Source organism: Mesorhizobium sp. WSM3873 (assembly GCF_001672445.1).
GTDB lineage: Bacteria > Pseudomonadota > Alphaproteobacteria > Rhizobiales > Rhizobiaceae > Mesorhizobium.
In genome coordinates, this window is record NZ_LYTM01000012.1 from 113,593 (window position 1) to 222,976 (window position 109,384).

119 protein-coding genes (1 of these 119 cut by a window edge) are annotated in these 109,384 nt (G+C 63.7%); 56 read left to right on the forward strand and 63 right to left on the reverse strand.

From position 1 onward, the window contains the following. Positions 1-125: 125 nt before the first annotated feature. Together A9K71_RS10375 and A9K71_RS10380 are read right to left on the reverse strand one after the other, a co-directional pair. On the reverse strand, positions 126-1,535 hold the full coding sequence (locus A9K71_RS10375; RefSeq protein WP_066994278.1) for an ATP-binding protein: 1,410 nt from the start codon (positions 1,533-1,535) through the stop codon (positions 126-128). Next, positions 1,532-2,248 (reverse strand): response regulator transcription factor, encoded by a 717-nt coding sequence (locus A9K71_RS10380; protein WP_066994281.1) that lies wholly within the window; start codon positions 2,246-2,248, stop codon positions 1,532-1,534. The genes A9K71_RS10375 and A9K71_RS10380 overlap by 4 nt, the downstream gene beginning before the upstream one ends. A gap of 238 nt (positions 2,249-2,486) precedes the next feature. Between A9K71_RS10380 and A9K71_RS10385 the strand changes: the two genes are divergently transcribed. From A9K71_RS10385 to clpS, 4 genes are all read left to right on the forward strand, one after another. Then, positions 2,487-2,789 carry a hypothetical protein gene (locus A9K71_RS10385; RefSeq protein WP_066994286.1) on the forward strand — a complete coding sequence of 101 codons (303 nt, stop codon included), beginning with the start codon at positions 2,487-2,489 and terminating at the stop codon, positions 2,787-2,789. A 40-nt stretch (positions 2,790-2,829) separates the two neighbouring features. After that, complete coding sequence (locus A9K71_RS10390; RefSeq protein WP_066994288.1) at positions 2,830-3,078, forward strand: hypothetical protein; 249 nt, start codon at positions 2,830-2,832, stop codon at positions 3,076-3,078. 144 nt (positions 3,079-3,222) lie between these two features. Further along, the gene (locus A9K71_RS10395; RefSeq protein ID WP_245299579.1) at positions 3,223-3,564 is read left to right on the forward strand and encodes a hypothetical protein; all 342 of its coding nucleotides are present in this window, start codon (positions 3,223-3,225) and stop codon (positions 3,562-3,564) included. Positions 3,565-3,669: 105 nt separating this feature from the next. Next, on the forward strand, positions 3,670-3,975 hold the full coding sequence (gene clpS, locus A9K71_RS10400; protein WP_040989718.1) for an ATP-dependent Clp protease adapter ClpS: 306 nt from the start codon (positions 3,670-3,672) through the stop codon (positions 3,973-3,975). 155 nt (positions 3,976-4,130) lie between these two features. On the opposite strand, the gene A9K71_RS10405 is transcribed toward clpS, so the two are convergent. Genes A9K71_RS10405 through A9K71_RS10420 form a run of 4 tightly spaced genes read right to left on the reverse strand, consistent with a single transcriptional unit; the run spans position 4,131 to position 10,998 of the window. Beyond that, positions 4,131-6,218, reverse strand: a complete 2,088-nt coding sequence (locus A9K71_RS10405) for a hypothetical protein (RefSeq protein ID WP_066994292.1) — start codon at positions 6,216-6,218, stop codon at positions 4,131-4,133. Between the two features lie 3 nt (positions 6,219-6,221). Next, complete coding sequence (locus tag A9K71_RS10410; RefSeq protein ID WP_066994294.1) at positions 6,222-9,038, reverse strand: DUF4159 domain-containing protein; 2,817 nt, start codon at positions 9,036-9,038, stop codon at positions 6,222-6,224. Further along, on the reverse strand, positions 9,035-9,994 hold the full coding sequence (locus A9K71_RS10415; protein WP_066994297.1) for a DUF58 domain-containing protein: 960 nt from the start codon (positions 9,992-9,994) through the stop codon (positions 9,035-9,037). Before A9K71_RS10415 ends, A9K71_RS10410 begins: the two co-directional genes overlap by 4 nt. Next, positions 9,994-10,998, reverse strand: coding sequence for a MoxR family ATPase (locus A9K71_RS10420; protein ID WP_066994299.1), 1,005 nt, complete (start codon positions 10,996-10,998; stop codon positions 9,994-9,996). The genes A9K71_RS10415 and A9K71_RS10420 overlap by 1 nt, the downstream gene beginning before the upstream one ends. A gap of 153 nt (positions 10,999-11,151) precedes the next feature. On the opposite strand from A9K71_RS10420, the gene A9K71_RS10425 reads away from it, so the two are divergent. The 3 genes from A9K71_RS10425 to A9K71_RS10435 are packed head-to-tail and all read left to right on the forward strand — an operon-like array spanning position 11,152 to position 13,678. Then, complete coding sequence (locus A9K71_RS10425; protein WP_066994892.1) at positions 11,152-11,781, forward strand: DUF1285 domain-containing protein; 630 nt, start codon at positions 11,152-11,154, stop codon at positions 11,779-11,781. Beyond that, complete coding sequence (locus A9K71_RS10430) at positions 11,781-12,413, forward strand: CoA pyrophosphatase (RefSeq protein ID WP_066994302.1); 633 nt, start codon at positions 11,781-11,783, stop codon at positions 12,411-12,413. The genes A9K71_RS10425 and A9K71_RS10430 overlap by 1 nt, the downstream gene beginning before the upstream one ends. Beyond that, positions 12,410-13,678 carry a CCA tRNA nucleotidyltransferase gene (locus A9K71_RS10435; RefSeq protein ID WP_066994305.1) on the forward strand — a complete coding sequence of 423 codons (1,269 nt, stop codon included), beginning with the start codon at positions 12,410-12,412 and terminating at the stop codon, positions 13,676-13,678. The genes A9K71_RS10430 and A9K71_RS10435 overlap by 4 nt, the downstream gene beginning before the upstream one ends. A gap of 24 nt (positions 13,679-13,702) precedes the next feature. On the opposite strand, the gene A9K71_RS32470 is transcribed toward A9K71_RS10435, so the two are convergent. The 5 genes from A9K71_RS32470 to hemF form a co-directional block, all read right to left on the reverse strand. Then, entirely contained in the window at positions 13,703-14,683 is a 981-nt protein-coding gene (locus A9K71_RS32470; RefSeq protein WP_082980442.1) for a S8/S53 family peptidase, read from the reverse strand. 88 nt (positions 14,684-14,771) lie between these two features. Further along, entirely contained in the window at positions 14,772-15,350 is a 579-nt protein-coding gene (locus tag A9K71_RS10445; protein ID WP_066994307.1) for a hypothetical protein, read from the reverse strand. A 267-nt stretch (positions 15,351-15,617) separates the two neighbouring features. Further along, entirely contained in the window at positions 15,618-15,803 is a 186-nt protein-coding gene (locus tag A9K71_RS10450) for a DUF1059 domain-containing protein (protein ID WP_066994310.1), read from the reverse strand. A gap of 315 nt (positions 15,804-16,118) precedes the next feature. Further along, the gene (locus tag A9K71_RS10455) at positions 16,119-16,379 is read right to left on the reverse strand and encodes a DUF1344 domain-containing protein (RefSeq protein ID WP_066994313.1); all 261 of its coding nucleotides are present in this window, start codon (positions 16,377-16,379) and stop codon (positions 16,119-16,121) included. Positions 16,380-16,621: 242 nt separating this feature from the next. Beyond that, complete coding sequence (hemF, locus tag A9K71_RS10460) at positions 16,622-17,536, reverse strand: oxygen-dependent coproporphyrinogen oxidase (protein ID WP_066994898.1); 915 nt, start codon at positions 17,534-17,536, stop codon at positions 16,622-16,624. Between the two features lie 118 nt (positions 17,537-17,654). Between hemF and A9K71_RS10465 the strand changes: the two genes are divergently transcribed. Continuing rightward, positions 17,655-17,912, forward strand: coding sequence for a hypothetical protein (locus tag A9K71_RS10465; protein WP_066994316.1), 258 nt, complete (start codon positions 17,655-17,657; stop codon positions 17,910-17,912). Between the two features lie 7 nt (positions 17,913-17,919). Here the strand turns inward: A9K71_RS10465 and soxR are convergent, their stop codons facing one another. Continuing rightward, the gene (soxR, locus tag A9K71_RS10470; protein ID WP_066994319.1) at positions 17,920-18,363 is read right to left on the reverse strand and encodes a redox-sensitive transcriptional activator SoxR; all 444 of its coding nucleotides are present in this window, start codon (positions 18,361-18,363) and stop codon (positions 17,920-17,922) included. Positions 18,364-18,511: 148 nt separating this feature from the next. After that, positions 18,512-18,970 (reverse strand): tRNA (cytidine(34)-2'-O)-methyltransferase, encoded by a 459-nt coding sequence (locus A9K71_RS10475; protein WP_066994322.1) that lies wholly within the window; start codon positions 18,968-18,970, stop codon positions 18,512-18,514. A 506-nt stretch (positions 18,971-19,476) separates the two neighbouring features. Between A9K71_RS10475 and A9K71_RS10480 the strand changes: the two genes are divergently transcribed. The 5 genes from A9K71_RS10480 (at position 19,477) to A9K71_RS10500 (ending at position 26,002) form a co-directional block, all read left to right on the forward strand. Beyond that, positions 19,477-19,872: a hypothetical protein gene (locus A9K71_RS10480; RefSeq protein WP_082980461.1), complete on the forward strand. Its 396-nt coding sequence runs from the start codon at positions 19,477-19,479 to the stop codon at positions 19,870-19,872. 25 nt (positions 19,873-19,897) lie between these two features. Continuing rightward, a complete protein-coding gene (locus A9K71_RS10485; RefSeq protein ID WP_066994328.1) occupies positions 19,898-21,778 on the forward strand; it encodes an ABC transporter ATP-binding protein in 1,881 nt (626 codons plus the stop codon). Positions 21,779-21,907: 129 nt separating this feature from the next. Next, positions 21,908-23,800, forward strand: coding sequence for an ABC transporter ATP-binding protein (locus A9K71_RS10490; RefSeq protein WP_082980443.1), 1,893 nt, complete (start codon positions 21,908-21,910; stop codon positions 23,798-23,800). After that, positions 23,797-25,680, forward strand: coding sequence for an ABC transporter ATP-binding protein (locus A9K71_RS10495; protein ID WP_066994331.1), 1,884 nt, complete (start codon positions 23,797-23,799; stop codon positions 25,678-25,680). Before A9K71_RS10490 ends, A9K71_RS10495 begins: the two co-directional genes overlap by 4 nt. Positions 25,681-25,690: 10 nt before the next feature. Beyond that, positions 25,691-26,002 carry a DUF6665 family protein gene (locus A9K71_RS10500; RefSeq protein ID WP_066994334.1) on the forward strand — a complete coding sequence of 104 codons (312 nt, stop codon included), beginning with the start codon at positions 25,691-25,693 and terminating at the stop codon, positions 26,000-26,002. Here the strand turns inward: A9K71_RS10500 and A9K71_RS10505 are convergent. Beyond that, positions 25,999-26,853, reverse strand: coding sequence for an alpha/beta hydrolase (locus A9K71_RS10505; RefSeq protein ID WP_066994337.1), 855 nt, complete (start codon positions 26,851-26,853; stop codon positions 25,999-26,001). The genes A9K71_RS10500 and A9K71_RS10505 overlap by 4 nt on opposite strands. Before the next feature lie 91 nt (positions 26,854-26,944). Continuing rightward, a complete protein-coding gene (locus A9K71_RS10510) occupies positions 26,945-27,289 on the reverse strand; it encodes a cupin domain-containing protein (protein WP_066994340.1) in 345 nt (114 codons plus the stop codon). Positions 27,290-27,602: 313 nt separating this feature from the next. Between A9K71_RS10510 and petA the strand changes: the two genes are divergently transcribed. The 5 genes from petA (at position 27,603) to A9K71_RS10535 (ending at position 31,949) form a co-directional block, all read left to right on the forward strand. Continuing rightward, positions 27,603-28,163, forward strand: coding sequence for a ubiquinol-cytochrome c reductase iron-sulfur subunit (gene petA, locus A9K71_RS10515; protein WP_066994342.1), 561 nt, complete (start codon positions 27,603-27,605; stop codon positions 28,161-28,163). Positions 28,164-28,180: 17 nt separating this feature from the next. Beyond that, the gene (locus A9K71_RS10520; protein WP_066994345.1) at positions 28,181-29,485 is read left to right on the forward strand and encodes a cytochrome b N-terminal domain-containing protein; all 1,305 of its coding nucleotides are present in this window, start codon (positions 28,181-28,183) and stop codon (positions 29,483-29,485) included. Between the two features lie 19 nt (positions 29,486-29,504). Next, positions 29,505-30,362, forward strand: a complete 858-nt coding sequence (locus A9K71_RS10525) for a cytochrome c1 (RefSeq protein WP_066994348.1) — start codon at positions 29,505-29,507, stop codon at positions 30,360-30,362. Positions 30,363-30,502: 140 nt separating this feature from the next. Continuing rightward, on the forward strand, positions 30,503-31,198 hold the full coding sequence (locus A9K71_RS10530) for a phosphatase PAP2 family protein (RefSeq protein WP_066994351.1): 696 nt from the start codon (positions 30,503-30,505) through the stop codon (positions 31,196-31,198). A 205-nt stretch (positions 31,199-31,403) separates the two neighbouring features. After that, a complete protein-coding gene (locus A9K71_RS10535; protein WP_066994354.1) occupies positions 31,404-31,949 on the forward strand; it encodes an adenine phosphoribosyltransferase in 546 nt (181 codons plus the stop codon). Between the two features lie 74 nt (positions 31,950-32,023). Here A9K71_RS10535 and A9K71_RS10540 read toward each other — a convergent pair whose 3' ends face one another. From A9K71_RS10540 to A9K71_RS10560, 5 genes are all read right to left on the reverse strand, one after another. Beyond that, on the reverse strand, positions 32,024-32,494 hold the full coding sequence (locus A9K71_RS10540) for a MaoC family dehydratase (RefSeq protein WP_066994357.1): 471 nt from the start codon (positions 32,492-32,494) through the stop codon (positions 32,024-32,026). Then, positions 32,491-32,952, reverse strand: coding sequence for a MaoC family dehydratase (locus A9K71_RS10545; RefSeq protein WP_066994904.1), 462 nt, complete (start codon positions 32,950-32,952; stop codon positions 32,491-32,493). Before A9K71_RS10545 ends, A9K71_RS10540 begins: the two co-directional genes overlap by 4 nt. Positions 32,953-33,055: 103 nt before the next feature. Then, a complete protein-coding gene (ychF, locus tag A9K71_RS10550) occupies positions 33,056-34,159 on the reverse strand; it encodes a redox-regulated ATPase YchF (RefSeq protein WP_066994360.1) in 1,104 nt (367 codons plus the stop codon). A gap of 94 nt (positions 34,160-34,253) precedes the next feature. Then, the gene (gene pth, locus A9K71_RS10555; protein WP_066994363.1) at positions 34,254-34,976 is read right to left on the reverse strand and encodes an aminoacyl-tRNA hydrolase; all 723 of its coding nucleotides are present in this window, start codon (positions 34,974-34,976) and stop codon (positions 34,254-34,256) included. Positions 34,977-35,000: 24 nt separating this feature from the next. Next, the gene (locus tag A9K71_RS10560) at positions 35,001-35,645 is read right to left on the reverse strand and encodes a 50S ribosomal protein L25/general stress protein Ctc (protein WP_066994365.1); all 645 of its coding nucleotides are present in this window, start codon (positions 35,643-35,645) and stop codon (positions 35,001-35,003) included. A gap of 388 nt (positions 35,646-36,033) precedes the next feature. Between A9K71_RS10560 and A9K71_RS10565 the strand changes: the two genes are divergently transcribed. Then, positions 36,034-36,687: a glutathione S-transferase family protein gene (locus tag A9K71_RS10565; protein ID WP_066994368.1), complete on the forward strand. Its 654-nt coding sequence runs from the start codon at positions 36,034-36,036 to the stop codon at positions 36,685-36,687. Positions 36,688-36,828: 141 nt separating this feature from the next. Here A9K71_RS10565 and A9K71_RS10570 read toward each other — a convergent pair whose 3' ends face one another. Then, positions 36,829-37,272, reverse strand: coding sequence for a MarR family transcriptional regulator (locus A9K71_RS10570; RefSeq protein ID WP_066994371.1), 444 nt, complete (start codon positions 37,270-37,272; stop codon positions 36,829-36,831). A 150-nt stretch (positions 37,273-37,422) separates the two neighbouring features. Between A9K71_RS10570 and A9K71_RS10575 the strand changes: the two genes are divergently transcribed. After that, positions 37,423-38,286 (forward strand): alpha/beta hydrolase, encoded by an 864-nt coding sequence (locus A9K71_RS10575; protein ID WP_066994374.1) that lies wholly within the window; start codon positions 37,423-37,425, stop codon positions 38,284-38,286. Positions 38,287-38,358: 72 nt separating this feature from the next. On the opposite strand, the gene A9K71_RS10580 is transcribed toward A9K71_RS10575, so the two are convergent. Beyond that, on the reverse strand, positions 38,359-39,588 hold the full coding sequence (locus tag A9K71_RS10580) for an MFS transporter (protein WP_066994376.1): 1,230 nt from the start codon (positions 39,586-39,588) through the stop codon (positions 38,359-38,361). A 131-nt stretch (positions 39,589-39,719) separates the two neighbouring features. Here A9K71_RS10580 and A9K71_RS10585 point away from each other — a divergent pair, with 131 nt between their 5' ends. Continuing rightward, positions 39,720-40,604, forward strand: a complete 885-nt coding sequence (locus tag A9K71_RS10585) for a helix-turn-helix transcriptional regulator (protein WP_066994379.1) — start codon at positions 39,720-39,722, stop codon at positions 40,602-40,604. On the opposite strand, the gene A9K71_RS10590 is transcribed toward A9K71_RS10585, so the two are convergent. The 6 genes from A9K71_RS10590 to lgt form a co-directional block, all read right to left on the reverse strand. Beyond that, positions 40,601-41,536, reverse strand: coding sequence for a ribose-phosphate pyrophosphokinase (locus A9K71_RS10590; RefSeq protein WP_066994382.1), 936 nt, complete (start codon positions 41,534-41,536; stop codon positions 40,601-40,603). The two genes, A9K71_RS10585 and A9K71_RS10590, sit on opposite strands and share 4 nt — an antisense overlap. Before the next feature lie 163 nt (positions 41,537-41,699). Further along, on the reverse strand, positions 41,700-42,314 hold the full coding sequence (locus A9K71_RS10595; protein ID WP_066994385.1) for a hypothetical protein: 615 nt from the start codon (positions 42,312-42,314) through the stop codon (positions 41,700-41,702). Positions 42,315-42,369: 55 nt separating this feature from the next. Beyond that, positions 42,370-43,521, reverse strand: a complete 1,152-nt coding sequence (locus A9K71_RS10600) for a Xaa-Pro peptidase family protein (protein WP_066994388.1) — start codon at positions 43,519-43,521, stop codon at positions 42,370-42,372. Continuing rightward, positions 43,522-44,310, reverse strand: a complete 789-nt coding sequence (gene pgeF / locus A9K71_RS10605; protein WP_066994390.1) for a peptidoglycan editing factor PgeF — start codon at positions 44,308-44,310, stop codon at positions 43,522-43,524. Positions 44,311-44,416: 106 nt separating this feature from the next. Next, positions 44,417-45,484 (reverse strand): class I SAM-dependent methyltransferase, encoded by a 1,068-nt coding sequence (locus A9K71_RS10610; RefSeq protein ID WP_066994393.1) that lies wholly within the window; start codon positions 45,482-45,484, stop codon positions 44,417-44,419. Continuing rightward, complete coding sequence (gene lgt / locus A9K71_RS10615; protein ID WP_082980444.1) at positions 45,481-46,335, reverse strand: prolipoprotein diacylglyceryl transferase; 855 nt, start codon at positions 46,333-46,335, stop codon at positions 45,481-45,483. Before lgt ends, A9K71_RS10610 begins: the two co-directional genes overlap by 4 nt. A gap of 130 nt (positions 46,336-46,465) precedes the next feature. Between lgt and A9K71_RS10620 the strand changes: the two genes are divergently transcribed. The 3 genes from A9K71_RS10620 (at position 46,466) to A9K71_RS10630 (ending at position 47,968) form a co-directional block, all read left to right on the forward strand. After that, positions 46,466-46,768 (forward strand): accessory factor UbiK family protein, encoded by a 303-nt coding sequence (locus A9K71_RS10620; protein ID WP_066994397.1) that lies wholly within the window; start codon positions 46,466-46,468, stop codon positions 46,766-46,768. Positions 46,769-47,089: 321 nt separating this feature from the next. Beyond that, a complete protein-coding gene (locus tag A9K71_RS10625; protein WP_066994911.1) occupies positions 47,090-47,590 on the forward strand; it encodes a YbjN domain-containing protein in 501 nt (166 codons plus the stop codon). An 18-nt stretch (positions 47,591-47,608) separates the two neighbouring features. After that, a complete protein-coding gene (locus tag A9K71_RS10630; RefSeq protein ID WP_066994400.1) occupies positions 47,609-47,968 on the forward strand; it encodes a tRNA-binding protein in 360 nt (119 codons plus the stop codon). Here the strand turns inward: A9K71_RS10630 and A9K71_RS10635 are convergent. The 4 genes from A9K71_RS10635 to A9K71_RS10650 all read right to left on the reverse strand — a co-directional run bounded on the left by A9K71_RS10635 (position 47,960) and on the right by A9K71_RS10650 (position 51,934). Next, a complete protein-coding gene (locus A9K71_RS10635; RefSeq protein ID WP_066994403.1) occupies positions 47,960-49,024 on the reverse strand; it encodes a glycosyltransferase family 1 protein in 1,065 nt (354 codons plus the stop codon). The genes A9K71_RS10630 and A9K71_RS10635 overlap by 9 nt on opposite strands. Before the next feature lie 203 nt (positions 49,025-49,227). Next, positions 49,228-50,643, reverse strand: a complete 1,416-nt coding sequence (locus tag A9K71_RS10640) for an ATP-binding protein (RefSeq protein WP_082980445.1) — start codon at positions 50,641-50,643, stop codon at positions 49,228-49,230. A gap of 51 nt (positions 50,644-50,694) precedes the next feature. Further along, entirely contained in the window at positions 50,695-51,414 is a 720-nt protein-coding gene (locus A9K71_RS10645) for a response regulator transcription factor (RefSeq protein WP_059188911.1), read from the reverse strand. Further along, positions 51,401-51,934 carry a MarR family transcriptional regulator gene (locus A9K71_RS10650; protein WP_066994917.1) on the reverse strand — a complete coding sequence of 178 codons (534 nt, stop codon included), beginning with the start codon at positions 51,932-51,934 and terminating at the stop codon, positions 51,401-51,403. Before A9K71_RS10650 ends, A9K71_RS10645 begins: the two co-directional genes overlap by 14 nt. Before the next feature lie 262 nt (positions 51,935-52,196). Here A9K71_RS10650 and A9K71_RS10655 point away from each other — a divergent pair, with 262 nt between their 5' ends. Continuing rightward, positions 52,197-53,090 carry a branched-chain amino acid aminotransferase gene (locus A9K71_RS10655; protein ID WP_066994408.1) on the forward strand — a complete coding sequence of 298 codons (894 nt, stop codon included), beginning with the start codon at positions 52,197-52,199 and terminating at the stop codon, positions 53,088-53,090. Between the two features lie 338 nt (positions 53,091-53,428). Continuing rightward, on the forward strand, positions 53,429-54,070 hold the full coding sequence (locus A9K71_RS10660) for an MBL fold metallo-hydrolase (protein ID WP_066994919.1): 642 nt from the start codon (positions 53,429-53,431) through the stop codon (positions 54,068-54,070). Positions 54,071-54,136: 66 nt separating this feature from the next. Here the strand turns inward: A9K71_RS10660 and A9K71_RS10665 are convergent, their stop codons facing one another. From A9K71_RS10665 to A9K71_RS10675, 3 genes are all read right to left on the reverse strand, one after another. Beyond that, the gene (locus A9K71_RS10665) at positions 54,137-54,547 is read right to left on the reverse strand and encodes a BA14K family protein (protein WP_066994411.1); all 411 of its coding nucleotides are present in this window, start codon (positions 54,545-54,547) and stop codon (positions 54,137-54,139) included. A gap of 190 nt (positions 54,548-54,737) precedes the next feature. Next, positions 54,738-54,950: a cold-shock protein gene (locus A9K71_RS10670; protein ID WP_006202521.1), complete on the reverse strand. Its 213-nt coding sequence runs from the start codon at positions 54,948-54,950 to the stop codon at positions 54,738-54,740. A gap of 238 nt (positions 54,951-55,188) precedes the next feature. Further along, a complete protein-coding gene (locus tag A9K71_RS10675) occupies positions 55,189-55,401 on the reverse strand; it encodes a cold-shock protein (protein ID WP_006202520.1) in 213 nt (70 codons plus the stop codon). Positions 55,402-55,858: 457 nt separating this feature from the next. On the opposite strand from A9K71_RS10675, the gene A9K71_RS10680 reads away from it, so the two are divergent. Continuing rightward, positions 55,859-56,254 (forward strand): Kazal-type serine protease inhibitor domain-containing protein, encoded by a 396-nt coding sequence (locus tag A9K71_RS10680; protein ID WP_066994414.1) that lies wholly within the window; start codon positions 55,859-55,861, stop codon positions 56,252-56,254. Between the two features lie 170 nt (positions 56,255-56,424). Next, on the forward strand, positions 56,425-58,065 hold the full coding sequence (locus A9K71_RS10685; RefSeq protein ID WP_066994417.1) for a tetratricopeptide repeat-containing sulfotransferase family protein: 1,641 nt from the start codon (positions 56,425-56,427) through the stop codon (positions 58,063-58,065). A gap of 141 nt (positions 58,066-58,206) precedes the next feature. On the opposite strand, the gene A9K71_RS10690 is transcribed toward A9K71_RS10685, so the two are convergent. The 6 genes from A9K71_RS10690 to A9K71_RS10720 all read right to left on the reverse strand — a co-directional run bounded on the left by A9K71_RS10690 (position 58,207) and on the right by A9K71_RS10720 (position 65,958). Then, entirely contained in the window at positions 58,207-58,560 is a 354-nt protein-coding gene (locus A9K71_RS10690) for a DUF1428 family protein (protein ID WP_066994420.1), read from the reverse strand. Between the two features lie 109 nt (positions 58,561-58,669). Beyond that, on the reverse strand, positions 58,670-59,086 hold the full coding sequence (locus tag A9K71_RS10695) for a glyoxalase/bleomycin resistance/extradiol dioxygenase family protein (protein WP_066994423.1): 417 nt from the start codon (positions 59,084-59,086) through the stop codon (positions 58,670-58,672). A gap of 163 nt (positions 59,087-59,249) precedes the next feature. Further along, positions 59,250-59,432 (reverse strand): hypothetical protein, encoded by a 183-nt coding sequence (locus tag A9K71_RS10700; protein ID WP_066994426.1) that lies wholly within the window; start codon positions 59,430-59,432, stop codon positions 59,250-59,252. A gap of 158 nt (positions 59,433-59,590) precedes the next feature. Further along, positions 59,591-61,117: an ABC-F family ATP-binding cassette domain-containing protein gene (locus A9K71_RS10705; protein WP_066994428.1), complete on the reverse strand. Its 1,527-nt coding sequence runs from the start codon at positions 61,115-61,117 to the stop codon at positions 59,591-59,593. A 391-nt stretch (positions 61,118-61,508) separates the two neighbouring features. Further along, positions 61,509-64,586 (reverse strand): excinuclease ABC subunit UvrB, encoded by a 3,078-nt coding sequence (gene uvrB / locus A9K71_RS10715; protein WP_066994434.1) that lies wholly within the window; start codon positions 64,584-64,586, stop codon positions 61,509-61,511. A gap of 118 nt (positions 64,587-64,704) precedes the next feature. Then, complete coding sequence (locus A9K71_RS10720) at positions 64,705-65,958, reverse strand: hypothetical protein (RefSeq protein ID WP_066994437.1); 1,254 nt, start codon at positions 65,956-65,958, stop codon at positions 64,705-64,707. A 118-nt stretch (positions 65,959-66,076) separates the two neighbouring features. Here A9K71_RS10720 and A9K71_RS10725 point away from each other — a divergent pair, with 118 nt between their 5' ends. Further along, positions 66,077-67,120 carry a CapA family protein gene (locus A9K71_RS10725; protein ID WP_066994440.1) on the forward strand — a complete coding sequence of 348 codons (1,044 nt, stop codon included), beginning with the start codon at positions 66,077-66,079 and terminating at the stop codon, positions 67,118-67,120. Between the two features lie 74 nt (positions 67,121-67,194). Here the strand turns inward: A9K71_RS10725 and A9K71_RS30195 are convergent, their stop codons facing one another. Then, a complete protein-coding gene (locus A9K71_RS30195; RefSeq protein WP_348626987.1) occupies positions 67,195-67,341 on the reverse strand; it encodes a DUF2314 domain-containing protein in 147 nt (48 codons plus the stop codon). A 101-nt stretch (positions 67,342-67,442) separates the two neighbouring features. Here A9K71_RS30195 and A9K71_RS32475 point away from each other — a divergent pair, with 101 nt between their 5' ends. Both A9K71_RS32475 and A9K71_RS32480 read left to right on the forward strand, forming a co-directional pair. Next, a complete protein-coding gene (locus tag A9K71_RS32475) occupies positions 67,443-67,829 on the forward strand; it encodes a cupredoxin domain-containing protein (protein WP_245299580.1) in 387 nt (128 codons plus the stop codon). Next, positions 67,780-68,064, forward strand: coding sequence for a hypothetical protein (locus A9K71_RS32480; protein WP_245299581.1), 285 nt, complete (start codon positions 67,780-67,782; stop codon positions 68,062-68,064). Before A9K71_RS32475 ends, A9K71_RS32480 begins: the two co-directional genes overlap by 50 nt. A gap of 65 nt (positions 68,065-68,129) precedes the next feature. Here A9K71_RS32480 and A9K71_RS10735 read toward each other — a convergent pair whose 3' ends face one another. Then, positions 68,130-68,651, reverse strand: a complete 522-nt coding sequence (locus tag A9K71_RS10735) for a hypothetical protein (protein WP_066994444.1) — start codon at positions 68,649-68,651, stop codon at positions 68,130-68,132. An 828-nt stretch (positions 68,652-69,479) separates the two neighbouring features. Between A9K71_RS10735 and A9K71_RS10740 the strand changes: the two genes are divergently transcribed. After that, positions 69,480-70,418, forward strand: coding sequence for a diacylglycerol kinase family protein (locus A9K71_RS10740; protein ID WP_066994447.1), 939 nt, complete (start codon positions 69,480-69,482; stop codon positions 70,416-70,418). A 72-nt stretch (positions 70,419-70,490) separates the two neighbouring features. Here the strand turns inward: A9K71_RS10740 and A9K71_RS10745 are convergent, their stop codons facing one another. The 3 genes from A9K71_RS10745 to A9K71_RS10755 are packed head-to-tail and all read right to left on the reverse strand — an operon-like array spanning position 70,491 to position 74,235. Continuing rightward, on the reverse strand, positions 70,491-71,414 hold the full coding sequence (locus A9K71_RS10745; RefSeq protein ID WP_066994450.1) for an NAD(P)-dependent oxidoreductase: 924 nt from the start codon (positions 71,412-71,414) through the stop codon (positions 70,491-70,493). After that, positions 71,411-72,622, reverse strand: a complete 1,212-nt coding sequence (locus tag A9K71_RS10750; protein WP_066994453.1) for a mandelate racemase/muconate lactonizing enzyme family protein — start codon at positions 72,620-72,622, stop codon at positions 71,411-71,413. The genes A9K71_RS10745 and A9K71_RS10750 overlap by 4 nt, the downstream gene beginning before the upstream one ends. Beyond that, a complete protein-coding gene (locus A9K71_RS10755) occupies positions 72,619-74,235 on the reverse strand; it encodes a GMC family oxidoreductase N-terminal domain-containing protein (RefSeq protein WP_066994456.1) in 1,617 nt (538 codons plus the stop codon). The genes A9K71_RS10750 and A9K71_RS10755 overlap by 4 nt, the downstream gene beginning before the upstream one ends. Before the next feature lie 188 nt (positions 74,236-74,423). On the opposite strand from A9K71_RS10755, the gene A9K71_RS10760 reads away from it, so the two are divergent. Next, the gene (locus A9K71_RS10760; protein ID WP_066994459.1) at positions 74,424-74,819 is read left to right on the forward strand and encodes an acyl-CoA thioesterase; all 396 of its coding nucleotides are present in this window, start codon (positions 74,424-74,426) and stop codon (positions 74,817-74,819) included. A 481-nt stretch (positions 74,820-75,300) separates the two neighbouring features. On the opposite strand, the gene A9K71_RS10765 is transcribed toward A9K71_RS10760, so the two are convergent. Then, positions 75,301-75,669: a helix-turn-helix domain-containing protein gene (locus tag A9K71_RS10765; protein ID WP_066994462.1), complete on the reverse strand. Its 369-nt coding sequence runs from the start codon at positions 75,667-75,669 to the stop codon at positions 75,301-75,303. A 92-nt stretch (positions 75,670-75,761) separates the two neighbouring features. On the opposite strand from A9K71_RS10765, the gene A9K71_RS10770 reads away from it, so the two are divergent. Next, the gene (locus A9K71_RS10770; protein ID WP_066994465.1) at positions 75,762-76,367 is read left to right on the forward strand and encodes an NADPH-dependent FMN reductase; all 606 of its coding nucleotides are present in this window, start codon (positions 75,762-75,764) and stop codon (positions 76,365-76,367) included. Between the two features lie 175 nt (positions 76,368-76,542). Here the strand turns inward: A9K71_RS10770 and A9K71_RS10775 are convergent, their stop codons facing one another. Then, a complete protein-coding gene (locus A9K71_RS10775; RefSeq protein ID WP_095801644.1) occupies positions 76,543-76,986 on the reverse strand; it encodes a gamma-glutamylcyclotransferase family protein in 444 nt (147 codons plus the stop codon). Positions 76,987-77,022: 36 nt separating this feature from the next. Between A9K71_RS10775 and A9K71_RS10780 the strand changes: the two genes are divergently transcribed. After that, positions 77,023-77,445: a GNAT family N-acetyltransferase gene (locus A9K71_RS10780; protein WP_066994467.1), complete on the forward strand. Its 423-nt coding sequence runs from the start codon at positions 77,023-77,025 to the stop codon at positions 77,443-77,445. 35 nt (positions 77,446-77,480) lie between these two features. On the opposite strand, the gene A9K71_RS10785 is transcribed toward A9K71_RS10780, so the two are convergent. From A9K71_RS10785 to A9K71_RS10805, 5 genes are all read right to left on the reverse strand, one after another. Next, a complete protein-coding gene (locus tag A9K71_RS10785; protein ID WP_066994470.1) occupies positions 77,481-78,794 on the reverse strand; it encodes a hemolysin family protein in 1,314 nt (437 codons plus the stop codon). 94 nt (positions 78,795-78,888) lie between these two features. Beyond that, the gene (locus A9K71_RS10790; RefSeq protein WP_066994473.1) at positions 78,889-79,596 is read right to left on the reverse strand and encodes an LssY C-terminal domain-containing protein; all 708 of its coding nucleotides are present in this window, start codon (positions 79,594-79,596) and stop codon (positions 78,889-78,891) included. 72 nt (positions 79,597-79,668) lie between these two features. Continuing rightward, the gene (locus tag A9K71_RS10795) at positions 79,669-80,421 is read right to left on the reverse strand and encodes an extensin family protein (protein ID WP_245299594.1); all 753 of its coding nucleotides are present in this window, start codon (positions 80,419-80,421) and stop codon (positions 79,669-79,671) included. A 185-nt stretch (positions 80,422-80,606) separates the two neighbouring features. After that, on the reverse strand, positions 80,607-81,641 hold the full coding sequence (locus tag A9K71_RS10800) for an extensin family protein (RefSeq protein WP_066994925.1): 1,035 nt from the start codon (positions 81,639-81,641) through the stop codon (positions 80,607-80,609). A gap of 193 nt (positions 81,642-81,834) precedes the next feature. Beyond that, positions 81,835-82,260 (reverse strand): DUF3775 domain-containing protein, encoded by a 426-nt coding sequence (locus tag A9K71_RS10805; RefSeq protein WP_066994478.1) that lies wholly within the window; start codon positions 82,258-82,260, stop codon positions 81,835-81,837. Positions 82,261-82,438: 178 nt separating this feature from the next. On the opposite strand from A9K71_RS10805, the gene A9K71_RS10810 reads away from it, so the two are divergent. From A9K71_RS10810 to greA, 3 genes are all read left to right on the forward strand, one after another. Continuing rightward, positions 82,439-82,978, forward strand: coding sequence for a tetratricopeptide repeat protein (locus tag A9K71_RS10810; protein WP_066994481.1), 540 nt, complete (start codon positions 82,439-82,441; stop codon positions 82,976-82,978). Between the two features lie 10 nt (positions 82,979-82,988). Then, positions 82,989-83,165 carry a hypothetical protein gene (locus A9K71_RS31350; protein WP_156752633.1) on the forward strand — a complete coding sequence of 59 codons (177 nt, stop codon included), beginning with the start codon at positions 82,989-82,991 and terminating at the stop codon, positions 83,163-83,165. Between the two features lie 88 nt (positions 83,166-83,253). Beyond that, on the forward strand, positions 83,254-83,727 hold the full coding sequence (gene greA / locus A9K71_RS10815) for a transcription elongation factor GreA (protein ID WP_027168132.1): 474 nt from the start codon (positions 83,254-83,256) through the stop codon (positions 83,725-83,727). A gap of 3 nt (positions 83,728-83,730) precedes the next feature. On the opposite strand, the gene waaC is transcribed toward greA, so the two are convergent. From waaC to rfaD, 3 genes are read right to left on the reverse strand one after another with little or no spacing between them, the layout of a single operon-like run. Then, positions 83,731-84,705 (reverse strand): lipopolysaccharide heptosyltransferase I, encoded by a 975-nt coding sequence (gene waaC, locus A9K71_RS10820; RefSeq protein WP_066994483.1) that lies wholly within the window; start codon positions 84,703-84,705, stop codon positions 83,731-83,733. Beyond that, complete coding sequence (waaF, locus tag A9K71_RS10825) at positions 84,702-85,709, reverse strand: lipopolysaccharide heptosyltransferase II (protein ID WP_066994485.1); 1,008 nt, start codon at positions 85,707-85,709, stop codon at positions 84,702-84,704. The genes waaC and waaF overlap by 4 nt, the downstream gene beginning before the upstream one ends. Further along, on the reverse strand, positions 85,682-86,632 hold the full coding sequence (gene rfaD / locus A9K71_RS10830) for an ADP-glyceromanno-heptose 6-epimerase (RefSeq protein WP_066994488.1): 951 nt from the start codon (positions 86,630-86,632) through the stop codon (positions 85,682-85,684). Before rfaD ends, waaF begins: the two co-directional genes overlap by 28 nt. 315 nt (positions 86,633-86,947) lie before the next feature. Between rfaD and A9K71_RS10835 the strand changes: the two genes are divergently transcribed. From A9K71_RS10835 to A9K71_RS10855, 5 genes are all read left to right on the forward strand, one after another. Then, on the forward strand, positions 86,948-87,307 hold the full coding sequence (locus tag A9K71_RS10835) for a thioesterase family protein (protein ID WP_197504216.1): 360 nt from the start codon (positions 86,948-86,950) through the stop codon (positions 87,305-87,307). Between the two features lie 47 nt (positions 87,308-87,354). After that, positions 87,355-87,987 carry a LysE family translocator gene (locus A9K71_RS10840; protein WP_066994493.1) on the forward strand — a complete coding sequence of 211 codons (633 nt, stop codon included), beginning with the start codon at positions 87,355-87,357 and terminating at the stop codon, positions 87,985-87,987. A gap of 149 nt (positions 87,988-88,136) precedes the next feature. Next, on the forward strand, positions 88,137-89,627 hold the full coding sequence (rfaE1, locus tag A9K71_RS10845; protein WP_082980447.1) for a D-glycero-beta-D-manno-heptose-7-phosphate kinase: 1,491 nt from the start codon (positions 88,137-88,139) through the stop codon (positions 89,625-89,627). A gap of 7 nt (positions 89,628-89,634) precedes the next feature. Further along, positions 89,635-90,207 carry an SIS domain-containing protein gene (locus A9K71_RS10850; RefSeq protein ID WP_066994501.1) on the forward strand — a complete coding sequence of 191 codons (573 nt, stop codon included), beginning with the start codon at positions 89,635-89,637 and terminating at the stop codon, positions 90,205-90,207. Beyond that, a complete protein-coding gene (locus A9K71_RS10855; protein ID WP_066994503.1) occupies positions 90,200-90,832 on the forward strand; it encodes an HAD family hydrolase in 633 nt (210 codons plus the stop codon). Before A9K71_RS10850 ends, A9K71_RS10855 begins: the two co-directional genes overlap by 8 nt. A gap of 68 nt (positions 90,833-90,900) precedes the next feature. Here the strand turns inward: A9K71_RS10855 and A9K71_RS10860 are convergent, their stop codons facing one another. Then, positions 90,901-91,377, reverse strand: coding sequence for an Lrp/AsnC family transcriptional regulator (locus A9K71_RS10860; RefSeq protein ID WP_066994506.1), 477 nt, complete (start codon positions 91,375-91,377; stop codon positions 90,901-90,903). A gap of 220 nt (positions 91,378-91,597) precedes the next feature. On the opposite strand from A9K71_RS10860, the gene trxB reads away from it, so the two are divergent. Together trxB and A9K71_RS10870 are read left to right on the forward strand one after the other, a co-directional pair. Further along, positions 91,598-92,572: a thioredoxin-disulfide reductase gene (trxB, locus tag A9K71_RS10865; protein ID WP_066994509.1), complete on the forward strand. Its 975-nt coding sequence runs from the start codon at positions 91,598-91,600 to the stop codon at positions 92,570-92,572. Between the two features lie 72 nt (positions 92,573-92,644). Further along, the gene (locus tag A9K71_RS10870; protein WP_066994511.1) at positions 92,645-93,541 is read left to right on the forward strand and encodes a LysR family transcriptional regulator; all 897 of its coding nucleotides are present in this window, start codon (positions 92,645-92,647) and stop codon (positions 93,539-93,541) included. Between the two features lie 768 nt (positions 93,542-94,309). Here the strand turns inward: A9K71_RS10870 and A9K71_RS10875 are convergent. Continuing rightward, positions 94,310-96,361 carry an elongation factor G gene (locus A9K71_RS10875; protein WP_066994514.1) on the reverse strand — a complete coding sequence of 684 codons (2,052 nt, stop codon included), beginning with the start codon at positions 96,359-96,361 and terminating at the stop codon, positions 94,310-94,312. A 273-nt stretch (positions 96,362-96,634) separates the two neighbouring features. Here A9K71_RS10875 and A9K71_RS10880 point away from each other — a divergent pair, with 273 nt between their 5' ends. Beyond that, complete coding sequence (locus A9K71_RS10880; protein ID WP_066994518.1) at positions 96,635-97,030, forward strand: cupin domain-containing protein; 396 nt, start codon at positions 96,635-96,637, stop codon at positions 97,028-97,030. A gap of 59 nt (positions 97,031-97,089) precedes the next feature. Here the strand turns inward: A9K71_RS10880 and A9K71_RS10885 are convergent, their stop codons facing one another. Next, a complete protein-coding gene (locus tag A9K71_RS10885) occupies positions 97,090-98,292 on the reverse strand; it encodes a pyridoxal phosphate-dependent aminotransferase (protein ID WP_066994522.1) in 1,203 nt (400 codons plus the stop codon). 205 nt (positions 98,293-98,497) lie between these two features. Between A9K71_RS10885 and A9K71_RS10890 the strand changes: the two genes are divergently transcribed. From A9K71_RS10890 to A9K71_RS10900, 3 genes are all read left to right on the forward strand, one after another. Beyond that, complete coding sequence (locus A9K71_RS10890; protein ID WP_066994525.1) at positions 98,498-99,397, forward strand: EAL domain-containing protein; 900 nt, start codon at positions 98,498-98,500, stop codon at positions 99,395-99,397. Next, the gene (locus tag A9K71_RS10895; RefSeq protein WP_066994528.1) at positions 99,394-100,269 is read left to right on the forward strand and encodes an EAL domain-containing protein; all 876 of its coding nucleotides are present in this window, start codon (positions 99,394-99,396) and stop codon (positions 100,267-100,269) included. The genes A9K71_RS10890 and A9K71_RS10895 overlap by 4 nt, the downstream gene beginning before the upstream one ends. A gap of 86 nt (positions 100,270-100,355) precedes the next feature. Next, entirely contained in the window at positions 100,356-100,964 is a 609-nt protein-coding gene (locus tag A9K71_RS10900; protein WP_066994931.1) for a glutathione S-transferase family protein, read from the forward strand. 291 nt (positions 100,965-101,255) lie between these two features. On the opposite strand, the gene A9K71_RS10905 is transcribed toward A9K71_RS10900, so the two are convergent. Together A9K71_RS10905 and A9K71_RS10910 are read right to left on the reverse strand one after the other, a co-directional pair. Next, positions 101,256-101,456: a hypothetical protein gene (locus A9K71_RS10905; protein ID WP_066994531.1), complete on the reverse strand. Its 201-nt coding sequence runs from the start codon at positions 101,454-101,456 to the stop codon at positions 101,256-101,258. Between the two features lie 322 nt (positions 101,457-101,778). Further along, the gene (locus tag A9K71_RS10910) at positions 101,779-101,991 is read right to left on the reverse strand and encodes a cold-shock protein (RefSeq protein WP_066994534.1); all 213 of its coding nucleotides are present in this window, start codon (positions 101,989-101,991) and stop codon (positions 101,779-101,781) included. Between the two features lie 273 nt (positions 101,992-102,264). Between A9K71_RS10910 and A9K71_RS10915 the strand changes: the two genes are divergently transcribed. Further along, the gene (locus A9K71_RS10915; RefSeq protein ID WP_066994933.1) at positions 102,265-102,594 is read left to right on the forward strand and encodes a hypothetical protein; all 330 of its coding nucleotides are present in this window, start codon (positions 102,265-102,267) and stop codon (positions 102,592-102,594) included. Positions 102,595-102,617: 23 nt separating this feature from the next. Here A9K71_RS10915 and A9K71_RS10920 read toward each other — a convergent pair whose 3' ends face one another. Then, on the reverse strand, positions 102,618-103,187 hold the full coding sequence (locus A9K71_RS10920; RefSeq protein WP_066994936.1) for a methylated-DNA--[protein]-cysteine S-methyltransferase: 570 nt from the start codon (positions 103,185-103,187) through the stop codon (positions 102,618-102,620). 175 nt (positions 103,188-103,362) lie between these two features. Between A9K71_RS10920 and A9K71_RS10925 the strand changes: the two genes are divergently transcribed. From A9K71_RS10925 to A9K71_RS10950, 6 genes are all read left to right on the forward strand, one after another. Then, positions 103,363-104,337: a lytic transglycosylase domain-containing protein gene (locus tag A9K71_RS10925; RefSeq protein ID WP_066994537.1), complete on the forward strand. Its 975-nt coding sequence runs from the start codon at positions 103,363-103,365 to the stop codon at positions 104,335-104,337. Between the two features lie 45 nt (positions 104,338-104,382). Then, positions 104,383-104,877 (forward strand): GNAT family N-acetyltransferase, encoded by a 495-nt coding sequence (locus A9K71_RS10930; protein WP_066994539.1) that lies wholly within the window; start codon positions 104,383-104,385, stop codon positions 104,875-104,877. 399 nt (positions 104,878-105,276) lie between these two features. Further along, complete coding sequence (locus A9K71_RS10935; protein WP_066994541.1) at positions 105,277-106,545, forward strand: ABC transporter substrate-binding protein; 1,269 nt, start codon at positions 105,277-105,279, stop codon at positions 106,543-106,545. A 5-nt stretch (positions 106,546-106,550) separates the two neighbouring features. Further along, the gene (locus tag A9K71_RS10940) at positions 106,551-107,489 is read left to right on the forward strand and encodes a sugar ABC transporter permease (RefSeq protein ID WP_066994939.1); all 939 of its coding nucleotides are present in this window, start codon (positions 106,551-106,553) and stop codon (positions 107,487-107,489) included. Position 107,490: 1 nt separating this feature from the next. After that, positions 107,491-108,315 carry a carbohydrate ABC transporter permease gene (locus A9K71_RS10945; protein ID WP_066994544.1) on the forward strand — a complete coding sequence of 275 codons (825 nt, stop codon included), beginning with the start codon at positions 107,491-107,493 and terminating at the stop codon, positions 108,313-108,315. A 214-nt stretch (positions 108,316-108,529) separates the two neighbouring features. After that, positions 108,530-109,087, forward strand: coding sequence for a DUF4142 domain-containing protein (locus A9K71_RS10950; protein WP_066994547.1), 558 nt, complete (start codon positions 108,530-108,532; stop codon positions 109,085-109,087). A gap of 28 nt (positions 109,088-109,115) precedes the next feature. Here A9K71_RS10950 and A9K71_RS10955 read toward each other — a convergent pair whose 3' ends face one another. Further along, positions 109,116-109,384: the 3' portion of a DUF1476 domain-containing protein gene (locus A9K71_RS10955; RefSeq protein WP_066994550.1), read on the reverse strand. It continues 52 nt past the right edge of the window; only the last 269 of its 321 coding nucleotides appear in the window; the start codon falls outside the window, past its right edge; the stop codon is at positions 109,116-109,118.

The window sequence follows — 109,384 nt, forward strand, 5'->3', positions numbered from 1 at the left end:
CAAATTGAAGTGCTACAGCATCCCGCGTCCTGGAGGACGCACGGCGCTTTAGGGCGGGCTGCACTATCACAAGGATGGCGCGGCTGATCCAGTCCTCTGGAGCAGCCGGGAAAGCGCTTGCTGACTCAAACTGCCAGCGGCAGGCGCAGCTCCGTCAGCAGGCCGCCGCCGGGATGGTTGGAAAGGCTGATCTCGCCGCCGGCGCCGCGGGCGATGTTGCGGGCGATGGTCAGGCCGAGGCCGAGCCCGCCGGTCTCGCGGTTGCGCGACTGTTCGAGGCGCACGAAGGAACCGAACACCTGATCCAGCTTTGCCTGCGGAATGCCCGGCCCTTCATCGCGGATGCTGAGCGTGATTGTGTCGCCAGAGCGCTGCACGCCGATATGCGCCTTCTTGCCATAGGTGACGGCGTTCTGGACTAGATTGGTGATGCAGCGGCGCAGCGCCACCGGCCGCGCGATGCAGACCAGGCCGCGCGAAGGCGTGGCGTCCTCGTCGAACGAAGCGTCCTCGAACATGTCGGCGACCGCCTCCACCAGCGACCAGAAGTCGATCCGCTCGGCCTTTTCCTCGGTGACCTCGAATTTGGCGAAGTCGATCACCGAGCTTGCGATGCTCTCGATGTCGGCAAGGTCATGCGCCAGCGCTTCACGGGCCGGCGATTTGCGCAGCAGCTCGAGACGCAATCGCATCCTGGTCAGCGGCGTGCGCAGATCATGCGCCAGTGCCGCCGCCAGGTGCTCGCGGTCCTCGACATAGTCGCGCAGGCGCATCTGCATGGCGTTGACCGCCTTTGCCGCGGCGCGGATCTCGCGGCTGCCGGTCTCGGCGATGGGCGGGCTTTTGAGGTCCTTGCCGATGCGGTTCACCGCGGTCTCCATCATGCGATAGGGTGCGGTCAGCCGGCGCAGCGACCAGATCGACATCACGATGATCAGTCCCGCTATCAGCGAATAGAGCGGCAGGCTGTCCCAACTCAGGATCGGCCCAGCCGGCGTGATCGGCTCGGTGAAGTTCAGCCACTGGCCGTCGGAAAAGCGCAGCGATGCCGTCAGCTTGTCGCTCTGGGCGAAATCCGCGGCCAGCACCAGCAGATCGCGCTCGACCTGGCCGACATCCTTGTTCATCACCTGACCGTCCGGGACATCGGCTTCCTGCGTTGCCGGATCGCGCCGCACACGCGCGTCGGTGATGCCGAACTTGGACAGGCGGCCGACCAGGATGTCCTCCAGCTCGGCTAGCTGGTCATCGCCGGCGATCGAGGAAGTGACGGCGGGGGTATCCGAAACGGTCAATGCGTAGGTGGCATTGAACAGGCCGGACGCGGTCGTCTTGCGTTCTTCAGGCGTGGCGTCATGCATCAGCTGCACCAGCGAATAGGCGCGGTCGTTCAGCCGGTAGAGATCAACCACATCGTTGGCAGCGGCGCGGTCGCGCGCCACGATATAAAGCGTCGCGATCTGGCTGATCATCAGGCCGGCAATGACGATGAGCAGAACCCAGACAGGCAGGGTTTGCGGCAGCAAGCGTCTCATTCGGAGGTCGTTTCGGGCAGAAACTGATAGCCACCGCTGCGAACAGTCAAGATCAGTTTCGGCGTCTTGGGATCGTCCTCCATCTTGCGGCGCAGGCGGCTGACCAGGATGTCGACGCTGCGATCGAAGCTGTAACCGGTGTCGCCGCCGGACAACTCGATGAGCTGCTCGCGGGTGAGAACGCGTTGCGCGCTCTTGACGAAGGTCTGCAGCAGGTTGAACTCCGCCATCGTCAGTTCCACCCGCACGTCGTCGGGCGCCGTCAGCCGGCGGCGCGAGCAATCCATGGTCCAGCCGGCAAAGCGGTAGATCTGCTTGGCTGTGGGCCGGCGCGGCTCGGCCGTGCCGTTGCGCCTCAGCACCGCTCGGATGCGGGCGAGCAATTCGCGCGGATCGAAGGGTTTCGGCACATAGTCATCAGCCCCCATCTCGAGCCCGACGACGCGATCCGTCGTCTCGGTCACCGCGGTCAGCATGATGATCGGTGTCGTGTGATTGGCGCGGATCTCGCGGCACAGTTCCAGCCCGCTTTTACCGGGAAGCATCACATCGAGCACGATCAGGTCGACCTGCGCCCGGCGCAGGATCGACTCCATCTCGGTGCCGTCGGCGGCCACTGTCGTGCGCAGCCCCCGCTTCTGGAAAAACTCCTGAAGCAGGTCGCGTATGCCCTTGTCGTCATCGACGATCAATATGTGCGAGTCGGATTTCACGAGAACCCCGCGATTTGCTGTAGCCAAGCCGCCCTTCGGTGAGCACCAACACGATAGAATTCGGGCCATATCTTGGCCAGTGGCGGCGACGTGGGACGGAATGGCTTCCCCAGAAACAATTCAGAAACAAAATTCTACAGTCGGGAAAAACTCGTGAAAAATTTCAAGGGCATAACTGCTGCCGTGGCGGTCAGGTCATCGGCTGCGACGCAAGTTTCCGGAGTAACGGGCAAGACCGATGCAGAGGTTCTGGATCAGCGTGATGGGTGCTTTGCTCAGCATGTCCCTCATCACAGCCGCAGTCGGGGCCTCCAACGCAAAGGTAACGCCGCTGACCCGGACCGAGCGCTGCACCAATCTCAACCGTCAAGTTGACGAAGCCCTCGAAACCCATGCCGCGGCAACGCAGGTCACCGCGGCGAAGGCGCTTCAAAGAAAGGGAAACCGGTTCTGCGCTGCCAAGAAACAGGCGCAGGGCATCCGGATGCTCGCAAACGCTTTGAAGCTCCTTGGAGTGACACCGATCGACCCGGTTCAGTGACGCTCAACTCCTCGACCCGCATGAAAAAGGAAATGAAGCCATGACAAAGTCCCTCCTCTCCGCCCTCGGCCTCGCTGTTGCTCTCGCTTTCTCGATGCCGGCTGTCAGCAACGCCGCCGCCACGACGACCGCCGCTCCGGCCGCCTCGACCACGACCACGGCTCCGGCCGCTGACGCTACGGCGAAGACCGCTCCGAAGAAGGTCGCCGCCAAGAAGGCCTGCAAGGTGACCAAGACCCACAAGTGCCCGGTCAAGAAGGCCCCGAAGAAGGACGCGAAGAAGTCCTAATCCAGGCTTCGATCCTGATCTTTCAAGACCGCTCCGGCCGAAACCGGCCGGGGCGGCTTCCAGCGGCCGAATCCTGACACCGGCAGCTTGCGCCGCGCCACTTCCTTAACCCGATCGCAATGCCGGTGCCGTAGGACAATCCGCATGAAGAAGCGGCTTTCGTCCATGATGCGCTCGCTGGCTCTCGGCGGCTTGGTTGCCACCGCGGCGGCAAGAGCGCTGATCATCTTTACAGCCAGCCCAGTGCCGGATCCCACCAGCGGCAGGACCGAGCCGGAACTTTTCGCACCGGCCATCTCATCGAGCTTCGACTACATCACGCCGGCACAGAGCTGGATCCTGATCGTGCTGACGGGCGCGACGCTGATCGGCTTCGTCGCCTGGATGATTGGCGTCTTCATGGAGCGCGGTTCCAACATGGACGACGGTGCGTCGCACGATCGGTCGGCAGGGGCGTTGAAGCGCAAACAACGCTATCCCACATAAGCCTTCATCGTCCCTCGATTCTGCGCCCTCCAGCGGACAAATGGGCAAATGCTTCCCTGACTGAGGGAGTGCAAGCCAGACCCAGTTTCCAACTGGTGAATTCCAATGCCTGAGACCGTCCTCAAACCGCGTACCAAGACGCAGCCGAAGACCGAGCGGCCGAAGCTCTACAAGGTCATCCTGGTCAATGACGACTTCACGCCGCGGGAGTTCGTGGTGACGGTGCTTAAAGGCGAGTTCAAGCTCAGCGAGGATCAGGCGCATCGCGTGATGATCACTGCGCATACGCGCGGCGTCTGCGTGGTCGCCGTCTTCACGCGCGACGTTGCCGAGACCAAGGCCGCGCGAGCAACCGACGCCGGCAAGGCCAAGGGCTATCCGCTGCTGTTCACGACCGAGCCGGAAGAGTAGGGCGGCTCTGCCTCGCGCCATGTACTGAGAGGGAAAGCGAGGCCGCCGGCCGAGCAGGGTGAGGGTGGGACCAAGCCGCCATATCGATCGGTGGACGACGCCCCTCATCGGCGCTTCGGGCACCTTTCCCCGGAAGGGGGAGACGGAAAAAGGCTCTACCTTCCTTCGCGGTACCACATCGAGCCGATGGCCAGGAGCAGCAAGCCGAGGCCGAGGAAGCCGCCGAACAGCGGCACGCGCGAGACGGCCTTCAGCGTGCTGTCGTCGGTGGTGCGCAGCCCGATCCAATCGTTCCCCGATGCCGCCCCCGAGGAGCGGACCGGTACGATCGATGGCAATGCCACACCGCCGGCAAGATCGCCAAGCATGGAGGATGGCGCGAGCCGGCGCACGCTGCCGCCGGTCGCCTCGGCCGGCGCCTTCAGCCTGTCCTCGGTGGAAACGACATCGGCGAATTCAGGCGCATTGATCGGGCCGACATGGGCAAGCGCGGTGAGGTCGCCGTTGCCGACCTGATAGAGGCCGATCTCGCTGGTCTGCAGGCTGCCCGTGAAAATCCCTGGTTCGGCTTCTTCCAGCTTGACCGTCATCGTCTTGCCGGAAGGCGTGATCACCTGAGCGGGGCCGGGATCGTCGCTCATCGTCTGGCGGCGGATTTCCAGCACCATGCCGCGACCGTCGGCGGTTAGCCGTTCTTCTTCAAGTTCGGGTTCCTTCATCAGCCAATGGGCGATGCGCCGATAGAGCTGGACATGCGGCCCGCCGCCTTCGAAGCCGCGCGCCCACAGCCAGCCCTGATCGGAAAGCAGCATGCCGACCCGGCCTTCGCCCTTGCGGTCGAGCACAAGCAGGGGGCGGTCGTCGGCCCCTTTCATCACCACCGCGCCCTCGGGGTTCTTGACGCCGATGGTGCGGAACCAGCGGCTCCAGCGCGGCGGATCGGCGGCGGAGCCGTCGAGCCCGCGCGTGACCGGGTGGCGCTGGCCGAGATCGGTGAGACGCGGATAGAAGGCCTTATCGACGACCTCGCCGCTCGGCATCGCGGGCAGGGCCGACATCAGCGGCGTTCGGGCGATGGAGCTTTCGCCGGCATATTCGGGCCCGGCGGCAATCAGCAGCGCGCCACCCTTTTCGACATATTCGGAGATGTAGTCGTAATAGAGGATCGGCAGCACGTCGCGGTGCTGATAGCGGTCGAAGATGATCAGATCGAAGTCCTTGATCTTCTCGACGAACAGCTCGCGCGTAGGGAAGGCGATCAGCGACAGCTCGTTGATCGGGGTGCCGTCCTGCTTTTCCGGCGGTCGCAGAATGGTGAAGTGGACGAGGTCGACCGAAGCGTCGGATTTCAACAGGTTGCGCCAGGTGCGCTCGCCGGCATGCGGCTCGCCGGAGACCAGAAGCACGCGCAGATGATCGCGAATGCCGTCGACGAGCGCGATAGCGCGGTTGTTGGTGTCGGTCAGCTCGCCCGGCTCGTGGTCGATCGAAAGCTGGACGATGTTGCGGCCCGCGTTGGGAATGGTGACTTCAAGCTTCATCGGCTGACCGATGGTCGCATGCTCGACAGAGACCTGCTCGCCATTGACCGAGACCCGCACGTCGACCGGGCCGCCCTGACCTTCCGTGGAAAGCACCCGATAGCTCATGTCGAGCGGCTTGCCGACGAGGCCAAAGCGCGGCGCGTTCTCGAAGCGGATGCGGCGGTCCTTCTCGTGCTCGTTGCCGGTGATCAGCGCATGGAGCGGCGCGTTGAATTCCGGAGCGCCGGCCGGCGCGTCATGCACCTCGCCATCGGTGATCATGATGGCGCCGCCGATGCGCGAGGGCGGCACATCGCGGAAAGCGCTTTCCAGCGCGCCGAACAGCCTGGTTTCCGTGCGCTCATCGGCGGCCTCGGATTTGCCGGCCTCGACGACGCGGACGTCGAATTGCTTGAAGCGGCCGAGGCGCTGCTGAAGGCCCGTCAGCGCTTCGTCGGTCTGCTTGGTGCGGTCGCCGATGTCCTGGCTCTGGCTGCGATCGACGATGACCGCGACGACGCTCTTCAATGCCTCGCGTTCCTCGTCGAGGAAAACGGGATTGAGCAGTGCCGCGCCCAGCGCAAGCAGGGCGATGAAGCGCAGGACAGAGCCGCGCTGACGGAACCACAGGCCGGCCAGCGCGAGCAGCGCGAGCGGCACGATGACGACCCAGAACAGCGGCCAGGAAACGAGCGGCTCGAAGGAGATCGACCAGTTCATGAACTACTGTCCCAGCCGTTCGAGCAGGACGGGCACATGCACCTGGTCGGATTTGTAGTTGCCGGTCAGCATGTACATCATGATGTTGACGCCGGCGCGCAGCGCGTAGACGCGCTGCATCGGATCCGGCGGCACGGTCGGCAGCATCGGATCGCCGTTCTCGTCGACCGCCCAGGCGCCGGCGAAATCATTACCGGTGATCATGATCGGGGAGACGCCGTCGCCGGTGCGCACGGGACGGTTCTCGGTGTTGCTGGCATCGAGCGAGGCTTCGACCCAGAGCGGACTGCCGTTGAAGCGGCCGGGAAACTCGGGAAGGATGAAGAAGGACTTCGTCAGCACATGGTCCGAGGGCACCGGCTCCAGCGGCGGCACGTTCAGATTGCCGACAATATCGCGCAGCCGCTCGGTGGCCGGGCTTGCCGAGCCGCCGCCGATGCCGTTGGAGAACTGGTCGCGCGTGTCGAAGAGAACCGTGCCGCCCTGCTGCATATAGGCGTCGATGCGGGCGATCGCGGCTTCGCTGGGCATCGGCGCGGTAGCGTCGATTGGCCAGTAGATCAGCGGATAGAAGGTCAGTTCATCCTTGGAGATGTCGACACCCGCCGGCGGGCCGGGTTCCAGCGCGGTCTTCTCGATGAGGAAGCGGGTGAGGCCCTCAAGGCCGGCGCGGCTGATTGAATCGACGCCGGGCTCGCCGGTGATGACATAGGCGATGCGAGTTTTCGAAATGTCCTCGATGGCCTGGGCATCGCCCGGCTTCGAATCATCGGCGCGGGCAAAGTCGGCGTGGCCGAAGAGCCCGCCGAACACGATCAGCAGGGCAGCGGCGGTCGCCGCGGCGCGGCGCGGCCGGCGCGAGAACAGCCCACCCATCCAGAACACGGCAAGCGTGTCGAGCACCATCAGCAAGAGGGCCAATGTGACCAGCGGGCCTTTCAGGTTCTCCGATTCGTCGAAGGCGTAAGGGATGGCCGTCACCGGCAGCGAGACCTGTGGCCGAGCAAGCGGCGTGAATGTGCTCGAGGCGTTGAGCAGGTTATGCGCGAAAACGCCGGTTTCCGAACCGTAGAGGCCGGGCGGGTTTTCCAGCGTCACCGGAAGCGGGCCGGCGGCGGGCACGAGCGGCCGCGCATCGGGTGTCGGCGGCACCAGCGCGCCGTCGGCGCCGATCATGCGATAGGGCGCCAGCGATGCTGCGGCCGCCTCGGCATTGGCGACCGCGGCGCCCTGGTTGCGCGACAATTGCACTATGCGTCTCAGCATCTCGACGAAGCTGCCGGAGATCGGCAGGTTCGACCAGGTCGCCTCCGGTGTCACGTGGAAGAGTACCAGCGTTCCCTTGTCCTTCTTCATGCCCGTGACCAGCGGCGTGCCGTCGGCAAGCGTCGCCCAGGTGCGCTCGACGATGTCGGGCGTCGGCTCGGCCAGCACCTGCCGGCTGACCGTCACCTCCGTCGGCGGCGCGAGGTCGGCGAACGGGCCGTTCTTCGGGAATTCGGTGACCGGTTGCGGCGTCGTCCACGAAAGCGCGCCGCCCAGCGCGCGCTCGCCGCTGCGCAGCCGGACCGGCAAGAGATCATCGTCGTTGCCGGCGGCAGCCAGCCTTGAACCGGCAAAACGCACCAGCGTGCCGCCATTGTTCACCCAGTCGACCAGCCGTTGCCGGACCTGCGCAGGGATGGTGCCGACATCGGCCATGATGATCATCGCCGGCTTCTGGTCGAGAAGCTGCGGAATGGCATCGGCCAGATCGGCGCTCGACGGCTCCACCAGATCGGCGAAAGGCTGCAGGGCGCGGCGAATGTAATAGAGCGGCGACAGCAGCGGCTGCGCCTGGTCTGCCTCGGCCTGCGAAAGCAGACCGACGCGGCGGCGCTTGGAGCTCTCGTCCAGCACGCGAACGGCACCGGCCTGGTGCTCGCCATCGAGTGCTATCGAGGCGAAGTCGTTGCGCAATTCGAACGGCACCTTCATCGTTCCGGTGGCGGTGGCCTGACCCGGCGCGAAGGTCAGAGTCGCGTCGGCGATGCGGCGGCCCTTGTCGTCGAAGGCGCCCGCGGTGACCTGCGCCGGCGCCGGGTCGCCCGGCGCGCGGATGGCGGTCAGCGTGAAGCCGTCGACCTGATTGTCGGCGCCGGTCAGGCCGGTGAGCGAAAGCCGGTCCGAGGTGACCCAGACCAGCCTCGCGGCATTCTTTTCCAGGAGCGTCTTGAACGCCGCTTCGTCGCCGGTGGCGGCAAGGCCATCGGCAAGCACGGCAACGCTGGCGCCGGGCAGGCGCTCCAAAGTGGCTGCGACGCGGGCATAGACGGCGGGGCGGTCGGTCGGGATCGGGCGCGGCTTTGCCGCGCGCAGGCGGTCGAGCGCGGCCGATGCATCGAAGGGGCCGATCTCGGCATTCGGCTTCTCGGCGGTAAAGGCGATGACGACCGGCACGCCGTTCGAGCCGGCGTCGGCAATCAGCCGCTCGGCGGTGGCGACGCGCTTGCCCCAGTCGGCGGCGCTTGCCCAGCCATTGTCGATGACCAGCGCGAGCGCCGAGCCCTCCGCCGGCAGCTTTTCGCGCGGATTGAAGATCGGCTCGGCGAGCGCGGTGACGACAAGGGCGGCCATCAGCAAGCGAAGCAATGTCAGCCACCAGGGGCTTTGATGCGGCGTCTCCTCGCGCCTCAGGACGCGGGCGAGGATTCTCAGCGGCGGAAAGACCTCGGTCCGCGGCCTGGGCGGCGTCAGCCTCAGCAGGTACCAGATCACCGGCAGGGCCAGCAGACCCCACAGCACCATCGGCGCGCCGAAGGAAAGCGGCAGCCAACTCATGCGACCGCCTTTCCGGCGTCGCCGCCTGCGGTCAGCCCGGCACGACCCGAGGTCAGTCCCGGACGGCTGCTGTCGGCGGTCATCGCCATGTGGACGCGCACGAGCGCCTCGGAGGCGAGGCGGTCGGTATGATTGACGGTAAAGCTCCAGCCGAGGCGCTTGCACCAGCCGGCCAGTTCCTGGCGGCGAGCGATATAGAGCAGGCGGTATTCGTCTTTAAGCGTTTCGGCGCGGCCGGCGGTCAGCTTGTCGCCGGTCTCGGGATCGGTGAATTCGGTGCGGCCGGCATAGGGGAAGGTCTCCTCGGCCGGGTCGGCAACCTCGATCAGATGCGCGCGCACGCCATGACGGGCGAGCACGTCGAGCCAGGCCATGGTCTCCTCGACCGGATCGAGAAAGTCGCTGACGATGACGATGTCGCAGAAGCGGCGGATGGTGGAGAGATCGGGCTTGGCCGCCAGGTTGCCGGCATGGCTGAGCTGGGCTGCGATGCGTTCGGCGCCGTTGCGGGCGGTGAACGGGTCGGTGAGGCCCGGCCAGGCGATGCGCTCGCCGCTGCGCGACAGGAGCTCGGCCAACGCAAGCGCCAGCACCAGCGCGCGCGATTCCTTGGAAACGCCGGCTCCCGAGGATTTGTAGAGCATCGACGGGGAGGGGTCCGACCAGAGCCAGACGGTATGGGCCGCCTCCCACTCGCGGTCGCGCACATAGGTGTGGTCGTCGCGGGCCGAGCGGCGCCAGTCGATGCGCGAGGCATCGCCTTCGACATAGGGGCGGAACTGCCAGAAATTCTCGCCTATGCCGCGCTTGCGGCGGCCATGCCAGCCGGCGATCACCGTGTTGACGATGCGGCGCGCCTCGACCAGCAGATCCGGCACCAGAGAGGCCCGCAACCGGCCACGGGCGAGCGCGTCGCGCGTCGCAACCGGTGCCTGGACCTCGCCTATTCGACCCATCAGATGCCTTTTGCCAGTTTCGCCACCACGTCGCGCACGGATGTGCCTTCCGCGCGGGCGGCGAAGGTCAGCGCCATGCGATGCTGCAGCACCGGTTCGGCGAGGGCACGGATGTCGTCGACCGACGGCGCCAGCCTGCCATCATATAGGGCGCGTGCTCGGGCGCACAGGGTCAGCGCCTGGCTGGCGCGCGGACCAGGACCCCAGGCGACATGCTTGTCGGTGTCGGCAATCCCCTGACCGGGACGAGCCGAGCGCACCAGCTTGAGGATCGCTTCGACGACGCTTTCGGGCACCGGCATGCGGCGGATCAGCGTCTGAATTTCCTTCAGCCTGGCTGGCTGCAGCACATTGTCGGCCTTGGCCTCCTCGACGCCAGTGGTTTCGAGCAGGATGCGGCGTTCGGCCTCGATCTCCGGATAGAGGATGTCGACCTGCATCAGGAAACGATCGAGCTGCGCTTCCGGCAGCGGATAGGTGCCTTCCTGCTCCAGCGGGTTCTGCGTCGCCAGCACGTGGAAGGGCGACGGCAGGTCGTGGCGAGCGCCGGCAATGGTGACGTGATATTCCTGCATCGCCTGCAGCAGCGCAGACTGGGTGCGCGGCGAGGCACGGTTGATCTCGTCGGCCATCAAAAGCTGCGAAAAGATAGGCCCGCGGAGGAAGCGGAAGGATCGTTTGCCAAGCTCATCCTGCTCCATGACTTCGGAGCCGAGGATGTCGGACGGCATCAGGTCGGGCGTGAACTGGATGCGGCGGGAATCGAGGCCGAGCACGATGCCCAGTGTCTCGACCAGCTTGGTCTTGGCGAGGCCTGGCACGCCGACGAGGAGCGCATGCCCGCCGGCAAGCAGCGCAACCAGCGTGCGCTCGACAACGGCTTCCTGGCCGAAGATCACGCGGCCTACGGCGTCGCGGACCTTGGAGATGTCGGACAGCGCCTTCTCGGCCTGCTCGATCATCGCCTTGTCGCTCAACGGGCTTTCCTTGATCATCACGCTCATGCCGTTCGATCCTTGTGGTTGGAAATACCGGCTTGCATTCTCGATTCGCAGAATGCCGCGATTCGGCCTCGCCCGGCGCCTGCGATTGAACTTAAATCACAGGCTTGGGCTGACAAGGCTGACAATCCGGACAACAGTGACTATTTCGTGACCATGACGCATCGCACAGAATCCGGTGAAAAGGGCCTGACCAGCGCCACCGAGGCGCGCGGGCTGGAGGCGCTGATCTCGCGCGCGGCGCGCGCCGGCAAGGGGCCGGCTCCGGTGGAGCGCTGGAATCCGGACTTCTGCGGCGACCTCGATATGGAGATCAGGGCCGATGGCACCTGGTTCTACCTCGGCACGCCGATCGGGCGCATGCCGCTGGTGCAGCTCTTTTCCAGCGTGTTGCGCAAGGACGCCGACGGCAAGACCTATCTGGTGACGCCGGTGGAGCGCGTCGGCATCCGCGTCGCCGACGCGCCCTTCATCGCCGTCGAGATGAACGTGTCCGGGACCGGCAACGGCCAGCTCATCACGTTCCGCACCAATGTCGGGGACGTGGTCACCGCCGGGCCCGGCCATCCGCTGCGCTTCGTCGACGAGGACGCCACCGGCGGGCTCAAGCCTTATGTGCTGGTGCGCGGGCGGCTGGAAGCCTTGGTGGCGCGGCCGGTGATGTACGAATTGGTCGAGCATGGAGAGGTGATCGACGTCGGCGGCAGGGCAATGTTCGCCGTCCGCTCCGGCGGCGAAGTCTATCCGATCATGCCGGCCGAAAAGCTCGAGCGGCTAAGCGCGTGATGGACCAGGTGGCTCCGGTGCCGTTCTCGATCGCGGATTTTCGCGCCCGCGCAGCGGCGCAGGCCGAGGTGCAATCCGGCGACGAGTTCGGCGACCACCGCTTCAATCCAGGGCATCCCAGGCTGAAGCATATAAAACCGCTGCGCGACGCCGCGGTGCTGATCCCGGTCGTCGATCACGCCGACGGCGCCACGGTGCTGCTCACCAAGCGGGCCGAGAAGCTGCGCAGCCATTCCGGCCAGGTCGCCTTTCCCGGCGGCACCATCGATCCGACCGATCCCAGTCCTGAGGCCACAGCGCTGCGGGAGACATTCGAGGAGATCGGCCTCGACCGCGATCACATCGAAATTGTCGGCCGCATGCCCGACTATGTCTCCGGCAGCGGCTACCGCATCGTGCCGGTGCTTTCGGTGGTGCGGCCCGGCTTTTCGCTAATGCTCAACGCCGACGAGGTCGACGCCGCCTTCGAGGTGCCGCTGCGCTTCCTGATGGACCCTGTCAACCACGCGCGCGACAGCCGCATGTGGAACGACCTCGAATGGTTCTTCTACGAGATGCCCTATGGCGGCCAGCGGATCTGGGGCGTCACCGCCGGTATCATCCGCACACTCTATGAAAGGCTCTATGCGTGAGCGCTGAGGTGTCTCTCTCGGGCAGGGCCGATTGGCTGGGCGAAAAGCATCTGCAGAAGCTGCTTGCCGCGCTGAAGGAGGGCGGCGAGGAGGCGCGGGTGGCCGGTGGAGCGGTGCGCAATGCGCTGATCGGCCAGCCGGTCGCCGACATTGACATTGCCACCACGACGGTGCCCGAGGACACGATCCACCGCGCCCAGGCCGCCGGCTTCAAGACCGTGCCGACAGGGATCGAGCACGGCACCGTCACGGCAATCGCCGGCGGCAAGGCCTATGAGGTCACGACGCTCAGGGCCGACATCGAGACCGACGGTCGGCGGGCGAAAGTCATCTTCGGGCGCGACTGGAAAGCCGACGCCGCGCGGCGCGACTTCACCATCAATGCGCTTTATGCCGAAGCCGACGGCGCCATCGTCGACCTTGTCGGCGGCGTCGCCGATATCGAGGCGCGGCGGCTGCGCTTCATCGGCGATCCGGAAGCGCGCATCCGCGAGGATTATCTTCGTATCCTGCGCTTCTTCCGCTTCTTCGCCTGGTATGGCGACGGCCGGCCGGACGCCGAGGGCTTGAAGGCCTGCGCCAGGCTGAAGGACGGGCTCGGCAGGCTTTCGGCCGAACGCGTGTGGTCCGAACTGAAGAAGCTGCTTTCGGCGCCCGACCCCTCGCGCGCCCTGCTGTGGATGCGCCAGGCCGGCGTCCTCACCGCCGTGCTGCCGGAGAGCGAGAAATGGGGCATCGACGCCATCCACGGGCTGGTCAGGACCGAAAAGGATCTCGGCTGGGATGCCGATCCGCTGCTCAGGCTGGAGGCCGTCGTTCCGCCGGATGCCGCGCGCATGAAGACGCTTGCCGAAAGGCTCAGATTTTCAACCGCCGAGGGGGAGCGCCTGCGACACTGGGCACTGACGGTTCCGCCTGAACCCAAGACGACCGAGACGGAATTGTCGAAGAAGCTCTATTTCGGCGACCGCGAAGGCTTCGTCGATCGCCTGCGACTCGCGCTCGCCGCCGCGCGGACACGGGCCATCGAGGACGATCGGGCGATGATGGAAGCCGGCAGTTTCTCGCGCCTGCTCGGCTTCGCCTTGAAATGGCAAAAGCCGAGCTTTCCGATAAAGGGGGCCGACCTGACCGAACTCGGCGCCGCGCCCGGCCCGAAGCTTGGCGCCACGCTGAAGAATCTCGAAAGGGAATGGGTGGATTCAGCATTCGCCATGGATCGCGGCGCGCTGCTCAAACGCGCCGCGCAGGCACTCGAGGCTTAGATGAGTCCTACATCGTGGCGCCGCTCAGCGTATCGCGACCGGGGCCAGGGCGCGCGAAAGGCTTGCCTCGCCCTTGCCGTAGACTGAGGGGTTGTAGTTGACCAGCGTGTCGGTGCGAGCCGTGTTGAGCAGGTCGTTGGTGATCTGAACCGGGGTCGCCTTGGTGAATTTGCTGCCGATGATTGCGGCATATCCGGAGACGATAGGCGCGGCGAACGACGTGCCGTAAAGGCCGGTCTTGTCGCCTTCGACGCCGACCACCAGGAAATGGCTCTGCACGGTCGGGTCGGAGCCGGCGTAATTGGAATACCAGGCAAGCTGAGCCTTGTTTGACGCCGTGCCGTTTGTGGACAGCGCGCCAACAAAGATCGCCGTCGGTTTGCCGATCAGAGCGAGATCGAGATAATCCTGCTGTCCGCTAGTGACGCCGCCGACCGCAACCGAATCGTTGCCAGCCGCTTTCGAGACGATGGCCGATCCCTTGCTGGCGTAGGAGATGATCGATTGCTCCTCCGGGGCCCAGCGGATCTGGTTCACGCTGTAACCCGCGTTCGCGTACATGCCGTAGCTGAGGTTGAGGACGTTGCGGCCACTTGCCAGCGGGACGGCCGAACCCGTCGAGAAGTCCTTGGAGCGGATGGTCGCCGCAGGAGCGATCATGCTTGCTTCCTCGCGCGTCCACTCTCCGTGCCGCTGATATTGCGTGCCGAGGCCGAAATTGCCGGAGAAGCGCGATGAGCTGCTGAAGTCGTCGATGATGGTGATGGTGACGCCCTTGCCCTTGTAGCCAGCCGCCCACGCGGCGCCGACATCGGGGCTCATCCAGCTCTGCACCGCTTGTGTCGTGCGCGCAACCGGTATCTTTGCGCTTACGCATATGGACCCGCCGCCGTGGCACAGCGCGGCCGCCTGGTCCGCGTCGAGAGCTTCCTGCGCCGACGCGATGGATGCCGGCAGAATGGTCAGTGCCGCGGCAATGCCGAGCTTCCAGAAATTACCAGACATGGTCTTACTCCCGGTCAAAGCAGGAACGAGGACGGACGCTCGCGAAGTTCGGGAGCAGGAAGATTTCTCATGCGCGGCATCCCGGCGATCAGAAAGTAACACGGTAGTTGAGCCACAGGCGCAGCCTTTCGGGGGTAGCGTTAACCAGATATTTCAGCGTGTCCTCAGGCGCCGTCTCCCCGGCCGCAAGCCGGCAGTTGACGCTGTAGGTGCCCAGATCCCCATAATCGGCCACGCAGGGCTTTTCGCTCAGGTTGCCGCCGAAGGTCGAGGTAACGGAAAGGGAGAGAGTGCTGTTGAGGCTCGGATGGGTCTGGGTGAGAAAACCGAGCTTGAGGCTCGGCGCGATGCGGTACTTCTCGGCTTGTTCCCCGGTTCCCACTCCCCACAGAAAGCCGCTGTCTTCGGTAAGTTGCGTGATGAAGTCGACGTGCATGTCGACCCAATCGCTGTGGTACCAACGATTGAACGAGACCCAGCTCCCGTCCTGCAGCTCATAGCCGCCATTGCCGAGAGCTCTGGCGCGGTCGCTGAGCCATGACCCCTGGTGGATGTTCACGAGGGACGTGGTCATTTCCTGGGCCATCGACGGCGAGGCGCCAACGACTAGGCACAGCAACAGTGCGGCTGCGCCGAAACCGTCTCGTTTGTTGGATCTTTCGCGCATGCGCGAAGCACCTCGCCCCACCGGATCCAGACGCGCCTTGTGGCGGACGGCTCCTCGAGCAGCCGCGGTCGCCGGATCATGCGCGACGATCGCATGGAGACCGTTACCGCGGGGTTATCCAAGCCGGTACGAATATAAGTTTTTGCTTGAATTCGGCGAAGCCAGGCCGTTGCCAGCGATCAGACGCAAACGAAGCGAGATGCGCCGGATGCTGCATCCAACTCGCCGGCTTTGCCAATGGTCGTCCGAAAACGGTGACCCGATGCCTCAGGCCGCGTCGCGGACCTTTTGGATGCGCGAGCGGATCGCCTCGATCATGGTCTCGCGGATGGTGGTTTCGCCATGGGTTTCACGCATGTGCTCGACGGCGCGGCGCATGACCTCGGCTTCCTCCTCGGCGCGCGTGTGCCAATCGCAGCCCGGGACGAGTGTCCCGCATTGGAACTCCTTCATGGTTTTTCCTTTCCTAGGTCCGGAGCCCTGATTCCGCTCCTTGTTGTCATGCAATTCCGCATGGAAAGCCGCATCGCATTTTCCTGAAATTGCCCCGGTGGAAAACCATAACACATGTCGCCGGCTTCGGTTGCATTGGAGCCGGTGGCGAATTGTTTTTTCACGGTCTCCGCGCGAAATCAAAGGCGGAGCATTGCTGCTCCGCCCGTTGCCACCTGGTTTCCGTCAAACGATGAACCGCACTGTCTTTTTGTTTTGACGCAATTCCAGCGGAAACCGCTTCAACGTTTCTGCAATTGCTGGCCGTGCAGGCCGTCACTTCATGATCTTGACAGCCTCGGCAATCTTGTTCTTGCCGCTCATATCCCAGGAAACGCGAACCTTCTCGCCCGGCTTGATGCCCGGATCCTTGAAGGCCTTGGACAGCGTGAAGGTCGATCCGTTGTCCAGAACAAGGCTCATGGCCGTTCCATCAAAGCTCTTCACTGTTCCCGTGGTGTGCTTGACCGCGGCGAACGCGGCGCCACCGGAGGCGAGAAAGGCGGCGGTTGCCGCCGTCACAATAAGCTTGCGCATAGGATGTTCTCCTGGGATGCGGGCACCATTGGGAAGGCACTCCGCTCGATCAGGGCCGTCCGGACGCGTCGGGTCGCGGCTCGTAGCAGTGACGAGCCGCCGGCGCTTCCCGACCCGGCACGTTAAATAAATCAATTTTTTCAAAAGGATATTAGACGAAAAAGAAATCGCCCCTGCCACATTGCCGGTCAAAATTCGGCGAATGGGACAGCAATGCGGCTGGCCTTCCGCTCACCGGATTTTTACGGCCACTTTACCTCGGGCGGCAGGCTGGAGAGGATCGAGGCGACATTGCCGCCGGTTCTCAGGCCGAAGATGGTGCCGCGATCGTGAAGCAAATTGAATTCGACATAACGGCCGCGCCGGACGAGCTGTTCCTCGCGGTCGCCGTCGGTCCAGTTCTGGTTGAAATTGCCCCGCACCAGATGGGAATAGACGACGAGGAAAGAGCGGCCGACATCCTGGACGAAATTGAAATCGGCGTCCCAGCCGCCCTTGCCCTCATCGGAATGCAGCCAGTCGAAAAAGATGCCGCCGACCCCGCGCGCCTCGTTGCGATGCGGCAGGAAGAAGTACTCGTCGCACCACGCCTTGAATTTCGGATAGTCGGCCACCCCGGCGTTCTTCTCGCAGGCGAACTGCATGGCGCGGTGGAAGGCGATCGTGTCGGGATCGTCCTGGGTACGGCGGCGGTCGAGCACCGGCGTCAGGTCGGCGCCGCCGCCAAACCAGTGGCGGGTGGTCACGACCATGCGTGTGTTCATATGCACGGCCGGAACGTTGGGGTTCCAGGGGTGCGCGATCAGCGAAACGCCGCTCGCCCAGAAGCGCGGATCCTCGTCGGCGCCCGGGATCTGCTTGCGGAATTCGGGAGAGAATTCGCCGTGGACGGTCGAGGTATGCACGCCGACCTTCTCGAAGACGCGGCCGCGCATCATCGACATGGTGCCGCCGCCACCTTTGCCGTCGTCGCGCTCCCACGGCGTCTGCTCGAAATGCCCGGGCGACCATGCCGATTGCGGTCCAGTGAGTTCCTGCTCGATCTGCTCGAAGGCGGCGCAGATGCGCTCGCGCAGCGCTTCGAACCAGAGGCGGGCCTTCATCTTCTTCTGCTCGATGTCGTCAGGCAGGCCCACCGCAATGTCGGGTCGTTCCAATTCCGTCTCCAGTCCAGGCTGCTTGCCCGACAAATGACTCGTTTTTTCTGCGCGCGATCCCTAATCTCTTAAGGGCAAGGGTCAAGTCCTGTCTGACCAAGGTGCAAGGAGTTTGCTCGTGCGCACCCCGGCAAGACCGCCGCTGGATGGCTTGAAGAAGAGGCTGGAGCGCTCACGGGCCGAGCGCGAAAGAGAGCCGCGCGACGGATTTTTGCGCGAGACTTTCGTGCTGCCGCGGCCGGCCGCGCGCCTCAAAGCCAAGGAATGGTTCGAGCGCTTTCCCAAGCAGGCCTATTGGACCGAGATCGAAAGCTGGTTCGAGCGCCCGGGCGACGTCATCGAATTCACCATGCGACGGCTGCCGGCGGCGGATTGAAAAATCCTCAGGGCACCAGTAGCCGTCTCGCTCCAGTTCCCTCTCTGGCCAGTCGGTCCTCCTTGTTCCGAAGCGGGCATTTATCGATCGACATGCAACCGCAGCCGATGCAGTCGGTCAGGCCGTCGCGCAGCTTCTTCAATTGGGCGATCTTATGATCGAGGCCGTCGCGCCAAGCCGTTGAAAGCAGATTCCAATCCTCGCGCGTGGGCGTGCGGCCCTCGGGCAGGGAGTGGAATGCGGCGGCGATTTCGGCGAGCGAGATGCCGACCTCCTGGGCGACGCGGATGATCGCCACCCGTCGCAGCACGTCGCGGCCGTAGCGCCGTTGGTTGCCCGCGGTGCGATGGCTGCGGATCAGCCCGCGCCCTTCGTAAAAATGGAGCGCCGAGACCGCGATGCCACTGCGCATCGCCACCTGACCGACCGTCAATTCCTTCACCGGAGCCATCTCGCACTTTCCGCTTGACCTCAAGTTAGGTTGAGCTTGTAGCGAGGAAAGCCTGACAAGGCAAATTGAGGAGAAGGCGATGTGCGCCTGGGTGAGACTGACGCCGCAAGTGGGAGGCGTTCGCGACGACGAGCAGGGCTTGAGCAGCCTATCCGAGCTGGCGGAGCGCTTCGCCCGCGACCATCGCGACGGACAGCGCGACATTGATGCTGCGGGCGCCCGGCCGCATCGGAATGGTCAGTCGCGCGTCCGCCGCCTGATGAACCTCTTCCGGCACGCCAGCGGATTCGCGGCCGAACAGAAGGACGTCGCCGGCGGCGAAAGCAAACTGCGTGTAGGCGGTCTCGGCCTTGGTCGTGAGCAGCACAAGACGGCGCGCGTTCGTTCGGCGCCATTCCTCGAAGGCGTGCCAGTCGGCATGGCGGGTAAGCGCCGCCATTTCGAGATAGTCCATGCCGGCGCGTTTCAGCGCCCGATCGGAGAGCGGGAAACCGGCCGGCTCGATGATGTCGACGCCAAGATCAAGGCAGGCGGCGAAGCGCAGGATCGTCCCGGTATTGCCGGCGATATCCGGTTGGTAGAGCCCGATGCGGAGACGGTCGTTCATTTCCGCATCCTTCTAATAAGTGGCAGAACCGCCACAGGCGGCTCCGGCTTTTGGCGATTTCTAGACTGGCGGGTGGCCATTTTCTGCGAAGTCGAGTATACGCCCATCATCGTCAACCCGAACCGAAGGAGAGGGACCACATGATGACCATGCACTTCCAGCCCTTCTCCGGGCAGCTCCTCTTTGGGGCCCACGTATGCCCAACGGCGGTTTCGGTACGACGATTCTTCTGACACTTTAAGACCTCATCGCACCGATTCCCGCCGAACCCAGTTTTCGGCCTTCGAAGGAATCTTGCGATGTTTCTCAAACTGCCAAAGCGGCGCTGCGCCCCACCTGAACGTGTCGACACCGACGCTTGCCGTCATGTCGGGACTGACGCTTGCCGTCATGTCGGGACTGACGCTTGCCGTCATGTCCTGACTGCGCCGCGTCCCTCCGGCCGAATGCCGGAGGTCGAGCTCGCATCACCCTTTTTAACGCATTTGCACATGGAGGACGGACCGATGTTCGATCCCTTTAAGATACCGGGTTCAAGAAGCTTGCATGAGCGCAAGGTGGCGACCTGGGCGCTGCTGATCGGCGAGACTTACTCGTCGGCGGTGCACGCCGAGACGCGCCGGCGTCCGCATCGCGGCATGCTGCCGGACGTCGACTTCTCGCGCGCGGTGCCCGATCCCGGCCGACCCTCGCTGGTGCGCCGGATCATCCGCATGGTCCGGCCCGGCAAAACCAGCGCTGGCGACAGCTTGTCGTCAGGATCCTCTGGCAAGCCTGTCGGCGAAAAGCCCGCGACACCCTATATTGCGCGAAGCAGGGCCGGCGATACGGACAATTCCGTATCGCCGGCCCGCGGCGCCGTGCGGCCGAACGGCCTTACCAATCAACCCCGCGCCGCGTGAGCGCACAGACCGTCGAGTGCCTCGAATGTTCCGCTGGTTTGAGAAGAGGCTCGATCCGTTTCCCGCCGCGGAGCCGGTCGAGCCGCCGAAGACGCTGGTCGCCTTCTGCGTGCATTACACGCGCGGGGCCTGGCCCTATATCCTCGTCGATGCCGTGCTTGTGGCAGCGATAGCCCTTGCCGAAGCGTGGATGTTCGGTTTCATGGGCCGCATCGTCGACTGGCTGTCGGCGCAGAACCGCGAAACCTTCCTTGAGACGGAGCGCTGGAAACTCGCCGGCATGGCCTTCATCGTGCTGTTCGCGCTGCCGGGCACGGTATGGCTGCATTCGCTGCTCAACCAGCAGACGCTGATGGGCAATTATCCCATGCGCATCCGCTGGCAGGTGCATCGCTACCTGCTCAAGCAGTCGATGGCCTTCTACCAGGACGAGTTTGCCGGCCGTATCGCCACCAAGCTGATGCAGACCGCTCTTGCCGTGCGCGAATGCGTCATCAAGCTGATCGATGTCCTAAACTATGTCGTCGTCTACTTCCTCAGCATGCTGTTCATCGTCGGCTCGGCAGACTTGCGACTGGCTGTGCCCTTGGGTGTATGGCTGGTCGGCTATATCGGGCTCTTGCGCTTTTTCATCCCGAAGCTCGGCAAGGTCGGCGAGGAGCAGGCCAATGCGCGCTCGACCATGACCGGCCGCGTCGTCGACAGCTACACCAACATCCAGACGGTGAAGCTGTTTTCGCATGCCCGCCGCGAGGCAACTTTCGCCAGGGAGGGCATGGCGAGCTTCCTCGATACGGTCTACCGCTCGATGCGGCTGGTGACGCAGTTATACGGGATGCTCTACATCCTGAATTCGCTGCTTCTGTTTTCCGTGACGGCGATCTCGCTGTGGCTATGGCTGGGCGAGGCGGTGACGATCGGCGCAGTCGCCGTGGTTATCGGCCTGGTGCTCAGGATGTGGGGCATGTCGCAGTGGATCATGTGGGAGATGTCGAGCCTGTTCGAGAATATCGGCACGGTGCAAGACGGCATCCAGTCGATCTCGCTGCCGCGGCTGGTCGAGGACCGCCCGGGCGCCAGCGACATCGCCGTCAGCCAGGGCGAGATCCGTTTCGAGGAGATCCGCTTCCACTACGGCAAGCAGAAGGGCGTCATCGAGAACCTGTCGCTCACTGTGAAACCCGGCGAGAAGGTCGGCATCGTCGGCCGCTCCGGCGCCGGCAAGTCGACGCTGGTCAACCTTTTGCTGCGTTTTTACGACCTGGAAAGCGGCAGGATCCTCATCGATGGCCAGGAGATCGCCGGGGTAACGCAGGATTCGTTGCGCGCACAGATCGGCATGGTGACGCAGGACACCTCGCTGCTGCATCGGTCGGTGCGGGAGAATATCCTCTACGGGCGCCCTGACGCCACCGACGAGATGCTGATCGAGGCGGCCCGGCGGGCGGAGGCGCTCGATTTCATCGGCGCGCTTTCGGACCATAACGGTCGCAAGGGATTCGATGCACATGTCGGCGACCGCGGCGTCAAATTGTCCGGCGGTCAGCGGCAGCGCATCGCCATTGCCCGCGTCATGCTGAAGGACGCACCGATCCTCATCCTCGACGAGGCGACGTCGGCGCTCGATTCGGAAGCCGAGGCGGCGATCCAGGAGAACCTCTACAAACTGATGCAAGGCAAGACCGTGATCGCCATCGCGCATCGGCTGTCGACCATCGCTGCGATGGACAGGCTCGTCGTCATGGACAAGGGGCGCATCATCGAGGAAGGCTCGCACGAAGAGCTTGTCACCAAGGGCGGCCTTTATGCCCAGCTCTGGCAGCGCCAGTCGGGTGGGTTCCTCCTCGATGATGCGCAGGCTGAGTCCGATGCCAAAGGGTCTCACTCCGAGATGGCGGCGGAGTAACGCGATCGCGACTGGCATCAAGGTTACGGCAATTGCGGGGAATCGATCCCGGGCGTAACCACGACCTGTCAGAGGCCTGCCGGGGACCAAATTGGGTGCCGGCGGGGTTCCGGCATCTACGAGAGAAAAATGTTCGACCGCATCTTCACCTGGTTCGAAAGCCATTATTCGCCGGTGGCGCTGGCCGAAGACAGGCAGCCGCCAATGGGACTTTGGCGGTTCTACTGGTATTTCATAAGGCAGTTTCGCGCCGCCTATTGGCTGCGCATGATCATCGTTGCCGTCGCGGCAATAGTGGACGCGATGCTACCGATTTTCGTCGGCCTGATCGTGGGCCTGCTCTCCAACACCAGGCCGGGCGATTTCTTCGCCGCGCATGGGCCGCTGCTCGTCATGATGGCGATCGTCGTGCTGCTGCGTCCGCTGTCGATGGTTATCGACGCGCTCATCCGCAACCACGCCATCGCGCCGAACCTCATCGACCTCATCCGCTGGCAAAGCCATTGGCATGTCGTGCGTCAGGACTGGTCATTCTTCCAGAACGACTTCGCCGGCCGCATCGGAACGAAGGTCATGCAAAGCGGCGACTCGGTGGAGATGAGCGTCAATCTCACCGTCGATGCCGTCTGGTACGCGCTGGTCTTCGTCGCGGTCGCCATCGTTGTGCTGGCGCGGCTCGACCCGCTTCTTCTGGCTGTGGTGGCGGCCTGGCTGGTGTTCTATTGCATGATCTTCTGGTTTGCGATGCCGAGGATCACCCAGCGCTCGTCCCAACTGTCGGAGCGGTGGTCGCAGGTGAGCGGCCGCATGGTCGACAGCTACACGAACATCCTGACGCTCAAGACATTCTCGACCGGCGAGCACGAAGACAAATATGTCTCGCAAGCCGTCGTCGAGCACGCCGACACGTTTTACCAGCTGATGCGCGTTTTCACACTGATGTGGTCGGCCCTGTTCGTCCTCAACGCTGCGCTGCTTATCGCCATAAGCTGGCTGGCGCTGGCCGGCTGGAACGCCGGCGCCATGACCACGGCGGCCGTGGCGACGGCGATACCGTTCGCGCTGCAGATCGCCAACATTTCCGGCAGGATCCTCGATGTCGGCGCCAACGTCTTCCGGCAGATCGGCGTCGCCAGCAATTCGATGACGACGATCGCGCGCCCCATCACAATGCAGGACCAGCCGGACGCGCCGGCCCTCGTGGTCAAAGCCGGCGGCATCGAGTTCGAGCAGGTGAACTTCAACTATTGGCGCAAGGACGGCAAAGGCGGCGTCATCGACAATCTGTCGCTGAAGATCGCGCCGGGCGAGCGGGTCGGCCTGATCGGCCGTTCCGGGGCCGGCAAGTCGACATTGGTCAATCTCGTGCTGCGGCTGTTCGACGTGCAGGACGGCAAGGTGCTGATCGACGGACAAGACATCCGCAACGTCTCGCAGGAAAGCGTTCGCGCGGCGATCGGCTTCGTCAATCAGGATACGTCGCTCTTGCATCGATCGGTTCGCGAGAACCTCAAATATGGACGACAGTCCGCCAGCGATGAGGCGATGTTCAGCGCCGCCAAGGCCGCGCAGATCGACGATGTGATCGCGGGGCTGACCGATCCGCATGGGCAAAGCGGCTATGAGGCGCTCGTCGGCGAGCGCGGCGTGAAGCTGTCCGGCGGCCAGCGGCAACGCATCGCCATTGCCCGCGTTATGCTGAAGGACGCGCCGATCCTCATTCTCGACGAAGCTACGTCTGCGCTCGATTCCGAGGTGGAGGCCGCCATCCAGGAGAACCTCTACAAGCTCATGCAGGGCAAGACGGTCATCGCCATCGCCCACCGCCTGTCGACCATCGCGGCAATGGATCGGCTCGTCGTCATGGACAAGGGCCGCATCGTCGAGGACGGCTCGCATGAAGCGTTGATCGCCAAGGGCGGGCTCTATGCCCAGCTCTGGCGGCGCCAGTCGGGCGGCTTCCTGCTCGAGGAAAAGCAGGCGGCCGACGATCTGCCGACGAAAGGTGAAGCCGCGGAATGATGAAGGCCGTCTATCGCTGGTTCGAAAGCTGGGTCTACCCGTTCCGCGAGCCGACGAACCTTCGTCCACCTGCCAGCGTCGGCGGCTTCCTCTGGCACTATGTCGGGCAAGCGAAGCTCGCCTTCTTCGCCATGCTGATCATCGGCGGCATCGCGCCGCTGGTCGAGGCCGGGCTGTTCTATTTCGTCGGACGGCTGGTCGATATCCTCGACCAGCTTCCCGGCGAACGCAGCTGGCACGCGCTGTGGGGGGCCGCCGGGCCAGAGCTGCTGTTCATGGGCGCGGTGGTGCTGATCATCCGCACGCTGGTGGTCGGCCTTTCGGCGCTGGTCGACGAGCAGACGATCACGCCGGGCTTCTACAGCCTGGTGCGCTGGCAGGCGCATCGGCATGTCTCGCGCCAGTCCTACGCTTTCTTCCAAAACGACTTCGCCGGGCGTATCGCCACGAAGGTCTGGCAGGCGGGGCAGGCCACTGGCGACCTCATGGAAAGCTTCATCGAGGTCGTCTGGTTCATGATCGTCTACACGGTGACGACGCTGGCGCTGGTCGCCGGCCTCGACCTCAGGCTGGCGGCGCTGGTGGTGATCTGGATCGTCGCCTTCGGCTGGCTGGCCAGGCTCCATTTGCCGGCAATCCGCAAGCATGCCGAGGCGACCGCCGAGGCCGGCTCGATGATCACCGGCCGCTTCGTCGATTCCTATTCGAATGTGCAGACGCTGAAGCTGTTCGCGGCCGACGGCGACGACCGCTACATCCGCAACGGCTTCGACATCTATCTCGATGCGCTGCGGCCCTTCACGCGGCGGCTGACCGGCGTGCGCGTGGCGCTGACGACGCTTTCCGGCATCATGATCACGGCGATCGCCGCCTTTGCAGTCTATCTGTGGGTGGAAGGCTCGATCACCGTCGGCGCCGTCGCCTTCACGCTCTCGCTTGTGCTGAGGCTCAACATGCTGCTGGGACGGCTGATGATGCAGCTCAACAGTATCCTCAGGAATCTCGGCGTGCTGGAAAATTCCAAGGCGCTGATCTCGCAGTCGCTCGGCCTGACCGACGCCCCGGATGCCAAGGAGCTGGTGGTTGCGGGTGGCCGCATCGACCTCAAGAACGTCACCTTCCACTACGGGAAAGGGGCAGGGGTCCTCGAAGGCATCGACCTCGTCGTGCGTCCAGGCGAGAAGGTCGGGCTGGTCGGTCCGTCCGGCGCCGGCAAGACGACGCTGGCCAATCTCATCCTGCGCCTTTACGATCTCGAGGGCGGCAGGATCCTGATCGACGGCCAGGATATCGCCGGCGTGACGCAGAATTCGCTGCGCGCCAATATCGGCGTGGTCAGCCAGGACACGGCGCTGTTCCACCGCTCGCTGCGCGACAACATCAAGCTCGGCATGCCGGACGCTACCGACGCTGAGGTGATCGCCGCGGCGCGCAAAGCCGAGGCGCATGACTTCATCATGGGGCTGCGCGACAATCGCGAGCGCCTTGGCTACGAAGCTTATGTCGGCGAGCGCGGCGTCAAGCTCTCCGGCGGCCAGCGTCAGCGCGTGGCGATCGCCCGCCTCTTCCTCAAGGATGCGCCGATCCTCATCCTTGACGAGGCGACCTCGGCACTCGATTCCGACATCGAGGCGGCGATCCAGGAAAACCTGGCAAGGCTGATGGAGAACAAGACCGTCATCGCCATCGCCCACCGGCTTTCCACCATCGCAGCGCTCGACCGGCTGGTCGTGCTCGACGGCGGCCGCATCGTCGAAGAAGGCACGCATGATGAGCTGGTGGCGCTGGACGGCCTTTATGCGCGGCTCTGGAAACGGCAGTCCGGCGGCTTCCTCTTCAATGAGGAAAGCGCGCTGGAAGAGACGCGCCCGGCGGAGTAGAAACGCAGCCATGTCGGTCAGAATGCCCAGCAATTTCGGACGGTCAGGCGCGCAGGAAAGCACTCTCGATCTGCTCGGCCATGAAATACTCGCTGAAAAGGCGGCCGCCCTCGGTCGCGCCGGCCAGCGCGTCGACGAGGCCTTGGCGAAGCTGCGCGAAAATGGGGAAGGCGGGGATCGCAACCGGCTGCTGAAAGAAGCGGCAGAAGCCGTCCACGCCTATTTCATCCAGCGCGAACTCTGCGGGCTGCGCAAGCACGACGCCGTGATCCGCGAATACGACATCCCGCGGGCGGTGCTGGCCAGGCTCGGCGCCAGCTAAGCGCTGACTTCCTTCCGAAAGCGCGCCAGGCGCAAGGCGAGCGCTCCGGGATTCTCATCGGCGACGAAGTGCCCGCTATCGGGGATGATGTCGCCCTCGACATTGGAGAGGCCGGCGGCCTTCAAGCCATTGAGGTAATCGGTGATCTCGCCGGTCTCGGCAGCGCCCCTGAGGCAGAGCACCGGCGTATCGATCGGGCTTGCCGGCGGAACGGCATTGGCCTTGGCGTCCTCGGAAAAGGCGCGGTACCAGTCGAAGCCCGCCTTGAGGCTTTCCGGCCGCGAATAGGCATTGGCGTAGATGTCTCTTGCTTCGGCCGGGATGGCGGATTTCTCCTTCGAAAGGGTGTCGAAGAAGAAGTCGAAATAGGCGCGCTCGTGACCCCCAACCAGCAGTTCCGGGAGAGCAGGAACCGCGTGGAAGGCGAAATGCCAGAGGTTTGGATTGCGGATGACCTTGTCCCACGGCGCCACGCCCGGAACGACAACATCCATGATCGCAGCGGCGGAGAGGATTTCCGGATGGTTGCGCAAAAGCGCGAAGACGATCTGGCCGCCGACATCATGGCCGGCCACTATGACCTGTCGCAGGCCGCAGGCGTCAATCAAGGCCGCTATCACCCTGGCCAGGTAGGCTTTCTCGCCGGTTTTGCGCGTACCTTGCGAGCCGCCTATACCCGGCAGGTCCGGCGCGATCACGCGCTGATCGGTGGCCAGCCGACCGATCACGTTCTCGAAGGCATGGGAACTTTGAGGCCAGCCGTGGAGCAGCACGAGGCCGGGCGCATCCCGTGGTCCGGCTTCACGGATCGCAATGGTCAGTCCTTCAACCTCGATGCTGGAAGTTTCCATCCGCCCGGCCTTCACCTGTCCGATCGCTCCGACCGACAGAACTAGGCGGGAATCGGTCCGCGGACAGGGCCTGTCTCTCGAATAAGCCGCATCACTCCAGCCATTCGGTGATGAAGCTGCCGTTCTCGTGGATGTCGGTGGTCTCGAGCGGACCGGGGCCGAGATTGGTGAATTTGTGCGGCGTGTCGGCCGGCACGATCAGAATTTGGCCTGCGGTGGCCGTTATCTGCCGATCGCCGACCGTGAACAGGCCGGTGCCGGAACGGATGACGAAGATCTCCGCGTAAGGATGCTTATGCAGACGCGGGCCGCCGCCGATCTCGGGCTGATAATTGAAGATCAGGCAGGAGTTGGAGCCAAATGCGCCGCATTGCAGCTCACCTTGCCAACGGTCGGGCGTGCTCGCCCATTTGTCGCGGTCGATGACATGCGCCATGGCTCGACAATAGACCGGGCCGGCGGCCGCTGTCGAGGCAAGCGGAGTTCCGATTTACCGCTGAAGTTAGTGCTATTTAGCGCTGTTCGGCGGCCCGATCATCAAGCCGTTGCGCGGGCCGCGGCATGTGCCCGCGACAATGTGCCCTTGTGCCTCCACGCGTCTGGACAAAAACGGGCTTCACGCATAAACCGAACCTCCAAATGCCGGAGGAATTCGCTAGCCTGTTCGCCATGCGCTGTCGGGCCGGCGCGATTGAGCGGGGACAAGGCTCGGCCGCCGGCACGGAAAGAGGCGAAAGGATCAGGCACCCGTGAGCGCAACCGACATCCACGATCCCAACCGTCGCGATTTTCTCTACATCGCCACCGGCATGGCCGGCGTGGTCGGCGCTGGGGCCGTCGCCTGGCCGTTCATCGACCAGATGCAGCCGGATGCCTCGACGCTGGCGCTGGCTTCTGTCGAGGTCGATGTCTCCTCGCTGCAGCCCGGCAGCTCGCTGGTCGTCAAGTGGCGCGGTAAGCCGGTCGTGGTGCGCAACCGCACCGACAAGGAAATGAAGGACGGCGCGGCGGTTAGCCTCAACGATCTCAAGGATCCGATCGCCCGCAATGCCAACTTGCCGGCCGATGCGCCGGCGACCGACGCCAACCGCACCACGCCCGGCAAGGAAGCCTGGATGGTCATGGTGCAGGTCTGCACCCATCTCGGCTGCATCCCGCTCGGCCAGGAAGGCGATTTCGGCGGCTGGTTCTGCCCGTGCCACGGCTCGGTGTACGATACCGCCGGCCGCATCCGCAAAGGCCCGGCGCCGGAGAACATGGCGATCCCGGTGTTTAAATTCATTTCCGATACCAAGATCCTTATCGGTTGAGGCAGGGGGATATTTCGATGAGCGAGGGACACTCCACCTACACACCGAAGACGGGTCTCGGACGCTGGTTCGACGCCCGTATGCCGCTTCCCCGGCTTGTCTATGACAGCTTCATTGCCTATCCGGTGCCGCGCAACCTCAACTACATGTGGACGTTCGGCGGCATCCTGTCGATCATGCTGGTATCGCAGATCCTCACCGGCATCGTGCTGGCCATGCACTACACGTCCGACACCACACTCGCCTTCGATTCGGTCGAGAAGATCATGCGCGACGTGAATTCGGGATGGCTGTTGCGCTATCTCCATTCCAACGGCGCCTCGTTCTTCTTCGTGGCCGTCTACATCCACATCTTCCGCGGGCTGTTCTACGGCTCCTACAAGGCGCCGCGCGAGCTGCTCTGGATCCTCGGCTGCATCATCTACCTCCTGATGATGGCGACCGGCTTCATGGGCTATGTGCTGCCATGGGGACAGATGAGCTTCTGGGGCGCCACCGTCATCACCGGCTTCTTCAGCGCCATCCCGCTGGTCGGCAACTGGATCCAGGAACTGCTGCTCGGCGGCTTCGCCGTCGACAATCCGACGCTGAACCGCTTCTTCGCCCTGCATTACCTGTTGCCGTTCATGATCGCCGGCGTCGTCGTGCTGCACGTCTGGGCGCTGCATGTCGTCGGCCAGTCGAACCCGACCGGCATTGAGGTCAAGTCGAAGACCGACACCGTCGCCTTCACGCCCTATGCGACCATCAAGGACGCGTTCGGCATGATCGTGTTCCTGTTCTTCTTCGCCTATTTCGTCTTCTACCTGCCGAACTACCTCGGCCATCCGGACAACTACACGGTCGCCAATCCGCTGAAGACGCCGGCCCACATCGTTCCGGAATGGTACTTCCTGCCGTTCTACGCGATCCTGCGCGCCATCACCTTCAACATCGGGCCGATCAACTCCAAGCTCGGCGGCGTGCTGTGCATGTTCGGCGCCATCGCCATGCTGTTCCTGGTGCCGTGGCTCGACACCTCCAAGGTGCGCTCGGCGGTCTACCGGCCCTGGTACAAACTGTTCTTCTGGCTGTTCGTGGCCGACGCCATCCTGCTCGGGTGGCTGGGCTCGCAGCCGGCGGAAGGCTCATACGTGTTCATGGCGCAGATGGCGACGCTGTTCTACTTCGCCTTCTTCCTGGTCGTGATGCCGGTGCTCGGCCTGATCGAGACGCCGCGGCGGCTGCCGAACTCGATCACCGAGGCGGTGCTGGAAAAGAAGAACAAGGGAGCCGGCGGGCATCCGGCAGGCGCGGTCAGCGCGCCGGAAACCAAGGGCTGAGAATCTGAGGGGATTTGGCATGAAGAAGATTCTCACCGCGCTGGCGCTGCTTGGCCTGGTGGTCGCGGGCACCGCTGCCATCGCCGCCGAAGAGGAACACAACGCGGCGGCCCCGACGCATTTCCCGATCAATGAACCGAAGGAAATGAGCTGGAGCTTCGCCGGGCCGTTCGGCACCTACGACAAGGCCCAGCTGCAGCGCGGCCTGAAGGTCTACAAGGAAGTCTGCTCGGCCTGCCACTCGATGAACCTGGTGGCGTTCCGCACGCTGGAAGGCCTCGGCTACTCGGAAGCGCAGGTCAAGACGCTTGCCGCCGAGTACACCATCCATGACGGCCCGAACGATGCCGGCGACATGTTCGACCGCCCGGGCAAGCCGTCGGATCACTTCCCGTCGCCGTTCCCGAACGAACAGGCCGCCGCGTCCGCCAATGGCGGCGCCGCTCCGCCCGACATGTCGCTGCTCGCCAAGGCGCGCGGCGTCGAGCGCGGCTTTCCGCGTTTCATCTTCGACATTTTCACCCAGTATGCTCAGGGCGGCCCGGACTACATCCACTCGCTGCTCACCGGCTACGACCAGACGCCGCCGGCCGGCATGGTCATCCCCGAAGGCACGCACTACAATCCATACTTCCTGTCCGGCGTGTCGCTGAAGATGCCGAAGCCGCTTTCCGACGGCCAGGTGACCTATGACGACGGTTCGCCGCAGACGGTCGACCAATATTCGCGCGACGTGTCGGCGTTCCTGATGTGGGCCGCCGAGCCGCATCTCGAAGAGCGCAAGAAGACCGGCTTCCGCGTGCTGGTGTTCCTGCTGCTGTTCGGCGCGCTGGTCTACCTGACCAAGCGCAAGGTGTGGGCCGAAGTGGCGCACTGAGCCGCGATCGGTCCGACACTTTCGAGGGGCGCCGCAAAGGCGCCCTTTTCATATTTCGGGACCGCTTTGATCCGGCCATGTCACATGGCTGTCATTGCGCATCGCGATCCTGCGTTGGCTCACCTCAAAGGATCGTGCTCATGAAAAGACTTGCGCCGCTTGCAGCCGTGGTGCTGCTTCTTGTCGCCTCCTCGGCAGTCCGCGCCGAGGACGCCCAGCCCTTCGTCACCAACAAGGACATCGACCTGACGATGATCCTGCCGCCGCCGCCGGCCAATGATTCGGCCGAGACCAAGGCAGAACTCGGCGAGGTGCTGACCCTGCAAGTGACGCGCACGCCCGAAATGGAAAAGCGCGCTATCGCCGATGCCGGAGAGGATGTCTGGCGCTTCGCCGATGTCATGGGACCGAAATTCAGCAAGGAGGCGCTGCCGAAGTTCAGCGCCTTCTTCGACCGCGTGGTGGCGACCGAAGGCGCGGTCGTCGATCCGGCCAAGGACGTCTGGAAGCGGCCGCGTCCGCATCAGCTCAGTGATCTGGTCAAACCCGCGGTGAAGCTGTCGAATTCCGGTTCCTGGCCGTCGGGCCATGCGACGGTCGGCACCATGATGGGCATCATCCTGTCCGACATGGTGCCGGAGAAGCGGGCCGAGATCATGGCCCGCGCGGCCGAATATGCCCATAACCGCGTGGTCGGCGGCATCCATTATCCGTCGGATGTCGAGATGGGCAAGATTTCCGGCAGCGCGATCGCCGCGGTCCTGCTCAGCCGGCCCGATTTCAAGACCGAGTTCGAGGTGGCGCGATCCGAGCTGCGGTCCGACCTCGGCATGTGAGCCGTCCGTCGCCGACGTTTCTGCAAGGGCGCCAGCGGGCGCCCTTTTCGCTTGCGGCGCCGGCACGGGAGCAAGGCAGGCGATGCCGATCCTTTGCCGGATGCGCTTGTCTCCCGGGCTCCATCGCGGTAGCCGTTGTTGGTTGCGTTGCGCCGGGCGCGTCGACGCCGTTATACCCGACAGCCGGACACGCGGAGCTCGTCTCATGAAACCCTCGCTCGAAGACACGCTGCTTGCGGCTATCCGCACCATTCCGGATTACCCCAAACCCGGCATCCTGTTTCGGGATATCACCACGCTGCTCGGCGACGCTCGCGCCTTTCGCCGCGCCATCGACGAGCTTGTGCATCCTTACGCCGGGCTGAAGATCGACAAGATCGCCGGCATCGAGGCGCGCGGCTTCATCCTGGGCGGTGCAGTGGCGCATCAGCTTTCGGCGGGTTTCGTCCCGATCCGCAAGAAGGGCAAGCTGCCTTACGAGACCGTGCGCGTCGCCTACAGCCTCGAATACGGTCTGGACGAGATGGAGATGCACAAGGACGGCGTCTCGCAAGGCGAGAAGGTGATCCTGGTCGACGATCTGATCGCCACCGGCGGCACGGCGGAGGCGGCCGTCAAGCTGCTCAGGCAGATCGGCGCCGACATCGTCGCCGCCTGCTTCGTCATCGACCTGCCGGATCTCGGCGGGCGCCAGAAACTGGAAGCGCTCGGCGTGCCGGTAAGGACGCTGATCGGCTTCGAGGGGCATTAATCAGTGTTGAATGGTGAATAGTGAATGGTGAATAGGGAATGGTTCACTAGTCACCATTCACTATTCACCATTCGCTACTCCACCTTCACCAGCACCGCGCTGTCGAACTCGATGACCTTATCGCCGCTGGAGTCGAAACCTTCGGAACGCAGCGTGAGCAGGCTCCAACCGGGGCGGCCGGCAAGGGGTCGATGGGCAAGCGCTGTGCGGGTGAAGGTTACGGTTTCGCCGGCATAGACCGGCTTCAGCCATTTGAGGTTGCGAAACCCGGGCGAGGGGCCGAATTCGGGCTGCGGGCCGGGACCGGTCCAACGCACGCCCTCGGTCTCCATGCGCTTTTCGAGGTTGTATTTCATCCAGGTGGCGGCGGTGTGCCAGCCGGAGGCGCAGAGACCGCCAAGCATGCTCTTCTTCGCCGCCTCCTCGTCGACATGGAAGATTTGCGGATCGTATTTCCTGGCGAACGCCTTGATCTCGTCGGCCTCGAATTTGTGCGCGCCGAGGGTGACGGTTTGGCCGATGAGGAAATACTCGTCCAGGGTCACGCGACGGCCCCGCGGGTCAGAAACATGCCGGTGTTCTCAAGCTCGAAGACGCATTCGCCGCGCTGGTTGAACAGCTCGCTGCGCATGCTGACCAGGCCGATCTGCGGCCGCGACTTGGACTGGCGCTTGGAAAGCACGGTGACCTTGCCGGTGAGACGGTCACCGGCCAGAACCGGCTTCTTCCATTTGACATGCTCGATGCCGGGTGAGCCTTGCGAGGTCGAATCGAGCAGGAAGGCATCGCACAGCATGCGCATGAACATCGCGCAAGTGTGCCAGCCCGAAGCCGAAAGGCCGCCCAGGATGCTGGCCTTGCCGGCCGCCTCGTCGAGATGCATCGGCTGGGCATCGAATTCGCTGGCAAACTCGATGATCTCGGCGGCGCTCACATTCTTGCTGCCGAGGTCGAGCGAGGCGCCCTCGACGAAATCCTCATAGGCCCAGGTCTTTCCGGTCATGTCGGCAATCCGGTTGACGAACGCGTGATCCCGAAGGTCGGGCATCCCGGATGGAGGCCCGAGCCAATTTGGTCAAGTCCTTTCTGGTGAGCCAGCCAGGCACTCAGGTGTTGAACTTGAACAGCATGATGTCGCCGTCCTGGACGACATACTCCTTGCCTTCGTCGCGCGCCTTGCCGGCTTCCTTGGCCGCCACTTCGCCGCCGAGCGTGACGAAGTCGTTGTAGGAGATCGTCTGGGCGCGGATGAAACCACGTTCGAAGTCGGTGTGAATGACGCCGGCAGCTTGCGGTGCCTTATCGCCCTTGTGGATGGTCCAGGCGCGCGTCTCCTTCGGCCCGACGGTGAAATAGGTGATCAGATGCAAGAGCTCGTAGCCGGCGCGGATCACCTTGTTGAGGCCCGGCTCGTCAAGGCCGATCGAGGCGAGGAACTCCATTTCCTCCTCGTCGGAAAGCTGGGCAACTTCCGCCTCGATCGCCGCCGAGATCACCACCGTGCCGGCGCCCTGCGCGGCGGCCATCTTCTCCACCGCCTTTGTATGCTCGTTTCCCGTGGCAGCGTCCGCCTCAGCGACGTTGCAGACATAGAGCACGGGATGCGATGTGAGCAGGTTCAGGCCCTGCAGGATGCGCAGATCCTCCGCCGCGATGCCATTGAGCAGGACGCGGGTCGGGCGACCTGCCTGCAGCAGTTCGAGCGCCGCCTCCATCATCGGCAGAACGGTCATTGCTTCCTTGTCCTTGCCGGCGGCGCGCTTGCGGACCTGCATGATGCGGCGCTCCAGGCTTTCGAGATCGGCGAGCATCAGCTCGGTCTCGACGGTCTCGGCGTCGGCGACCGGATCGATGCGGCCCTCGACATGGGTGATGTCGTCATCCTCGAAGCAGCGCAGCACATGCACGATGGCGTCGACCTCGCGGATGTTGGCGAGGAACTGATTGCCTAGACCTTCGCCCTTAGAGGCGCCGCGCACCAGCCCGGCAATGTCGACGAAGGAGATGCGGGTCGGGATGATCTCCTTCGACTTGCCGATCACGGCGATCTTCTGCAGCCGCGGGTCCGGAACCGCCACCTCGCCGGTGTTCGGCTCGATGGTGCAGAAAGGATAGTTGGCGGCCTGCGCGGCAGCCGTCCTGGTCAACGCGTTGAACAGCGTCGACTTGCCGACGTTGGGCAAGCCAACGATGCCACATTTGAAACCCATGTTCGTCCAGTCCTATCGGGAATTCGAGATTTGGTGAGGGCTATGGGCGAAAGCGCGGACGATCGTCAAGCCCTTGGCATGATCGTTTCGACGCTCAGTCTTTTCCGAACAGCTTCTTCAGCATCGCGGCCATCGGCCCGCTCTCGGGAACCTTCGCCGGCGGCTGCTGTGGGCGGGCCTGGCGGATATGGCTCTGCTGTTTTGGCGCCTTGGGCGGAGGCCGATCGTCATCGCCGGTCGGCACGAGCTTTTCGCGCAGCGCCAGGGTAATGCGGTTCATGAAGGAGTTGTCGTCGCCCTTGGCCAGCAATCCGGCGTCGTCGGCGATCGCGTCAAGCAACACGTCGAGCCATTCACGGTCGGCTTTGGCGAAATCGCCGAGCACATGCCCGTGCACCATCTCTTTGACGCCGGGATGGCCGACGCCGATACGCACCCGGCGATAGGCGTTGCCGACATGCTGGTCGAGCGAGCGGATGCCGTTGTGGCCGCCGGAACCGCCGCCGACCTTGACCCTGAGCTTGCCGGCGGCAAGATCGATCTCGTCGTAGAAGACGGTGAGGGCGGCGGCATCGAGTTTATAGAAGCGCAACGCCTCGCCGACCGACTGGCCGGACAAATTCATGAAGGTCTGCGGCTTGATCAAAAGGATCTTCTCGCCGCCCAGGGCGCCCTCGGCGATCAGGCCCTGGAACTTCTTCGACCAGGGCGAAAAGGAATGGCGGCGGGCTATCGCGTCCGCCGCCATGAAGCCGACATTGTGCCGGTTGTTCTGATATTTCGCGCCCGGATTGCCGAGGCCTGCAAAGACAAGCATCGTCGTCTCCTGGCGCCGAGAGAATTACTTCTCTTCGGCCTCAGCGGCCTCAGCTTCCGGCGCCGCCGCTTCGGCAGTCTCCTCCGTCTCCGGCTTCATTGCCGCGGAGCCGGCGATGGTCGCGATGGTGAAGTCGCGATCGGAGATCACCGGCTTGACGCCGGCCGGCAGGGCAACCGCCGAAATGTGGATCGAGTCGCCGATTTCGGTGCCGGCGAGATCGACGGTGATGAATTCCGGGATCGCGTTGGCAGGGCAGTGGAACTCGACTTCGTGACGAACGATGTTGAGCACGCCGCCGCGCTTGATGCCGGGCGACTTGTCCTCATTGATGAAGTGGACGGGCACGTCGACATTGACCTCGGTGTCCTTGCCGATGCGCAGGAAGTCGACATGGACCGGGAAGTCCTTGACGGGGTCGAGCTGAAAATCCTTGGGCAGGACCTGGATCTTCTTGCCGTCGACATCGATCGTAGCGATCGTGGTCAGAAACCCGCCGCCGTGGATCTTGTAGAAGATGTCCTTGTAGTTGAGGGCGATCGCCAGGGGGGGCTGCTTGTCGCCGTAAATAACTGCAGGCACTTTGCCGTTGCGGCGAACTGCACGGGCGGACCCCTTACCGACCTGTTCGCGCGCTTCGGCCTTGAGCTCGTAAGCCTCGTGGCTCATGGCATTTCCTTTCGCGTGTTATGGAGCGTTCGCGGCGGGCAAGCCCATCCGTAAACGTCGAAAGCCGTCGCGGCCTCGCATGGTCGATCCAACGCTTTTGGCTGTCCAAACGCTTCGGGGATCATGCAGGCCTGGCCGGCCTTCCTCCGCGTTGCCTCCAAGGGTGTCTACGCGGGTGGCGGCTCTATAGCGGAAGGCGGGCAGGGGCGCAAGCCGTTGAACGGGAAGGCTCGGCCACGCTGCGCGATGATATCCGGTCGGGGAGGCATAGCCGACGCGTTGCTCCGTCGGATCTGGCGAGTTGCGCCGGGTCCCGCCCACATGCGTCACGTAGCATCGGGCCGGTTTCAAACGTCCTTGGCAGGCAATCGAAGGACCGGAGATCGACATGAAACTACTGTTTAGCCGCAATCCCAATCCTCGCCTCGCGGTCGCGGCGGCGCGCTATCTGAAGGCCGATGTCGCCTTCGAATTCGCCTCGCCCATGGCACCAGGGCAGGCCGAGCGCTACCGCGCGCTTAACCCCAATTTGACCTTGCCTATCCTGGTCGGCCCGGGATGGAGCCTGTGGGAAGCCGATGCGATCGCATGCCGGCTCTCGCGCGACATGCATGCGGATTTCTGGCGCACCGGCGACGACGAGCCGCAGATGATCCGCTGGCTGAGCTGGGGCAAGGAGAATTTCGTCAGGGCCTGCGACATGGTGCATTTCGAGCGCGGCACGAAACAGCGCTGGGGACTGGGGCCGATCGACAAGGCATTGGTCGAGGAGGGGCTGAGGCAGTTCCACATGACGGCCGCCATCCTTGAAGCCGAGCTTTGCGGGCGCCAATGGCTGGTCGGCAATTCGGTTTGCTATGCCGACTTTCGTATGGCGACCTTTCTCGCGTTCAATGATGCCGCCCGGTTGCCGCTCGACGACTATCCGTCGCTCAGCCGCTGGTATCGGCGGATCGAGCATATCGATGCCTGGCGCGACCCGTTCCAGGGGCTGGATGCGCCGCAACTGCCGCCGGTCAGCAGCGAGGCGGCGCCGGGCTAAGCCAGGATTTTGAACGTCTTTCTTCAAAAATCGTCGTCGAGGATGCCTGCCAACCCGCGCCGAAAATGGCCCGCCCCAGCGATGGGGACGCGGGCCGCTGCTGCACTAAGCGGACCTTAGTTCATCTACCCCGTCTGGAGGTCAGGCAGCATCGGCCGATTGGTCGCCGCTCAACGCATCGCGCAACGCCCGGACTTTTCGCGTGAGAGCATCGATCTCGGCCGAGGTCATGCCTGAACGCTCGACCAGCGTTTCGCCCAGACAGCTGCATTGCGTGAGCAGCGCCCGGCCTGCCGCGGTGAGATCGACCTGCACCTGCCGCTCATCGTCATGGCTGCGCTGGCGGGTCACCAGACCCGCCTGCTCCATGCGCTTGACCAGCGGCGTGACGGTGCTCGATTCCAGCGCCAGCCGGCGCGCTATGGTGCCGACCGACATGCCATCGGCCTCTCCAAGCGCATTGAGCACGAGATACTGGGGATACGTGATCCCCATCTCGTCGAGCATGGGCTTGTAGGTACGGTTGATCGCCATGCTCGTGGCGTAGAGCGCGAAACAGAGCTGATTGTCCAGGGGCAGAGGCATCGCGCCATGATCCTTTTGTCGACGTCGTGAGGCTCTTTAGCACAAAAAATCATATCGCGATACATATTATCGTGGACAAGAAGTCATCGTTGCGCTAAACATATCATTATTGCGATATCATTTATCGCGACACCTAAAACGGAGATTGAGATGACTGAAGCTTCACATGCGAAGGCCGGCTCGGGCAGCGGCACGATCACCACCAACGACGGCACGCAGATCTACTACAAGGATTGGGGCACCGGTCAGCCGGTCGTCTTCCACCATGGCTGGCCACTGAGCAGCGACGACTGGGATGCCCAGATGCTGTTCTTCCTCTCCAAGGGCTATCGGGTCATCGCCCATGACCGCCGCGGCCATGGCCGCTCCAGCCAGACTGACACCGGCAATGAGATGGACACCTACGCCGCCGATGTGACGGCGCTGGTTGCGCATCTCGACCTCAAGAACGCCATCCATGTCGGGCATTCGACCGGCGGTGGCGAAGTGGCGCGCTATGTCGCGCAGCACGGCTCCGGAGGCCGCGTCGCCAAGGCTGTGCTGATCGGCGCGGTGCCGCCGATCATGCTCAAGACCGCTGCCAATCCCGGCGGCCTCCCGATCGAAGTGTTCGACGGCTTTCGCTCGGCGCTGACGACGAACCGCGCCCAGTTCTTCCGCGACGTTCCGGCCGGCCCTTTCTACGGCTTCAACCGTCCAGGCGCGACGGTCTCGGAAGGTGTGGTCGACAATTGGTGGCGCCAAGGCATGATGGGCGGCGCCAAGGCGCACTACGACTGCATCAAGGCATTCTCGGAAACCGACTTCACCGAGGACCTGAAGAAGATCGACGTGCCGGTGCTGGTCATGCATGGCGACGACGACCAGATCGTGCCGATCGCGGATTCGGCCCTGCTCGCGATCAAGCTGCTCAAGAAGGGCGAGCTCAAAGTCTACAAGGGCCTTCCGCATGGGATGGCGACGACTCATGCGGACGTCATCAATGCCGACCTCCTGGCTTTCTTCCAGGCCTGAGTCCCAGCGCCAGAAAAGCACCCGCCATCCGGCGGGTGCTTTGCTCTCTGGAACTCGTCCGGAGTGGCCGGCTCAGGCTTTCCTGGCCTCCTTCATGTTCGGCAGGAACACGGTCAGCAGGCCGAGGAAGGGCAGGTACGAGCAGACGTGGTAGACGAAGTCGATGCCTTTCATGTCGGCGATGACGCCGAGCACGGCCGCGGCGATGCCGCCCATGCCGAAGGCGAAGCCGAAGAAGATGCCGGCGATCATGCCGACGCGGCCGGGAACCAGTTCCTGCGCGAAGACGACGATGTTGGAGAAGGCCGACGACAGGATCAGGCCGATCACAACGGTAAGCACCATCGTCCATTCCAAATTGGCGTAAGGCAGCGCCAGCGTGAAGGGCAGAACGCCGACGATCGAGAACCAGATCATTGCCTTCTGTCCGTAGCGGTCGCCGAACGGACCGCCGAGCAGGATGCCAAGCGCCGAGGCGCCGAGGAACAGGAAGAGCATGACCTGGGACATCTGCACCGAAACGCCGAACTTATGGATGGAGTAGAAGGTGTAGTAGCTGGACAGCGAGGCGATATAGGCGTTCTTGCTCAACACCAGCAGCGTCAGCACCGCCAATGCCGCCATGACCTTTTTGCGTGGGAAGGGCGACACGTGAGCCGCCGGCTTGCGGCTGGCCATCGAGGCGCGCAACCGGCTGTACCAGCCGCCAACCTGCCACAGCACGACGATGCCGATCAGCGAGCCGACGGCGAACCAGGAAATGCTGGTCTGGCCGAAAGGCACGACGATGAAGGCGGCGAGCAGCGGGCCCATCGCCTGGCCGAAATTGCCGCCGACCTGGAACAGCGATTGCGCGAGACCGAAGCGGCCGCCCGAGGCGAAGCGGGCGATGCGCGAGGATTCCGGATGGAAGATCGCCGAGCCGATACCGATCAGCGAGGCGCCGATCAGGAGCAGCCAGTAATGGCCGGCATGCGCGAGCACCACCAGCCCGACCAGTGACGAGGCCATGCCCCAAGGCAAGGAATAGGGCATCGGCCGCTTGTCGGTGATCATGCCGATCACAGGCTGCAGCAGCGAGGCCGTCACCTGGAAAGTGAACGTAAGAAGGCCGATCTGCCAGAAATCGAGACCGTAATTCTCTTTGAGCAGCGGATAGATCGCCGAAAGCAGCGACTGCATGATGTCGTTGACGCAGTGGCAGAAGCTCACCGCAAGAATGACGGTGAAGGCCGTCGCTTGCGCCGAGGTGTGGCTTGCCGGCGCTGGGGTGGCGACGGCGGTGGCGGTCGTATCGGTCAAGGCAATGCTCCGGGTCTTTTTGGCGGCGAACCGCAGCCAGCCAGCTTTATTGGCCGCTTGTCTTATAATCGGCTTGAATGGCGACTTCTTTCGTGGTTTGGTCCAATAGTTTCGCAAGTGGGCCACATCGGATGCCGCATGGCCGGGAAATCTTCAGGGGTGATGCCGCCGAGCTCGGCCGGCTGCATGAAAGCCGCTGGCAATGGCTGGAGCAGGCGGTCGGGCCGGCGGTCGCGCTGCCGACCGAATATCCCGACGGCTACCACGTGCCGCGGCACCGCCACAGCCGCAGCCAGTTGCTGCATGCGCTTGTCGGCGTCGTGCTGGTGACGACCAGGCACGGCCGCTGGATGGTGCCGCCCGACCATGCGATGTGGATACCGGCCGGCATCGAGCATTCGGTCGAGATGCTGGGCGATGTCTCGATGCGCTCGGTTTATGTGGTGCCGGATGCGATTCCCGGCCTGCCGGAGGGCTTGCGCGTCGTCGGCATCACCGAGCTGATGCACAGCCTGATCGTGGAATCGGAGAAGCTGCCGCAGGGCGGCGAGCTCGAAGGGCGCGCCGGGCTGATCATGGGGCTCTTGCTGCATGAGATACCGAACCTGCCGGAGCGGCCGCTCGGCTTGCCTTTTCCGCCGGATCCGAAGCTCGCGGCGCTCTGCCGGCGCTTTGTCGCGGCGCCCTCGCCACATGCGACGATCGACGAATGGGCGGATGCCGCTGGCATGAGCCGGCGCTCCTTCACACGCGCCTTCCACCGCCAGACCGGGCTGTCGCTCTCCACTTGGCGCCAGCAGGCCTGCCTGTTCGCGGCGCTGCCGAGGCTCGCCGACGGCGAACCCATCACCAGGGTGGCGCTCGATCTTGGCTATGACAGCGTGCCTGCCTTCATCACCATGTTCAAGCGCATGCTCGGCAGCTCGCCGCGCGGCTATATGCGCGGCGCGCGCGAGTCAGGCGAGGGGGCAAAGCGATCAAGCGGCCCGGTTCAGGCCAGCAGCGCCGCGGTCTAGTCGAACAGGCTCGAGACCGATTCTTCGGTCGCCGTGCGCGAGATCGCCTCGCCCATCAGGTCGGCGATCGAGATGACGCGGATGTTGGGCGCGTCGAGCACGGCCTGGCTGGGCTGGATGGAATCGGTGATCACCAGTTCCTGCAGTTTCGAGCCACTGATGCGGGCAACGGCGCCGCCCGAGAGCACGCCATGGGTGATGTAGGCAGTGACGCTGGTCGCGCCGTTGGCGAGCAAGGCATCGGCCGCGTTGCAGAGCGTGCCGCCGGAATCGACGATATCGTCGATCAAGAGGCAATCCTTGCCGGCGACGGCGCCGATGATGTTCATCACCTCGGATTCGCCGGGCCGCTCGCGGCGCTTGTCGACGATGGCGAGCTGCGCATCGAAGCGTTTTGCAAGCGCACGCGCCCGCACCACGCCGCCGATGTCGGGCGATACGACGACGACATTGCCGAGCTGCTTGTATTTCGCCTTCACATCCCGGGCCATCACCGGCACCGAGAACAGATTGTCGGTCGGGATGTCGAAGAAGCCCTGGATCTGGCCGGCGTGCAGGTCGAGCGTCAGCACGCGATCGGCGCCGGCGCGGGTGATCATGTTGGCGACGAGCTTGGCCGAAATCGGCGTGCGACCTGAGGCGCGGCGGTCCTGCCTGGCGTAGCCGAAATAGGGAATGACCGCCGTGATGCGCCTTGCCGAGGAGCGCATGAAGGCGTCCATCATGATGAGCAGCTCCATCAGATGGTCGTTGGTCGGATAGGAGGTCGACTGCAGGATGAAGACATCCTCGCCGCGCACGTTCTCCTGGATCTCGACGAAGATCTCCTGATCGGCGAAGCGCCTGACGCTGGCCTTCCCCAGCGGGATGTTGAGATAGCGAGCGACCGCTTCGGCCAGCACCCTGTTGGAATTGCCCGCAAAAAGCTTCATGCACCGTTCCTGGTGAAGGATGGAGAGACCGGACAGACTCTCATGAGCCTTTATGCCGGGCTTTTAGCGGCCCGCGCCGGTATTGCAAGCCTCGTGATCGGGAATCGTTCGACAAGGCGCAACAAAGGCCGGCTGGATCGCAAGCCGGCAACAGGTTGGTCGATCAACCGGCGCCGCCGCTGCCGAGCCACGCGGTGAACTGGTCGATCGTCTGGTCGGCGATGGCCTGCATGGTGGCCGGCGCTACCGCCGGCCAGCCTTCGCCGCTGCCGACGGAAACCGCTTTCTGCTGGCCATTGATGCGATGCAGGCGGTTGCCCGACGGATCGTAGATATCCCAGACATAGATGACTGTGGTGTCCTTGCCTTCGGACATCGTCGAGAAATAACCCTTCAGCACATGCGTCGCCGTCTGGTCGGTGCTGCCGACAAGGGTCACGCCGCGCTGCCTGGCGCGCGTCTGCAATTCCGCCGTCAAGGGTGCTGCGGCCTCCACCGAGGCGCCGACGATCGGCGCTACCTGCAGCCGGGTCTTGGCGATGGCGGCGGCCTGAGCCGGCGTGGCAGGCGTTGAAGCCGCCGCGGTCGCTGTGGGCGCGGGCGCGGTGGTCGTTGTTGGCGATGCGGTGGCCGACGTGCCCTGGGTGGCCGGCAGAGCCTGGGCCGAACCCGCCGGCGGCTTGACGGCAGAAGGATCGAGGACGTCCTTGGCGTTGGTGCAGGCGGCCAGCGCCAGCGCCGCAAGCAATGACACGGTCGTCACCTGCGATCGTCTCATTTGCCCGACAACTCCCTGGTGGCGAACGCCCCCGCGTGAACCAACCATTATGGATTCACTGCACGATCAAGTCGAGATCATGGCGCGAGAGCGGCTTCGGCGCCGATTCCGTGGTAAGATAGGTGCGGCCGAGCGTCATCGCCGTATCGGTTTCCGAATCCATGATGATCATATGCGCGAACAGCGTCATGCTGGGCGCGATCGGCTCCGGATTGCCCTGGTAGAACATCGGCATGTCCATCCAGGACGGCGTGAAGCGGGCGCCGAGCGAATAGCCGCAGGCGTTCAGCCGGTGCTTGGTCAGATTATGCGCCTCGAGCGTGCGGGCATGCGCGTCGAAGACGTCGCCGAAGGAATTGCCCGGCGTCATCGCCTTCTCGACGGCAAGCAGAGCCGCGCGGGCGGCATCGAACAGTTCCTGGTGGCGCTTCGAGACCTTCCCGGTCAAAACGGTGCGCATCATCGCCGCGTGATAGTGATGGAAGACGCCAGCCCATTCGAGCGTCAGCTGGTCGTTCTTGGTGAGCTTGCGGCGGCCGGCCTTATAGCGGCAGAGCAGGGCATCGGCGCCGGACCCGATGATGAATTCGTTGGCCGGATAGTCGCCGCCGCCGGCAAAAACTGCTCCTTGCATGGCGGCCAGGATCAGCGCCTCGTCGCCACCCTGCTTGATCAGCGGCAGCGCGGCATCGAGCGCATCGTCGGCGAGGCTTGCGGCTTTTTCGGCCTTGGCGATCTCGGCCGGACTCTTGAAGAGCCGCAGCCGGCCGACGATCCCGGAAGCATCGGCGATCTGGCCGAAGGTCTGCAACTGCTCGTCCACGCGACGGCCATTGTAGGCCGTGAGGCCGTGCGTATCGTATTCCACGCCGATGCGGGCGCCAAGCAGATCGAGATCGTTGAGCAGGTTGCGCAGGTCGATCGCGGGATTGGCGCCATCACGATCGGTCCACAATACGATATTCTCGATGGTCGAGGTGTTTCGCGCCTGCCTCAAATCGGCCGAGCGGGTGAGCAGCACCATCGAGCCGTCGCCCTTTACCACCAGGCACTGGAAGAAGCAGAAGCCGAAAGTGTCGTAGCCGGTCAGCCAGTACATGCTCTCCTGCGCGAACAAAAGCACGGCGTCGAGCTTCTTCTCGGCCATCTCGATCAGCAGCCGGTCGCGCCGCGCGTCGAATTCCGAACGTTCGAAATGCAGCGCCATTTACTCTTTCTCCAGAACGATTGCCGAAACCTGCCGCCCGTAATCCGCTTCCTTGCGGTGGGTGGTGCGGCGGTAGGAATAGAAAAGGTGTTCTTCGGCGTAAGTGCAGCGGCCGAGCCCGTCTGCGGTCACGCCAGCCTTGCGCAACCGGTCGACCGTATATTGGTTGAGGTTGAACATCGAGTGGCCAGGGTTCTGCGACGACTTGAAGTAGCGTTGATTGCCGGCGTCGGCGTCGATGAAGCGAGCGACGAATTCCGGTCCCACCTCGTAATTGTCGGGTCCGATGGAAGGGCCGAGCACGGCGACGATGCGATCGCGGCGGGCGCCGAGCCCTTCCATCGCGGCTACGGTGTTTTCGAGCACGCCGGTGAGGGCGCCTTTCCAGCCGGCATGGGCCGCGCCGATGACGCGCGCCTCCGCGTCGGCGAACAGCACCGGTCCGCAATCGGCCGTCGAGGCGCCGACAGCGATGCCCGGCCGGTCGGTGACGATGGCGTCTGCCTTGGGGCGAGCGCCGGCAAAAGGCTCCTTGGCAATGACGACATCGGGAGAATGGACCTGGTGCGCGGTGAGGAGATGATCCGCCGGCACGCCCATCCAGTAGGCAACGCGGCGGCGGTTCTCGGCAACCAGCGTCTGATCATCGCCGGAGCCCGTGCCGATGTTGAGGCCTTGATAGATGCCGCCGGAGACGCCGCCGATGCGGGTGAAATAGCCGTGGCGTATGCCTGGCGCCTTCGCAAGCAGCGGCGAGCGTACTGGATCGGGTCTGGTCTGATTCAGCATGGAAGGGTTTGTTGTCCGCGTGGGCGATTTCGTCAAGGTCGAGTTCGGGTGGGGTACGTGGTTCGGGCAAGTGGCAGGGCCAGCTTGCACGGGTTGCCCGCCGATGTCAGCCAGTTTTCGCGGCCGGCAGGATCTTCATCACCTTGAACAGCTCGCCCATCGCATCGGAGCCGGCAAGGCGCTTGACCGCCTCGGAAATCGCCTGACGCGCGACATCATCGGCCAGGGCGCCCAGCGCGCCGGCGCGCTCGAGCAAGCCCATGCCGAGCAGGAATTCGCTCTGCGTGGTCAGTTCCGCCTGGAGGCCGTGCTCCCGGACGGCTGCAGCCAACGCGGCGAAATCGACATGAGCGGTAAGATCGGCCCCGCCGGGATTGGCCAGCACGTCTTCGTGATCGTGCCTGCGCACAGCCTGCAATGTGTCGCCGAAGCCCGGCTCAAGATGGCCGTAGTCGATGAACAGCCCGGCGCTGCCATGGCCGGCGATACGCTCGGCAATCGCTGCCATCAGCGCGGCGCGGGCCGGCGCCACCTCGACGATGGCGCCTTGCAGAGCATCGGCCGCGCCGGCCGGCAGCAGCGCCGGGTCGACGGAACCCGCGCCGGCGAAGAAATGAAGATTGTCTTGTTCGTCGAGCCCGACCATGCGCTCGCGCCAGCCGGCGCCGACATAGACGAACTGGCGGATCGGCACGGCGTCGAAGAGTTCATTGCCGACGATGAAGAGCGGCTGCTGCGGCAGCGTGTCGATGGTTTGGTGCCAGCTCAGGGCGGGGCTCTGGCCGGCGAGCGTCTCTTTCTGGATTTCGGCCAGGCGCGGACTGGTCTCGATCATGGCGAAGGAAGCCTTGGCGGCAAGCGCCGGATCGAGGCGGGACCAGGTGCGCAGCATGTCCTTCATCAGCGTGCCGCGACCGGGGCCGATTTCGGCGAAGGTGGCTGGCAGCGGACGCCCGCCGCCTTGCCAGGCCTGGTAGAGCCAGACGGCGACAAGCTCGCCGAACATCTGGCTGATCTCCGGCGCGGTGACGAAGTCGCCGGCGGCGCCGAAGGGCTCGCGCGTCGTATAATAGCCATCCTCAGGGTCGAACAGGCAGAGCGCCATGTATTCGCTGATTGGGATCGGCCCCACCGCGCCGATCAGACCGACGATGCGCTCCTTCAGCCTGGTCATGCCGGCTGCGTCTGCGTCATCGGCCTTGCGGTAGCCATGGCCCAGATGCCGGCGAGCACCATCGGCGAGGACAAGACCATGCCCATGGTCAGCCAGTTGGTGCCGAGCAGATAACCGAGCTGCTGGTCAGGCTCGCGGAAGAACTCGACGAAGATGCGAGACAGGCCGTAGCCGCAGATGAAGGCGCCGCCGACGAAGCGCGGTGTCTTCAGCTTCAGCCGCGAGTGGGTGAGAAAGCGCAGCACCAGGAAGAGCACAAGACCTTCCAGCAGCGCCTCGTAGAGCTGGCTGGGATGCCGGGTGAACGGGCCGCCATTGGGGAATTCGATCGCCCAGGGCACGTCCGATGGACGGCCCCAGAGCTCCGAATTGATGAAATTGGCCACACGCACCAGCCCAAGGCCGACTGGCACGCCGGCCGAGACGACGTCAAACAGCGTCCAGGTATGAATGCCGCGCTTGAGCGAAAAGAGGGTCATGGCGAGGATCACGCCGAGCAGTCCGCCATGGAACGACATGCCGCCCTGCCAGACCGCCAAGATGTCGAGCGGATGCGCGATATAGCGTGGAAGGTCGTAGAAGAGGACATAGCCGGTGCGCCCGCCGAGCACCACGCCGATCGCCGCCCAGACGATGAAATCGTCAAGATCCTCGGGCTTCATCGGCAGCTTGCCGTCCGGCCAAAGGCTGGCATTGCTGACCAGGCGCTTGGCGTACCACCAGGCGAACAGAATGCCGACGATGTAGCCGACGCCATACCAATGCACCGCCAGCGGCCCGATATGGACGATGACCGGGTCGATATTGGGGAAGAGCAGGGAGGCCAGCGGCAGCAGGAAATATTCGCTCAAACTGGGTCGCTCCGGTTGCGGTCGTCTATCGGGCGCGGACCATGCGGCAGGGTTTTGGCGGGGTCAAGGCACGCTTTGCTTGCAATCCGTGCCGCGCGCCACTACGTCAATAATCAAGCGAGGATTTGCCATGTCGACCGGAACGAACCGCATTCTCGATGAATTCGCCAAGCTGATGACCGATGCCGCGGGGGCAGCCCAAGGCGTCAGGCGCGAGATGGAGACGGCTTTCCGCAGCCAGGCCGAGCGCCTGCTCAACTCCATGGATGTGGTGAAACGCGAGGAGTTCGAGGCCGCGCGCGAGATGGCCGTCAAGGCAAGAGAAGACAACATCCAGCTTGCGGTGCGCGTCGAAGCGCTCGAGGCCAAGCTCGCCGAATTGACCGGGCAAGCCGCACCTGCGGCTGCGGCGAAGCCCAGATCAAAAAAATAATCGTAAACTTTTCCACAAAGCACGATCCGAAAAATCGCTTTGCCGTGAATCGCTTACCGGCATTGCATGAATCTTTTTGACAGCGCCTTTCCACATGCGAATGACGCAGTGCGAAAAATTGGGCTATTCACGCGACTCCCGATCAATAGACTGAATTTGTTGCATGATTCGAAGCAGGGTCATGCGCCGGGCGGTGGGGTCCGGTTGGGGTCTTTGCGTTTGGAAAGTCCTGGCCGTCCGAGTTCTAGACAAGATTGTTCGTTGTGCGTGCCCTCTCTCGCGGAGCGTGTGGCGGCGCTCTCAGAACGACAGGAAGCATTCATGGAACTCCTCGAACTCGAATTCTCCCGCGAAATCCACCCGGTGGACGTCATCGAGCAGGTGGCCCACAACAATGACTGGTCCTTCGAACGCGCCGGCGACGACGAGATTTCGATTTCGGTAACAGGCAGCTGGACCGACTATCATGTCTCCTTTTCCTGGATGGAAGATTTCGAAGCGCTGCATCTGGCCTGCGCCTTCGACATCAAGGTGCCGGAAACGCGCGCGCTGGAGGTGATGCGACTCCTTTCGCTGATCAACGAACAGATGCTGTTTGGCCATTTCGACCTGTGGGAGCAGGAGGGCGCGATCATGTTCCGGCAATCGCTGCTGCTCGCCGGCGGGGTCGAGCCGTCGAGCCAGCAGGTCGAGGTGCTTCTGTCATCGGCGTTAGAGGCCTGCGAATGCTATTTCCAGGCCTTCCAATTCGTCGTCTGGTCGGGTACGTCGGCCAAGGACGCGCTGTCCAGCGTGCTCTTTGAAACCCATGGAAGCGCCTGAGCGAAGCCAATACCGCCGATGAGTTCCAGCAGCGAGCGCAAGCCCGAGATCAGCTTTGCCGATTTCGATCGTGTCGACATCCGTGCCGGCACGATCGTCGAGGCTGAGCCCTTTCCGGAGGCGCGCAAGCCGGCATTCAAGCTGAAGATCGATTTCGGCCCGGCGATCGGGGTGAAGAAGTCGTCGGCGCAGATCACCAAATATTATGCGCCGGAGACGCTGATCGGCCGGCAGGTCTTCGCTGTGGTCAATTTCCCGCCGCGTCAGATCGGCCCGTTCATGTCGGAAGTGCTGACGCTTGGTTTTCCGGACGAGGAGGGCGCCGTCGTGCTCGGCGCCATCGAGCGCAAAGTGCCGGACGGCGGGCGTCTATTCTAGAACTAGCCTGGGCCGGCCTGACGTCACCGCGTCCCGATCGGCGCGCTTGCGCGGTATCCCCAGCGCCTCTTCGACCACGTCGAGGAACATCTCGGCGCATGCCTTCCAACTGTAGCGCAGGGCGCGCTGGCGCGCCTCCGCGCGGTCAATGTGAAGCGCCTTGAGCGCCGCCTCGCGCAAATCCTCGGACACGGCCCCGCCGACCCCGTCGCCGACGATGTCGATCGGTCCGGTCACCGGATAGGCGGCCACCGGCGTGCCGCTGGCCAGAGCCTCGATGATGACATTGCCGAAGGTGTCGGTGCGGCTCGGAAAGACGAAGACGTCAGCCGAAGCGTAGATTTCCGCCAGTTCGTCGTTCGGGCGATGGCCGAGGAAATGCGCGTTCGGATAGCGGGCGCTGAGCTTTGCCAGTTCCGGCCCTTCGCCGACCACCACCTTACTGCCGGGGAGATCGAGATCGAGGAAGGCGGTCAGGTTCTTTTCGATCGCGACACGGCCGACGCAGAGGAAGATGGGGCGGGGAAAGCTGGTGTCCTTGCGTTTGTTCGGCCGGAAATGATCGGTGTCGACGCCGCGAGTCCAGGGCCTCAGCTTATCGAAGCCGCGCGAGGCAAGGTCGTCCGCCAACGATTGCGTGGCGACCAGCGTGCCCTGTCCGGAATTGTGGAAGTCGCGCAGCCAGTTATAGGCCCACCTCTCCGGCACCGGCAGGCGGGCGCTGAGATATTCGGGAAAACGCGTGTGGTAGCTGGTGGTAAAGGGACGGCCGGCCTTGCGGCAGTAGCGGCGCGCCATGATGCCGAGCGGCCCTTCGGTGACAATGTGGATGTGGTCGGCCTTTCCCGCTTCGATCAGCCGCGCGACATGACTGGGGGTTGTCAAGGCGAGCCGAATGTCCGGGTAGGTCGGCAGCGGCAAGGTGCGGAAGATGTTCGGCGTCAGAAAATCGACCTGGACTTCGAAGGATTTCAGCGTTTCGGTAAGCCGCTCCAGCGTGTGAACCACGCCGTTGACCTGCGGTCGCCATGCATCGGTGACCATCAGGATTCGCATGGCGACCCTTCGCACAGATTCTTGGGCGCGCCGGCACGATGGCGGAACGGCAGCCAGGCTGCAGCTCGCGCTTCGCTCCAGCGCACCCGGGCGGGTGCGGGATCGAAGCGGGGCGGCATGGCCGAATCGATAAAGGTCGCGCGCTGCATGCGCGCTCTTGACCATGATTTCATGACGAGGGGATGAAGGCCGTCTTTGTCCGACTAAGCCGGCACCTTGATCACGGCTCGCAAACCGCCCAGCGGGCTGTCTTCAAGCATGATGTCGCCGCCATGAGTTCGGGCGATGTCGCGGGCGATCGACAGACCAAGGCCGGTGCCGCTGGCATCGAGATTACGCGCTTCGTCGAGCCGCAGGAATGGCTTGAACACTTCCTCGCGCTTGTCCGGCGCGATGCCGGGACCGTCATCGTCGATGGTGACGGTCAGCGAGCCGCGGCCGTGATTGGCATGGACCTCGACCGTCTTGGCATATCGGAAGGCATTGCCGATGACGTTGGACATCAGCCTGGCAAAGGCGTTCGGCCGCACATGCACGGTGGGATCGCCGGTCAGTGTCGTCGACAGCTTGCATTTGCGCAGTTGCGCTTCCTCGCCAAGCTTCTGGAAATAGGCACCGAGATCGAAGCGGCCGGTGCCTTCCGCCGCCTCGCCGCGGGCAAAGGAGAGATAGCCCTCCAGCATCGACTGCATGTCGTCGATGTCCTGGTTCAGCGCGGCCTTGGTCTCGGCCTTGCCGCCGGCCAGGGCCAGCTGCAGCTTGAAGCGGGTGAGAATGGTCCTGAGATCATGGCTGACACCGGTCAGCATGGCGGTGCGCTGCTCGATCTGGCGCTCGATGCGCTCGCGCATCTGAATGAAGGCGAAGCCGGCGCGGCGCACTTCCTCCGCGCCGCGCGGACGGAAATCGCGCGGCATCGGCCGGCCCTTGCCGAAGCTCTCGGCGGCTTCGGCCAAGGTCAGGATCGGCCGTATTTGATTGCGCAGGAAGGGGATGGCGATCATCAAGAGCACGAGCGAGGTGCCGACCATCCAGATCAGGAAGATATGGGTGTTTGAGGCATAAGCCTGGCTGCGACGCACGAAGACGCGCAGGACCTTGCCTTCGAGCTGGACGCGGACCTCGACGACATTGGAGTTGCCGACCGTGTCGATCCAGAAGGGACGGTTGATCTGCCGGGTAATCTCCGACGACAGGGCCGTGTCGAGGATTGAGAAGAACGGCTTCGGCCCGGGGGCCGGCAGCGGATCGGGCGGCAGCAGATCCACCTTCAGCTGCATGCGGTCTTGGGCGATGCGGATGATGTTGGCGTAATCGGCGTCGTGGGGATAGGTCTCCATCATGTCGATGATGGCGGCGATGTCTGCGATCGTCGCCTGCGACAGGCGTTGGGTAACCGTCTGCCAGTGGCGCTCCATGAAGACGAAGGCGACGACCGACTGCAAAAGGATCATCGGCGCGATGACGATGATCAGGGAGCGGGCATAAAGCCGCTTCGGCATGTAGAGCGCGACCAGGCGCCAGAACCGGTTCCAGGCGCGCGGCATCGCCCTCAGCGTCCGCAAAGCGAGATCGCCGAGGCTCCCGGTCTTGGGCTTTTCCAGTTGCGTGGTCGCCATTGGCCCTTCCGCTCGTAGACGGCCATTCAGCCAAGGCCGTCTGCGAGCATGTTATTCCACGCTGAGCCGATACCCAATACCGCGCACGGTCTGCAGCCACACCGGATTTGACGGATCGCGCTCGATCTTGCGGCGCAGCCGGTTGATCTGGACATCGATGGTCCGTTCGCCGACATCCGATTCGTCGCCGACGAGCTCGTGCCGCGGTATGGTTTCGCCCGCCCGGGCGGCGAAGATCGCCAGGATTTCCTGCTCGCGGTCGGTCAGCTTCAGCGCCTCGCCGCCACGCTTCAGTTCGCGCTTGGCGATCTGGAACGTGTAGGGGCCGAAAACGAGCTGCTCGACTTTCGGCGTCGCCGCCGGGCCGCCGCGGCGCAGGATGTTGTTGATGCGCAGGATGAGCTCGCGCGGATCGAAGGGCTTCGGCAGATAGTCGTCGGCGCCGGCCTCGAGCCCGGTGATACGGCTGTCGGTTTCCGACAGCGCCGTCAGCATCAGGATCGGCACGTTCTTCTCGGCCCGCAGCGCCTTGGTGAGGTCGACGCCGGTTTCGCCGGGCATCATGACGTCAAGCACGAGCAGGTCGAAGTCCAGCCCCGCGAGCTTGCGCCGGGCCTCGCCGGAGTTGCCGGCGACGGTGACGCGAAAACCGTTCTCGGACAAATATTGCTTGAGCAGATTGCGAATGCGGGTGTCGTCGTCGACCACCAGCAGATGCGGCGCATCATCGCCGGGCGCTGCCGGATGATCAACCTTCTCAGTGGTCTCCATTTTTCTTCCCCGATGTTTGCGCAGGCACAATGTCGATCTGCGCTCTAAGTTCCGGATTGACCATCGCCTCGAGGAATCTCTCGATCGAGGCGCGTTCGGCGGTCCCGGAATCTTCCAATGCAGCACGGATGCGGCGCGACTGTGGCCGTGCCAGCGCCAGTGCCAGCGCGCGGCCCTTGGCAGTCGGGTAGAGCTCGCGCTGCCGGCGGTCGCGCAACGCTTGCACCTGGACAATATGGTCCGTGTCGATCAGCTGCTTCAACACCCGCGCCAGGCTCTGCTTGGTGATCTTTAGCACGTCGAGCAGCTCGGCAACCGTCAGTCCGGGCCTGCGGTTGACGAAATGCAGGACGCGGTGATGGGCACGGCCGAAGCCGTAATCGGCAAGGATCTGGTCGGGATCGGAGGTGAAGTCGCGGTAGGCGAAGAAAAACAGCTCGATGATGGCAAAGTCGATGCCGTCCTCGTCGGTGATCGCCGTCCTGATCGGTTTTCCGGCTGCGGGGCTTCGTTCCGTCATCATTTCTCCATGCCAAGCGGGAATTACGTCAGTACTGTTGACGTAATTTCCCGCAAATGATAATTTTTGACAAGCTTTTCGGCGGATTGCGAACGAAAAGGCAAGCGGAAGCCGTTTTTCCGGAACTTCCTAAGTTTGCCATGGATTGAATATCCGCCTACGCTTCCAGACAGAGGCTCGCGGTTTCGGACCCAGTGGCGGGGCCGATACGAAAGGCCATATGACACAACGATTGGCGGGCACCCGCCCGCGGGAGGTTTCCATGGCATCCGTTCCCTTCGATCAACTGGACGGCTTCATCTGGATGAACGGGGAGTTCGTCAAATGGGGCGAGGCCAAGATCCACGTGCTGACCCATGGCCTGCACTATGCCAGCGCGGTCTTCGAGGGCGAGCGCGCCTATGGCGGCCAGATATTCAAGCTCACCGAGCACAATGAGCGCCTGCATGAATCGGCGCGCCTGCTCGGCTTCAAGATTCCCTATTCGGTCGGCGAGATCGACGAGGCTTGCCGCACGCTTCTGAAAAAGCAGGCTTTCAAGGACGCCTATGTGCGTCCGATCGCCTGGCGCGGCAGCGAGCAGATGGGTGTTTCGGCGCAGAACAACCGCATCAACTGCGCCATCGCCATCTGGCAGTGGCCGAGCTATTTCGACCCGGCGCAGAAGCTGAAGGGCATCCGCCTCGACGTCGCCGAATGGCGCCGGCCCGACCCGCGCACCGCGCCATCCAAGTCCAAGGCTGCCGGCCTCTACATGATCTGCACGCTTTCCAAGCACGCCGCAGAGGCCAAGGGCTACGCCGACGCCATGATGCTCGACTGGCGCGGCCAGGTGGCGGAAGCCACCGGCGCCAACATCTTCTTCGTCAAGGACGGCAAGATCCACACGCCGACGCCCGACTGCTTCCTCGACGGCATCACCCGCCGCACCGTTATCGGCCTGGCCAAGGACCGCGGCATCGAGGTGATCGAGCGCGCCATCATGCCCGAAGAGCTCGATGGCTTTGAGCAGTGCTTCCTTACCGGCACGGCCGCGGAAGTCACGCCGGTCTCGGAAATCGGCCCGTACCGATTCGAGGTCGGCGAGATCGCCAAGACGTTGATGAACGACTATTCTGCCGCGGTGCAGCCAAAGCACGCCATCGCCGCAGAATAGCGATAGTCGCAGCCTTTTTGTGCAACGGGGCGGTTTTCGGGCCGCCCCTTTTATTTGGGCGCCTGCGCAGCAATTCGGCGTCTCATGGGTGCGGGCGATCCGGCGACGGCAGCGGAGCAGCCGGTGGGATTGGCAGGGCGATGGACATACAAAGCATCATCGTCGGCGCCATCCTCACCGACATCATGCGCGCGGTCATGACCGTGATGAAGAATGGGCTTGGCAGAATTTCAGGCTTCCCATGGACGGCTATGGCCGCCCATTTCTTTTGGAGGGATCACCGGTGGACGCAGTCGGCTGTGCCCTCTACATCAGGGCAACACCTCGAAAGGAAAGCCATGGGTCAGCTCAATGCCGGCATCGTGCCGGTCACGCCCTTCCAGCAGAATTGCACCATTCTCTTCGACATGGACGACAAACAAGGTGTCGTCGTCGATCCCGGCGGCGACGTCGACAAGATAGTGGCGGTACTCAAGGACAACGCGATCAGGGCGAAGGCGATCTGGATCACTCACGGCCATATCGATCATGCCGGCGGCGCGATGGATCTGAAGGATGCACTCGGCATCGACATCATCGGCCCGCACGAGGCCGATCGGCCGCTGCTTGCCAATCTCGAGACCCAGGCCAAGCGCTTCGGCCTTACCGATCCGGTGCGCAATTGCATTCCGGACAGTTTTCTCAGCGAAGGCGACACGGTCTCGTTCGGAGAGCATGTGTTCGAGGTGCTGCATTGTCCGGGGCACGCGCCGGGCCATGTCGTCTACTACAACCGCGCGGCCAAATTCGCCCATGTCGGCGACGTGCTGTTTCGCGGCTCGATAGGCCGCACCGATCTGCCGGGCGGCGATCACGCCGCGCTGATCGCCTCGATCAAAGACAAGCTGCTGCCGCTCGGCGACGATATCGGCTTCATCTGCGGTCACGGTCCGGGCGGCCGCTTCGGCGAGGAGCGCCGGACGAATCCCTTCCTGGCCTGATCCTCTGCGCAAAGAAAAAGCGCCGCTGGAGGGCGGCGCTTTTGCCTGGACTGGAAACCGTAAGTCTTAGTTGGCAACACAGAAATGCTGTTCGCCATCGTTGCCCGTGAATGTGCCGGTACGCGAGTTGAAGGTGCGGTAGCGGTCGGAGCAATACTCGTACCATTCGCGGGTCCACGGCTCGGCATAGCGGTCGGCATAGACGACGCGCGGCTGTACATAGTAGCGGCGAACGGGGCGGTCGACATAATAGCCGTCATCATAGGCGGGATCGTAGTATCTCGGCCCAGGGTTGCTGAGAGCACTACCGATCAGGGCGCCCGCCGCCAGGCCGACAACGCCCGCGGCAAGGGCGTCGCCGCCATTGTGATGATGACGACGCCAGCGCCAATCATCAGCATTTGCCGCCGAGAAGGTGGCCAAAGTGGTCGCGGCGACGCCGGCGGTCACAATGGCGGTCTTGAGAATTCGGTTCATTTTCGGTCTCCTTCGCGCCGGCCCGCGTATTTCAGGGGATGCGGGTCGGCTTTAGCTGGGGTTAATAGAAGACCGTGGCTGAACGGAGGCTGAACGGCACTGCGCGAACGATTTCGCGGCTCGACAAAATTCCGAGCTCTGCGGGAGCGCCCCGCCTGCTCAGTCTCCGTCGGATCTGTCTTGAGCCGGCTTAGCCGATAGACAGGTTGACGGCCTTCGGACCCTTGCCTCGCTTGTCGGGCTCGGTGTCGAATGTCACTTTCTGCCCATCCTCAAGACCGGGAAGGCCCGACGCCTGCACGGCCGAAATATGGACGAAGACGTCCTTCGCGCCATCGTCGGGCGTGATGAAGCCGAAGCCCTTGGCATGGTTGAAGAATTTGACGGTGCCGGTCTGCGGCATGGGAAGCTCCTTTGATCCCATCAAGTCAGTCTCGGGCCGGCAAACTGCCCGAGAGGAAATTTGTCCTTTATTTTAGCGCTATCGGCAAGAGAAAGTTTTCGCCTGCCAATACAACTATTTGCCGGACAAAAAAGGGCGCGACGGAACCGTCGCGCCCTTGAAAACTCAAGCTTCCTGCGAAGCCGATTCATGATCCCGCCGCGCCGTTCATCAGCGGAAGGACGGCAGCGTCGCCCGCTCAGGCGGCGCGGAGGTTGACCGCCTTCGGACCCTTGCCCATGCGGTCAGGCTCGACGTCGAAGGTGACCTTCTGGCCATCGACGAGCGTGCGCAGGCCGGAGGCCTCGATCGCGGAGATGTGGACGAACACGTCCTTGGCGCCGCCGTCAGGCGTGATGAAGCCGAAGCCTTTGGTGGCGTTGAAGAACTTTACGGTGCCGGTCTGGGCCATGGGGGAAACTCCTTCACCCGTATCAGTCTCGTGGGCTCGCCCGCTTCCTTGGGCTGATCCCGGTGTTGCTTCGGCAGTCATGCATTCGCGCATGGTCAAAGCCCCCGCCGAAAAACGGGGCCGTCAGAGATTCACACTATCGGGGAAAGGTCGTCCAAAACGTGCCGCTCTCCGGGTCGCAAATGCCCGAACACCAAATTTATTACACGGAAATGTGATGGTTGCAAGACAGCACCGCGGGCCGCCCTCGGCGCGCCCAACGCGAGGCCATCGATAGACCCGGCGCCATGACCGGTCATCGGCCAGTGAAAAGCCGGGCATGGGCCAATGCGAGAAGCCGACCGGCGATAAATTTCGCCCCGGGCAAAGCACAAGCCGGGGTTGCGTTCGATCCCAAAATGGCGAGGAATTGCGCGAGCTGGCGCGATCGCGCCTGAGCCAGATAGGAGAGGGACCTATGCGATTTCTTGCGGCAATCGTTTCGCGGCAGGGCCTTGTCGCCCTGCTACTGTCGGCATTGCTGGCGGCCTGTACCGTGGTCGTCGACGAAGGACCGCGTCCGCGTCCGCCGAGGCCGCATCCGCAGCTCTGCACGATGCAATACGAACCAGTGTGCGCAAGACGCGGCGGCGACCGCCAGACCTTCGCCAATGCCTGCCTGGCGGAGCGGGCAGGGTATCGTATCGTGCGTGACGGGCCTTGCCGGGATGGCGGCGGTGGCGGCGAGCAAACCTTCTGCACCCGCGAATACGCGCCGGTCTGCGCCAGACGCTACGGCGAGGTGCGCACTTTCCCGAATGCGTGCGAGGCTCGCGCGGCGGACTATCGCATCATCGGCGACGGGCCTTGCTAGCGGTATTGCGGGCAAGTCGTCAGAGCGCTGCCCACACACTTGCATCTGCCGCCCGCTTGGCTTAGGTCCGGCGGGCGGACAAATACGGCAGGTTTCCCATTAACAGAGATCAGAGAAGAGCGGCAAACGCGGGCGGCAAGCCAGGATCGGCGAGCCCCCTCGATCCCTATGTGCAACGGGCGCTGCAGCTGCATCAGGCAGGACGCCGGCAGGAGGCGGAGTCGCTTTACCGGCAGGTGCTGGGGCAGCAGCCTAATCATGCCGCCGCGCTGCATTTCCTCGGGCTCCTCCTGCACCAGACCGGTCGCAGCGAGGAAGGGCTGGATCTCATCGAGCAGTCGGTCACGCTGCAGCCCCAAAATGCCGATTTCCTCAACAACATGGGCACGGTGATGCGCGACCTCGGCCGCGTTGCCGCCGCCGTCGATTTCTTCCGCGGCGCGGTGGACATCCGCCCGGACCAACTCGCGGCGCGCGACAATCTCGGCTCGTCGCTGAAGCAGCTCGGCCAGTTCGAGGGCGCTGAGGAGATCTATCGCGGCACGATCGGCCGCAACCCGTTCCATGTCCGCGCCCGCATCGGCCTTGCCGAGACGCTGCAGGAAGCCGGGCGGCTCGATGAGGCGATCGCGCTCTTCCGCGAGTCGCTGTCGATCCGGCCCAAGGATGCCGAGCTGCTCTACGGGCTGGGCGTCGCCCTGATGGAGAAGGGCAAGCTCGCCGAGGCCGCCGATCTAGCCCGCCAGGCGGTGGCGATCGCTCCGGCGATGGCGAAAGCCTGGCTTCTGCTGACCCAGGTCAAGCGCCAGACCGAGCGCGACGCCGAGCTTGCCGGCATGGAGGCCGAGCACGCCAAGGCGCCGCAGGACAGCCTTGCGCGCATGCAGCTTTCCTTCGGCCTCGGCAAGGCCAATGACGATCTGAAGGATTATGGCCGCGCCTTCGACTATTTCGCCGAGGGCAATGCGATCCGCCGGAAGGGCATCGATTACGACCCGGTGAGAACGCGCGACGAGTTCGAAGCGATGAAGTCGGCCTTCGACAAGGCCTTCTTCGAAAAGCACAGGCCGAGCGACATTTCCGACGACACGGCGATCTTCGTCGTCGGCATGCCGCGTTCCGGCACGACGCTGGTCGAGCAGATCATCGCCAGCCATCCGCAGGTCTTTGGCGCGGGCGAGCTCAGCATCCTGAAGTCGGCCGTCGGCAAGCAGTTTCCGATGAGCATGCCGGGCGGTTTTCCCTCAGGGATAGCCGACATGCCGGACAAGGCCTTTGCCGAGGCCGGGCAGGCCTATATCGACATGCTGCATGCCCGGTATCCGGGCTTCCGCCATGTCACCGACAAGATGCCGGGCAACTTCCTGCTGGTCGGCTTCCTGCACATGATGCTGCCCAAGGCGAAGATCGTGCATTGCGCGCGCGACGCCGCGGCCACGTGCCTGTCGATCTTCAAAGTGCATTTCCGCGGCGACAGCCATCGTTACGGCTACGATCTCGGCGAGCTCGCCGATTTCCATAACCTCTACACCGATATCATGGCGCATTGGCACAAAGTTCTGCCCGGCGTCGTCCACGACGTGCGCTACGAGGATTTCGTCGCCGATCAGGAAGGCCAGACGCGGGCGCTGATGGCGCATTTCGGCCTGCCTTGGGACGACAAGGTGCTGGCGTTCCACGAGACCGACCGGCCGGTGCGCACGGCGTCGGCCGCGCAGGTGCGCCAGCCGATGTATCAGGGCTCGGTCGACCTGTGGAAGCGTTATGGGGAGCGGCTGAAGCCGCTGCTCGTCAAGCTCCAGAACGGATAGGGCCGGGTTGGACTGGTAGGCCGCTTGCTCTCAGCCATCGCAGGCCTGTGAGATTAGCCGCTGCCTCGCAACCTCGTCATTCCAGGGGGAAGCAGGAGCTCCGCTCCTGCTTCCCCTGGATGAGGACCGAATCGGCTGTGCTCAAACCTCGATAAATGGCTGGAAGCCGCCGAAGATCATGCGCTTCCCGTCGAAGGGCATTGTCGACCAGTCCATCTTGAGACGTTCGTCGGCCATCACTTTCGCCATGACCGCGTCGCGGCTCTGCCTGGATTCGTAAACGACCCAGGCAAAGATGACGACTTCGTCGTCCTTCGCCTGCACGGCGCGCGGGAACGAGGTCAGTTCGCCATAGGGCACGTCGTCGCCGATGCATTCGACATAGGCGAGCGCGCCGTGCTCCTTCCAGACGGCGCCGGCATTCGCAGCCATTTTCTTGTAGTCATCGAGATTTACCTTCGGCACGGCAAGCACGAAACCATCGACATAGGACATGGGTAAACTCCTTCGCTGAAAAAGAGCGCCGGGCCGGCGGGGATACGACCCGGCGCGGGTGAGCGCGTCAGCCCTGGGATTGGCGGGCGACGCTTGCTCGCTGGGAAACCTATTTTACCGGCGCGTTCATCGCCCAGGCGACGCCGAAGGGATCCTTCACCTGGCCCCAGCGGTCGCCCCAGAACATTACCTGGAGGGGCGTGACGACTTCGCAGCCGGCGTCTACCGCGCGCTTCCACCAGGCATCGACGTCGTCACTACCGAGATGGAGCTGGAGCGTATAACCCTGCGCCGCCTGATGCGGATGGCCGTGCTCGGGATAGGCGTCGCCCAGCATGAGCGTCGAGCCGTTGACATAGAGATGGATATGCATGGTGCGGCCCTTGTCGTCCGGCGGATAGGCAAAGACTTCCTCGGCCCCGAAAGCCTTCTTGTAGAACTCGGCCGCCTTGATGGCGCCGTCGACCTGCAGATAGGGGGTCAATCCGCCAAGAACTTTGGCGCGGGGCGGGTTCTGGTCGGTCATTTCACGTGTTCCTCTTCACGGGTTGATTGGGCGTTGCGATCAAAAGACGGACGAGGCGACAGCAATCCTACACGGGCAGCGGAATTTTTTTAGCGGGGCCGGGCCCGGACCGGCCGCGCAGCCGGTGAAGCCGATGACCGTCGCATGAACCCGTTGGTCACTTTCAAATGACGTCGGTCGAGAAGGTGGCTGTGCAGCGGCCGTTTCGCGTGTCGAGAATTTCCGGAAAACCGATGTCCTTGCGCAGGTCGGCCGGCAGCGAAAGCAGAATGCGCTCGCTGCGGTAGCGGGCGCGCGCCGCCGCATATTGGCTGGCGATGCGGCTGATGGATGACAAGATGGACATGATAAACTCTCCCTGGTTGGTGCCGTCAGCATCGTGTCGGCATCCCAAGGACGAGGAATGCTGCGGCAATCCGACAGGTCACCGGAATTTTTCATGCGCGCCCGGAAAGCCGGCCCGTATAGGCCGGCGCCCCGTCTAGGCTGGCCTTGTCGTGGCTATCAGTGCTCCGTCGCGGCCACCGAGCGGAAGAACCCTTCGGGACTGTCGACTTCGGTCAGCCGGCGCTTCTCGATCAGCCAGAACCGATTGCCGATCGCGCGGATGAAGGAGCGGTCGTGCGAGGCGAGCAGGCAGCTTGCCTGATGCTTCAGCAACTCGTCCTCCAGCGCTTCCTGGCCGTCAATGTCGAGGTGATTGGTCGGCTCGTCGAGGAGGTAGAAATTGGGGTTGAGAAGCCGCAGCACCAGCAACATCAGCCTCGACCGCTGTCCGCCCGACAACGCGGCGATCCTTTTCTCCTGCATCTCTATGGCGACGCCGGCGCCGGCGAGAAGCGAGCGGGCGCGCTGCTCGCCGATCTCGAAGCGGCGCGAGACCATCGCCAGCGGGGTGGCGTCGGCGCCGATGCCGGACAGAGCCTGGTCGCTGTAGCCGAGCACGGTCGACGGCGTCACCTTGACGCTTTCTTCCGACCCCGGTTCGGCGATGGCGGCGCGGATCATCGCAATGAAGCGCGATTTGCCGACACCGTTGCGGCCGAGCAGCACGATGCGGTCGCCTTGGCAGATATGGCGCTTGCCGGTCCTGAACAGCAGCGTGCCGTCGGGCGTTTCGACCGCCGGGTCGTCGAGCGTGATCAGCACCTTGGCGTGGGTGCCGCGGTTGGCCAATCGGATCGCGCCGGCCGAACGCTCGCGATGCGCTGCCACGGCTGCATCTTCCAGCCTTTCGGCCCGCTCCCTGAGCTGCTTGGTTTTGACCGTCAGCAGGTCGCTGCCGGAATTGATGCCGATGTTGTTGAGCTTGGCTGCCTGCCGGCGCAACTGCTGTGCGACCTTCATGTCGCGCTCGAACCGCCGCGCCGTCGAGGCGTCGACCTCGTCGAGCGCCTGCCGGGCGCGCGAATAGGGCAGCGAAAACACCGGCGATTCTTCCGGGCGCAGGAAGAGCGTGCGGTTGGTGGTGGCGTCGAGAAAGGCGCGGTCGTGGCTGGCGATGATCACCGGGACCTCGCGTGGCAGCGCGTTGAGCCAGGTTTCGAGCTGGCCGATCTTGGCGAGGTCGAGATGGTTGGTCGGCTCGTCGAGCAGAAGCACGTCCGGGTTGGTGACCCAGACGCGGGCGATCAGCGCCAGCCTTTGCCAGCCGCCGCTCAAGGCCCGCATCGGCCTGTCGCGCATGTCCTCGGGCACATCGAGCGAATCCAGCACCACGTCGACGCGCCAAAGCTCGCTGCCAAGCTGCTCAGGCGGCAAGGCATCGGCAACCACCTGATGGAAGCTACGGTCGAGCTGCGCGCCGGGGACGGATTGCTCGACATGGCCGACGCGCAAGCCGCGCGTCCGGGTGATGTCGCCGCTCGTGGCGTCCAGCTCGCCCGCCAGGCATCTGAGCAGGGTGGTTTTGCCACGGCCGTTCGCCGCGACGATGCCCAGCCGGTCGCCGGCACCGATGATGAGGTCGAGGTTGGAGAAGAGCGGCGCACTCATGGTGACGCCGAGGGATTTGAGGCTGATCAGGGCCATGTCGATTTCTCTGGTCTTGCCGGAGCCCGGCTCAATGCACTTTGACGGTGCGCCGGTAGGCCATCAGGCCGAGATCAGCGGCACCACGAAGGGCAGACCAAAAATCGAAGCGGGGGAAAATTCCCGGACCGTCCTGGTCAGCCCTGCAAGCAAGCTCGCAGGGCACAGACAGGGCCGCGCTGACGGTGGTGATCGATAGACACGCAGCCCTCCTTTCCAGATGTTCGAGTTGGGGAAACTGGTACACCTGGGGAGGGGGCATGGCAAGGGGCGGCAGGACAGAGCGGGGGCGCTGAACCTACCGATCTCCCCTCTTGTGGGCCCATTGTGGGCGAGATGTCCGGCAGGACAGAGCGCTGTCCCGCCGGCAACATATCAATCTCTTCAGAAATCAGTGCCCCGGCCGCCCAGTCTTGCTCGGCCGGCGCTTTTGACGGCGCTCATCGGCTGGGTCTTCGTAAGAGCCGATGCCAGAGCGCTGGCGGACGATGGGTTTATCGTCGCGTTCCTTCGCGCCCCCCTCTGTCCTGCCGGACATCTCCCCCACAAGGGGGGAGATTGGCCGTGGCTTCGTAGGCACCGTTCCTTCGACGGGTTTTTCGGTCCGGCGCACCGTCATCTCGTCGAGCGAGTTCTTGCGGAACAGCGACCCGGTGCGGTCGCCCGGGATGCCGAAGTCGGAGCCATGCGCTTCCTGCGCCGATTGCTTCTTGAACAGCGAACGCGAGACCGCGCCAGCCGGCGTCGGCATGTCGGTGCCCGGTCCCATGTCGTCGATCGACGGCTTGGCGAAAAGCGGATTCTTCACCGGCACCGCGCCGTCGGCGCCCATCTCGTCGAGATGCGGCTTGCGGAACAGGCCCTTGGCGTCGTCATCGACGGAGCGGTGCACCGCACGTCCCTTGTTGTGCCTGCCTTTCTCGCGGCCGGAAACCGGGCTTTCCATATCGGCGTAGCGGGCAAGCGGGTCGTCCGAGATGGACAGTTCCATCTCCCGCAGCCGCTTGATCTCGTCGCGGATGCGGGCGGCCTTCTCGAAGTCGAGATTGGCGGCGGCATCGCGCATCTGCTTGTCCAGCGCCTCGAGATGGGTTTTCAGATTGTTGCCGATCATGGCGCCGGCATCGTCGGTGAACTGCGAGATGTCGGCGCGCACGTGGTCCTTCTCGTAGACGGAATCGAGGATGTCGGCGATGCGCGACTTGACCGATTCCGGCGTGATGCCGTTGGCCGCGTTCCACTCCATCTGCTTCTCGCGGCGGCGGTTGGTCTCCGCCATCGCCCGTTCCATCGAGCCGGTGATCTGGTCGGCGTAGAGGATGACCTTGCCGTCGACGTTGCGCGCGGCGCGGCCGATCGTCTGGATCAGCGAGGTCTCGGAGCGCAAAAAACCTTCCTTGTCGGCGTCGAGGATGGCGACGAAGCCGCATTCGGGAATGTCGAGGCCTTCGCGGAGCAGGTTGATGCCGACCAGCACGTCGAAGGCGCCGAGGCGCAGGTCGCGCAGGATCTCGATGCGCTCCAGCGTGTCGATGTCGGAATGCATGTAGCGGACTCGAATGCCGTTCTCATGCAGATATTCGGTGAGGTCTTCGGCCATGCGCTTGGTGAGAACCGTGACCAGCGTGCGGTAGCCCAGCCTGGTCGTCTCGCGGATTTCGCCGACGACATCGTCGACCTGGCTCTTGGCGGGGCGCACCTCGACCGGCGGGTCGATCAGCCCGGTCGGGCGGATGACCTGCTCGGCGAAGACGCCGCCGGACTGGTCGAGCTCCCAGCCGCCCGGCGTCGCCGAGACGGCGATCGACAGCGGGCGCATGGCGTCCCATTCCTCGAAGCGCAGCGGCCGGTTGTCCATGCAGGAGGGCAGGCGGAAGCCATACTCGGCCAGCGTCGCCTTGCGGCGGAAGTCGCCGCGATACATGCCGCCGATCTGCGGCACTGTGACGTGGCTCTCGTCGATGAAGATCAGCGCATTGTCCGGCACATATTCGAACAGGGTCGGCGGCGGCTCGCCCGGCTGGCGACCGGTGAGATAGCGCGAATAATTCTCGATGCCGGCGCAGGAACCGGTCGCTTCGAGCATCTCGAGGTCGAAGCGCGTGCGCTGCTCGAGACGTTGCGCTTCAAGCAGACGGCCAGCCTTTTCAAGCTCTTGCAGGCGGTATTGCAGCTCTTCCTTGATCGACTTGATAGCCTGATTCAAGGTCGGCCGCGGCGTCACATAGTGCGAATTGGCGTAGATCTTGACGCTCTTCAGCTCGCCGGTCTTCTGGCCGGTCAGCGGATCGAACTCGGTGATCGCCTCGATCTCGTCGCCGAACATCGAGATGCGCCAGGCGCGGTCTTCGAGGTGGGCCGGAAAGATCTCGATCGTGTCGCCGCGCACGCGGAACGAGCCGCGCACGAAGTTGATGTCCTGGCGCTTGTATTGCTGGGCGACGAGGTCGGCAAGCAAGGCGCGCTGGTCGAGCCGGTCACCGACCTGCATCTGAAAGGTCATCGCCGTGTAGGTCTCGACCGAGCCGATACCATAGATGCAGGAGACGGAGGCGACGATGATGACGTCATCACGCTCCAGCAGCGAGCGCGTCGCCGAGTGGCGCATGCGGTCGATCTGCTCGTTGATCGAGGATTCCTTCTCGATATAGGTGTCGGTGCGCGGGACGTAGGCTTCCGGCTGGTAGTAGTCGTAATAGGAGACGAAATACTCGACCGCGTTTTCGGGGAAGAATTTCTTGAACTCGGCGTAGAGCTGCGCGGCCAGCGTCTTGTTCGGCGCCAGGATCAGGGCAGGGCGCTGCGTTTCCTCGATCACCTTGGCCATGGTGAAGGTCTTGCCGGAGCCGGTCACGCCGAGCAGCACCTGGGTGCGGTCGCTTTGCTCGACACCCTCGACAAGGTCCTTGATGGCGGTCGGCTGGTCGCCGGCGGGCTCGAAATCCGACACCATCTTGATGGCGATGCCGCCTTCCGATTTTTCCGGCCGGGCAGGCCGGTGCGGCGTCCAAAGCTGGCCATCCTTATGCAGCGGATTGCCGGATTCGATGAGCCTCGACAGTGCGGCGACGGTCGCGGTCACACCGCTCGAGGAAACCTGCTCGGCGTCCTCCAGGCTGATGTCGAGACCGGCCACCGGGTTGAGGCCGGCGGCGGCGCGTTCTTTCGCCGATGCCGCGCCGCCCATCGAGGTGCCGCGCGCCGTGCGCCCGGGCGCAGCAGAGCGCTCGGGGACCTTCCTCGGCGCTTTAGCCTTCGGCTGCTTTTGCGCCTCGCGCTCGATCTGCCCGGCCCAATCGGAGATCGAGCCGGTGAGAGGCGCGCCGGAGAACTCGCTTTGCGGTGCTTCGGCGAAGCCGCCGCGCTCCAGGGGCTCGGCGGCGTCGAGGAATTCGGTCAGCGGACTGCGCCGTTTCGGCGCGCCCTCTTGCGCCGGCGAGGGCGTTTTCTTGTCGGTGCGTTTGGCCATGGCCCGAATATGGGAGGACTCGGCCGAAATGGAAAGAGCGGAGTGAAATGCCGGGTGCGCGCTGCCGAGCCTGCTGACAGAAGGCTGTCAGGAGGCATGTCGCACGCGCCGTTTCGTTTCAGTTGAACCACAGCGCGAAGGTCAGGAAGCCGGCGCCGCCGAACTCGCGCTGAATCTGATTGAAATCGTCGCTGGTGAGGATTTTTCCACTTTCGAGATAAGGCGCGATGGCCGTGCCGGTGATCGACAGGACGAGGTCGAAAGGTTTCGGCTCGTCGAAGAAGCGCTTCATGTTGATGCCTTTGCCGATGATGCGGAAATGCGGCAGCAGCACGCGGCCTTCAAGAAGGTCCTCAGCCATGGTCAGGGCGGCAAGCCATGCCTGCAATTGCGCCTCGCCGACCTCGAGGCCGGTGAGCGGGTTGACGCCCTTCTGCTGCGGTCCCGGCAGCCATTCGCGGTCATTGTCGGTTTCGGCGCGTATCGCTTTCCAGTCCTCGCGCGAAAGCCGGATCATCTCCAGCAGGTGACGGCGCGCCGCCTTGCGGCGCTCCGGCTCGATCACCGGCCAGTTGACGAGATGCACCAGCGAGATGAAGTCGGCAAAGCGCCATTCCGAGGCGAAGATGCTGCCGCTCATGCCGCCATCCGGCGGGACCAGCGCGTCCTGCAGCGGCAGTTTCGCGTGCGGAAACAGCATGTGGAAAGAGCCGTCGAACATGGCTCTGAAATCATGCGCCAGCCAGACATCGGCCTGCGCCATCAGGAACTCGGCGTAACCTTGCAGCCAGAAACCGTCGGCGCGGTCGAAGCGGAAGGTAAGCGAAGGGGCGGCATCGCTTGCGTCGACGCCGCCGCGTGAGAGCGAGGCCATGATCGCGGCGATGCTTTCGTCAGGCGCGATGTTGCCGTCCTCGTTGAGATCGATGCCGGCGTGAGCGAGGTCGACCACTATGCCGATAGCGGCGTCGGCGGGCACCGAGCCCAGCGTGGCGGCGGACTTCTCCAGACGGTCGCGGAAAGCGATCAAAATGGCGCGGAACTTTTCGTAGGTCAGCGGCTCGGGACTGGGATTGTCCGGCACGGGCAGCCGCATCAGCGGTAGCATGAAGGATTGCGGGCTCTCGAAACCGTGCCGATGCAGACCGCTGGCCAGGATTTCCAGCGCGGTAAAGAATTCGCCGGCGCCGGCGGCATAGGCCGATGCCGGATCGCCCGGTGCCGCCGCCTCCAGTGCCGCCAAGGCAGTATTCCGATCCGCTACGGTCTTCGCCTCGAACAGGGCGGCCGGGTCGGGGCTAGCCGCTTTGGCGTAAGCAAACGGCAGGAGCAGCAAGAGTGTGAGTGCCACAAGGCCCGACAGTCGCTTCACGATGGATCCTCCCGTCCCAATCCCGCCAGCCACAATATACGGATTTGCGGCGCTTCGCCTGCAGCTTTCTCCTATCGCGTAGACGGTCTACACACGATGGCAAACGGTTGGGCATCGCGTGTCGAATTATCCGCTCTCCTACAAATTGTCGTGGCTGCCGCGTTTTCTGAAGCCGTCGCTTGGCGGCGACAGAAACGGTTTCGCGGCGCCGGCAGCGACGCTGATGGTGCCGGGGCCAACGCAAACTGTGCGGCTTGCCTTCATCGGCGACCTGTCGGCGGTCGCCAATCGCAGGGTGCCGGAATGCGACCCTGCGATCGCGGCGCTGCTCGCTTCGGCCGATCTCGTGGTCGGCAATTGCGAAAGCCCGATCGTCGAGCGGCCGAGCGCGGTGGCGGGCACGCGGCTTGGCACGCATCACGCGATGAGCGAACGCTTCCTGGCGGATTCGCTGGCAGCCGTCGGCATTGCCCGTGACAGGCTCGTGCTGTCGCTCGCCAACAATCATGTCCTCGACCAGGGCGTTGCCGGCTTCGACGAGACGGTGGCGGCGCTGAAGCGGGTCGGCATCCGCACCATCGGCACCACAGCCGGCGGCCTGGTCCAACACCAGGCCGCCGGGCCGCTGACGATCGGCTTCGCCGCGTTCACGCTTTGGCGCAACGCTGACGAGGCCGAATTTCGGGCGCGGATTTGCATGGCGGGCGATCCGGCCGAATGGCCGCTCGGGGTCCTCGCGGACGTCGACCTGCTGTGCGCGGTGCCGCATTGGGACTGGGAATTCCGACATTTTCCGAAAACAGCGACGCGGGCGCTGGCGCGACGGCTGGTGGGCCACGGCGTCCGGCTGATTGCCGGCCACCACGCCCATGTCGTGCAGCCGCTCGAGCGCATCGGCGATGCGCTCGTCGCCTACGGTCTCGGCGACTTCCTCGGCACGGCTTTTGCCAGGCAGCCATGGCCCGGCCGCATCGGTTCGATCCTGGTCGTCGACGTCCGCACGGACGCAGCCGCGCGAGGCAAGATTGCCGCTTACAAACTGCATTTCTTCATGCGCCTCGCCAAAGGCGGCCATGAGCGGCTGGTGCCGGTGGAGGCGCTGGAGGAGGGATTGTTGAAGCGCAAGGTTACCGAACGCCTGAGCGCGATCTTTTCCGGCTGACAGCCGACTTCTGACCGGACCGACTGGCCGCGGCGAGCTTGCCGCAAATGCAGCTGTAATGCGTTGGATGCAGTTCAGCAGTCGAAGCCGTATTGGGTGCGCATGTAGTCCGCCTCTTCCTTGGACATTTTCTTGAACATCACGCAGACGGTGAAGCTGCCGACCTGATGGCCGTCCCTGGTGTATCCCCAGTCGGAGATATCGTCCTTGGAGAATTCGATGTTCTGGCCGAATACGACGAGCGGATGGTAACGGGAACGGAAGCGCTCCCGGTCGTCAAAGAGTCGAAAGCGCCGAGCGCCGGAGAAGACAGGACATGCGAATGAAACTTGCTGCCACGGCGATCGCGATGATCATTCTTGGTGCGTCCTCGGCCCGCGCCGAAGATCTGAAAGCTTTCAAGCTGACGATCGATGGCGTGGCGGTCGAAATCGATCCCGGCGAGGATGCAGACGTGACCTTGCCCGGCGGCAAGACGGCCAGGGTGCGGCTCGACCGCAACGACTTCGCCACTTTCTCAGGCGGCACGTTTTCCTTTGTTCATCCGAGCAGCATTTCCGTCACCAAGACGGATCTCGGCGAGAGCATCACCCAATACCTCGCTGCCTCGGCCCTCGGCACCCGTCGTCGTGGTGCAGGAATACGGCAAGATGAATCCAGTGTCGCTCAATCAGCTGATGCTGCAGGAGATGACCAAGGAGACGGTTGAGGCGGGCGGCACGCTGTCGCAGGAGCCGACGACCCGCAAGCTCGCCGACGGCAAGCAGTTGATCGGCATCAAGGCCACCGTAAAGACGCGTACCGACAAAGCCGATTTTGAGATCGTCGGCTTCGGTCTTGCCGATCAGGGACTGCTGTTCATCACGCGCATCGGCGATCAGGACACCGCAACCGAGCAACCGATGATCGACAAATTCTGGCAGACGCTGAAGGTCAAACTGTAAGGCGCGCTGATATTCAAGTGATGCCGGCCCCTGGAATACCAGTTTCCTGCGCTTCCGGTGCTGGATTACAGCCCGCTCGGCACCAGTCCCGCCAGCCAGTTCGCCGATCGCTTTGCCATGTCCACCGTCGCGTTGGCCGCGCGGCCGAGATCGGTCTTGACCACGGCATAACCAGCCTTGGTGCGATAGAGCACGGCGCTGCCGCCGTCGACCGCGGCCTCGAAGGCAACAGGCCGCGCGGCTTCCGTCTCGCTGGCCGTCACCGTCGTGCCGACCGGGACGCTCGGCCGACGGCTGAGCTCGGGCGGCAATGGGGCAATGGGTTCGACGACGCGGTTCGGCGGCCTCAGCTCCGGCCTTGACGCATTGGCTGCGAGCTCCGAAGTCGATGCCGACCCTTTGGTGCGGCAGATGCCGGAAACCAGCGGATAATTGAAATTGCGCTGATGCAGCATCTGGCTCTTCATCGCCGCTTCGCAGTCGGCAATCGTCGCCCATTTGGCGGGAGTCTCGCCGATATACTCGCAGAGCTTGGCGTCGCAGTCGCAGCCGACAATGGTCATGGCGACAAGGGCGGTCTTGATCACGGTCTTGTCCCTTTGAACTTCGTTCCCAGGCGATCAATCGCCGGGGAACAAGGCGGGATTTGGCCGCGATTGTGAATTCAGCGTGTCGGCGCGTTGCTTGGCTTGCGACTGTGGCGGGGAAGCATCAGTGGCAGATGCTGGGGCGGTGCCGGACGCTGGGAAGGGCCGGTGAAGGGGCAGCCCAAAAGACAGTCGGCGCTGGGATTGCTCCCAGCGCCTCCCTGTCAGATCAGGAACCGGTTACGGCAGCAACTTCCGTAAAGTCGTCGCGCCAGGCCGGCCTTGATTTTGACGGTCCTGCCAGTCGCCACCCGAAGGCAGCGTCCGTTCCAGACCACGCCGATCTCCGCCCTTGCGGGCTTTGCCGGCGCACCATCGAAGGTTTCACCCGCCTTCATGGCAGCATCGGTCCGCCGTCGGCGTTCGCACGCTTTCCGCGGCACCCCGTAGGTCTCGGCATCCGTCCCTCCAGCAGGCGAACCTGCTCTCGTTCTGGGCCGTACGGGCCTCAGGAAATCCGCCTTGCGCTTCTGCCTTTCGGCCGGAGCGTTCGGTAGCCGCCTGAGATGGGTTCAATGTATGCCGGGTAAGGAATTTGCGGAATAGACGCGGACCTGTGGATAGCGGGATTATCGGGGACCGATGCGACAAGTCTCGGAATTTGCGGGCCGAACGCCTTAGACAGCCTGCCCCCATTTTCCGCGGTCCTTTCGACGATGAGTCTTGCCCCGCCAGTCGGCCCGCGTTTGAATGCCGGCAAAGTGCTGTGGCGCTGCATCAGCCGAGTCGCCTTGCGCTTCCACGCAATATGCCTCGGGGGAGATCAGGTTGAAGGTCGGGGTGGTTCTCAATCCGATAGCGGGAGGGGGCAAGCTCAAGCGGCATTGGTCCGAAGCCGCCGCATCGCTCAAGAGGCATTTCGGCGATTTCGAGCTGCGCGAGACGCAGACCAGCGGCGACGCCGAGCGATTGGCAATCGACCTCGCGGCCAGCGGGTGCGATCTGGTGATCGCGGCCGGCGGCGACGGCACCGCCAGCGAGGTGGCGGACGGACTGCTGCAGGCAGAGCATGAGACCGGCCGAACCAGCGCGCTCGGCCTTTTGCCCTGCGGCACCGGTATCGATTTCGCCAGAGGGCTCGGCCTGCCCGACGAAATCGAGGAAGCACTGGCGCGTATCGCCGGCGCCGGCGCGCGCAAGGTCGATGCCGGCCGCGTCTGCTACATCGACGACCACGGCGCGCTCGCCAGCCGTCACTTCATCAACATCGCCAGCCTCGGCCTCTCCGGTGCCACCGATCGCGCGGTCAATGCGGACAAGCGCAAGGGCAGGGTCTCGGCCAAAGCGCTTTTCTTCTGGCGCACAGTGCTGGAATTCATCCGCTATCGCTTCCAGGAGGTCAGGATCACCATAGACGACGGCGAGCCGGTCGAGGCGCGCATGGCGCTTGTGGCGGTAGCCAACGGGAAATTCTTCGGTGGCGGCATGATGATCGCGCCGGACGCCGATCTGTCCGACGGCCAGTTCGATGTCGTCATCCTGCGCGCCGCCGGCAAGCTTGGGCTGATCCGCGACATCCGTCTCCTCTATGGCGGGCGCCACCGCAACCATCCGGCGATCACCATCCTGCGCGGTCGCAAGGTGCTGGTCGAACCGCTGGGCGACGTTGAGAAGAACGGAGCGCTGGTCGACATAGACGGCGAGTCGCCAGGTCGGATTCCGGCAACTTTCGAGATATTGCCCGGCGCATTGACGCTCAGGTGTTGAATCACCTGCCTGAAGGTTTGATTCCGCCGGTGTGATTAGGCGATTGAAATAGCTGGCTAAAGTTTTGGCGGATTACAGTTCGAGCTTGGCCGGGAAGCCTGGCGCGCGAAGCTCCGTGCCGACCGCATCCTCCAGAAGCTTGACGATCTGGGTCGACCAGGCGCCACCGCCATACTTCTGCCTGCCGACCTCGAAAATCTGGTTGACGAGTGGTGCCAGTTGCAGCGGCACGCGAAAATCCCTGGCCATGCCCAACGCGAAACCGAGATCCTTCAAAGCCAGGTCCATGGTGAAGCCGATGTCGTAGGAGCCGTTCAGGATGAGCTGGCTTTCGGTCTCGTGGACGAAGCTGTTGCCGGAAGAGGCGACGATGGCGTGATAGGCCTGGGCGAGGTCGAGCCCGCCCTGGTTGGCGAGCATCAATGCCTCGCCGGCGGCGACCAGATGGATGAAGGCCAGCATGTTGGTGATGACCTTGATCACCGCCCCCGAGCCGACCGGTCCCATCAGGAACGATTTGGCGCACATTGCCTGGATCGCCGGCCGGTGGCGCTCGTAGAGCGCGGCGTCCCCTCCTACCAGCGCGGTGATCTTTCCTGCCGCCGCCAGGTGCACGCCGCCGGTGACCGGACATTCCAGCGTCTCGACACCTTTCGCCGAAGCAAGTGCGGCCAGCCGCAGGATCTCGTCGCGGCCATTGGTCGACATTTCGATCCAGGTGCCGCCGGCGGCCAGGCCGTCCAGCAATCCGTCAGAACCGGCGAGCACAGCTTCGCTCACTTTCGGCGAGGGCAGGCAGGTGATCGCATTGCCGGCGCGGGTCGCGGCCTCCGCCGGGCTCGCCGCCGCCGTTGCGCCAAGCGCGACCAAACGCTCAACCGCCGCTGGGTCACGATCGAAAACGGCAACAGCGAAGCCGTGGCGCAGCAGGCTGGCGGCAAGGTTGCCGCCGAGATGACCAAGGCCGATGAAGGCGTAGGCGAGGCGCGCGGTCACGGCATCAGCGGCGTCTGCATCATCTGCAGATGCAGGTCTTTGCCGCTATAGGGGTGCGCGTCGCAGACTTCCTCGTTGAGCTCGACACCGAGGCCTGGCTCCTTCGACGGGATGACGTTGCCATCCTGCCATTCGATCTTCTTCCTGAGCAGCGTGGCGTGAAAACCGTCCCACTGCTTCAGCGATTCCAGGATGAGGAAGTTGGGCAGAGTCACTGCAAGCTGGATGTTGGCGGCGCCGACGATCGGCCCGCAATAGCAATGCGGCGCCACCTGGATGTGGTAAGCCTCGGCCATGGCGGCGATCTTCTTGGTTTCGAGAATGCCGCCGGAGCGGCCGAGATCCGGCTGCAGGATGGTTGCGGCGCGGTTCTCGATGACGCGCGCGAATTCGAATTTCGTCGTCAGCCGCTCGCCGGTGGCGATTGGGATCGATGTGCCGCGAGCGACCTGCGCCATCACCTCGGGCATGTCCGGCGGCACCGGCTCCTCGAACCACAGCGGATCGTAGGGCTCGATTGCACGCGCCATACGAAGCGCACCGGAGGCGGTGAACTGGCCATGGGTTCCGAACAGGATGTCCGCCCTGGTGCCTACCGCCTCGCGGATCGCCTTGATCATGCGCGCCGAGAGGTCGATGTCGATCAGGCGCGGCTGATGGCCGTCATAGGCCGTGTAAGGCCCGGCCGGGTCGAGCTTGACGGCGTTAAATCCCTGCTCGACATATTCCAGAGCGCAGGCCGCGGCCATGTCGGGATCGTTGTAGACGTTCTGGCCCCGGGCGTCTTCCGAATGGACGCTGCCGGTGTGCGGATAGAGATAGGTGTAGGAGCGCAGCGTCTCGTGCACCTGGCCGCCGAGCAGCTTGTAGGCCGGCTTGCCGGCCTCCTTGCCGATGATGTCCCAGCAGGCCATTTCGAGTGCCGAAAAGCAGCCCATCCCGGAAACGTCGGGACGCTGGGTGAAGCCGGAGGAATAGACGCGGCGGAAGAGGTTCTCGATATCGTGCGGATCGCGGCCGATGAGGTAGCGCTCGGCCATATCCTCGATCATCTTGGCAGTGACATGCGCCGAGAAGGTGGCGTTGTAGGCCTCGCCATAGCCGACCACGCCGCCATCGGTGGTGAGCTTGACGAAGATGAAATACTTGCCGCCGATGCCGGGCGGCGGGTTGCCGACAACCCAGGTCTTGACGTCGGTGACTTTCATTTCTGATCCTCCAGAACCCGCTCGGCGCCTTTCCATCCGGTGAGGATTGCGGCGGCGTTGGTGTTGCCCGTGATGTTGTCGGGAAAGATCGATGCGTCGATCACACGCAAGCCCTCGAGCCCATGCACCCGAAGCCGGGGATCGACGACGGCGCGCGAAGCGTCCGGACCCATGCGACAGGTCGAGACGGGATGGTAGACGGTGCCCGAGCGCTTCCTGAAATCCTGAATCAGATCGGCATCGGAAGTGATTGACGGGCCAGGCAAAACTTCTTCCTCGATGATCTCCGCCATCGCCGGCATCGAGGCGATCTTGCGCACGAACTTCACCGCCGCCAGCATCTCGTCGACATCGGCGTTGGTCGAATAGGCGTTCGCGGTGATCTTCGGATAGTCGCGCGGATCCTTCGAGCGGATCATGATCTCGCCGCGACTCGACGGCCGGCAATTGGAAAGGCCGATGGAGAAGCCCGGCCACGGATCGGGCGTCAGGATCGGGCGCTCGCCGCTCTTCGGGATGACGGTCGAGAAGGCCTGGAAATAGAGCTGCATGTTCGGCCGCGCCATCGACGGGTCGGTGCGGAAGAAGCCGCCGGCATTGTTCATCGACAGCGACAGCGGACCGGAACGCAGCAGGATGTACTGCATGCCGACCAGCAGCTTGCCCCACCATGGCCGCAGGATCTGGTTCAGCGTCGGCGGCTTGCCCTTGAAGGTGTAGTTGATGCCGACATGGTCCTGCAGGTTGGCGCCGACATTGTCGTTGGCGTGGACGACCGGGATGCCGAGATCGCCGAGCAGCGCCGACGGGCCGACACCGGAGAGCTGCAGCAGTTGCGGCGAGTTGACGGAGCCGCCGGAGAGGATCACCTCGCGGCCCGCGCGGACCCTCTTGGTTTCGCCGTTTTGCTGGTACTCGACGCCGACGGCGCGCTTGCCCTCGAACAGGATTTTCGTCGCCAGCGCGTTGGTCTCGACGCGCACATTGTTGCGCTTCATCGCCGGTCGCAGGAAGGCGCGGGCGGCCGACATGCGGCGGCCGTTCCTGGTGGTGATCTGGTAGACGCCGACGCCCTCCTGGGAGGCGCCGTTGAAATCCGGATTTAACGGCAGTCCGGCCTGCTGGGCGGCCGCCAGATAGCGCTTGGTCAGCGGATGCACCGCATTCGAGCAATCGGTGATGTGCAAGGGGCCGCCGACCCCGCGCCATTGGTCGGCGCCGGCCTCGTTGTCCTCCAACGCTTTGAAAGCGGGGAGCAGGTCGTCATAGCTCCAGCCCGGATTGCCGGCGGCGGCCCAGGCATCGAAGTCCTCGCGCGCGCCGCGGATGAAAACCATGGCGTTGATCGAGCTCGAGCCGCCGAGCAGCTTGCCGCGCGGCCAGTGGTCGGCATTGTTGCCGAGGCCGGGATCGGGATCGGCCTTGTAGTTCCAGTTGACGGCCGGATCGAAGAAGGTCTTCCCGTAGCCGAGCGGCATCTGGACATAGAAGCGGCGATCGCTGCCGCCGGCTTCAAGCACCAAGACCGAGAAGCGGCCCGAGGCCGAGAGCCTTTCCGCGACCACCGAACCGGCCGAGCCGGAGCCGACGATAATGAAATCATAAGTCTGCATGATGCGCGGGCGGGCTCCGAGATCCGGCGCTTACCCTAGACATTGCCGGCTCACGTCGTCGCTGGGGCTTCCGGCATGGCTTGTGAAAAAAGCGACCGAGCCGCGACGCGTCCTTCGCCTTCAGCAAAGCTTGCGACATCGCGATGGCATTGGTACGGCTTCAGGAAGCAGCGGCTGGAGGATCCCTCATGGTGCACTACGCGGACGGAAAGCCGCTCGGCGACCTGACATTGAGGACGCTCGCCATGCCGTCGGATGCCAATGCCGCCGGCGACATATTTGGCGGCTGGGTGATGGCTCAGATGGACCTGGCCTGCGGGATCCGCGCGGCCGAACGGGCCAAGGGCCGTGTGGTGACGGCGGCGGTCAAGGAGATGTCCTTCGCCAAGCCGATGAAGATCGGCGACACGCTCTGCATCTACACCCATGTCGAGCGCGTCGGCCGCACCTCGATGACGCTCAAGGTCGAGGCCTGGGCGCAGCGTTATCTCGCCGACCTGATGGAGAAGGTCACCCATGCCGATTTCGTCATGGTGGCGCTCGACGGCGACGGCAAGCCGAAGCCGGTCCCAGCCGAAAGCTGACGGCGAACGATTCCCCGGACAGGCAAATTTGTAACAACTCTTGCGCGGGACGTGCGTCCGACGACATCCGATGGTTGCTTCCGCACCCGACGGTGCGTGCCGCTGGAGGAAAGACAATGCGTCAACACATGCTGAACGGCTGGCTCGTGGCAGCCCTTCTCGCACTCACCTGCCTGCTCGGCATAACTGCCTATGCAGAAGTGAAAAAAGAGCTCCTGCGCACAGTGTGGATGCATGGCCTCGGGGCGGAGCAGAGTCAGGGAGCGATGTGCGCAGTCTGCTCCTTGGCGCCCCGTGGCAGTACCACGTCAAAAGCCTGAGTGCTCCTCTCAGGCGCGACCAAAGCCATCAGGGTTGGGCGGGGCACTAAAGGTTGATGTGCCCTCCGAATACGACAGGTCAAAAAGACACGACTGCAGACTCCTCGCGCAGTCAGCAGCGCTGCGACGCGATGCTTGCAACACGTTGAGCTTCAAGGCTTTCAGGGATGCTCGCCATCGAATTTCGCGCGTGCCGCGCGTACTCGATTGGTATTCTTTCGTGCCCATTCGCCGAGCGCGCCAACCGGCACCAGCAACTCGTGGCCGAGCTCGGTCAGCTCGTAATCGACGCGCGGCGGAATGGTCGGAAAAACCTTGCGCGTGACAAAGCCGTCCCGCTCCAAGCCGCGCAAGGTGATGGTCAGCATTTTCTGTGAGATGCCGCCGACGGCCGTGCGCAATTCATTGAAGCGCATCGGTCCGCCGCCCAGCTTGCCGACCACCAAAACGGTCCATTTGTCGCCGACCCGTTGTAGGATTTCCGATACGGCCCGGCAGTCCTCAGTGTTGTACGGGTGCCTCGGTAACAAAAATGTGCCTCCTTGCGCGCCACTTTGTCAGTATCACATATAGCGCCGGTATCCAAACGATACCGAAATTCCCCCGCAAGGAGAGCCCCCTTATGTCCAAACCCAAAATCGCCATTGTCGTCGGTTCGACGCGCGCCGCCCGCTTCGCCGACGTCCCGACGCAGTGGATCGCCAAGATTGCCAAGACGCATGCCGATATCGACGTCGAAGTCGTTGATTTGCGCGACTGGCCGCTGCCGTTCTTCGATGAGGTCGCATCCTCCGCCTGGGCGCCGTCGCAGAACGAGGTGGCGCAGCGCTGGCAGAAGAAGGTCGCCGAGTTCGACGGCTTCATCTTCACCGCGGCCGAATACAATCACGCGCCGACCGCCGTCTTGAAGAACGCCATCGATTACGCCGCCAATGAATGGAACAAGAAGCCGGCCGGTTTCGTCGGCTATGGCAGCGTCGGCGGCTCGCGCGCCGTCGAGCAGCTTCGCCTGATCGCCGTCGAGCTGCAGATGGCGCCGGTCAAGTCGGCAGTGCACATCGCCTGGGGCGATTTCCTTGCGGTCCGCCAGGGCGACAAGAAGCTGGAAGAGATCGAACATCTGAACCAGGCGGCGGCGGCGCTCATCAATGACGTTGCCTGGTGGGCGAAGGTGCTGAAGGCGGCGCGCGCCGCCGACGCGATCGCCAGTGAAGCCCAGGCGGCTTAAGCCGCTTCATCCTCCCAAAATATCATCTACGGGCGGCGCTTGCGCCGCCCCTTTTATTTGGGGAAGCCTCGGTCGTTCGACAGAGGATCGCTCAAGGATTTCGCTCTGCTGCCGCTTTTATGTCAGACATACTGGAGAAAGTCGGATTTCAATTGGGCATCCTTCGGGCGCAACCTTAGGCGTTCGCGTGAAGTTTGAAACGCCGATCGTCGTAGAAATCCAGATATCCCGAATGGACGGGATCCGCGAGACGGCGGGATTTCATGTAAGCCTGCGCCAGGACATGCGGACCGCCTTCAATGGGCTCAACCTCGATCGGGACGCGCAGGTTGCCGGGCTTGCCAACGGATTCGATCCGGTCAAGCCCGGCCAGGGCGCGGTCGTCGACCGCGTAGAGCTCGCCCCTGACGTGGAAGCCGAGACCCGGTTCATTGAACATCATCGGAGCGAAGCGAGGTCCGGCAATCAGCATCGGGAAACGCTCACGGGTCCTGCAGGCACCGATGCACGCGGCCCCGGACAAACCCGCCTTGTGAAGAGGAAACCCTCTCTTCAAGGTTCCGAACACGAAGAGGTTGACGAGCATTCTCCGGAACGCCGGCCGAAGCTGGAAGTTCATCCGTTTTCGCCATGTTCAGGGCAGGTGCAAATCCGCATGACTCAAGAATTCCCGATTATCCTGTCTGCGGACGAAGCCGCGAAAGCCGAGGCCGCCGCGGCGCTCTACCGCTATAACGTCGCCATCACAGGGACGGACGACCGCATTCCCATAGGCGCCGTATTGTGTGATGGCTCGGGCAAAGCTTTGGGCGGCCTATGGGGAAGGACCGAGCTCGGCCTTCTGTTCTTGGACATGTTTTTCGTGCCAGCGTATTTGCGCGGTCTGTCTTACGGGGCCGGGTTGCTTGCCGCCGTCGAAGAGGAGGCAAAGGCGCGGGGCTGCAGACGCGCCGTCGTGGAGACAAGCAGCTTTCAGGCGCCTGGATTCTACATCCGGCACGGTTATTTGGAATTCGGCCGCGTTCCGTTCGGGTTCGATGGGCAGGCCCGCGTCTTTCTTCGCAACGAACTGGCCTGAATGGACGTTGGGAAAACCCGGCAGATCCAGGCTCGCTATCGGCGCGCCATCGGACGGTGGCCGTCGGGCAGGCGGGTGGCGATCAGCTTGTCGATACGCCGGCCGTCGAGGTCGACCACCTCGAAGCGCCAGCCTTGCGCGTCCACGCATTCGCCGGTAGCGGGAAGGTGGTGCAGATGCGACAGCACATAGCCGGCCACCGTCTCGTAGTCGCGGTTCTCCGGCAAGTCGATGCCCAGCACCTCGGCCATCTCGTCAGCCTGCATGTAGCCGGCAAGCAGCCATGAGCCGTCCTCGCGTTTGACCGCGTTCTCTTCCTCGCCCGCGTCGAGGTCCGAGCGGAAGACGCCGGTGATCGCTTCCAGGATGTCGGCCGGCGTGACGATGCCTTCGAAATGGCCGTATTCGTCATGGACGAGCGCCATCGGCACGTCCGATTCCCGCAGCCTTTGCAGCACGTCGAGCGCGTCGGCCTGATCATGGACGATTGGCGCGGTGCGCACATGCTGGCCCGGATCCAAAACTCTGCCGGCAAGAAGGGCGGCCAGCACGTCGCGCGTCTGGATGACCCCTATCATGGCATCGACATTGCCGTCGCCCGCAGGCAGGCGCGAATGCTGGCTCTCCATCAGAAGCCGCTTGATGGCCGCCTCGTCGGATTGCAGGTTGATCCAGTCGACCTCGGTGCGCGGCGTCATCACGGCGCGCACGGCGCGGTCGCCAAGGCGCATGACGCCGGCGATCATGCGGCGCTCGTCGGATTCGATGGTGCCGTGATGCTCGGCCTCGGCGACCAGCATCTTGATCTCCTCGTCCGTGACCTTCTCTTCCGCCTCGCCGGCCTGGCCGAGCAACCACAAAACCGCGCGGCCGGAAATGTCGAGCAGAAAGACAAGCGGCGCCGATACCTTGGCGAGCATGGTCATCGCCGGTGCGGCGCGGACTGCGACGCGCTCAGGATCCCTGAGCGCGATCTGCTTCGGCACGAGCTCGCCGACGATCAGCGAGGCGTAGGTGATGACCGCGACGACAATGCCGACGCCGATGGGGTCGGCGATGTTCTCGCGGATGCCGGTCGAGACCAAGTATTGAGCCAGTCGCTCGCCGAGCGTGGCACCGGAAAAGGCGCCGGAAAGGACGCCGACCAGGGTGATTCCGATCTGCACCGAGGACAGAAACTTGCCGGGGTTGGAGCCGAGGGCCAGCGCGCGGCCGGCACCCCTGACATTCCGGTCGATCATCGCCTTGAGGCGGGCCGGGCGCGACGAGACGATAGCCAGCTCCGACATGGCCAAAAGGCCGTTCACCAGGATGAGGGCGGCCACAACGGCGATTTCGACGTATAGCATGCGGCGTCAATAGCATTGCTGCGGTGCATTCGAAAATAGCGGGTTGGGCGTTTTTCGAATTGCGCCGTTTGCCGCTTCGAGAATGCCGGATGCGCTAGGGCAATCGCTTCAACACGCCAACCACCGCCATACCGTCGGTGAAATAGGGATCGCCGCCGCCGTTCCTGCCGTTTTTCGTCGCGCCGATCCCCGGGATCTCGCTGGACGATGTCAGCATGCCTGCGGTGCTGAGGTCGCCGATCAGCAAGTTGCGCTCGGCGTCGATGTCCGGGCCGATATGATGGGTGATGGCACCGGTGTCGTGGCTCAGGCCGACGCCGCGGTCGAAGCTGGCAGCGCCCAGCCAGAGCGGGCGGCCGTCGTCGCCGACGGTATTTGTCTGCCAGAAGCGGACGTGGTGGCGCCGGTCGGCGCTGTCGCCGACGGGCTTTTCGAAAGCGAGGTCCTGGGCGCGGCCTTCAAACAGCAGGCGGCTGATCGGCGCATCGGGATAGGGTCGGGAGAACAGGACGCTCTCGCCGATGTCGATCGCTGTCCTGAGCGTGACGGCGTCGGCCGTGTCCCAGCCGGCCACGGCAAAAGCGTGGACCACCTCCTTCTCGGTGCCGACAAGTCCAACATTGATCGGGTCGCCGGGAATGCCCTGCGGCGTATGCGTCACCATCTCGAAGCGCTGCGTGCGGAAGCCGCGCTCCCGCCAGGTCCAGAATTCCGGCGCGGCAAGGTAGGCAAAGCCAAGATAGAAAGCACAGAAAGCCGCCAGCCAGATCGCCGCGCGTCGCCTAAGGCTTCGCTCACCCACGAGAGACCACTCCCAAGCCTGTGCCCGGCCCACTCTATGCGGTGTTGGGCCGGTTGGGCAGTAGGCCGAAGGTCAGCGGCAGGCGCGGTAGCCGTTCCTGCGATTCTTGACGTCGAAGTGAAAGTGGTTGCGGTGGTCGTAATTGTAGCCCGGGCCGAGGACCGTGTTGAAATATTGGCAGCCGTCGGCGCGAACATTGTTGAGGAAGCCGCGGGTGCGGAACGCAAACAGGCCAGGCTTGCGAACGTCGATGTCGTTGCCATTGTTGAGCTCGATGCTCATGACGTCGAGCGCATTGCCCTTGCCGTGCTCCGACAAGACGCCCTCGCCGGCGATCTTGCGGCAGGAATAGCTCGAGCCCTGGTGGATCGCCCTGACGCCGGAGAAATAGCGCCAGCGGGCTGCCGGCACGAGCTCGTTCCTGGTCCAGGCGGCGAAGGTCGCGGCCATGTTGCAGGTCAGTGTCGCTGCCGGTTTCATCTCGACGCTGCCGATGGCTGAAACTTTCACCGGGAAGTCGATGCCGCACTGGCCTTCGTGGATAGGCTGGATGTCCTGGTAAACGACGCCAAGCCGTTTCAGTTCATTGCGGCAGTCGATCTCGCCGGCCGGCATCTGCTCGGGCGAAGACAAGGGCTCATCCATGCGCGGATAGGCTGCCTGGGTCAGGTAGGGATCGGACGGAACAAGCCTCTGCATGCCGGAATATTGCGGAGCCTCGGGCATGGCGGAGGTCTGGCTGCCGACGTCGACGGCCGGCTGCAGCGAAAAGACATCGCCGGTGGTGCAGGCCGAGACCGCTGTGATTGCGAGCCCCGTTGTCATTCTGACGGCAACGGAGCGCGCACGAGTGCTTAGTCGCGCCAAGGCGAGGCTGGCGCCAAATATTGCGGCCATCGAAAGGCATCCTGTCCCCGGATGGCACAAGTCTAGTCGGCAAGAGTAAAGGAAAGATCAGCGCCGGCATTCACGCCTGGGGCCGAATTGCGGCATCTGTTCTTCGCACCCACTCATTGGCAGAACGTTCCGCCATTCCGTCTCGGTTCGAGGTCGAAGTGGAAGTGCAGCGCATGGTCCGGATCGCTGCCTGGGCCGAGCACCGTCTTGAACGGCCCGCAGGCGGCCTTGCGGATCGTGTTCAGGAAGTTTGCATCTTTTTCGGGCGGCACCGGGCCGACCTCGATCGTCCTGCCGTCGGAGAGTGTGAAGGACGCGATGTCCAGCGCATTGCCGAAGGCGTGCTCCGAAAGCTTTCCACCACCGTTGCGCGGGCGGCAAACAAAGGCGGAGGCCTGGCCGATCGATTTGAGATCGGCGCCAAATTCGGCCTTCGCGGCGGGTTGGATGACTTCGACGGCAAATCGTGCCGCAGCCTCCGCCATTTGGCAGTTGAGTTCGGCTCCGGCGCCTATACTGATCGATTTTCCTAATGTTTTCATGACGATGGGATAGGGAATGGAGCAGCCGATCTCGGCTTCGTGCTCGGCCTTGTGCTCCTCGAATTCGACGCCGAGCGTCTTGAGGCGCTCACGGCAGGCAACCTCCTCCGCCGGCATCTTGTCGGCTGGCAGCTCAGCGGAGCGCGGATCGGGCAGTATTTTGTTGTCGTGGGTATCAGCCGGCTTTTCAGGTGGCTTTGGTGCGGCAGCGGGCGGCTTCGGTTCCGCGATGTCGGGTCGTTGCGTCGGAATCGGCACCGCAGACGGCGCCTCAGGTTCGCCTTCCGTGTCGGTTGACGGCTCGGTGGCCGAAGACTCGGGATGCTGCCGCTTTCCCTCACGAGACTTTTCTTGATTGATCTGGTCGGATGCGTCAGCGTCCTTTGGACCGGCAGCCTTCTGCTCTTCCAGCGTTGCGGTGCCGGCCTTTTGCGCTTCTGCGGGCCGTGGTTCTGGCACCGGAGCATCGGCGGGCAAGATCGGCTGGTCCTGCGTTTGCTGTTGCGCCAGCTTTGGCGCGACTTGCTGCTTGCCGCGCGGTCTCACGCGGTGCTTGATCCTCGGCCGCAGTGGCTGATCGGCCCGCTGCGTCAACGGCTGCTCCATGCGCGGTGTCAGCGGCTGCCTGTGACGATGCTTGGCATCGGCCGGCGTGACCAGCAAAATCCCCGCCGCCAAAGGCAGCGCCAGTCTGCAAAATCCGGAAAAGCTCAGCCTCGCCATCGGCCGGAAACGGGCCCGGCATCGCAAGGTTGCCTTGGACGCTGCGGCGCTGCGATCAAAATCGGTTACCGGTTCGTTACGCGCCGATCGCCTCCAGGCCTTCCTCCAGCCAATCCGCGAGCTGCGGCAGTCCGAGCAGGTACTTTGCGGTGCGCTTGTTGGCGCGCTCGCGCGCGGCCGCCACCGCGTCGACCCATTCGGAAGCTTCGTAGTCGCCGCGGCCCACCCAGGCCAACGCTACGAGCTCGGCCGCTTCATCGACGTTGAGGTCGTTGATCAGCTCGCGGAACTCCTCCTCGGTGAGGTCTTCCGATGCCTCCTCGACAAGGCCGTCGTGATGGTGACTGTCGCGCCTGTCGCCATCGAACTCGACCTCGTGCTCGGCGCCGTCGTCGTAGTCCTCGTTGACGGCGGCGCTCAGCGCCTTGGCCTTCAGGATGAACAGGCGCACGGTATCCGGGTCGATGGAAAGCTCCCATTCCTTCTCGAGGCGCTGCTGCACTGGCCTTTCTCCTCGTCGTGCGCTCGACTGATGATAGCGGATTTGCGGCCCGCGTCACATCCGTTCGCAGAGGCGATGCGCTCCCGACCTCCAAATAGTTTGGCTTTTGACAGGTTTTCGGGATGAAACCGCATCGAAGCGGCGTTAATCTGCCGTTGTCACGCTCAAGGAGGCTCCGATGCGCAGACGTTTGCTTGTTCAGGTCTTGGCTGCTGCCGTTAGCCTGCCGCTGTTCGCGGCGCCTGCATTCACCGCCGGCGAGGGCGGTGGCGGTGGCAGCCAGACTACCACTCAATGCAAGAAGGGTCAGGTCTGGGACAAGAAGAAGAAGAAATGCGTCGTGCCGCAGTACGGCATGCTGGATGACGACAGCATCTACGAGGCAGGCCACGATCTGGCGATGGCCGGGCGCTACGACGAGGCGATCTCGGTGCTGACGCTCGCCGCCAACAAGCAGGATCCGCGCATTCTCAACTATCTCGGCTATTCGCATCGCCATTCCGGCCGTGTCACGGTCGGCCTCGGCTATTACGAGGAAGCGCTGCGCATCGACCCCGACTACACACTGGTGCGCGAATATCTCGGCGAGGCCCATCTGCAAATCGGCGATCTTGCCGGCGCGCAGGAGCAGCTCAAGGAAATCGAGAAGCGGACCGGCAAAAGCTCGCGCGAATACGGCATGTTGTCGGAGCAGATCGAACGTTTCCTGAGGAGCTGATTCTTCATCGATGCTTTTCGAAGTCGGCTGCGAGCAATCGCAGTCGGTTTTTTGCTGCCGGTATTCCGATTTAGCGCCGGACGGCCTTGCAAAAGCGGTGGTGATTTTACTGAACTTCATTTTTGAGCGTGAAAATCGCGCGGAGATCGCTATATTCAGGGAAATTGTGGTGAAACGGTTCCGTTAGCCCGAGGCTGCCGGACCGTTTTCTTTTTGTACCCAACGACAAGGCTATTCCCGAAAAGCGGGGGTGGTGGCAGGAAAGGTCAGGCATCATGATCAAGGTCCCGATGACAGGCGAGGGGTTCGCGTCATTGAAGGAAGAACTGCGTTGGCGCCAGCAGGAAGAGCGTCCACGCATCATCGAGGCGATCTCCGAAGCGCGCTCGCATGGCGACCTGTCCGAGAATGCCGAGTACCATGCGGCTAAAGAGTCGCAGAGCCATAATGAGGGCCGTATCAACGAGCTCGAGGACCTGATCGCGCGCGCCGAGGTGATCGACGTCTCGAAGCTCAGCGGCGACAAGGTGAAGTTCGGCGCCACGGTCGTGCTGGTCGACGAGGACACCGAGGAAAAGAAGACCTATCAAATCGTCGGCGACCAGGAAGCGGACGTGAAGTCCGGCCGTATCTCGATCTCCTCGCCGATCGCGCGCGCGTTGATCGGCAAGGAAGTCGGCGATGCCATCGAGGTCAACGCCCCGGGCGGCGCACGGGGTTACGAGATCGTCCAGGTGCAATTTATTTGAGGGCTAGACTGGCGTTTCCGATCTAAGCACCAGCAGCCGCTCCGCTTCAGCCATCACTTCGGCCGCCGTGACTTTGCCGCCGGCGGGCGCCAGCAGTGTCGATGAATAGGGCCCGCGCGGGCCGGTCAGCCCGGGCTCCGTCGCCAGGAATATGGCGACGGTCGGCAGGCCGAAAGCGCTGGCGAGATGGGTGAGGCCGGTGTCGGCGCCGATGACGAGCGTCGACCGGCCGAGGATCGCGGCGACATCCGCTAGCAGCGATTTCGGAACCAGCACCGTTTCCGGCACGGCGCCGGCGGTCGCCTCGGCAACACGCTTCTCCGCTTCGTTCGACCAGGTGATGATCGGTGTAAATTGCTGCGACACCAATCGGCGCGCAGTCTCGACCCAGTCTTCGACCGGCCATTTCTTGTCTTCGCGGCTGGTGCCGTGCAGCAGGAAAGCCGTTTTACCTTCGACGCCGGAAAGTCCGCCTGCCGGCGGCACTATGCCGGAGCTGAGCGTCGAGAGGTCCGCCTGATACCCCAGCGCCAGGCCGAACAGGCGTCTGGTGCGCTCGATGGCGTGCAACTCGCGCGGCACGGCGTATTTGCGCTCGTAAAGCAGCGTCGCCGAGGGCTCGCGGGCGCTGGAGCGGTCGAAGCCGGCGATCGGCGCGCCGGATTGCTTGGCGACCACGGCCGATTTCAACAGCCCCTGTGCATCGATAACCAGGTCGTAGCGGCGCGAGCGAAGCGCACGTCGCAGGCCGGCCATCTCGCGCCATGTGCCGCCGTCGAACGGCTTCTTGCGCCAGCGCCGGAGCGCCACCTTGTGGATGGTTCCGATCGCCGGATGCAAGGCGACGACGGCGGCAAAGGCCTCTTCCACGCACCAGTCGAAGCTTATGTCCGGGCGATTGCGGAGCGCGTCCTCGACGGCCGGGAAGGTGTGGATGACATCGCCCATCGATGATGTCTTGACGATGAGAACCCTCATGCGGCCGCAGGAATTTCAAGCAACCGGTCGGCGGCGGCAGCGACCCGCGCGACATCGAGCGTCTTAAGGCAGTTGAGATGGCCGAGCGGGCAGACCTTGCTGTGGCAGGGCGAGCAGGAAAGATGCAGCCAGATCAGTTCCGAACGATCGGTCAGCGGCGGCGTGTTTTCGGGCGAGGTCGAGCCATAGACCGCGACGATCGGCGTGTCGACGGCGGCCGCGACGTGCATCAGTCCGCTGTCGTTCGAGACGGCGAGCTTCGCCGCGGCGATCAGGTCGATGGCATCCTCCAGCTTCGTCCTGCCGGCAAGGTCGACGGCGCCCGGCGCAAGCCTCGCGATCTCGCCGGTAACCTCAGCGTCGTTCTTCGAGCCGAGCAAGGCGACGCCCAAGCCTTTTGCCGTCATCCCGCGGGCTAGCTCGGCATAGTATTCGCTCGGCCAGCGCTTCGCCGGGCCGAACTCGGCGCCCGGCAACAGGGCGACGAATTCTTTTGCACCCAGCCCGAACCGCGCCAGCAGATCGGCCTGATTGGCCATATCGACGGTGAGCTTCGGCGGGCGAAAAGTGCCGCCGCGCGCCAGGCCGAAATAGGCCTGAGCCGTGCGCCGCTTCACCGCATCGGGCAGCGGAACGATGTCGGTCAGCAGGCCGTAGCGCATTTCCCTCAGATGGCCGACACGGCGCGGAATCCGGGCGAAGAACGGGATCAGCGCCGATTTCCAACTCCCCGGCAGCACATAGGCCATGTCGTAGCGGCCGCGCAGCAGGCGGCCGAAGCGCCTGCGGCTGCGGAATTCGAGCGTGCCGGGCATCAGTGGAAAGTCGATCTGGCAGCGTATTTCGGGCATGCGCTTGACCAGGGGCGCTGCCCAAGCCGGCGCGAGCACGTCGATGGCCGCATTCGGATGCTTTTCCTTCAGCGCGGCGAACAGGCACTGGGCCATGACCATGTCGCCCACCCAGCGTGGGCCGATCACGAGGATCGTTGGGCTTTCAGCCATTGGACATAGTCTCTGACGCCGGTTTCGACGGTGCGGAATTGGCCATTGTAGCCGGCCGCGCGTAAGCGGGACATATCCGCCTCGGTAAAACTCTGATAGCTGCCCTTTAGGTGTTCGGGGAAGGGAACGAACTCGATCTCACCCTTGCCGAGCGTGTCGATCACCGTCTCGGCAATGGCGCGGAACGGCTGGGCGCGGCCGGTGCCGCAGTTGAAGATGCCGCTTGAGCCCCGCTTCCATAGCCATAGATTGACGTCGGCGACGTCGCCGACATGGATGAAGTCGCGGCTCTGCTCGCCGGGGCCGAAGCCGCCATAGGCGCCGAACAGCTTCGGGTTCTGGCCCTGCTCGACCTGGTTGAACAAATGGAAGGCAACCGAGGCCATGGCGCCCTTGTGCGCCTCGCGCGGCCCGTAGACGTTGAAATAGCGCAGGCCAGCGACCTGCGAGTGATCGGTGTCGAAGACATTGCGGCGGACATAGTCGTCGAACAGCTTCTTCGAATAGGCGTAGACATTGAGCGGCCGCTCGAATTCGGGCTCTTCGCGAAACTCGCTGCCGCCGCCATAGACCGAAGCCGAGGAGGCATAGAGGAAGGGCACCCGCAGCGCCAGGCAGGCGTGCAGCAGGCGCTTCGAATAAGCGTAGTTCACGTCCATCATGAACTTGCCGTTCCATTCGGTGGTGGTCGAGCAGGCGCCCTGATGGAAGACGGCCTCGATGCGGCCCAGCCCGCCATCCTCGAGCCGGGCCGGAAGCTCGTCCTTGTCGAGATAGTCGGCAATGCGGAGATCGGCCAGATTGGCGATCTTGTGGCCGTCGGTCAGATCGTCGACGACCAAGATATCGTCATGGCCTTCGGCATTCAGCGCGGCGACGATGTTGGAGCCGATCATGCCGGCGCCGCCCGTGACGATGATCATCCTTGTGAGCCTTGTTTCGTTGCCGATTCCGGCCCTTATAGGGGAGGCGCGAGAGAGTGTCGATAAAAGGTCGCCGGTTGCGGAGCGTCGGCTACGACGAATGTAGGGATGGATCGGCAGAACGGCTCGCGAGATAAGCTCTGGCGCGCCGAACGATATGTCTTCGGTCGAAGCAAGCTATGGTGCCTTTGAGGGCCGTGGCATGAGCCGTCGGTGTGCGTTCTTGCCGTTGGTATAGCCATGACATCCGATTTAAAGCCCGGCCTTCACTACCTTCAAACCCTGCGGGTCGACGACTCCCTGACGGTTCCGGCCATGGCAACGGCCTTTGCGGGTTTCGCCGACATGCCGCCGGTTTTCGCCACCGCCTTCATGGTCGGCTTCATCGAATGGGCGTGCGTCGAGGCATTGCGTCCGTTCCTGAGCAGCCATGAGAGAACCGTCGGCACCCATGTCGACGTCAGCCATGTCGCAGCGACGCCCGTCGGCATGACCGTCACCGCCGATGTCGAGCTTGTCGCGGTGCAGGGGCGAAAGCTGCGCTTCAAGGTATCGTGCAGCGACGAGAATGGATTGATCGGCGAAGGTTTCCACGAGCGCGCGGTCGTCGACCATGACAAGTTCATGGCGCGTGTTCTTGCCAAATCAGGGCAGACCGGTTCGTCGCCACAGTGAGGCCGCAAAGCTCCCGCTTCAGTCGGCTCCTATCGTGAGGGATCAAGATGCCGTCGACCGAACTGCTTATCGCCTTTTTCGTCACCACGGCTATCTTCGCCTACATTCCCGGACCGGCCATGCTCTATGCCGCCGCGCAGACCATGGCGCGCGGGCGTTGGTCGGGGCTGACGGCGGCGCTCGGCATCCATCTCGGCGGCTATGTCCATGTCCTTGCCGCCGCAACCGGACTGTCGGTGTTGTTCCATGCCGTGCCGCCGCTTTACATGGCGGTCAAACTTGTCGGCGCGCTGTACCTGATCTGGCTCGGTGTTTCGCTGTTCCGCGCCAAGATCCAGGGAAACGGAACGCTTCCTGCCATCGAGCGAAAATCGGCGCGTCGCGCCTTTTTCGAAAGCATCACGGTCGAGGTGCTCAATCCCAAGACAGCAATCTTCTTCATGGCATCCCTGCCGCAGTTCATCGATGCCTCGGCGACCTTGCCGGTTTGGCTGCAGTTCGTGGTGCTGGGAACCGTCGTCAACCTGATGTTCTCGTCGGCCGACATCGTTTGCGTCTTTCTCGCCGGCGCGATGATTGCGCGCCTGCGGCGCTCCGGTCGCGCGCAGCGCCTTATGCAGCGCGCAGGTGGCGCCGTGCTTGTCGGTCTCGGCGTCCATGTCGCCTTGCAGAAGAGCTGATCCGTCCGGCGCCTTGGCCGTGGGCGATACGGCCCGCCGTTGCGCTGGCCCCGATTGCGGTATATCGGCATCGCGAAGAATGAAGAGCGCCGCATTTCCGGCGCTGCAACCCCGATCAAGAACCGCCGTTCTCGGCGCGCGCCAGTGAGATGATCAAGCACCATCTGCCTTCCCCGGAGCCCTTGCATCGCACCATCGCCCACTTCGGCGAGGTCACCGTGCTGGTGGTCGGCGATTTCATCCTCGACCGTTTCGTCAACGGCGTCATCGAGCGGATCTCGCCTGAAGCGCCGATCCCGGTGCTGCATGGGCGGGGCGAGGTGGTGGCCCTGGGCGGCGCCGGCAACGTCGTTTCCAACATCGTTTCACTGGGCGGCGCCGCCATCCCGGTCTCCGTCATCGGCGCCGACCAGGCCGGCGACAATCTCATGCGCATGCTCGGCGATCTTGGCGCCGATACGGACGGCCTTGCACAGCGGCAGGACCGCATGACCTCGTCGAAGAGCCGCTTCAGCGCGCTTAACCAGCAGGTGCTGCGTTTCGACGAGGAGGAAATCAAACCGTTGTCCAGTGGCGAGCGGGCGACGCTTGTCGAGCATTTCCAGGCTGCCCTTGCGCGCGCCGATATCGTCATCCTGTCCGACTACGGCAAGGGCATCCTGCTCGACGGCGTGGCGGCCGAACTGATCGCGATCTGCCGCGATGCCGGAAAACCGGTGCTGATCGACCCGAAGGGCCGCGACTATGCGCGCTATGCCGGGGCGACGGCGGTCACGCCCAACCGCAAGGAACTCGGCGAGGCGGTCGGACGCCCGGTCTTCGGCGATGACGAGATCGTCGCTGCGGCACGCGACCTGATTGCCGCGCATGACTTCGAGTTCATCGTCGCGACGCGCAGCGAAAAGGGCATGAGCGTGGTCACCGCGGAGGATGCCCGCCATATCTCCACGCAGGCGCGCGAAGTGTTCGACGTCTCCGGCGCCGGCGACACGGTCATCGCCACCTTCGCGCTGTCGCTCGCCGCGGGCGCCGACCGGGTGCAGGCTGCTACAATCGCCAATGCCGCCGGCGGCGTGGTCGTTGGCAAGCGCGGCACGGCGCGGCTGACAGTGGAGGAGCTTTCCGGCGCGCTGTTCCGCTCGCATGGACCGGTCGCCCACAAGGACGCCATTCTCGACGCCAATGCGGCGGCCAGGATGGTGGCGGCCTGGAAAGAGGAGGGGCTGTCGGTTGGCTTCACCAATGGCTGCTTCGACATTCTGCATGCCGGCCATGTCAGCCTGCTGCACGCCGCGCGCAGCCGATGCGACCGGCTGGTGCTCGGCTTGAACAGCGACGCCTCGGTGCGCCGGCTGAAAGGGCCCGGACGTCCGGTCAACGACCAGCACGACCGCGCCTGCGTGCTCGCGGCGCTCGCCTCGGTCGATGCCGTTGTCGTCTTCGAGGAAGACACGCCGCTCAAGCTGATCGAGGCGCTTCTGCCCGACATCCTGGTCAAGGGCGCGGATTACACGATCGAGACCGTGGTCGGCGCCGACGTGGTGCAGAACGCGGGCGGGCGTGTGGTGCTGGTCGACCTCGTCGCCGGCAAGAGCACCACCAAAACCATCGGCAAGCTGCGCGCCGGCGGCGCGAATTGAGGGTTTCATGTCCGAGCTGAACGACTATCTGGTCCGCTCCGCGGCGGCGATCTCGGCAATGGTCGAGCGCGATCTCACCGGCGAGATGGAGCGCGCGGTGAGCGCGGTCGTGAAGGCGCTGTCACACGGCAAGGCGCTGCTGATCTGCGGCAATGGCGGCTCGGCGAGCGACGCCATCCACATCGCCGGCGAACTGGTCGGCCGGTTTCTTAAAGAGCGCAAGGCCTACAATGTCATCGCGCTGCCGGCCAATGCGGCGGTGCTGACCGCCTGGGGCAACGACTACGGCTTCGACACCGTCTTCTCACGCCAGGTCGAGGCGCATGGGTCGGAAGGCGCGGTATTGCTCGCCATCTCCACCAGCGGCAATTCGCCGAGCATCCTTGCCGCCGCCGAGCAGGCGCGGGCCATGGGCATGACGGTGATCAGCCTCACCGGCGACACCGGCGGCAAGCTCAAGCCGCTCACGGACATCTTGCTCAACGTGCCGTCGACCTCGACGCCGATCATCCAGCAGGGGCATCTCTGCCTCTATCACCACCTGTGCGAGGCGGTCGAAGCGCGTCTCAGCAATGGCTGACCGCGAAGGGGATTTTCCGCTCGTCGAGCCTGGCCTGTGGATCGAGCGGATTGGCGCCAAGGCGTTTCCGGCTGGCCTGCCGGCACTGTTTCTAGACCGTGACGGCACCATCAATATCGATACCGGCTATCCTGACGATCCGGACGCCATGGTGCTGCGCGACGGTATCGCGCCTGCCATAGAAGCCGCGAATCGGCGCGGCATTCCGGTCATCCTCATCACTAACCAGTCCGGTATCGCGCGCGGCTATTTTGGCTGGGATGCCTTCGCCCGGGTCAATCAGCGGGTGCTCGAACTGCTTGCCGAGAAGAACGCAGCCGTCGACATGGTGCTGGCCTGCGCCTACCACGAGGCCGGTTCGGGCCCGCTGGCGATCGCCGACCATCCGATGCGCAAGCCCAATCCGGGCATGCTGCTCGAGGCAGGGCGCCGCCTCGGCCTCGATCTCAAGCGATCGCTGATCGTCGGCGACAAGCCGGCCGACATGGAAGCAGGCCAGCGCGCCGGCCTCGAGCGCGGCTGGCTTGTCGATGGCGAAGCCACACCGATAGGCGGCTTTTCCGTTTTGCCGCTGCGCGATGTGCGGGACCTGGAAGGTCTGCTCACCGCGATACGATCGCAATGATCGCGGATTGATTCAAAATTGAGCGCCAAACCGCTGTTTTTCCAGCGGCTTCATCGGAAGCCGGCGCATTAAGCCGGAAAGGCGACCAGCCCCTCATCCTTGACCCGGCGGATGGTCAGCGCGGTGCGCACCGTGTCGACATTGGGCGCCGAGGCGAGTTCCTCGATGACGAAGGTCTGGAAGGTGCCAAGGTCGCTTGCCACGCAATGCAGCAGGAAATCGGACTCGCCCGACACCATCCAGGCATCGCGAACGATTGGCCAGCCCCTCGTCCGCTCGGCAAAAGCCTTGAGCTCGGCGTCGGCCTGATGGTGCAGGCCGATCAGGCAGAAGGCGACGACATCCATGCCGAGCGCCGGCGCATTGAGGAGCGCACGGTAACCGCGGATGATGCCGGCCTCTTCCAGTCGCCTGACGCGGCGCAGGCAAGGCGGCGCCGAGATGCCGACGCGGCCGGACAACTCGACATTGGTCATACGACCGTCACTCTGCAGCTCTCGCAGGATCTTCCAGTCGATGGCGTCGAGATCGGCTTTGAGCGGCATGATCGGCTTTCGCGCAAGAATCTTTCGCGATTTTGTAATTTGGTTTCGCGCACGAGGCCATCCCTTTGCGATGATTTTTCTGCAACTGGCTGCGATATGGCCCTGTATACCACTATGAAGCTTTCCGGGGACGAAGGCCAAGCTGCCTTGCTGGCTTGGCGGGCAGCACTTACATTACCGGCAACAAAACCACGGCCCTCGCGCCGCAGGGGACTTTTTCATGAACACCAAACACGCGCCCGTTCTCATCATCGGCTCCGGGCCGGCCGGCTACACCGCGGCGATCTATGCCGCCCGCGCCATGCTGAAGCCGATGCTTGTCGCCGGCCTGCAGCAGGGCGGTCAGCTGATGATCACCACCGACGTCGAAAACTATCCGGGCTTCGCCGATCCGATCCAGGGCCCCTGGCTGATGGAGCAAATGCTCAAGCAGGCCGAGCATGTCGGCACCGAGATCGTCAACGACATCATCACCGAGGTCGACCTCAACGTGCGGCCGTTCCGCGCCACCGGCGATTCCGGCACCGTCTACGCCGCCGACGCTTTGATCATCGCCACCGGCGCGCAAGCCAAGTGGCTGGGTATCCCGTCCGAGCAGACCTTCATGGGCTTCGGCGTCTCGGCCTGCGCCACCTGCGACGGCTTCTTCTATCGCGGCAAGGATGTCGCCGTGGTCGGCGGCGGCAATTCGGCGGTGGAGGAGGCGCTCTACCTCGCCAACCTCGCCAAGAGCGTCACCGTCATTCACCGCCGCAACGATTTCCGCGCCGAGCGCATCCTGCGCGAGCGGCTGTTCAAGAAGGACAATGTCCGCATCATCTGGGATACCGTCGTCGACGAGATCACCGGGCAGCCGGGCAAGGCACCGCTGCCGCCTTCGGTCGACGGCTTGAAGCTGCGCAATGTGATGACGGGCGAAGTGTCGCGGCTGCAGGTCGATGGCGTCTTTGTCGCGATCGGCCATGCGCCGGCGGTCGAGCTTTTCATTGGCAAGCTGAAGCAGAAGCCGAACGGCTATCTGTGGACGGCGCCCGATTCGACCCGTACCGACGTTCCTGGCGTTTTCGCTGCCGGCGACGTTACCGACGATGTCTACCGGCAAGCGGTTACAGCTGCCGGGCTCGGTTGCATGGCCGCGCTCGAGGCGGAGAAATATCTGGCGGGGATCGAGGTTCACCGCGAAGCGGCGGAATAATCGATCGGCTGAAAAAAGCCGTTTAAAAGCCTGATTTTTCATTCAGACGCCAAAGGCAACACGAGGGGAATCATGGCGCTGGACTGGGACAAGCTACGCGTGTTTCACGCTGCGGCAGAGGCTGGGTCGTTTACCCATGCCGCCGAAACGCTGCACCTGTCGCAGTCGGCGATCTCGCGGCAGGTCAGCGCGCTCGAGCATGACGTCGGCGTGGCGCTGTTCCATCGCCACGCGCGTGGCCTCGTGTTGACCGAGCAGGGCGAGATGCTGTTCCGAACGGCACATGACGTGCTGATGAAGCTGGAGACGATCAAGTCGCGGCTGACCGAGGCCAAGGATCGCCCGTCCGGCGTGCTGAGGGTCACGACAACGGTGGGGCTCGGGGCCGGCTGGCTGACCGAGCGCGTGCAGGAATTCATCGAGCTCTACCCCGAGATCAGCCTGCAGCTCATCCTCGCCAACGAGGAGCTCGACCTCACCATGCGTCAGGCCGATTGCGCCATCCGCCTGCGCCAGCCGCAGCAGCCGGATCTTATCCAGCGCCGGTTGTTCACGGTGCATTTCCACCTTTATGCGTCGCCTTCCTATGTGGCGAAGTTCGGCAAGCCCGCCTCGATCGCCGAGCTCAGGAACCACCGGATCGTCACCTTCGGCGTGCCGGTGCCCTCGCATCTGTCGGAGCTGAACTGGCTGGAGACGGTGGGCGATTTCGAGGGCGGGCAAAGGGTGCCGACGCTGCAGATCAACGACATCCTGTCGATCAAGCGCGCGGTCCAGGGCGGCGCCGGCATCGCCATGCTGCCCGACTACGTCATCAACAAGGACTCGAACCTCGTCCAGTTGCTGCCCGAAACCGAGGTGCCGTCCTTCGACACCTATTTCGCCTATCCCGACGCGATGAAGAACCAGGCGAAGCTGCACGTGTTCCGCGATTTCATCATCGCCAAGGCGCGCAGCTGGTCCTACTAGCAGGGGCCTGCCGATCCAGGGGTGGCGCCGGTCTGAGGACTTAAGCGCGCCATGGCGTGGGGCAGAAGGCGCTGCGGCAATTGCCGAAAAAGTTCGCATCGGGCTCTCCTGCCGCAGAAATAAACGCGACCAGCCCAAGTTCGCATCATTGTGAATTTAGCGTATTTCGGCGCCGGAATCTGACCCGGTTTGCATATCAGCGATCGCTTTCAGTCCGGAACGGCTCTGGATTCGACGATTTTTTCTGGTCCTATCGGTTCTCGGGACGGGTTAGACCACAGCCTACCTCTTTTTGCATGCGTGTGTTGCAAAATAGATGCTTGTTTCTTGAGCATGATGAGCACATATATAGTTCATCTCCAGGGCGCGTTCTCCTCCCATTAGCGCCCTCGAGTGTTCCCCTCTGGAGGTTAGCCCTAATCGGCACTTCCAATCAAACTCAGCCGGATCTTTATTGATCCGGCTTTTTTGTTGCGCCGAAGTCACGCCGACACCAGAAATGCGTGCGCGCGGCCCGCGTAACAGTGACATGTAACATCGGGTAACATGTCGCAGACGCACTCTATCGATTAGGTAGATCATAGGACGCGGTTGGTCGGTCCGGGAGATGGGGGCATCACTCGGACAGGCCGGGCTCAGGCAGCTACCGCGTCCGATCCATTTCCTGATGCGGCGGACCTGCCGTTGCCTCCCAAGGAAGACAGTCCGCAATTAAGAACGGCGCCCGGACGATCCGGGCGCCGTTTTCGCGTCTTCAACAAGATCCGATCAGGCGGCCTTGCCGTTGGCGTTCATCGCCTCGTCGGCGAGGCGCCCGGTCAGCTCGGCCATATGGTCGAAGACGGCCTTGTAGCTGGCGACGCCTGCCGTCGCCGAGCGCAGCTCGATGATCAGGTCGCCGATCTCGGCCTGGGGCATGGTCGCTTCGACCACGTCCCAGCCCGGCCAGCCGGGCCGCGCGTCATAGCCAAGGATCTGGCCGCGCCGCTGCGGGATCAAAGCGATAATCCTCGAAGTCGCATCTGAAGGCGTGACGATCTCGACCTTCATGATCGGTTCCAGCAGAACCGGCGAACAGGCCGCCATGCCTTCCTTCATCGCCAGCTTGGCCGCCATCTGGAAGGCCATGTCGGACGAGTCGACGGCATGATAGGAGCCGTCCGAAAGGTTGACGGCGACATCGACCACCGGGAAGCCGAGCGGACCGGATTTCAGATAGTCGCGGATGCCGGTCTCCACCGACTGGATGTAGGTTTTTGGCACGACGCCGCCGGTGATGGTGTCGGTGAACTGGAAACCCGTGCCGCGCGGCAGCGGCTTGATCTCGATCACCACGTCGCCGAACTGGCCGTGGCCGCCCGACTGTTTCTTGTGGCGGCCGCGCTGCTGCGCGGATCTGCGGATCGTCTCGCGATAGGGAACGGCCGGCGAATGGCCATCGATCGGGATCTGGTTCTTGCCTTCAAGCCGCTCGCGCACGACGCGCAGGTGCATCTCGCCATGGCCCGACAATACGGTCTCCGCGGAGTCCTGGTTGTGGTGCAGGCTGAGCGAGGGGTCTTCCTCGGCTAGCCTCTGGATCGCTGCCGACATCTTGACCTCGTCCTTGCGCTCCTTGGGGCGCAAAGCGAATGCGAACACCGGTTGCGGGGGCTCCAGGGCGATCAGCGGCTTGATGCCGCCTTTGGCCGAACTCAGCGTTTGGCCGGTCCTGACATTGTCGAGCTTGCCGAGCGCGACGGTATCGCCAGCCTTGGCCGACGGCAGCTTCAACTGGTCTTTGCCAAGCATCTTGTAGATGCCGGAGACCTTCGTCGTGTCGCCGCTGGAGAGGAAGAGTTCGGCCGCGTCGGCCACCTGGCCGGAAAGCACACGCGAAATAGACAGTTTGCCGCCATGCGCGGTGTGGATGGTCTTCATCGCCTGCACGACCGTCTGGCTGCCATCGGGCGCGCCAAGGCGCTTGCGCGTCGCCTCGACGTCAGGCGCGTCGTGGCGGATAGCCTTCAACAGGCGCAGCACACCGTTGCCCTTCTCGGCGGTACCGATCAGCACCGGCGTCACCGAGCCGGCGCGCAGGTCGGCGGCAAGGTCATCGAAGATCGCGTCCTTCGGCGGCTCGATCTCCTCCAGCAACTGCTCCATCAACTGGTCGTCATGGTCGGCCAGCGTCTCCAGCATCGAGAACCGTGCCTCGAGCTCGCGCGCCTTGTCGTCGTCCGGAATCTCGGCGACCTGGCTTTCGGCATATTCGCGGTAGACATAGGCGCGCTCCAAGGCCAGATCGATCGAGCCGATGACGACACCATCCTTGCGCAAGGGAATCTGGCGCAGCAGCAGCGGCGCCGAGCTGGCCGGCTGCAGCATCTTTAGCGTCTCGCGCACGCCGGCGACCGCCTTGTCCACCTTGTTGAGGAACAGGATGCGCGGCACGCCGAGATCGTCGAGCTTGCGCATGATGAGCTGAAGCGCGGGTATCTTCTTTTCGTCCGCTTCGGCCACGACCACGGCGACATCGCAGGCGGCAAGCACCGGCTCCGCCTCGAAGGCGAACTCGATGGAACCGGGGCAATCGACGAAGGTGAACTGCTCGCCCATGAATTCCGTCGTGGCAAAGGTCGCCTCGACGCTCATGGCGTGGGCGCGGGCTTCTGGCGAATGATCGGAAACCGTGTTGCCCGATGAAACGGGATTCTGGCGGGGAATGGCGCCCGTGCGGGCGAGGATAGCTTCGAGAAGTGTCGTCTTACCGCTTGCGAAGGGACCGACTATGGCGATGCATTTCGGTCCCGTGCGTCGTCCTCCGGCGCGATTACCCATGGCTGACCTCCACTCAGGCGTTTCCCTGGGAGCGGCGGCCGGCCTGTTCAGCCGTCGCGGGCGGGGTTGTTGCTCACCACCTGCCAAGGCCATCGTCACACGGGTTAGCGGAGAGGGCAAGGAAAATAGGAAATGCGCCGGCTTTGGTTTTGTGCTCGGTTTCGAACAGCCCGGTGGCTCAAGCGCTCAAAGGCGATTGCGTCGGTCGCCATATAGCAAGAAACTGACCTCCCGCTGCGGCGGACGGTCCCTAACGATTTGAGAGTTTCTACGATGAAGATCATTGCGTGCGGCAGCGTGCCGACGATCATCGCGCCTGAAAAGTATTTCACCGGCAAGGTGCTGCAGACGCCGATCATCGAGAAGGAGGCGCCGGCGCGGCTGAGGGCAACCCTGGTCAGTTTCGAACCGGGCGCCCGCACGCATTGGCACACGCACCCGCTCGGCCAGACGCTCTACGTCACCGCCGGCGCCGGGCTTGCGCAGACATGGGGCGGGCCGATCGAGGTGATCAGGGCTGGCGACGTCATCTCCTTCGCGCCGGGCGAAAAGCACTGGCATGGCGCCGGACCGAAAACCACGATGACGCATGTCGCCATGCAGGAGGCGCTGGACGGCGTCCATGCCGAGTGGCTCGAGGCGGTCTCCGACGAACAGTATGGCGGCTGATTGCCGTCCAACAAAAACCCGGCGCGAAGCCGGGTTTTTGTGGATGGCGGCGTTGCCGATCAGGTCAGCGACGCAGTGAAGCGCTGGATGCGGGTGCAGGCTTCCTCCAGCAGCGCCTCCGATGTTGCGTAGGAGATGCGGAAGTTCGGGCCGAGGCCGAAGGCCGATCCGAACACAACGGCAACGCCTTCGGCGTCGAGCAGCTCCGAGCAGAAGGCTTCGTCATTGTCGATGACCTTGCCGGCCTTCGTCTTCTTGCCGATCAGCTCAGCGCAGGACGGATAGACGTAGAAGGCGCCTTCCGGCGATGGGCACGAGATGCCGCGCGCCTGGTTGAGCATCGACACGACGAGGTCGCGCCGGCCCTGGAAAATCGCCTTGTTCTTGGCGATGAAGTCCTGCGGGCCGTTGAGCGCCTCGACGGACGCCCATTGCGCGATGGTGCAGGCGCCGGAAGTCTGCTGGCCCTGGATCATGTCCATTGCCTTGATCAGCGGCACCGGGCCGGCGGCGTAGCCGATACGCCAGCCGGTCATGGCATAGGCCTTCGACACGCCGTTCATGGTCAGCGTGCGCTCGTAGAGGCTCGGTTCGACCTCGGCGATGGTCTTGAAGACGAAGTCGCCATAGGTCAGGTGCTCATACATGTCGTCGGTCAGCGTCCAGACATGCGGGTGCTTGAGCAGCACGTCGGCCAGGGCCCTGAGTTCACGCTCGGTGTAAGCGGCGCCCGATGGGTTGGACGGCGAGTTCATCAGCAGCCATTTCGTCTTCGGCGTGATCGCCCTTTCCAGCACCTCAGCCGTCAGCTTGAAGCCGTTGTCGATCGAGGTGTCGGCAAAGACGGACGTGCCGCCGCAGATCGCCACCATTTCCGGGTAGCTCACCCAATAGGGGCGCGGGATGATGACCTCGTCGCCGGGGTTCAGCGTCGCCATGAAGGCGTTGAACAGGATCTGCTTGCCGCCGGTGCCGACGATGGTCTGCTCCGGTCGGTAGTCGAGATTGTTCTCGCGCTTGAATTTTTTGGCGATCGCCTCGCGCAGCGGCGCGATGCCGGAGACCGGCGGGTACTTGGTCTCGCCACGGCGGATCGCCTCGATTGCCGCGTTCTTGATGTTATCGGGCGTGTCGAAGTCCGGCTCGCCGGCGCCGAGGCCGATGACGTCACGGCCGGCATTTTTCAGCTCACGCGCTTTCTGCGTCACCGCGATGGTCGCGGAAGGCTTCACGCGGGAAAGGGCGTCGGCAAGAAAGGCCATGACAGAGCGTCTCCAAGAGAAGGGCGCGGCCAGGATCGGCCGCGGCGCCTCTCATGTCGCATCATCGGGCCAAGCGCAAGCATTGTCGGATGATCCAGAGGTCAAGGTGGCGTGAGCGGCAACTATAAATTCATCAACGAGCGGTAAACCCTTGGCTGGCAGGATGGCAGATCGAATTGCGCTTACTCTGCGGAGCGAGGGACCTTTGTCGCGCAGCATCGGGCTTGCCCATATCATCCGTCATGATGACGGCACCTCAAGCGGTGTCTGGGGAATCTACACGCTGCAGAGCGCCTTCCAGCCAATCTTCGCCTTCGATGGAGGCAAGCTTTCGCTCGTCGCCTTCGAGGGGCTTATCCGCCCGTTCCGCGACGGTGAGCCGCAATCGCCGATGAGCTTCTTCGGCACTTGCCCCGCAGGCGACCGGCTGCACATCGAGGCGCTGACCAGGACGCTGCATCTGCTCAACGCCGGCGGCTGTCTGCCGCAAGAGGCGTCGATCTTCGTCAACTTCGATCCGTCGGTGTTCACCGACCGCGCCATCGTCGACAAGGCGCTGCGCGACATGCGGCTGGTGCTGCACGAGGCCGGTATCGACCCGCGCCGCATCGTGTGCGAGGTCACCGAGCAGAAATCGGCTTCGCAGGAAACGCTCTACAGCTTCGTCGAGGCGCTGCGCGCCAACGGGTTCCGCATCGCCGTCGACGATTACGGCGCCGACGAATCCGACATCAACCGCATCAAGGAATTGCGGCCGGACATCGTCAAATTCGACGCCAACTGGATCACGCAGCTGATGGAGTCCGGGGCCGGATTCGCGCTGCTGACGACGATGGTGACGAGCTTCGAAAATCAGGGCATCCGCACGGTTTTCGAAGGCATCGAGGAAGGCTGGCAGCTCGAGCTCGCCGAGAAATCCGGGGCGTCGATGGTGCAAGGCTATGTGCTTGCCCGGCCGGAGCTGGCCTCGACCAGTCTTCGCGTCTTCGGCAAGAGCGTGCAGGCGCCCGCGGCCGGGGAGGGCAAAACGATCGCGGCCGCCAGTCCCGCTCCGGTGGCGTCAGCTCGCCCGACCAAGGCGTTTGGGCGCAAGGTGACGCCATGATCGGGCGGCCCGACAGGCAGCGCCCCGAAAGGCGGCGAAGTGTCGCCGAAGCGATCTTCGAAGACGAGATCGGCCTTCAATTCGGCGTCTATGGCGAGTTCCGGCTGTGGAGCGCCTACCAGCCGATCTTCGCGCCGCGTGGCAGATCGCTGCAACCTGTCGCCGTCGAGGCGCTGATCGAGCCGCGGCGCGGCGCGACGCCCGTTGCGCCGCAAGTTTTCTTCGACAGCGTTGCGGCAAAGGACCGTCTGTTCGTCGAGACGATGTGCCGGATGCTGCATCTCGGCAACTACCGCAACATCGGCGTCGATGGCCTTACCCTGTTCTTCAACTACAATCCGATGATCAACGATCATCTCGGACGGGCGCTCGCCGAGATCCGGCTGATGGCCAGGCATCTCAGCGATTTCGGCCTCGAGCCGGCCATGCTGGCCTGCGAGATCACCGAGCAGGCAGCCGACGAGCATGTGCTCGCCCGCCTCGTGCGCGAGATGAGGCGTGACGGTGTCCGCATCGCCATCGATGACTTCGGCACCGGACATTCGACCGAAGCGCGCATCAGCCTGCTGTCGCCCGACATCGTCAAGATCGACGGCGGCTGGTTTGCCGAGTTCTGCCGCCATGCCGCTGCCGAGCGGTTCTTCCGGCCGCTGGTTTCGACGCTGCACGACCGCGGCGCCAAGGTGCTGGTCGAGGGCATCGAGCATGCCACGCATCTGCGCGTCGCGCTCGATGGCGGCGTCGACCTCCTGCAAGGATATCACCTCGCCCGCCCGGCGCTCGCCGGCACCATCTTCAACGAAGAGCCGCTGGCGATCGATGCGCTGCTCGGCATGGACAACAAGGTAGTGCCTTTGCATCAGCGCCGCTGATGCTTTCACTCAAAAACAAATCACTGGATGAACTCCGCACAGGCGAGTTAGAGGCTGCCGATCGTTCGTCGCGCGCGGAGAGGGCCATGATCCTTTATGACATGATCGACAGCGGCAATTGCTACAAGCCGCGTCTGTTGATGGCAAAGCTCGGCATTCCCTTCACCCGCATCGAAGTGAGCTCGCACACCGGCGAGACGCGCAAGGCCGACTATGTCGCCAAGAACCCCAACGCGATGGTGCCGCTGCTCGAGCTCGACGACGGCCGACGCATCGCTGAATCCAACGCCATTCTGCTCTATCTCGCCGAGGGCACACGCTTCCTGCCGGCCGACAGATATGAGCGGGCGCTGGCCTATCAGTGGCTGTTCTTCGAGCAGTACAGCCACGAGCCCTATATCGCGGTGCGCAAGGCGCTGCTCACATTTCCCGAGAGGGCGAAGGATGCGACGCCGGAACGGTTGGCGCTGACTTTGGAGCGCGGCAAAAAGGCGCTGGACGTGATGAACAAACATCTGGAGCAGAACTCCTTTTTCGCCGGCGGCAGCTACAGCGTCGCCGACATTGCGCTCTATGCCTACACTCACACCGCCGAGATGGGCGGCTTCCAGCTCGACGCCTATCCGGCCGTGGTGGAGTGGCTGAAGCGGGTCGAGACGGACAAGAGGCACGTGCCGATCGAGTGGGTTGGGTAGTCTGTTTCTATGCCGCAGCATTTTGCAGCCGCCGAATGCTGGCTATTTGATGAGACGATCGTATTCGGCATGGGTGCCGATCCAGATCCAGTAGAAGCATCAGCGCTTTCGAGGGCCAAGGCCCGATAAGTGTCGTCTATCCTCGCCGACCAAAGCTCTCCCACCTTTTGAAATGGAGGGACGGATGTCGCGGATTGGTCTCATCGAAGTGAAGTTCTTGTCGGCCGGTACGGCGAACGGCCTTTGGCAAAGAATTGTATCTTGTCCAAAAACTAGCAGTAGCTCTGTGCCTCACAGGTCACGCAGTTTGCCGGCAGCTATTTCGGCGCGTGCTTCTGCCACCAGCTTGTCCAGCCGGCCCGCCTTTGCGTCGGCCTCAATCTGCTTGTCCCACAAATCGGCCTGCAGCGTCTCAAACCACGCGGCAAACGCCTTCAGCTCTTCAGGGCTGAGTTCGGCAACGGACTTTTCGATCTGTTCGAGCTTGGTCATGAATCATACTACAATTGGGCTAAAAGTACCAAAAGTGGGAACCACAAGCGCGGGCGGCGGCTTGCCAATTCAGGCAACAAAAAAGGCGGGACAATGCCCGCCTTCCTATGCCGGTAGCCTGATCGGAAGCGTTGGGGCCGGGCCGGCAGCTATCTGCTGTTCCAGCTTGTCGGGTCCTTTCGCTCCGGCGCGCTTATCGCACGACCGTCAGTACATCCGTGACTTGCCGCCCGCTCCAGGCTCTCGCCCGGTGCGCGTCGCTAACTAGGCGCATTGTGCAATGCCAGGCGATCACGCCCGGCTGCAAAATGCCAGCGCCAAATCAGGCTGCCTTGCTCAGAGACCCAGCAGCGGACTTGCCGGTGCGGCGGTCCTGCTCGATCTCGAAGCTGATCTTCTGGCCTTCAACGAGGGTGGTCATGCCAGCGCGCTCGACGGCGGAGATGTGGACGAAAACGTCCGCGCCGCCATTGTCGGGCTGGATGAAGCCGTAGCCCTTGGTGGCGTTGAACCACTTAACCGTACCAGTTGCCATGTAGAGTCCTTCACATTTGCTTCGTTTGACCGGACCAAAGCCCGGCCGGTGGTATCGAAATTTTGGAGATAGACGTCAGCAAACGCGAAGATCGCGGCCCGATCGATCGGCCAAATTCAATGCGCCGGATATAGTATGGTTCGCGAACGAAAACAAGATGGCGTTACCGGCATGTGCCGCGATAGCGTCCAACGGAGCCCACTGCGCTTGGAAGGTTTGCAGCCGGGGATGCGTTGTGGAGGGAAGATACGCTTGCTGTTGCGGGAGAATATCATGAGGACAATTCTGCTTGCCGCCTGCCTGATGTTGGTGGCCGCCGAGGCGCAGGCCGTCTCGCGCTACGACCCGACGCGCATGAGCTGCGACCGCGTGCGGGCGACGATCGCCAGGCAGGGCGCGGTCATCCTGCGCTACCAGTCGACGCGCGTGCCGGGACTGCCGCTTTATGACCGCTATGTGCAGGACGAGCGCTTCTGCAACATGGGCGAGGTGAGGGCGCGGGCCTATGTGCCGAGCGCCGATATCAAATCCTGCCCCGTCTATATCTGCAAACGGCCGGACTTCGACCGGCATTTCCGACGGCGGATCTTTCCGCGCCATTAGAGTCCGGCGTTCGGCAAGCCGTGTCAGAACGCGAATGATGCCTGAGCGGCCGGCGGCGGGCCGACCCGGACGCCTTCCATGGCCAGCATCTTCTCCTTGGTGGCGGAGCCGCCGGTAGCCGAGAAGCCGCCGATCTTGCCGCCGGCGGCAAGGATGCGGTGGCAGGGAATCACCAGCGGCACCGGATTGGCGCCGAGGGCTGCACCGGTTTCGCGCGCAAGCCCGGCATGGCCGGCCCGCTTGGCCAGTTCGCCATAGGTGGTGGTCTCGCCGAAGCCGAGCTTGCGCGCAGCGTCATAGATGGCGAGGCGGAAATCGTCGACGCCGTCGAGATCGACCGGCACGCCGGAGAAATCGACATCCTCCCCGGCCGCATAGGCCTTGATCGAGGCGATCAGTTCGACCACCCATTGCGGCTGTTCGGTGGAGGTGGAGACTCCGGCATGGCGAAACAGGCGGCGCTCGACCGCTTCGCGACTACGCTCGGGCAGGCAGAGCCGGATCAGGCCCTTTTCGCTCCAGGCGATGCCCATGAAGCCGATCACTGTTTCTAACACTGCGTGGCCGGCCGTGATCGGCAATGCGTTTTCCATGGTGCGCTCCTTTCCGCAAACTGCGAAAAACGGGTACATCTCCAGTACAGATGGGGAACAATATCGCAGTTTGCTTCGAGTCTCGCCACCCGAAAGCTGCACACTGGCCCTGATTGCCCGGTTGGAATCGCTGGTGTAAGGACTTTTCAACAACCGACAATCGGACCTGCAGGGCTTGGCAGCGAAAATCATCCTCACCGCGATCGGCGTGCTCGTTGCCGCTGCCGGCCTCAGCGGCTGTACCTCGACCTCACAGATGAAACCCTCGCCGGCGCTTGCGGCGGCATCGACGCCGGCCGCCGAGGACGACACACCGACCATCGCGCTGCCCGAAACCGTTGCTGTGCTGCCGGAGCCTTCCGGCCTCGCTCAGGTGCAAACAGCGGCGCTGACCGGCGATGCCGTGGCCCTGGCGACGGCACCTGGGGCGACGGCGCCTGGGGCGACAATGGCTGGCGCGCCGTTGCCGCCGCCCGCGCAGCCCGGCGCCGCCCTCCCGCCGCCGGCGCAGCCTGCCGCGTTCGCCGGCTCGACACCCGTGGCCGGGCAGTTTCCGCCGCCGCCGGTGCTGATGACCGGCGCATCGCCGACCGGCCCCGGTGCGCTCAAGCAGGCCGCCGTCTACCGGACTGCCGCTGTTGCCATGCCGGTCACCGGCCAATCAGCGAAGGTGGCTCCTATGCCGGGCGTGCAGCAGGTCGCCTATGTGGTGCCGCAGAACCCGGCGCTGCTTGCCCAACCGGGCCCCGAACAGCATGCCACGGGTCCGCGCGCCGAGATCGAGCGGCTGATCGAGAAATATTCGGCGATCTACGAAGTGCCGGTCGATCTGGTGCGCCATGTCGTCAACCGCGAGAGCACCTTCAATCCGAAGGCCTATAATCACGGTCATTGGGGACTGATGCAGATCAAGCACGCGACGGCACGCGGCATGGGCTATGACGGGCCGGCAGCCGGCCTGTTCGACGCCGAGACCAATCTCAAATACGCTGTCAAATATCTGCGCGGCGCCTGGCTGGTCTCGGGCGGTAACGCCAAGCGGGCCGACCAGCTCTATCAGACGGGCTATTATTACGACGCCAAGCGCAAGGGCCTGCTCGATCAAACGGGTCTCGGCGTCGACCGCCGCCGCCTGCAGCCAGGCGCCTGAGCGCCGGCAACGAGGCTCGTCCCATCGGTCTTTTGGGGCAGTTGCATGCGTGACACCAGCCGCCGGCCGCCGACCCCCAACGATGTCCGCCTTCGCAAGCTTCTCGACGATGCGCTGACCGCGCCGCATTGGCCGGAAGGCTTCGTCATGCGCCCGTTCGAGCATAGGGATGCGCAGGCCCTGCACGCGCTGCTGGAAGAGGCGCTCGACGACGGCGCCGAAGGTCGGTTCGACGAATGGTGGCCGCGCATCTCAGGCGATGCCGAGTTCGGTCCGGACCTCTGTTTCCTCGTCATCGACGGCAAGGGGCTGCTGGCGGGCGCCGCGCTTTGCTGGGCGTCGGGCTTCGTCAAGGATCTGGCGGTTCATCCGGACTCGCGAAGGCACGGCATCGGCGAGGCGCTGATGCGGCACGTGTTCCTGACTTTCCGCGACAGGGGTGCAGCCCATGTCGACCTCAAGACCAACACGGTGAAGAACCCCGCAGCCTTCAGGCTTTACGAGCGGCTCGGCATGGTTCCGGTGGCCTGGGAAGGCTAGGCGCTTCGCAGCATTTGCCTTCAGGGACACAACCGAATGCAGGGCGCATTGTGAACCGCTTCACACAAGCTGACGTTAGGACATGCTAATGCGTCGTGGTGCAGGGCGGCCGATCGGCGGATCGACGCTGGCAAGGCGTCGGAGAGGCTGTGCCGGCATGCGTCAGCCACTCCAAGGCGGGCTCCGGGGCGGCGGGTTTCGGAGCCCGCCCGCTTTGGGCCTGCGGCCAATCGCGAGATCTCCCTAACCGAGTGACTGGGGTCAGTCCGCTCGCGGACCGTCCCCGATGGCCATGCCGGGAACCCCGAAGCGTCGCTCCGCATTCAATGCGGGCGGAGGGTCATCATCAGGCGACGCGGCAAGGTCCGCGTGGACGATTCCGAGGCGAGGCCCACCAGCATGAAATTTTACCGCGCATTCCTTGCACTTGCCGTTGGCGCGATGCTCGCGGTGGCGCCGGCTCGCGCGGTCGAGCTGTCGATCGTGTCGGGCGACACGGGCAACGGCATCAAGGTCTTGCGCGAGATGCTCGACCGTTACCAGAAGCAGAGCGGCAACAAGGTCGACATCGTGGTGATCCCGCCGTCGGGCACCGACCAGTTCGGTCAGTTCAGATTGTGGCTCGCGGCGGGAAACAGCGACATCGATGTCTACCAGACCGACGTGATCTGGGCGCCGCAGCTTGCCAGCCAACTCGTCGATCTCACCGCGGCGACCAGGGATGTCGTGGCCGAGCATTTCGCGTCGATCATCCAGTCGCAGACCGTGAACGGAAAGCTGGTGGCGCTGCCGATCTTCACCGACGCGCCAGCGCTTTATTACCGCAAGGATCTGCTCGACAAATATGGCGCCAAGGTGCCGACCACCTGGCGGGAACTGGCCGACACCGCCAAGCTCGTCATGGACAAGGAGCGCACCGCCGGCAACAAGGACCTGTGGGGCTTCGTCTTCCAGGGCAACGCCTATGAGGGGCTGACCTGCGACGCGCTCGAATGGGTGAGGTCGAATGGCGGCGGCCAGATCATCGAGCCCAACGGCACGGTCTCCATCAACAACCGACAAGCCGCGGCCGCGCTCGACATGGTCAAGGGCTGGATCGGCACCATTGCGCCGCCGGGCGTGCTCGCTTACCAGGAAGAGGAATCGCGTGGCGTCTGGCAGACCGGCAATGCCGTCTTCATGCGCAACTGGCCCTATGCCTATGCGCTCGGCAACAGCGAGACCTCACCGATCAAGGGCAAGTTCGATGTGGCGCCGCTGCCGGCAGGAACCGGCGAAGACGCCCGGCCGACGGCAACGCTCGGCGGCTGGAACCTCGCGGTTTCCAAATATTCCAAGCACCAGGACGCGGCGATCGATCTGGTGAAGTTCATCGCCTCGCCCGAGATGCAGAAATATCGGACGCTGAGGACGTCCAACCTGCCTACCATCAAAGCGCTATACGACGATCCCGATATCGCCAGGGAACAGCCGATCGTCCCGCGCTGGAAGCAGATATTCCTCAACGCGGCGCCGCGCCCTTCGGCGGTCGCCAAAATCAAGTACAACGAAGCCTCGAGCCAGTTCTGGACGGCCGTCCACAACACCATGTCGGGCGACGGCAGCGCCGCCGACAATCTGGCCGATCTCGAAGCCAGGCTGACCAGGCTGAAGGGCAAGGGCTGGTGAGGGCGATGCCTGTGAGCCGCTCGCGCCTGATGCGGCAACGCGTGCGCTCGGCCTGGCTGTTTCTGGCGCCGATGCTTCTGGTCCTTGCCGCCGTCGCCGGCTGGCCGCTCCTGCGCACCTTCTACTACAGCTTCACCGACGCCTCATTGGCCGATCTCGACGCCCGCCAATGGGTCGGCTTCGACAATTATTTCTCGATGCTCAGCATGCCGAGCGGCCGCGTGCTCTATGACGGGCTGCTCGCCGATCCGGTCTGGTGGCGTGCCGTGTGGAACACGCTGCTCTTCGCGGTGGTCTCGGTGAGCTGCGAAACGGTCCTCGGCATGATCGTGGCGCTCGTTCTCAACGCCGATTTCAGAGGCCGCGGCTTCGTCAGGGCGGCGATCCTCATTCCATGGGCGATCCCGACCATCGTCTCGGCCAAGATGTGGCAGTGGATGCTCAACGACCAGTTCGGCATCATCAATGCGGTGCTGCTCAACCTTGGCCTGATCGACGCCAAAATCGCCTGGACCGCGAGCACCGACACGGCGACGATCGCGGTGCTGATCGTCGACATCTGGAAGACGACACCGTTCATGGCGCTGCTTTTCCTCGCCGCGCTGCAGATGCTGCCGCGCGATGTTATCGAGGTCGCCAGGCTTGACGGCGCCAATCCGTGGCAGATCTTCTGGAAGGTGACCTTGCCGCTCATCCGCCCGGCGGTCATGGTTGCGGTGATCTTCCGCGCGCTCGACGCGCTGCGCATCTTCGACCTGATCTACGTGCTGACGCCCAACAATGTGCACACCAAATCGATGTCGGTGTTCGTGCGCGAGAACCTGTTCGAGTTCGACAAGTTCGCCTATGGCTCGGCCGCCTCGACGCTGCTTTTCCTGATCGTCGCGCTGCTCACCATTTCCTACATCCGCATTGGCCGGATAGAGCTGGAAGGAGGCCGCTGAGATGGCGATGTTGAAGCGCCTGGGCTTCTTCCTGCTGGTGGGGGCAATCGTCTTCGTCGCGGGGTTTCCGCTCTATTACGCCGTCGTCACCAGCCTGAAATCCGGCACCGAGTTGTTCGAGGCGAGCCTCTGGCCGCAGGCGTTAAGCCTCGCCAACTACAGGAACGTGCTGGTCGAAGGTCCCTTCCTGCGCAATCTCTTGAATTCCTTGGTCGTCTCGGGCGCGGTCGTGCTCATCTCGCTGCTGCTCGGCGTGACATCCGCCTATGCGCTTGCACGCGTCCGGTTCCGCGGCCGTTCGACACTGATGCTTGCCATACTGTCGGTGTCGATGTTTCCGCAGGTCGCGGTGCTGGCCGGCCTGTTCGAGATCATCCGGGCCTTTGGCCTCTACAATTCGCTCATCGCACTGATCTTCTCCTACATGATCTTCACGCTGCCGTTCACCGTCTGGGTGCTCACCGCCTTCGTGCGCGACCTGCCGGTCGAGATCGAGGAAGCGGCGATCCTCGACGGCGCGACGCCATGGATCATCGTCACTCGCGTCTTCCTGCCGCTGATGTGGCCCGCATTGGCGACGACAGGGCTGCTCGCCTTCATCGGCGCATGGAACGAGTTCCTGTTTGCGCTGACCTTCACCTCCAACAACGCGCAGCGCACGGTGCCGGTGGCGATCGCGCTGCTTTCCGGCAACTCGCAGTTCGAGATCCCCTGGGGCAACATCATGGCCGCTTCGGTGATCGTCACGGTGCCGCTGGTGGTGCTGGTGCTGATCTTCCAACGCAAGATCGTTTCCGGCCTAACCGCCGGCGGCGTGAAGGGATAGGCCGTGCTGATGTTCAGGTGATGCCGGGCTGCAAATGGCGGTGTCCTGCGCTTCCGGTGTTCACGTGTTCAAGTGCGCTCCGCTCCGGTTCTCGGGCTCAACCGCTTTCAGCACGGCCTGACCTGAATCTCAACACAGCCTCCTTCACGGGCCCTGAACGCAACCGGCAGCGCCATTTCGCGTTGGAAGTGCAAGGGGCTGATCGGAGATTCAGATGAAAACGCTTCTGACCGCGGCCGCCATCGCGCTCCTTGCCGGCGCGCCGGCCACCCTTGCTCAGTCGAGCGACAGCGACGATGTCGCGCCAATGGCGGCAGACAACAAGGTCGACACGCAGACTTTCGTCACCACCGTTCCCAATGCCAACCAGTTCGAAATCCAGGCGAGCAGGCTGGCCGAGGAGAAGTCGCAGTCGGACGAACTCAGGGCTTTTGCCGACGAGATGGTCAGGGACCACACCAAGGCAGGGGAGGATTTCAAGGCGGCGATGAGCCAGGGCCAGACGACGGCTTCTATCAAGCCTGCCGGCCCCGCCCTGGGGCCTAAGGAACAGCAGATGCTAGGCGAGCTCAAACAGGCGAGCGGCACAGAGTTCGACCGGAAGTATATCAAGATGCTGATGGATGCGCACAGGGACGCGGTCGCGCTGTTCAGCACCTATGCCAATTCCGGCGACGACCCGGCGCTGAAGGAATTCGCCAAGAAGACTCTGCCGGTGCTGAAAATGCACGAGAAGCATGTGAAGGAACTGGCGGTGGCGTATCACGAGTGAGGGTGGTTTCTGCCCCCGCAGCGGATCCTCAGCTCGCCTTGATCTGCTCGACCGCCGTTGCCAGCAACTCGTCCATGGCCTGGCGAATCTGGGCATCCGACTGGACGACGCCTGCTGCGTCGAAGTCGGCACGGACCTTGCGGAACACGTCATTGTCGCCCGCTTCCTCGAAATCCGCGCGCACCACCTCTTTCGCATAGGCGTCGGCATCCACGCCGGATTTGCCGAGCTTTTCGGCGGCCCACAGGCCGAGCAGCTTGTTCCGGCGCGCCACGGCCTTGAACTTCGTCTCCTCGT

Bases quoted from the DNA above. Each gene is read 5' to 3' on its own strand.
- A9K71_RS10375 (WP_066994278.1), bottom strand. From the start codon at position 1,535: ATGAGACGCTTGCTGCCGCAAACCCTGCCTGTCTGGGTTCTGCTCATC.
- A9K71_RS10385 (WP_066994286.1), top strand. From the start codon at position 2,487: ATGCAGAGGTTCTGGATCAGCGTGATGGGTGCTTTGCTCAGCATGTCC.
- A9K71_RS10390 (WP_066994288.1), top strand. From the start codon at position 2,830: ATGACAAAGTCCCTCCTCTCCGCCCTCGGCCTCGCTGTTGCTCTCGCT.
- A9K71_RS10395 (WP_245299579.1), top strand. From the start codon at position 3,223: ATGAAGAAGCGGCTTTCGTCCATGATGCGCTCGCTGGCTCTCGGCGGC.
- clpS (WP_040989718.1), top strand. From the start codon at position 3,670: ATGCCTGAGACCGTCCTCAAACCGCGTACCAAGACGCAGCCGAAGACC.
- A9K71_RS10405 (WP_066994292.1), bottom strand. From the start codon at position 6,218: ATGAACTGGTCGATCTCCTTCGAGCCGCTCGTTTCCTGGCCGCTGTTC.
- A9K71_RS10410 (WP_066994294.1), bottom strand. From the start codon at position 9,038: ATGAGTTGGCTGCCGCTTTCCTTCGGCGCGCCGATGGTGCTGTGGGGT.
- A9K71_RS10415 (WP_066994297.1), bottom strand. From the start codon at position 9,994: ATGGGTCGAATAGGCGAGGTCCAGGCACCGGTTGCGACGCGCGACGCG.
- A9K71_RS10420 (WP_066994299.1), bottom strand. From the start codon at position 10,998: ATGAGCGTGATGATCAAGGAAAGCCCGTTGAGCGACAAGGCGATGATC.
- A9K71_RS10425 (WP_066994892.1), top strand. From the start codon at position 11,152: ATGACGCATCGCACAGAATCCGGTGAAAAGGGCCTGACCAGCGCCACC.
- A9K71_RS10430 (WP_066994302.1), top strand. From the start codon at position 11,781: ATGGACCAGGTGGCTCCGGTGCCGTTCTCGATCGCGGATTTTCGCGCC.
- A9K71_RS32470 (WP_082980442.1), bottom strand. From the start codon at position 14,683: ATGTCTGGTAATTTCTGGAAGCTCGGCATTGCCGCGGCACTGACCATT.
- A9K71_RS10445 (WP_066994307.1), bottom strand. From the start codon at position 15,350: ATGCGCGAAAGATCCAACAAACGAGACGGTTTCGGCGCAGCCGCACTG.
- A9K71_RS10450 (WP_066994310.1), bottom strand. From the start codon at position 15,803: ATGAAGGAGTTCCAATGCGGGACACTCGTCCCGGGCTGCGATTGGCAC.
- A9K71_RS10455 (WP_066994313.1), bottom strand. From the start codon at position 16,379: ATGCGCAAGCTTATTGTGACGGCGGCAACCGCCGCCTTTCTCGCCTCC.
- soxR (WP_066994319.1), bottom strand. From the start codon at position 18,363: ATGGCTCCGGTGAAGGAATTGACGGTCGGTCAGGTGGCGATGCGCAGT.
- A9K71_RS10475 (WP_066994322.1), bottom strand. From the start codon at position 18,970: ATGAACGACCGTCTCCGCATCGGGCTCTACCAACCGGATATCGCCGGC.
- A9K71_RS10480 (WP_082980461.1), top strand. From the start codon at position 19,477: ATGTTCGATCCCTTTAAGATACCGGGTTCAAGAAGCTTGCATGAGCGC.
- A9K71_RS10485 (WP_066994328.1), top strand. From the start codon at position 19,898: ATGTTCCGCTGGTTTGAGAAGAGGCTCGATCCGTTTCCCGCCGCGGAG.
- A9K71_RS10490 (WP_082980443.1), top strand. From the start codon at position 21,908: ATGTTCGACCGCATCTTCACCTGGTTCGAAAGCCATTATTCGCCGGTG.
- A9K71_RS10495 (WP_066994331.1), top strand. From the start codon at position 23,797: ATGATGAAGGCCGTCTATCGCTGGTTCGAAAGCTGGGTCTACCCGTTC.
- A9K71_RS10500 (WP_066994334.1), top strand. From the start codon at position 25,691: ATGTCGGTCAGAATGCCCAGCAATTTCGGACGGTCAGGCGCGCAGGAA.
- A9K71_RS10505 (WP_066994337.1), bottom strand. From the start codon at position 26,853: ATGGAAACTTCCAGCATCGAGGTTGAAGGACTGACCATTGCGATCCGT.
- A9K71_RS10510 (WP_066994340.1), bottom strand. From the start codon at position 27,289: ATGGCGCATGTCATCGACCGCGACAAATGGGCGAGCACGCCCGACCGT.
- A9K71_RS10520 (WP_066994345.1), top strand. From the start codon at position 28,181: ATGAGCGAGGGACACTCCACCTACACACCGAAGACGGGTCTCGGACGC.
- A9K71_RS10525 (WP_066994348.1), top strand. From the start codon at position 29,505: ATGAAGAAGATTCTCACCGCGCTGGCGCTGCTTGGCCTGGTGGTCGCG.
- A9K71_RS10530 (WP_066994351.1), top strand. From the start codon at position 30,503: ATGAAAAGACTTGCGCCGCTTGCAGCCGTGGTGCTGCTTCTTGTCGCC.
- A9K71_RS10535 (WP_066994354.1), top strand. From the start codon at position 31,404: ATGAAACCCTCGCTCGAAGACACGCTGCTTGCGGCTATCCGCACCATT.
- A9K71_RS10545 (WP_066994904.1), bottom strand. From the start codon at position 32,952: ATGACCGGAAAGACCTGGGCCTATGAGGATTTCGTCGAGGGCGCCTCG.
- ychF (WP_066994360.1), bottom strand. From the start codon at position 34,159: ATGGGTTTCAAATGTGGCATCGTTGGCTTGCCCAACGTCGGCAAGTCG.
- pth (WP_066994363.1), bottom strand. From the start codon at position 34,976: ATGCTTGTCTTTGCAGGCCTCGGCAATCCGGGCGCGAAATATCAGAAC.
- A9K71_RS10560 (WP_066994365.1), bottom strand. From the start codon at position 35,645: ATGAGCCACGAGGCTTACGAGCTCAAGGCCGAAGCGCGCGAACAGGTC.
- A9K71_RS10565 (WP_066994368.1), top strand. From the start codon at position 36,034: ATGAAACTACTGTTTAGCCGCAATCCCAATCCTCGCCTCGCGGTCGCG.
- A9K71_RS10570 (WP_066994371.1), bottom strand. From the start codon at position 37,272: ATGCCTCTGCCCCTGGACAATCAGCTCTGTTTCGCGCTCTACGCCACG.
- A9K71_RS10575 (WP_066994374.1), top strand. From the start codon at position 37,423: ATGACTGAAGCTTCACATGCGAAGGCCGGCTCGGGCAGCGGCACGATC.
- A9K71_RS10585 (WP_066994379.1), top strand. From the start codon at position 39,720: ATGCCGCATGGCCGGGAAATCTTCAGGGGTGATGCCGCCGAGCTCGGC.
- A9K71_RS10590 (WP_066994382.1), bottom strand. From the start codon at position 41,536: ATGAAGCTTTTTGCGGGCAATTCCAACAGGGTGCTGGCCGAAGCGGTC.
- A9K71_RS10595 (WP_066994385.1), bottom strand. From the start codon at position 42,314: ATGAGACGATCGCAGGTGACGACCGTGTCATTGCTTGCGGCGCTGGCG.
- A9K71_RS10600 (WP_066994388.1), bottom strand. From the start codon at position 43,521: ATGGCGCTGCATTTCGAACGTTCGGAATTCGACGCGCGGCGCGACCGG.
- pgeF (WP_066994390.1), bottom strand. From the start codon at position 44,310: ATGCTGAATCAGACCAGACCCGATCCAGTACGCTCGCCGCTGCTTGCG.
- A9K71_RS10610 (WP_066994393.1), bottom strand. From the start codon at position 45,484: ATGACCAGGCTGAAGGAGCGCATCGTCGGTCTGATCGGCGCGGTGGGG.
- A9K71_RS10620 (WP_066994397.1), top strand. From the start codon at position 46,466: ATGTCGACCGGAACGAACCGCATTCTCGATGAATTCGCCAAGCTGATG.
- A9K71_RS10625 (WP_066994911.1), top strand. From the start codon at position 47,090: ATGGAACTCCTCGAACTCGAATTCTCCCGCGAAATCCACCCGGTGGAC.
- A9K71_RS10630 (WP_066994400.1), top strand. From the start codon at position 47,609: ATGAGTTCCAGCAGCGAGCGCAAGCCCGAGATCAGCTTTGCCGATTTC.
- A9K71_RS10635 (WP_066994403.1), bottom strand. From the start codon at position 49,024: ATGCGAATCCTGATGGTCACCGATGCATGGCGACCGCAGGTCAACGGC.
- A9K71_RS10640 (WP_082980445.1), bottom strand. From the start codon at position 50,643: ATGGCGACCACGCAACTGGAAAAGCCCAAGACCGGGAGCCTCGGCGAT.
- A9K71_RS10645 (WP_059188911.1), bottom strand. From the start codon at position 51,414: ATGGAGACCACTGAGAAGGTTGATCATCCGGCAGCGCCCGGCGATGAT.
- A9K71_RS10650 (WP_066994917.1), bottom strand. From the start codon at position 51,934: ATGACGGAACGAAGCCCCGCAGCCGGAAAACCGATCAGGACGGCGATC.
- A9K71_RS10655 (WP_066994408.1), top strand. From the start codon at position 52,197: ATGGCATCCGTTCCCTTCGATCAACTGGACGGCTTCATCTGGATGAAC.
- A9K71_RS10660 (WP_066994919.1), top strand. From the start codon at position 53,429: ATGGGTCAGCTCAATGCCGGCATCGTGCCGGTCACGCCCTTCCAGCAG.
- A9K71_RS10665 (WP_066994411.1), bottom strand. From the start codon at position 54,547: ATGAACCGAATTCTCAAGACCGCCATTGTGACCGCCGGCGTCGCCGCG.
- A9K71_RS10670 (WP_006202521.1), bottom strand. From the start codon at position 54,950: ATGCCGCAGACCGGCACCGTCAAATTCTTCAACCATGCCAAGGGCTTC.
- A9K71_RS10675 (WP_006202520.1), bottom strand. From the start codon at position 55,401: ATGGCCCAGACCGGCACCGTAAAGTTCTTCAACGCCACCAAAGGCTTC.
- A9K71_RS10680 (WP_066994414.1), top strand. From the start codon at position 55,859: ATGCGATTTCTTGCGGCAATCGTTTCGCGGCAGGGCCTTGTCGCCCTG.
- A9K71_RS10690 (WP_066994420.1), bottom strand. From the start codon at position 58,560: ATGTCCTATGTCGATGGTTTCGTGCTTGCCGTGCCGAAGGTAAATCTC.
- A9K71_RS10695 (WP_066994423.1), bottom strand. From the start codon at position 59,086: ATGACCGACCAGAACCCGCCCCGCGCCAAAGTTCTTGGCGGATTGACC.
- A9K71_RS10700 (WP_066994426.1), bottom strand. From the start codon at position 59,432: ATGTCCATCTTGTCATCCATCAGCCGCATCGCCAGCCAATATGCGGCG.
- A9K71_RS10705 (WP_066994428.1), bottom strand. From the start codon at position 61,117: ATGGCCCTGATCAGCCTCAAATCCCTCGGCGTCACCATGAGTGCGCCG.
- uvrB (WP_066994434.1), bottom strand. From the start codon at position 64,586: ATGGCCAAACGCACCGACAAGAAAACGCCCTCGCCGGCGCAAGAGGGC.
- A9K71_RS32475 (WP_245299580.1), top strand. From the start codon at position 67,443: ATGAAACTTGCTGCCACGGCGATCGCGATGATCATTCTTGGTGCGTCC.
- A9K71_RS10750 (WP_066994453.1), bottom strand. From the start codon at position 72,622: ATGAAAGTCACCGACGTCAAGACCTGGGTTGTCGGCAACCCGCCGCCC.
- A9K71_RS10755 (WP_066994456.1), bottom strand. From the start codon at position 74,235: ATGCAGACTTATGATTTCATTATCGTCGGCTCCGGCTCGGCCGGTTCG.
- A9K71_RS10760 (WP_066994459.1), top strand. From the start codon at position 74,424: ATGGTGCACTACGCGGACGGAAAGCCGCTCGGCGACCTGACATTGAGG.
- A9K71_RS10770 (WP_066994465.1), top strand. From the start codon at position 75,762: ATGTCCAAACCCAAAATCGCCATTGTCGTCGGTTCGACGCGCGCCGCC.
- A9K71_RS10775 (WP_095801644.1), bottom strand. From the start codon at position 76,986: ATGAACTTCCAGCTTCGGCCGGCGTTCCGGAGAATGCTCGTCAACCTC.
- A9K71_RS10780 (WP_066994467.1), top strand. From the start codon at position 77,023: ATGACTCAAGAATTCCCGATTATCCTGTCTGCGGACGAAGCCGCGAAA.
- A9K71_RS10785 (WP_066994470.1), bottom strand. From the start codon at position 78,794: ATGCTATACGTCGAAATCGCCGTTGTGGCCGCCCTCATCCTGGTGAAC.
- A9K71_RS10795 (WP_245299594.1), bottom strand. From the start codon at position 80,421: ATGACAACGGGGCTCGCAATCACAGCGGTCTCGGCCTGCACCACCGGC.
- A9K71_RS10800 (WP_066994925.1), bottom strand. From the start codon at position 81,641: ATGGAGCAGCCGTTGACGCAGCGGGCCGATCAGCCACTGCGGCCGAGG.
- A9K71_RS10810 (WP_066994481.1), top strand. From the start codon at position 82,439: ATGCGCAGACGTTTGCTTGTTCAGGTCTTGGCTGCTGCCGTTAGCCTG.
- A9K71_RS31350 (WP_156752633.1), top strand. From the start codon at position 82,989: ATGCTTTTCGAAGTCGGCTGCGAGCAATCGCAGTCGGTTTTTTGCTGC.
- greA (WP_027168132.1), top strand. From the start codon at position 83,254: ATGATCAAGGTCCCGATGACAGGCGAGGGGTTCGCGTCATTGAAGGAA.
- waaC (WP_066994483.1), bottom strand. From the start codon at position 84,705: ATGAGGGTTCTCATCGTCAAGACATCATCGATGGGCGATGTCATCCAC.
- waaF (WP_066994485.1), bottom strand. From the start codon at position 85,709: ATGGCTGAAAGCCCAACGATCCTCGTGATCGGCCCACGCTGGGTGGGC.
- rfaD (WP_066994488.1), bottom strand. From the start codon at position 86,632: ATGATCATCGTCACGGGCGGCGCCGGCATGATCGGCTCCAACATCGTC.
- A9K71_RS10835 (WP_197504216.1), top strand. From the start codon at position 86,948: ATGGCAACGGCCTTTGCGGGTTTCGCCGACATGCCGCCGGTTTTCGCC.
- A9K71_RS10840 (WP_066994493.1), top strand. From the start codon at position 87,355: ATGCCGTCGACCGAACTGCTTATCGCCTTTTTCGTCACCACGGCTATC.
- rfaE1 (WP_082980447.1), top strand. From the start codon at position 88,137: ATGATCAAGCACCATCTGCCTTCCCCGGAGCCCTTGCATCGCACCATC.
- A9K71_RS10850 (WP_066994501.1), top strand. From the start codon at position 89,635: ATGTCCGAGCTGAACGACTATCTGGTCCGCTCCGCGGCGGCGATCTCG.
- A9K71_RS10855 (WP_066994503.1), top strand. From the start codon at position 90,200: ATGGCTGACCGCGAAGGGGATTTTCCGCTCGTCGAGCCTGGCCTGTGG.
- A9K71_RS10860 (WP_066994506.1), bottom strand. From the start codon at position 91,377: ATGCCGCTCAAAGCCGATCTCGACGCCATCGACTGGAAGATCCTGCGA.
- trxB (WP_066994509.1), top strand. From the start codon at position 91,598: ATGAACACCAAACACGCGCCCGTTCTCATCATCGGCTCCGGGCCGGCC.
- A9K71_RS10870 (WP_066994511.1), top strand. From the start codon at position 92,645: ATGGCGCTGGACTGGGACAAGCTACGCGTGTTTCACGCTGCGGCAGAG.
- A9K71_RS10875 (WP_066994514.1), bottom strand. From the start codon at position 96,361: ATGGGTAATCGCGCCGGAGGACGACGCACGGGACCGAAATGCATCGCC.
- A9K71_RS10880 (WP_066994518.1), top strand. From the start codon at position 96,635: ATGAAGATCATTGCGTGCGGCAGCGTGCCGACGATCATCGCGCCTGAA.
- A9K71_RS10885 (WP_066994522.1), bottom strand. From the start codon at position 98,292: ATGGCCTTTCTTGCCGACGCCCTTTCCCGCGTGAAGCCTTCCGCGACC.
- A9K71_RS10895 (WP_066994528.1), top strand. From the start codon at position 99,394: ATGATCGGGCGGCCCGACAGGCAGCGCCCCGAAAGGCGGCGAAGTGTC.
- A9K71_RS10900 (WP_066994931.1), top strand. From the start codon at position 100,356: ATGATCCTTTATGACATGATCGACAGCGGCAATTGCTACAAGCCGCGT.
- A9K71_RS10905 (WP_066994531.1), bottom strand. From the start codon at position 101,456: ATGACCAAGCTCGAACAGATCGAAAAGTCCGTTGCCGAACTCAGCCCT.
- A9K71_RS10910 (WP_066994534.1), bottom strand. From the start codon at position 101,991: ATGGCAACTGGTACGGTTAAGTGGTTCAACGCCACCAAGGGCTACGGC.
- A9K71_RS10915 (WP_066994933.1), top strand. From the start codon at position 102,265: ATGAGGACAATTCTGCTTGCCGCCTGCCTGATGTTGGTGGCCGCCGAG.
- A9K71_RS10920 (WP_066994936.1), bottom strand. From the start codon at position 103,187: ATGGAAAACGCATTGCCGATCACGGCCGGCCACGCAGTGTTAGAAACA.
- A9K71_RS10930 (WP_066994539.1), top strand. From the start codon at position 104,383: ATGCGTGACACCAGCCGCCGGCCGCCGACCCCCAACGATGTCCGCCTT.
- A9K71_RS10935 (WP_066994541.1), top strand. From the start codon at position 105,277: ATGAAATTTTACCGCGCATTCCTTGCACTTGCCGTTGGCGCGATGCTC.
- A9K71_RS10940 (WP_066994939.1), top strand. From the start codon at position 106,551: ATGCCTGTGAGCCGCTCGCGCCTGATGCGGCAACGCGTGCGCTCGGCC.
- A9K71_RS10945 (WP_066994544.1), top strand. From the start codon at position 107,491: ATGGCGATGTTGAAGCGCCTGGGCTTCTTCCTGCTGGTGGGGGCAATC.
- A9K71_RS10950 (WP_066994547.1), top strand. From the start codon at position 108,530: ATGAAAACGCTTCTGACCGCGGCCGCCATCGCGCTCCTTGCCGGCGCG.